This is a genomic window from Novosphingobium resinovorum (genome assembly GCF_027922145.1).
Taxonomy (GTDB): domain Bacteria; phylum Pseudomonadota; class Alphaproteobacteria; order Sphingomonadales; family Sphingomonadaceae; genus Novosphingobium; species Novosphingobium resinovorum.
In genome coordinates this window covers 1-111,821 of record NZ_BSFC01000039.1, presented here as the reverse complement: position 1 = coordinate 111,821, position 111,821 = coordinate 1, and the positions used below count along the sequence as shown (strand labels likewise).

The 111,821-nt window shown below is 65.0% G+C and carries 107 protein-coding genes and 7 tRNA genes (1 of these 114 running past the window's edge); 60 read left to right on the top strand and 54 right to left on the bottom strand.

The features are described from left to right. The 3 genes from PKE80_RS21615 to PKE80_RS21605 form a co-directional block, all read left to right on the top strand. Positions 1–98, top strand: the end of a protein-coding gene (locus PKE80_RS21615; RefSeq protein ID WP_271184289.1) for a glycoside hydrolase family 130 protein. It extends 1,285 nt beyond the left edge of the window; only the last 98 of its 1,383 coding nucleotides appear in the window; its start codon lies off the left edge, out of view; its stop codon occupies positions 96–98. A gap of 151 nt (positions 99–249) precedes the next feature. Further along, positions 250–492, top strand: a complete 243-nt coding sequence (locus PKE80_RS21610; RefSeq protein ID WP_271184288.1) for a DUF6894 family protein — start codon at positions 250–252, stop codon at positions 490–492. Between the two features lie 15 nt (positions 493–507). After that, a complete protein-coding gene (locus PKE80_RS21605; RefSeq protein ID WP_271184287.1) occupies positions 508–726 on the top strand; it encodes a helix-turn-helix domain-containing protein in 219 nt (72 codons plus the stop codon). A gap of 18 nt (positions 727–744) precedes the next feature. Here the strand turns inward: PKE80_RS21605 and PKE80_RS21600 are convergent, their stop codons facing one another. Beyond that, the gene (locus PKE80_RS21600) at positions 745–993 is read right to left on the bottom strand and encodes a hypothetical protein (RefSeq protein ID WP_271184286.1); all 249 of its coding nucleotides are present in this window, start codon (positions 991–993) and stop codon (positions 745–747) included. 606 nt (positions 994–1,599) lie between these two features. On the opposite strand from PKE80_RS21600, the gene PKE80_RS21595 reads away from it, so the two are divergent. Further along, positions 1,600–4,173 carry a TonB-dependent receptor gene (locus PKE80_RS21595; RefSeq protein ID WP_271184285.1) on the top strand — a complete coding sequence of 858 codons (2,574 nt, stop codon included), beginning with the start codon at positions 1,600–1,602 and terminating at the stop codon, positions 4,171–4,173. A 97-nt stretch (positions 4,174–4,270) separates the two neighbouring features. Here the strand turns inward: PKE80_RS21595 and PKE80_RS21590 are convergent, their stop codons facing one another. Beyond that, positions 4,271–5,074 carry a FadR/GntR family transcriptional regulator gene (locus tag PKE80_RS21590; protein ID WP_271184284.1) on the bottom strand — a complete coding sequence of 268 codons (804 nt, stop codon included), beginning with the start codon at positions 5,072–5,074 and terminating at the stop codon, positions 4,271–4,273. Positions 5,075–5,505: 431 nt separating this feature from the next. Between PKE80_RS21590 and PKE80_RS21585 the strand changes: the two genes are divergently transcribed. The 7 genes from PKE80_RS21585 to PKE80_RS21555 are packed head-to-tail and all read left to right on the top strand — an operon-like array spanning position 5,506 to position 12,163. Continuing rightward, positions 5,506–6,288, top strand: coding sequence for an SDR family NAD(P)-dependent oxidoreductase (locus tag PKE80_RS21585; protein WP_271184283.1), 783 nt, complete (start codon positions 5,506–5,508; stop codon positions 6,286–6,288). Beyond that, positions 6,285–7,571 carry a sulfotransferase family protein gene (locus PKE80_RS21580; protein WP_271184282.1) on the top strand — a complete coding sequence of 429 codons (1,287 nt, stop codon included), beginning with the start codon at positions 6,285–6,287 and terminating at the stop codon, positions 7,569–7,571. The genes PKE80_RS21585 and PKE80_RS21580 overlap by 4 nt, the downstream gene beginning before the upstream one ends. Positions 7,572–7,620: 49 nt before the next feature. Further along, positions 7,621–8,871, top strand: a complete 1,251-nt coding sequence (locus tag PKE80_RS21575) for an alkyl sulfatase dimerization domain-containing protein (RefSeq protein ID WP_271184281.1) — start codon at positions 7,621–7,623, stop codon at positions 8,869–8,871. After that, entirely contained in the window at positions 8,868–9,659 is a 792-nt protein-coding gene (locus PKE80_RS21570) for a sugar phosphate isomerase/epimerase family protein (RefSeq protein WP_271184280.1), read from the top strand. Before PKE80_RS21575 ends, PKE80_RS21570 begins: the two co-directional genes overlap by 4 nt. A gap of 38 nt (positions 9,660–9,697) precedes the next feature. Then, entirely contained in the window at positions 9,698–10,552 is an 855-nt protein-coding gene (locus tag PKE80_RS21565) for an SDR family NAD(P)-dependent oxidoreductase (RefSeq protein ID WP_271184279.1), read from the top strand. Between the two features lie 10 nt (positions 10,553–10,562). Then, entirely contained in the window at positions 10,563–11,348 is a 786-nt protein-coding gene (locus PKE80_RS21560) for a carboxymuconolactone decarboxylase family protein (RefSeq protein ID WP_271184278.1), read from the top strand. Further along, positions 11,348–12,163, top strand: a complete 816-nt coding sequence (locus PKE80_RS21555; RefSeq protein WP_271184277.1) for an NAD(P)-dependent oxidoreductase — start codon at positions 11,348–11,350, stop codon at positions 12,161–12,163. The genes PKE80_RS21560 and PKE80_RS21555 overlap by 1 nt, the downstream gene beginning before the upstream one ends. Before the next feature lie 68 nt (positions 12,164–12,231). Here PKE80_RS21555 and PKE80_RS21550 read toward each other — a convergent pair whose 3' ends face one another. From PKE80_RS21550 to PKE80_RS21535, 4 genes are all read right to left on the bottom strand, one after another. Then, entirely contained in the window at positions 12,232–13,077 is an 846-nt protein-coding gene (locus PKE80_RS21550) for an SDR family oxidoreductase (protein ID WP_271184276.1), read from the bottom strand. Then, entirely contained in the window at positions 13,074–14,348 is a 1,275-nt protein-coding gene (locus PKE80_RS21545; RefSeq protein WP_271184275.1) for an MFS transporter, read from the bottom strand. Before PKE80_RS21545 ends, PKE80_RS21550 begins: the two co-directional genes overlap by 4 nt. Before the next feature lie 244 nt (positions 14,349–14,592). Continuing rightward, positions 14,593–15,351 carry a GntR family transcriptional regulator gene (locus PKE80_RS21540; RefSeq protein WP_271184274.1) on the bottom strand — a complete coding sequence of 253 codons (759 nt, stop codon included), beginning with the start codon at positions 15,349–15,351 and terminating at the stop codon, positions 14,593–14,595. A gap of 48 nt (positions 15,352–15,399) precedes the next feature. Then, the gene (locus PKE80_RS21535) at positions 15,400–16,203 is read right to left on the bottom strand and encodes a sugar phosphate isomerase/epimerase family protein (protein WP_271184273.1); all 804 of its coding nucleotides are present in this window, start codon (positions 16,201–16,203) and stop codon (positions 15,400–15,402) included. 198 nt (positions 16,204–16,401) lie between these two features. On the opposite strand from PKE80_RS21535, the gene PKE80_RS21530 reads away from it, so the two are divergent. Both PKE80_RS21530 and PKE80_RS21525 read left to right on the top strand, forming a co-directional pair. Next, positions 16,402–17,547, top strand: a complete 1,146-nt coding sequence (locus tag PKE80_RS21530) for a sulfotransferase family protein (protein ID WP_271184272.1) — start codon at positions 16,402–16,404, stop codon at positions 17,545–17,547. 131 nt (positions 17,548–17,678) lie between these two features. After that, the gene (locus tag PKE80_RS21525) at positions 17,679–19,838 is read left to right on the top strand and encodes a PKD domain-containing protein (RefSeq protein ID WP_271184271.1); all 2,160 of its coding nucleotides are present in this window, start codon (positions 17,679–17,681) and stop codon (positions 19,836–19,838) included. Between the two features lie 118 nt (positions 19,839–19,956). Here the strand turns inward: PKE80_RS21525 and PKE80_RS21520 are convergent, their stop codons facing one another. The 7 genes from PKE80_RS21520 to PKE80_RS21490 all read right to left on the bottom strand — a co-directional run bounded on the left by PKE80_RS21520 (position 19,957) and on the right by PKE80_RS21490 (position 30,707). Then, positions 19,957–22,707: a TonB-dependent receptor domain-containing protein gene (locus tag PKE80_RS21520; protein WP_271184270.1), complete on the bottom strand. Its 2,751-nt coding sequence runs from the start codon at positions 22,705–22,707 to the stop codon at positions 19,957–19,959. Positions 22,708–22,783: 76 nt separating this feature from the next. Next, on the bottom strand, positions 22,784–24,487 hold the full coding sequence (locus tag PKE80_RS21515) for a class I adenylate-forming enzyme family protein (protein ID WP_271184269.1): 1,704 nt from the start codon (positions 24,485–24,487) through the stop codon (positions 22,784–22,786). Between the two features lie 13 nt (positions 24,488–24,500). Beyond that, a complete protein-coding gene (locus PKE80_RS21510) occupies positions 24,501–25,688 on the bottom strand; it encodes a MaoC family dehydratase (protein ID WP_271184268.1) in 1,188 nt (395 codons plus the stop codon). A gap of 107 nt (positions 25,689–25,795) precedes the next feature. Next, complete coding sequence (locus tag PKE80_RS21505; RefSeq protein WP_271184294.1) at positions 25,796–26,107, bottom strand: helix-turn-helix domain-containing protein; 312 nt, start codon at positions 26,105–26,107, stop codon at positions 25,796–25,798. A gap of 285 nt (positions 26,108–26,392) precedes the next feature. After that, positions 26,393–27,838, bottom strand: coding sequence for a PstS family phosphate ABC transporter substrate-binding protein (locus PKE80_RS21500; protein ID WP_271184267.1), 1,446 nt, complete (start codon positions 27,836–27,838; stop codon positions 26,393–26,395). After that, the gene (locus tag PKE80_RS21495) at positions 27,835–28,566 is read right to left on the bottom strand and encodes a hypothetical protein (RefSeq protein ID WP_271184266.1); all 732 of its coding nucleotides are present in this window, start codon (positions 28,564–28,566) and stop codon (positions 27,835–27,837) included. Before PKE80_RS21495 ends, PKE80_RS21500 begins: the two co-directional genes overlap by 4 nt. Positions 28,567–28,568: 2 nt before the next feature. Next, positions 28,569–30,707 (bottom strand): TonB-dependent siderophore receptor, encoded by a 2,139-nt coding sequence (locus PKE80_RS21490; protein ID WP_271184265.1) that lies wholly within the window; start codon positions 30,705–30,707, stop codon positions 28,569–28,571. Between the two features lie 392 nt (positions 30,708–31,099). On the opposite strand from PKE80_RS21490, the gene PKE80_RS25360 reads away from it, so the two are divergent. Continuing rightward, positions 31,100–31,261 (top strand): AlpA family phage regulatory protein, encoded by a 162-nt coding sequence (locus PKE80_RS25360; RefSeq protein ID WP_373877745.1) that lies wholly within the window; start codon positions 31,100–31,102, stop codon positions 31,259–31,261. 116 nt (positions 31,262–31,377) lie between these two features. Here PKE80_RS25360 and PKE80_RS21485 read toward each other — a convergent pair. The 4 genes from PKE80_RS21485 to PKE80_RS21470 form a co-directional block, all read right to left on the bottom strand. Then, positions 31,378–31,454: transfer RNA gene (locus PKE80_RS21485), tRNA-Pro, on the bottom strand. A 46-nt stretch (positions 31,455–31,500) separates the two neighbouring features. Then, positions 31,501–31,576, bottom strand: a tRNA-Ile gene (locus PKE80_RS21480). An 80-nt stretch (positions 31,577–31,656) separates the two neighbouring features. Then, a complete protein-coding gene (locus tag PKE80_RS21475; protein WP_271184293.1) occupies positions 31,657–32,661 on the bottom strand; it encodes a polysaccharide deacetylase family protein in 1,005 nt (334 codons plus the stop codon). Between the two features lie 34 nt (positions 32,662–32,695). Next, a complete protein-coding gene (locus PKE80_RS21470; RefSeq protein WP_271184264.1) occupies positions 32,696–34,552 on the bottom strand; it encodes a sensor histidine kinase family protein in 1,857 nt (618 codons plus the stop codon). Positions 34,553–34,805: 253 nt separating this feature from the next. On the opposite strand from PKE80_RS21470, the gene PKE80_RS21465 reads away from it, so the two are divergent. Together PKE80_RS21465 and PKE80_RS21460 are read left to right on the top strand one after the other, a co-directional pair. After that, positions 34,806–35,270 (top strand): Lrp/AsnC family transcriptional regulator, encoded by a 465-nt coding sequence (locus PKE80_RS21465; RefSeq protein WP_008828388.1) that lies wholly within the window; start codon positions 34,806–34,808, stop codon positions 35,268–35,270. A 10-nt stretch (positions 35,271–35,280) separates the two neighbouring features. Further along, positions 35,281–35,766, top strand: coding sequence for a hypothetical protein (locus PKE80_RS21460; RefSeq protein ID WP_271184263.1), 486 nt, complete (start codon positions 35,281–35,283; stop codon positions 35,764–35,766). A gap of 170 nt (positions 35,767–35,936) precedes the next feature. Here the strand turns inward: PKE80_RS21460 and aroQ are convergent, their stop codons facing one another. The 5 genes from aroQ to PKE80_RS21435 all read right to left on the bottom strand — a co-directional run bounded on the left by aroQ (position 35,937) and on the right by PKE80_RS21435 (position 37,963). Next, positions 35,937–36,374 carry a type II 3-dehydroquinate dehydratase gene (aroQ, locus tag PKE80_RS21455; protein WP_271184262.1) on the bottom strand — a complete coding sequence of 146 codons (438 nt, stop codon included), beginning with the start codon at positions 36,372–36,374 and terminating at the stop codon, positions 35,937–35,939. 110 nt (positions 36,375–36,484) lie between these two features. Continuing rightward, entirely contained in the window at positions 36,485–36,832 is a 348-nt protein-coding gene (locus tag PKE80_RS21450) for a hypothetical protein (protein ID WP_271184261.1), read from the bottom strand. Between the two features lie 35 nt (positions 36,833–36,867). Next, positions 36,868–37,281, bottom strand: a complete 414-nt coding sequence (locus PKE80_RS21445) for a holin family protein (RefSeq protein WP_008828384.1) — start codon at positions 37,279–37,281, stop codon at positions 36,868–36,870. 86 nt (positions 37,282–37,367) lie between these two features. Beyond that, a complete protein-coding gene (locus PKE80_RS21440) occupies positions 37,368–37,724 on the bottom strand; it encodes a hypothetical protein (protein ID WP_271184260.1) in 357 nt (118 codons plus the stop codon). A 162-nt stretch (positions 37,725–37,886) separates the two neighbouring features. Beyond that, a tRNA-Pro gene (locus tag PKE80_RS21435) sits at positions 37,887–37,963 on the bottom strand. Positions 37,964–38,244: 281 nt separating this feature from the next. On the opposite strand from PKE80_RS21435, the gene yajC reads away from it, so the two are divergent. From yajC to PKE80_RS21415, 4 genes are all read left to right on the top strand, one after another. After that, a complete protein-coding gene (gene yajC / locus PKE80_RS21430; protein ID WP_008828382.1) occupies positions 38,245–38,580 on the top strand; it encodes a preprotein translocase subunit YajC in 336 nt (111 codons plus the stop codon). A gap of 36 nt (positions 38,581–38,616) precedes the next feature. After that, the gene (gene secD, locus PKE80_RS21425) at positions 38,617–40,227 is read left to right on the top strand and encodes a protein translocase subunit SecD (protein WP_008828381.1); all 1,611 of its coding nucleotides are present in this window, start codon (positions 38,617–38,619) and stop codon (positions 40,225–40,227) included. 15 nt (positions 40,228–40,242) lie between these two features. Beyond that, entirely contained in the window at positions 40,243–41,232 is a 990-nt protein-coding gene (gene secF, locus PKE80_RS21420; protein ID WP_036524310.1) for a protein translocase subunit SecF, read from the top strand. A gap of 97 nt (positions 41,233–41,329) precedes the next feature. After that, positions 41,330–41,689, top strand: a complete 360-nt coding sequence (locus PKE80_RS21415; RefSeq protein WP_271184259.1) for a hypothetical protein — start codon at positions 41,330–41,332, stop codon at positions 41,687–41,689. Positions 41,690–41,852: 163 nt separating this feature from the next. Here the strand turns inward: PKE80_RS21415 and rsmA are convergent, their stop codons facing one another. The 4 genes from rsmA to PKE80_RS21395 form a co-directional block, all read right to left on the bottom strand. Next, the gene (gene rsmA / locus PKE80_RS21410; RefSeq protein ID WP_271184258.1) at positions 41,853–42,677 is read right to left on the bottom strand and encodes a 16S rRNA (adenine(1518)-N(6)/adenine(1519)-N(6))-dimethyltransferase RsmA; all 825 of its coding nucleotides are present in this window, start codon (positions 42,675–42,677) and stop codon (positions 41,853–41,855) included. A 130-nt stretch (positions 42,678–42,807) separates the two neighbouring features. Next, positions 42,808–43,806, bottom strand: a complete 999-nt coding sequence (gene pdxA / locus PKE80_RS21405; protein ID WP_271184257.1) for a 4-hydroxythreonine-4-phosphate dehydrogenase PdxA — start codon at positions 43,804–43,806, stop codon at positions 42,808–42,810. A 7-nt stretch (positions 43,807–43,813) separates the two neighbouring features. After that, positions 43,814–45,175 (bottom strand): peptidylprolyl isomerase, encoded by a 1,362-nt coding sequence (locus tag PKE80_RS21400; RefSeq protein WP_271184256.1) that lies wholly within the window; start codon positions 45,173–45,175, stop codon positions 43,814–43,816. Between the two features lie 207 nt (positions 45,176–45,382). Further along, positions 45,383–47,710 carry an LPS-assembly protein LptD gene (locus tag PKE80_RS21395; protein WP_271184255.1) on the bottom strand — a complete coding sequence of 776 codons (2,328 nt, stop codon included), beginning with the start codon at positions 47,708–47,710 and terminating at the stop codon, positions 45,383–45,385. 95 nt (positions 47,711–47,805) lie between these two features. On the opposite strand from PKE80_RS21395, the gene PKE80_RS21390 reads away from it, so the two are divergent. The 7 genes from PKE80_RS21390 (at position 47,806) to PKE80_RS21360 (ending at position 52,076) form a co-directional block, all read left to right on the top strand. Beyond that, positions 47,806–49,269, top strand: coding sequence for a leucyl aminopeptidase (locus tag PKE80_RS21390; protein WP_271184254.1), 1,464 nt, complete (start codon positions 47,806–47,808; stop codon positions 49,267–49,269). Positions 49,270–49,290: 21 nt separating this feature from the next. Then, on the top strand, positions 49,291–49,734 hold the full coding sequence (locus PKE80_RS21385) for a DNA polymerase III subunit chi (protein WP_271184253.1): 444 nt from the start codon (positions 49,291–49,293) through the stop codon (positions 49,732–49,734). 111 nt (positions 49,735–49,845) lie between these two features. Then, positions 49,846–50,085 (top strand): hypothetical protein, encoded by a 240-nt coding sequence (locus PKE80_RS21380; protein ID WP_271184252.1) that lies wholly within the window; start codon positions 49,846–49,848, stop codon positions 50,083–50,085. A gap of 190 nt (positions 50,086–50,275) precedes the next feature. Beyond that, positions 50,276–50,698 (top strand): nucleoside-diphosphate kinase, encoded by a 423-nt coding sequence (ndk, locus tag PKE80_RS21375; protein WP_036524317.1) that lies wholly within the window; start codon positions 50,276–50,278, stop codon positions 50,696–50,698. 119 nt (positions 50,699–50,817) lie between these two features. Further along, the gene (locus PKE80_RS21370) at positions 50,818–50,949 is read left to right on the top strand and encodes a hypothetical protein (protein ID WP_271184251.1); all 132 of its coding nucleotides are present in this window, start codon (positions 50,818–50,820) and stop codon (positions 50,947–50,949) included. A gap of 114 nt (positions 50,950–51,063) precedes the next feature. Beyond that, positions 51,064–51,309 carry a hypothetical protein gene (locus PKE80_RS21365; protein WP_271184250.1) on the top strand — a complete coding sequence of 82 codons (246 nt, stop codon included), beginning with the start codon at positions 51,064–51,066 and terminating at the stop codon, positions 51,307–51,309. A gap of 92 nt (positions 51,310–51,401) precedes the next feature. After that, a complete protein-coding gene (locus tag PKE80_RS21360; RefSeq protein ID WP_271184249.1) occupies positions 51,402–52,076 on the top strand; it encodes a hypothetical protein in 675 nt (224 codons plus the stop codon). On the opposite strand, the gene purN is transcribed toward PKE80_RS21360, so the two are convergent. Together purN and purM are read right to left on the bottom strand one after the other, a co-directional pair. Further along, on the bottom strand, positions 52,073–53,023 hold the full coding sequence (gene purN / locus PKE80_RS21355) for a phosphoribosylglycinamide formyltransferase (protein WP_271184248.1): 951 nt from the start codon (positions 53,021–53,023) through the stop codon (positions 52,073–52,075). The two genes, PKE80_RS21360 and purN, sit on opposite strands and share 4 nt — an antisense overlap. 133 nt (positions 53,024–53,156) lie before the next feature. Continuing rightward, a complete protein-coding gene (purM, locus tag PKE80_RS21350; RefSeq protein ID WP_271184247.1) occupies positions 53,157–54,260 on the bottom strand; it encodes a phosphoribosylformylglycinamidine cyclo-ligase in 1,104 nt (367 codons plus the stop codon). Between the two features lie 69 nt (positions 54,261–54,329). On the opposite strand from purM, the gene PKE80_RS21345 reads away from it, so the two are divergent. The 4 genes from PKE80_RS21345 (at position 54,330) to PKE80_RS21330 (ending at position 57,448) form a co-directional block, all read left to right on the top strand. After that, positions 54,330–55,601, top strand: a complete 1,272-nt coding sequence (locus PKE80_RS21345) for a heavy-metal-associated domain-containing protein (RefSeq protein ID WP_271184246.1) — start codon at positions 54,330–54,332, stop codon at positions 55,599–55,601. A 10-nt stretch (positions 55,602–55,611) separates the two neighbouring features. Continuing rightward, positions 55,612–56,244: a P-loop NTPase family protein gene (locus tag PKE80_RS21340; protein WP_271184245.1), complete on the top strand. Its 633-nt coding sequence runs from the start codon at positions 55,612–55,614 to the stop codon at positions 56,242–56,244. 140 nt (positions 56,245–56,384) lie between these two features. Beyond that, on the top strand, positions 56,385–57,080 hold the full coding sequence (epsC, locus tag PKE80_RS21335; protein ID WP_008828412.1) for a serine O-acetyltransferase EpsC: 696 nt from the start codon (positions 56,385–56,387) through the stop codon (positions 57,078–57,080). Positions 57,081–57,088: 8 nt separating this feature from the next. After that, on the top strand, positions 57,089–57,448 hold the full coding sequence (locus tag PKE80_RS21330; RefSeq protein WP_008828411.1) for a DUF2794 domain-containing protein: 360 nt from the start codon (positions 57,089–57,091) through the stop codon (positions 57,446–57,448). A 294-nt stretch (positions 57,449–57,742) separates the two neighbouring features. On the opposite strand, the gene PKE80_RS21325 is transcribed toward PKE80_RS21330, so the two are convergent. Continuing rightward, positions 57,743–58,840, bottom strand: coding sequence for a hypothetical protein (locus tag PKE80_RS21325; RefSeq protein WP_271184244.1), 1,098 nt, complete (start codon positions 58,838–58,840; stop codon positions 57,743–57,745). Positions 58,841–58,911: 71 nt separating this feature from the next. After that, the gene (locus PKE80_RS21320) at positions 58,912–59,826 is read right to left on the bottom strand and encodes an SDR family NAD(P)-dependent oxidoreductase (RefSeq protein WP_271184243.1); all 915 of its coding nucleotides are present in this window, start codon (positions 59,824–59,826) and stop codon (positions 58,912–58,914) included. A gap of 138 nt (positions 59,827–59,964) precedes the next feature. On the opposite strand from PKE80_RS21320, the gene purS reads away from it, so the two are divergent. Next, positions 59,965–60,201 carry a phosphoribosylformylglycinamidine synthase subunit PurS gene (gene purS, locus PKE80_RS21315; protein ID WP_008828408.1) on the top strand — a complete coding sequence of 79 codons (237 nt, stop codon included), beginning with the start codon at positions 59,965–59,967 and terminating at the stop codon, positions 60,199–60,201. Beyond that, positions 60,201–60,878 (top strand): phosphoribosylformylglycinamidine synthase subunit PurQ, encoded by a 678-nt coding sequence (gene purQ / locus PKE80_RS21310; protein WP_271184242.1) that lies wholly within the window; start codon positions 60,201–60,203, stop codon positions 60,876–60,878. The genes purS and purQ overlap by 1 nt, the downstream gene beginning before the upstream one ends. A gap of 18 nt (positions 60,879–60,896) precedes the next feature. Here the strand turns inward: purQ and PKE80_RS21305 are convergent, their stop codons facing one another. From PKE80_RS21305 to PKE80_RS21295, 3 genes are all read right to left on the bottom strand, one after another. Next, positions 60,897–61,421: a nuclear transport factor 2 family protein gene (locus PKE80_RS21305; RefSeq protein WP_271184241.1), complete on the bottom strand. Its 525-nt coding sequence runs from the start codon at positions 61,419–61,421 to the stop codon at positions 60,897–60,899. Between the two features lie 13 nt (positions 61,422–61,434). Beyond that, on the bottom strand, positions 61,435–62,247 hold the full coding sequence (locus tag PKE80_RS21300; RefSeq protein WP_271184240.1) for an SDR family NAD(P)-dependent oxidoreductase: 813 nt from the start codon (positions 62,245–62,247) through the stop codon (positions 61,435–61,437). 65 nt (positions 62,248–62,312) lie between these two features. Further along, the gene (locus PKE80_RS21295) at positions 62,313–62,690 is read right to left on the bottom strand and encodes a hypothetical protein (protein ID WP_008828402.1); all 378 of its coding nucleotides are present in this window, start codon (positions 62,688–62,690) and stop codon (positions 62,313–62,315) included. A 129-nt stretch (positions 62,691–62,819) separates the two neighbouring features. Between PKE80_RS21295 and efp the strand changes: the two genes are divergently transcribed. The 5 genes from efp (at position 62,820) to PKE80_RS21270 (ending at position 65,233) form a co-directional block, all read left to right on the top strand. After that, positions 62,820–63,383: an elongation factor P gene (efp, locus tag PKE80_RS21290; protein ID WP_008828401.1), complete on the top strand. Its 564-nt coding sequence runs from the start codon at positions 62,820–62,822 to the stop codon at positions 63,381–63,383. Continuing rightward, positions 63,384–63,806: a hypothetical protein gene (locus tag PKE80_RS21285; RefSeq protein WP_036524335.1), complete on the top strand. Its 423-nt coding sequence runs from the start codon at positions 63,384–63,386 to the stop codon at positions 63,804–63,806. It abuts the gene before it with no gap. Positions 63,807–63,847: 41 nt separating this feature from the next. Continuing rightward, the gene (locus PKE80_RS21280; protein WP_008828399.1) at positions 63,848–64,669 is read left to right on the top strand and encodes an inositol monophosphatase family protein; all 822 of its coding nucleotides are present in this window, start codon (positions 63,848–63,850) and stop codon (positions 64,667–64,669) included. A gap of 188 nt (positions 64,670–64,857) precedes the next feature. Next, complete coding sequence (locus PKE80_RS21275; RefSeq protein WP_271184239.1) at positions 64,858–65,097, top strand: hypothetical protein; 240 nt, start codon at positions 64,858–64,860, stop codon at positions 65,095–65,097. A gap of 52 nt (positions 65,098–65,149) precedes the next feature. After that, positions 65,150–65,233 (top strand) — tRNA-Leu (locus tag PKE80_RS21270). Positions 65,234–65,249: 16 nt separating this feature from the next. On the opposite strand, the gene PKE80_RS21265 is transcribed toward PKE80_RS21270, so the two are convergent. From PKE80_RS21265 to PKE80_RS21255, 3 genes are all read right to left on the bottom strand, one after another. After that, entirely contained in the window at positions 65,250–65,534 is a 285-nt protein-coding gene (locus tag PKE80_RS21265) for a hypothetical protein (RefSeq protein WP_271184238.1), read from the bottom strand. A gap of 66 nt (positions 65,535–65,600) precedes the next feature. Beyond that, a complete protein-coding gene (locus tag PKE80_RS21260) occupies positions 65,601–66,299 on the bottom strand; it encodes a glutamine amidotransferase (protein WP_008828396.1) in 699 nt (232 codons plus the stop codon). Positions 66,300–66,397: 98 nt separating this feature from the next. Further along, on the bottom strand, positions 66,398–66,565 hold the full coding sequence (locus tag PKE80_RS21255) for a hypothetical protein (protein WP_271184237.1): 168 nt from the start codon (positions 66,563–66,565) through the stop codon (positions 66,398–66,400). 243 nt (positions 66,566–66,808) lie between these two features. Here PKE80_RS21255 and PKE80_RS21250 point away from each other — a divergent pair, with 243 nt between their 5' ends. The 5 genes from PKE80_RS21250 (at position 66,809) to PKE80_RS21230 (ending at position 74,963) form a co-directional block, all read left to right on the top strand. After that, positions 66,809–68,134 carry an amidohydrolase gene (locus PKE80_RS21250; protein WP_271184236.1) on the top strand — a complete coding sequence of 442 codons (1,326 nt, stop codon included), beginning with the start codon at positions 66,809–66,811 and terminating at the stop codon, positions 68,132–68,134. Between the two features lie 147 nt (positions 68,135–68,281). After that, positions 68,282–69,667: a TIGR03013 family XrtA/PEP-CTERM system glycosyltransferase gene (locus PKE80_RS21245; RefSeq protein WP_271184235.1), complete on the top strand. Its 1,386-nt coding sequence runs from the start codon at positions 68,282–68,284 to the stop codon at positions 69,665–69,667. Further along, positions 69,667–71,766 (top strand): XrtA/PEP-CTERM system histidine kinase PrsK, encoded by a 2,100-nt coding sequence (gene prsK, locus PKE80_RS21240; RefSeq protein ID WP_271184234.1) that lies wholly within the window; start codon positions 69,667–69,669, stop codon positions 71,764–71,766. Before PKE80_RS21245 ends, prsK begins: the two co-directional genes overlap by 1 nt. Further along, entirely contained in the window at positions 71,766–73,133 is a 1,368-nt protein-coding gene (gene prsR / locus PKE80_RS21235; RefSeq protein ID WP_271184233.1) for a PEP-CTERM-box response regulator transcription factor, read from the top strand. The genes prsK and prsR overlap by 1 nt, the downstream gene beginning before the upstream one ends. Before the next feature lie 51 nt (positions 73,134–73,184). After that, a complete protein-coding gene (locus tag PKE80_RS21230) occupies positions 73,185–74,963 on the top strand; it encodes a tetratricopeptide repeat protein (protein WP_271184232.1) in 1,779 nt (592 codons plus the stop codon). A 374-nt stretch (positions 74,964–75,337) separates the two neighbouring features. On the opposite strand, the gene panB is transcribed toward PKE80_RS21230, so the two are convergent. Continuing rightward, the gene (gene panB, locus PKE80_RS21225) at positions 75,338–76,207 is read right to left on the bottom strand and encodes a 3-methyl-2-oxobutanoate hydroxymethyltransferase (protein WP_271184231.1); all 870 of its coding nucleotides are present in this window, start codon (positions 76,205–76,207) and stop codon (positions 75,338–75,340) included. 186 nt (positions 76,208–76,393) lie between these two features. On the opposite strand from panB, the gene PKE80_RS21220 reads away from it, so the two are divergent. Beyond that, a complete protein-coding gene (locus PKE80_RS21220) occupies positions 76,394–77,959 on the top strand; it encodes an amino acid permease (protein ID WP_271184230.1) in 1,566 nt (521 codons plus the stop codon). A gap of 152 nt (positions 77,960–78,111) precedes the next feature. Beyond that, entirely contained in the window at positions 78,112–78,837 is a 726-nt protein-coding gene (locus PKE80_RS21215) for an extensin-like domain-containing protein (protein ID WP_271184229.1), read from the top strand. Between the two features lie 30 nt (positions 78,838–78,867). Here PKE80_RS21215 and PKE80_RS21210 read toward each other — a convergent pair. From PKE80_RS21210 to recJ, 4 genes are all read right to left on the bottom strand, one after another. Then, positions 78,868–78,943, bottom strand: a tRNA-Glu gene (locus PKE80_RS21210). 39 nt (positions 78,944–78,982) lie between these two features. Then, positions 78,983–79,057 (bottom strand) — tRNA-Glu (locus tag PKE80_RS21205). A 34-nt stretch (positions 79,058–79,091) separates the two neighbouring features. Next, positions 79,092–79,167: transfer RNA gene (locus PKE80_RS21200), tRNA-Glu, on the bottom strand. A 92-nt stretch (positions 79,168–79,259) separates the two neighbouring features. Continuing rightward, positions 79,260–81,059: a single-stranded-DNA-specific exonuclease RecJ gene (gene recJ / locus PKE80_RS21195; protein ID WP_271184228.1), complete on the bottom strand. Its 1,800-nt coding sequence runs from the start codon at positions 81,057–81,059 to the stop codon at positions 79,260–79,262. 36 nt (positions 81,060–81,095) lie between these two features. On the opposite strand from recJ, the gene PKE80_RS21190 reads away from it, so the two are divergent. The 4 genes from PKE80_RS21190 to PKE80_RS21175 all read left to right on the top strand — a co-directional run bounded on the left by PKE80_RS21190 (position 81,096) and on the right by PKE80_RS21175 (position 84,316). After that, positions 81,096–82,451 (top strand): hypothetical protein, encoded by a 1,356-nt coding sequence (locus tag PKE80_RS21190; protein WP_271184227.1) that lies wholly within the window; start codon positions 81,096–81,098, stop codon positions 82,449–82,451. Between the two features lie 49 nt (positions 82,452–82,500). After that, positions 82,501–82,929, top strand: coding sequence for a flavodoxin family protein (locus tag PKE80_RS21185; protein WP_271184292.1), 429 nt, complete (start codon positions 82,501–82,503; stop codon positions 82,927–82,929). Between the two features lie 62 nt (positions 82,930–82,991). Next, a complete protein-coding gene (locus PKE80_RS21180) occupies positions 82,992–83,747 on the top strand; it encodes a hypothetical protein (RefSeq protein ID WP_271184226.1) in 756 nt (251 codons plus the stop codon). After that, positions 83,744–84,316 (top strand): AHH domain-containing protein, encoded by a 573-nt coding sequence (locus tag PKE80_RS21175; RefSeq protein ID WP_271184291.1) that lies wholly within the window; start codon positions 83,744–83,746, stop codon positions 84,314–84,316. The genes PKE80_RS21180 and PKE80_RS21175 overlap by 4 nt, the downstream gene beginning before the upstream one ends. Here PKE80_RS21175 and PKE80_RS21170 read toward each other — a convergent pair. Further along, positions 84,271–85,221: an NAD(P)H-dependent flavin oxidoreductase gene (locus tag PKE80_RS21170; RefSeq protein ID WP_271184225.1), complete on the bottom strand. Its 951-nt coding sequence runs from the start codon at positions 85,219–85,221 to the stop codon at positions 84,271–84,273. The genes PKE80_RS21175 and PKE80_RS21170 overlap by 46 nt on opposite strands. 175 nt (positions 85,222–85,396) lie before the next feature. Here PKE80_RS21170 and PKE80_RS21165 point away from each other — a divergent pair, with 175 nt between their 5' ends. After that, complete coding sequence (locus tag PKE80_RS21165) at positions 85,397–86,569, top strand: FAS1-like dehydratase domain-containing protein (protein ID WP_271184224.1); 1,173 nt, start codon at positions 85,397–85,399, stop codon at positions 86,567–86,569. Positions 86,570–86,690: 121 nt separating this feature from the next. Here PKE80_RS21165 and PKE80_RS21160 read toward each other — a convergent pair whose 3' ends face one another. The 9 genes from PKE80_RS21160 to PKE80_RS21120 all read right to left on the bottom strand — a co-directional run bounded on the left by PKE80_RS21160 (position 86,691) and on the right by PKE80_RS21120 (position 97,353). Beyond that, positions 86,691–88,073: a hypothetical protein gene (locus tag PKE80_RS21160; protein ID WP_271184223.1), complete on the bottom strand. Its 1,383-nt coding sequence runs from the start codon at positions 88,071–88,073 to the stop codon at positions 86,691–86,693. A gap of 372 nt (positions 88,074–88,445) precedes the next feature. Then, positions 88,446–90,113, bottom strand: coding sequence for a 2-isopropylmalate synthase (leuA, locus tag PKE80_RS21155; protein WP_271184222.1), 1,668 nt, complete (start codon positions 90,111–90,113; stop codon positions 88,446–88,448). Positions 90,114–90,361: 248 nt separating this feature from the next. After that, complete coding sequence (locus tag PKE80_RS21150; protein WP_008830027.1) at positions 90,362–90,673, bottom strand: I78 family peptidase inhibitor; 312 nt, start codon at positions 90,671–90,673, stop codon at positions 90,362–90,364. A gap of 57 nt (positions 90,674–90,730) precedes the next feature. Then, positions 90,731–92,266 carry a glycosyltransferase family protein gene (locus tag PKE80_RS21145; protein ID WP_271184221.1) on the bottom strand — a complete coding sequence of 512 codons (1,536 nt, stop codon included), beginning with the start codon at positions 92,264–92,266 and terminating at the stop codon, positions 90,731–90,733. 245 nt (positions 92,267–92,511) lie between these two features. Beyond that, entirely contained in the window at positions 92,512–92,769 is a 258-nt protein-coding gene (locus tag PKE80_RS21140; RefSeq protein ID WP_007682679.1) for an ATP synthase F1 subunit epsilon, read from the bottom strand. A gap of 1 nt (position 92,770) precedes the next feature. Then, entirely contained in the window at positions 92,771–94,228 is a 1,458-nt protein-coding gene (atpD, locus tag PKE80_RS21135; protein ID WP_211150043.1) for a F0F1 ATP synthase subunit beta, read from the bottom strand. A 24-nt stretch (positions 94,229–94,252) separates the two neighbouring features. After that, entirely contained in the window at positions 94,253–95,128 is an 876-nt protein-coding gene (locus PKE80_RS21130) for a F0F1 ATP synthase subunit gamma (protein WP_271184220.1), read from the bottom strand. Positions 95,129–95,255: 127 nt separating this feature from the next. Continuing rightward, positions 95,256–96,785 (bottom strand): F0F1 ATP synthase subunit alpha, encoded by a 1,530-nt coding sequence (gene atpA / locus PKE80_RS21125; protein ID WP_271184219.1) that lies wholly within the window; start codon positions 96,783–96,785, stop codon positions 95,256–95,258. A 13-nt stretch (positions 96,786–96,798) separates the two neighbouring features. Next, the gene (locus tag PKE80_RS21120; protein WP_008830032.1) at positions 96,799–97,353 is read right to left on the bottom strand and encodes a F0F1 ATP synthase subunit delta; all 555 of its coding nucleotides are present in this window, start codon (positions 97,351–97,353) and stop codon (positions 96,799–96,801) included. A 672-nt stretch (positions 97,354–98,025) separates the two neighbouring features. Here PKE80_RS21120 and PKE80_RS21115 point away from each other — a divergent pair. Then, positions 98,026–98,928 carry a CPBP family intramembrane glutamic endopeptidase gene (locus tag PKE80_RS21115; RefSeq protein WP_271184218.1) on the top strand — a complete coding sequence of 301 codons (903 nt, stop codon included), beginning with the start codon at positions 98,026–98,028 and terminating at the stop codon, positions 98,926–98,928. Here the strand turns inward: PKE80_RS21115 and PKE80_RS21110 are convergent. Continuing rightward, positions 98,913–101,078 carry a primosomal protein N' gene (locus tag PKE80_RS21110; RefSeq protein WP_271184217.1) on the bottom strand — a complete coding sequence of 722 codons (2,166 nt, stop codon included), beginning with the start codon at positions 101,076–101,078 and terminating at the stop codon, positions 98,913–98,915. The two genes, PKE80_RS21115 and PKE80_RS21110, sit on opposite strands and share 16 nt — an antisense overlap. Before the next feature lie 122 nt (positions 101,079–101,200). Between PKE80_RS21110 and PKE80_RS21105 the strand changes: the two genes are divergently transcribed. From PKE80_RS21105 to PKE80_RS21070, 8 genes are all read left to right on the top strand, one after another. Continuing rightward, a complete protein-coding gene (locus PKE80_RS21105) occupies positions 101,201–101,824 on the top strand; it encodes a DUF4197 domain-containing protein (RefSeq protein WP_211150085.1) in 624 nt (207 codons plus the stop codon). Between the two features lie 235 nt (positions 101,825–102,059). After that, positions 102,060–102,710: a fructose-6-phosphate aldolase gene (gene fsa / locus PKE80_RS21100; protein ID WP_008830036.1), complete on the top strand. Its 651-nt coding sequence runs from the start codon at positions 102,060–102,062 to the stop codon at positions 102,708–102,710. A gap of 214 nt (positions 102,711–102,924) precedes the next feature. Beyond that, entirely contained in the window at positions 102,925–104,739 is a 1,815-nt protein-coding gene (cobT, locus tag PKE80_RS21095) for a cobaltochelatase subunit CobT (protein WP_271184216.1), read from the top strand. A 92-nt stretch (positions 104,740–104,831) separates the two neighbouring features. Next, positions 104,832–105,269 carry a hypothetical protein gene (locus PKE80_RS21090; RefSeq protein WP_271184215.1) on the top strand — a complete coding sequence of 146 codons (438 nt, stop codon included), beginning with the start codon at positions 104,832–104,834 and terminating at the stop codon, positions 105,267–105,269. Between the two features lie 11 nt (positions 105,270–105,280). Then, the gene (locus PKE80_RS21085; protein ID WP_271184214.1) at positions 105,281–105,841 is read left to right on the top strand and encodes a hypothetical protein; all 561 of its coding nucleotides are present in this window, start codon (positions 105,281–105,283) and stop codon (positions 105,839–105,841) included. A 68-nt stretch (positions 105,842–105,909) separates the two neighbouring features. Then, on the top strand, positions 105,910–107,373 hold the full coding sequence (gene cysS, locus PKE80_RS21080; RefSeq protein WP_271184213.1) for a cysteine--tRNA ligase: 1,464 nt from the start codon (positions 105,910–105,912) through the stop codon (positions 107,371–107,373). Between the two features lie 105 nt (positions 107,374–107,478). Continuing rightward, a complete protein-coding gene (locus PKE80_RS21075; protein WP_271184212.1) occupies positions 107,479–108,417 on the top strand; it encodes a D-2-hydroxyacid dehydrogenase in 939 nt (312 codons plus the stop codon). Positions 108,418–108,557: 140 nt separating this feature from the next. Next, entirely contained in the window at positions 108,558–110,231 is a 1,674-nt protein-coding gene (locus PKE80_RS21070; protein WP_271184211.1) for an acetolactate synthase large subunit, read from the top strand. Positions 110,232–110,454: 223 nt separating this feature from the next. Here the strand turns inward: PKE80_RS21070 and PKE80_RS21065 are convergent, their stop codons facing one another. Both PKE80_RS21065 and PKE80_RS21060 read right to left on the bottom strand, forming a co-directional pair. Further along, on the bottom strand, positions 110,455–110,823 hold the full coding sequence (locus PKE80_RS21065; protein ID WP_271184210.1) for a hypothetical protein: 369 nt from the start codon (positions 110,821–110,823) through the stop codon (positions 110,455–110,457). Then, the gene (locus PKE80_RS21060) at positions 110,813–111,013 is read right to left on the bottom strand and encodes a hypothetical protein (protein ID WP_271184290.1); all 201 of its coding nucleotides are present in this window, start codon (positions 111,011–111,013) and stop codon (positions 110,813–110,815) included. Before PKE80_RS21060 ends, PKE80_RS21065 begins: the two co-directional genes overlap by 11 nt. A 101-nt stretch (positions 111,014–111,114) precedes the next feature. On the opposite strand from PKE80_RS21060, the gene PKE80_RS21055 reads away from it, so the two are divergent. Beyond that, positions 111,115–111,765 (top strand): S24 family peptidase, encoded by a 651-nt coding sequence (locus tag PKE80_RS21055; RefSeq protein WP_271184209.1) that lies wholly within the window; start codon positions 111,115–111,117, stop codon positions 111,763–111,765. Positions 111,766–111,821: the final 56 nt, after the last annotated feature.

Here is a 111,821-nt window from a genome sequence, read left to right as displayed (position 1 = left end):
AGCGGATCGTTCTGCCATACGCCATTTCTGACACCTTCTCGACGTTTTCTACCGTGAAAGTGACAACGTTGGTCGAGCTTCTCAAGAATGATCTGTAGATGATATTTGTTTCATTTTTGTTAAATTATAACAACAATAGAGTATTAAATTATAAAATATCGCACAGATTTATTTATATATCCATAATTGTGACGCGATTTTTATTTTAAGTGTTTGATTTTGTGTTTTCATCACAGGAAATTATGAACAGTGCCTAGATATTTTTTCCATGTTCTGGATGGTAAATCATTTCCTGATCTTCAAGGAACTGTCCTGGAAGGTCTTGCCGAGGTGCGTCTCGAGGCAATCAGGTTTGCGGGAGACCTTCTTGTCCATGCAGAAGGAACATTTTGGCAAAGTGATGAATGGTCAATTGAAGTCAATAATTCGGCTGGATCCCTTATTCTTTCACTTAATTTCAAGTCTATCTCTGAAGTTCCAGAAATTACATAAAAGCAGGGGGTATCGATGAAAGACCTGAAACTTCGCCTCACGCCGAGAGAATGCGAAATCATAAACCTTATTGCCGCGGGTAAGTCTGCAAAAGAAGTCGCGAGAGTCCTCCTAATTGCGCCTTGCACGGTTGAACGGCATGTTGAAAACGTGCGTCTCAAGACCCGCACGCGCAACCGGGCCCACATGATTGCTCATTTCATCTGCAATTATGAGCAGGACCCGGACGCCTAAGAGCCTGTTTGAGAATGCTCATGGATGGACAATTCTTCGGAGCATGAGGCTGCCGAGAGCGACATGGATCATCGCGTACGAGACGCCTATCCGTTGCTCGTAATCGCAAACGAGCCGTTTCCAGCGGGCCATCCATACGAAAATGCGTCGAGGACCCAAACGCCTTGGCAGTACTTTGAAGCCCGGTTCCTCGTCGGCATGACGGATGATCTTGAGGATGAAGTCGTGATAGGTCGCGGCATCCATAAGGCGACGGACGCGGCTCATGCAGTTTCCTCTATCAGGGCTGGCGGGAAGATGATCTCGCTCGCGAGGTTGGCGGCTATTGCGCCGAAAATCTAGGGCGCGCCAAATGCTGGCACGCAGGTGGGAGCGATCCCGGCGAAGCTGTTGTTCAGCGCTGGCGACAGTGATGGCGAAATTCGTAAAGCTGGTGGAAGATGTGAACTAGTAGGCAGCGATGCAGCGCACGCTCGTTCTACCCCGAGTTGCGGCTGAGGATCATCGCCATGTCCAGCCAATTCGAGCCCCAATCAACCCCGGTTTGCCTCCCGCCCAGCGTGGCTCTCCTACCTTGATTTTGAGCTAGGACCTGTGCCGGAGCAACTCATAAGGCGGCGTAATCGAACCATTCTGTACCCAATGCAGCCAAAGCAAGGTGCTTTCTTGCGCCGCGTTTCAGTTAGAGTAACCTGAAATCGCCACAGCGCTTTGACCGATAATAAATTATCCAGATAAAAGGACCCTTAATGGATCGCGCCTCGTCCGTGTGAGCAAGAACAAGCCGGTCCACGAGGAAAACGTGCCTCGCGATCAGTCGGGGGCGAACTATCATCGGTGAGCGTGGACAGCGTTTGCCCGGAGGGAGAGACAATGAAGAAGGCCGCGCTGGTGCTCCTGGCATCCACCACGCTTGCGACGATCCCGCTACAGGCGGCTATCGCTCAGGATCAGGGCGGGGACGACAACGCCGGATCTCCTTCTGCGGGCGACATCATCGTCACCGCGCGCCGCGTCGAGGAACGCCTCCAAGACGTGCCCATCTCGATGACGGTGTTCAACCAGAAGGCGCTTGATCGCCAGAACGTGTTCTCCGCGAAGGATCTCGCGACCTACACGCCGTCGCTGACGGCAAACTCGCGGTACGGGGCCGACTTTGCCTCCTTTGCCATCCGCGGTTTCACCCAGGAGGCGCGCACCACGACCTCGGTTGGCGTCTATTTCGCGGATGCGGTCGTGCCGCGTTCCTCGCCTTTGAGCGCCTCGGGTGACGGTGCGGGCCCGGGCCATCTGTTCGACCTGCAAAGCGTCCAGGTTCTCAAGGGGCCGCAGGGGACCCTGTTCGGTCGCAATACGACCGGCGGCGCGGTTGTCCTCGTCCCCAATCGTCCGACCTACGACTTCGAGGGATATGTCGAGGCGTCCGCAGGCAACTACGATATGAAACGCGTGCAGGCAGTGCTCAACCTGCCCGTGGGCGAGAGCTTCCGACTGCGTTTCGGCGTCGATACCCAGGAGCGCGACGGCTATCTGCGCAACATCTCGGGTGTCGGTCCCCGCGATTTCGCGGACGTGGGCTATGTCGCCGCGCGGGTGAGCGCGGTCGCCGACCTCTCGGACAACGTGGAGAACTACACCGTCATCTCCTATACCCGCTCGAAGACCAACGGCGCGGCCTCGAGGACGACCGACTGCTATGCCAGCAGTGCCGCCGGCGTCACCACCAACGGTCCCAACGGGTACAGTTGCCAGCAAATCCAGCGCGAGCGTGATGCCGGCGACCTCACGGTGACCAACGCCCTGCCATGGGCGTACCAGAAGCTGGAGACCTGGCAGATCGTGAATTCGCTGAAGTGGCAAGTCAGCGACAACCTCACGATCAAGAACATCAACAGCTACGGCCAGATCATCCAGGACCAGGCCATCGACCTGTTCGGCGTGTGGGTTCCGCTCGGCAACACGCTGCGGGTTCCGATCAGCACCGCGCCCTATTTCAGGACCGTCAACGTGCCCAGCCAGTATGTCGGGAAGGGCTGGGGCAGCGACACATCGATCAGCCCGCCGGGCCTTCACAGCGGACAGCAGGAGACGTTCACGCAGGAACTGCAGTTTCAGGGCACCAACTTCGGCAGCAACCTGACTTGGCAGGCAGGCCTCTACTATGAGCGCAGCCTGCCGCTCGGCTGGGCGGGCTCGCAGAGCATGAACGGGGTCTTGTGCGACAGTGAAGCGGAGTGGGCGGAATTTGCCTGCACCGATGCCTCGGCCGTCACCGGCGCGGCGACCGCCACGGGTAGCAGAAACTTCAATGTCGGCCGCGTGGCGTTCCGCAACATGGCCGCTTATGCGCAGGGCAGCTACAAGTTGACCTCGGCCCTGACTCTGGATGCGGGCATCCGCTATACCTGGGACAAGACGACGGGCAGTTCCACCAACATGGTGGCGTCCTATGCCGCAGCCACCGGCTGGAACACCCCGATGTTCACGTGCACCAATCCCGCCCTCACGTATGGCGGCTCACCCGCGACGTGCCTCGAGCGCTATAGCCAGAGCTCGAAGGCGCCGACATGGATGATCGGGCTGAACTACAAGATCATGCCGGACATCATGGTCTACGCGAAGTATGCAAGAGGCTACCGGCAGGGATCGGTCAGCCCGCTGGCGGCAGTAGGTTTCAAGACTTACGAGCCCGAGCGCGTCGACGTCTATGAAGGCGGAATCAAGACGAGCTGGCACGGGGCGATGCCGGGCAGCTTCAATCTTTCGGGGTTCTATAACGACTTCCAGGACATGCAGCTGCAGGTCTCGTTCGTCGATACCAACGGCATCGCGCCGAACCTGCCCTCTGGCCCGGCCGTGGTCAACGCCGGCAAGGCGCGGATCTGGGGCCTCGAAGCGGAAGCGTCGATCTCTCCCTTCGAGGGCCTCACGCTTCAGGCCAGCTACGCCTATCTCAACACGAAGCTGCTCGAGTTCATTGCGCCGGATCTCTCGACGCAGCCGGTCGGCGGCTACAACCTCGTGGCAAGCACTCCGATCGAGGGCAAGCGCCTGCAGTTCACGCCGAACCACAAGCTGTCGGTCACGGCCAACTACACGCTTCCGTTGCCCGGCTCGGTGGGCCAGGTCAGCCTCGGTGCTACGTATGTCTACACTGGCTCGGTTTTCTACGGCGCCGATGCGTCCTTGCCGAACCGGGTCTACAGCGTATTCGCCCCCTCGGATCCCAATTACGACACGCAAGTCGCGCCAAGCTATGACCTGGTCAACTTCAACCTGAACTGGGAGAAGCCGTTCGACGCCCCCGTCGATCTCCAGGTCTTCGTGACGAACGCATTCGACAAGCGGTATTACGAGGCACGCAGCCTTTCCGGTTCGCGCGGCTTCACGTCGCGGTACTACGGTGATCCGCGCATGTATGGTGCGAGAGTGCGCTACACGTTCTGACCGGCAGACTGCACGGTGACGGGGCCGAAGCGGGCATTGCCGCTTCGGCCCTCAATTGAAGGCATGTGCTTTCGCCATGCCGGTGTTCCTTCCGGGATTACCGGCACGTGGGCATGCGCCCGAATCCCGCAGGCGGCAGCACGAATCTCGCGCGCAACTGCGATACGGATTCGCGAGCGCGCGCCACTTCGTCCTCGGCGTGGATGTCGAGGACCGCTGCAAGGACCCGGTCGTGCTCGGCCCTGAGTTCCCGGCCCGCCACATCGTGGTTGCCGGCCTGCAAGGCCGCCAGAAGCCGCCTAAGGGTTTCGTGGTCGGCAAGCGATCCCGCCAGCCACGCCCGCTGGACAAGACTGTGCGTTGTCGAGGTGCCAAGGCGTACCTGCCAAAGCTGCCCGATCATGAGGTTGAGGACTTCGTTTCCTCCCGCTTTCGCGAGGGTGACGTGGAATTCCGCCAGACCATGGTGCCAACTTTCGAAGTCGGCATCCGCGCGGATTGCCTCTTCCAGCCTTTCCGCAAGTGCGTCCAGCAGTGTCTTGTCGGTTAGGCCTGCAGCATGAAACAGGGCAGAGCATTCCAGAGTCGAGAGGGTGCCGAGAACTTCGAAGGCGGAAGCGTGCAAGACTTGATTGCCGAGGTCGCGATGCGCATCGACGACATACGTGCCCGATCCCACTCGCGTCTCGACCACGCCGAGCAGGTCGAGCGCGTGCAGGGCTTCGCGAATGATGGGGCGGCTGACACCCAGAGCCTGCGCGAGAACGCGTTCCGCTGGCAACCGTTCTCCGCGTTCGTACCGGCCATCGCGCAGATCCTGCATCAGACTGTGCAGCACCGATCGCGAGAGGCGCGCGGGTTCCTTGCCGCCGTGAGGCGGGAGGCCGCGTTGACGCACCATTGATCCTCACCCTGATTGACTAATTAAAGTACACTGTATTTCTATTTCGGGCTCTGAGCAAGGGTCTGCAATATGATTTCTCTTGGCTCACATGGAGTTGAAAGGCCGTGCCGATCGTTTGCGGCTAAAGGCATGAGCGGTCGAAGGTTGCCGCCGTTTGTCCGGGTCAATTTCTCAGGAAAGTAGATCGTCTCCGCGATCTTGCTGCGTGTTCCAGGTCCGGCATGAAGCGGGTGGTGTATTTTTCCGCTCATTCCGAATGTTTGCTTCAATTGGGCGGCAGGAGTCCGTCGGTCGATCGACTTGACATATATAAAGGATACTGTTTTTAATCCACGTGCCGAGACGGTCTTGTCGTTCGGCCGATGAAAAACAGATAGTGGAGTGGAGCGGCGATGGCTCGTCTACCGTGGGACTTGCAGGGGCGAGTCGTGGTTATTTCCGGGGGCAATGCCGGCATCGGCCTGGGTTTTGCCCGCGGCATTGCAAAGGCCGGCGGCGACCTTGTCATCTGGGGAAGGCGCCAGGACAAGAATGAAGTCGCGGCGGACGAGCTGCGCGGCCTGGGCGCCAAGGTGTTCACGCAGGAAGTCGATGTGTCCGACGAGAACCGGGTGATCGAGGCTTTCGCACAGGCCGTATCGACGATGGGCCGCGTGGATGGTGCCATCGCCAATGCCGGCCTGATGATGAATCAGGGCTGCTTCACCAACATGACCGGCGAGGCGTGGCATTTGCTGCTGTCGGTCAACCAGCACGGCGCATTCTACCTCGCCCGTGAGGCCGCGCGCCATATGCGGGGGCGCGCGGAGGCGGGCGACGCCGGCGGATCGATCCTGTTCTGTGCGAGCCTGTCCGCCGTAACCGGCTCGATCGGCATGCAGCACTACAATGCCTCGAAGGGCGCGATGGCGTCGCTGGCCCGGGGGATCGCCGTCGATCTCGGCAAATATGGCATTCGCGCCAATACCGTCTGCCCCGGCTACACTGAGAGCGAGACCGTCAAGGACCAGGGCCCCGATTCCCCGCTCGGCTCGCAAGTGCGTGAGCGCTGCCCGATCCCGCGGTTCGGCACACCCGAGGATTTCGAAGGGATAGGGGTCTACTTTATGAGCGATGCATCGCGTTACCACACCGGCGATCTGGTTAAGGTCGACGGCGGCTGGATGGCCAATGCCGGCAAGCTCAATACCTCGCTGGAGCGCCGAGCATGAGCACGTCCGATACCGTAACCGAGGTCAAGACCAAGGTTTTCCGCGTCGAGCAGTTCCGCGACCCGGTGCTTCCCGCCGAGCGGCGGGCCGAGCTGGAAGCCGCCGAGGCCGAGCCGCTGGACATGACCGTCGAAGCCGTCCTCGCAGCCGCGCAGGCTCAGACGGGCTTGTCCGACTTCGGGCCGGGCGATTTCACCGAACGTCTGGGCCTGTTGCTGGAAGAGGTCGGGAGCAATCCCAACCTGTGGCGCTTCGCCAAGGCGAACTTCCGCGCCGCCTGCGTCAAGCAGGTCGCGAACCGCCTGAAGAACAAGGCCTACCTCGATGCGCATCCCGAGGTCGATCGCGAGGTCATCGACCGCCCGATCATCATCGTCGGCCTGCCGCGCTCGGGCACCACGCATCTCGAGAACCTGATCGCCGCCGATCGCCGGCTGCGCCACCTGCCGGTCTACCTCGGCTCCGAGGCAGTGCTCGCGCCCGGCGAAGCGCCGGGGCCGGACGGGGTCGATCCGCGCTGGCTGCGTTCCAGCGCGCACTGGGACCGGATGAAGCAGAACGCCATCATGGCCGCGATGCACGAGCATTCGCCGGACCACGCCTGCGGCGAGAACGAACTGCAGATGCCCGATTTCACCACCTATCAGTGGGAATGGATGGCAGAGGTGCCGCGCTGGCGCGATCATCTGCTCGGCCACGACCAGACGCCGCATTACGCCTATGGCAAGCGGATGCTCAAGGCCATCGCTCACCAGTTCCCGTCGGACCGGCGCTGGATCCTCAAGGGCAACCAGCATTCCGAGCAGATACCCGCGCTCGTCGCCAACTATCCGGACGCCTATGTCGTCCAGATCCACCGCGACCCGCTGGCATTGCTGCAGTCGGTGCTGACCATGCGGGGCCTTTCCGTCCTCGCGCACCAGAAGCAGCCGGATATCCAGGCGCATGTCGCCTACTGGGTCGATCGCATCGAGCGCATGCTGCGCGCGTACCTGCGCGACATGGACACGGTGCCTCAGGGCCAGCGGCTCGACATCCTGTTCGGCGACGTCATCGCCGACGATGTCGGGACCGCGCAGAAGGTGCTGGAGTTCGCCGGGCTCCCCTCGAGCGAGGACAGTATCGCCGACATGCGCGAATACATGGACAGCCATCCGCGCGGCAAGGACGGACGGGTGGTCTACGACCTCGCCGGTGACTTCAACCTCGACATCCCGGCGCTTCGGAAACGCTTCGCATTCTACCTCGATCGCTTCCCGGTGCGGGTGGAAGTGAAGGCCTGAGCAGCCGATTTCGCTGCCGCAAAGAAAACAAGACTTCGGGAGAATGGACATGACCCAGACGGCTCGGGACGCCAATGAACCCCTCAATGCCCAGATCATCAACGACGGCGCCGGGCGGCAGGATGCGGTCGATCTCGGCCATGGCATCTTCATGTCCAGGGACGTGTCCAATCTCTATCTGGTGACGACTGCGGACGGCAACGTCCTCGTCAATACCGGCATCATCTATAGCGCGGCGGAGAACAGGCGGCGCTTCGATGCCGTCTCCGACCAGCCGATCCGCAGGATCGTCCTGACGCAGAGCCACGAGGATCACATCGGCGGCTGGCCGACCTTCAGCGGCCCGGACGTGGAGACCATCGGCCAGGCTAACCTGCCGTTCGTGCGCAAGCAGTACCGCGACCTCGGCACCGCCATGGGCGCGCGCTCTCGCCGGTTGTGGAGCCGCGACCAGAAGCGCGAACTGACCGAGCGGCCCGAGCCGGTGCTGACCACCACGTTCCAGGACAGTCACCGCTTCGAACAGGGCGGCCGCGCATTCGAGCTGCTGTCGGTGAAGGGCGGGGAAACGGTCGATTCGCTTGCCGTCTGGCTGCCGCAGGAGCGTATCGTCTTCACCGGCAACATGACCGGGCCGATCTTCGGCCACGTGCCCAATCTCTACACCGTGCGGGGCGAGCGCTATCGCTATGTGCAGTGGTACATCGACAGCGTGCAGCGCGTCATCGATCTCGAAGCCGAAGTGCTCATCACCGGTCACGGGGAGCCGGTGCGCGGCGCTGCCGAGATCCGCTCTCGCCTGACCCGCATGCGCGATGCGGCGCAGTACCTGCGCGACCGGACCTTCGAGGGCATGAACGCAGGCAAGGGCCTGTGGGAACTGATGGATACCATCCGCCTGCCTGAGGAACTCGCCATCCCGCAAGGGCACGGCAAAGTGCCCTGGATCGTGCGTTCCATCTGGGAGGAGCATCTGGGCTGGTTCCGCTACGAATCCTCCACCGAACTCTATTCGGTTCCGCCCCAAGCCGTGTTTCCCGAACTCGTCGCGCTCGCGGGAGGCCATGCGCCGGTGCTCGGGCGGGCGAGGGCGCTGCTGGAGGAAGGCAAGCCGCTCCACGCGCTCCATCTGGCCGAGGCCATTCCCGCCGGGGTGCCCGGGCATCGTGACGCGCTCGGCGTCCAGCTTGCGGCCCAGCGGGCCGTGCTCGAAGGCGCGGGGCGGGAGAACTTCAGCGAAGTGCGCTGGCTGGAAAGCGAGATCCTCCGGCTGGAGACGGCCCTGGGTGAAGCGCAGTGACCCATCCGCGTCTGTCTCTGGATGCCATGTGCACGTTCCGGTGGCCGTTCGAGCGCGAACTGGCACTGTGGAAGGACGTGGGCGTCACGCACGCGGGCCTGCTGATGAACAAGATCGCGGACGATCCGGAGCGCCACCTTGGTGCTCTCGACGATGCCGGTATCCGCATCAGCACGCTCATCACCGCAGGCTTCCAGCTCGCCGCGCCCGAGACGTGGGATGCGACGCGCGAAACGCACAAGGCGATGATCGATCTGGTCGCGGCGCATGGCGGCCATTCGATCTATTTCACCAGCGGCCGGACGGTGCGCTGCGACTGGGACGAGGATGTGGCGCTGTTCGCGCAGGCTGTTGCGCCGACCGTCGAGCATGCCCGCGCAAACGGCGTGATCGCTGCCTTCGAACCCAGCTTGCGGACCAGTGTTTCGTTCTGCACGCGCCTTGCCGACGCAGTGGATATCGCCGAGCGAACCGGGCTCGGGATCGTTTCCGACTTCAGCAACAACTGGATGGAGCGGGGCCTTGCCCAGACCCTGAAGCGCGCCATGCCGCACATCGCGCTTGTCCAGATCGGCGACATCGCCATCTCCGGACCGGGCGGGCGCTTGCATGTCGGGCAGGGCGACCTGCCGCTCGGCCGCATGATGAACGACGTGCTGGAAGCCGGTTACGAGGGTGTGTTCGACCTTGAGGTCGTGCCTGCGGACTACACCGCAGACACCGGAGAGGCCGAGTTTCGGGCGGGCATCGAGGCGGCTTCGGAGCTGCTTTACGCGGCCGGGATCTGAGCGCCGGTCGCGAATAATAACGGGAGAGGAACGGGAAGATGTCTACATTCGAAGGCAAGACGGCACTGATCATCGGCGCCGGGCAGAACATCGGTCGCCAGATCGCCCTCGAATGGGCCCGCCGCGGCGCCCGCGTCGCGGTTGCCGACATATCGAGGGATGGGGCCGAAGAGACCGCCGAACTCGTGCGCGCGCTGGGCGCGGAGAGCACCGGGCTGCATTGCAACGTGCTCGACGAGGCGTCGGTGCTGGAAGCCATCGATGCCGCCGAAGCCGCGCTCGGTCCCCTCGACATCCACATGAACAATGCCGGGATACTCTCGGGCGGCAATCCCGAGGACATCCCGCTTGCCGAATGGCAGCGCATGTTCGACGTCAATCTCTTCGGCATGGTGCGCGCCAACAGCGTCGTGGTTCCGCGCATGATGGGACGCGGCGAGGGGCACATCGTCAATACGGCCAGCTTCGCCGGCCTCTATCCGTTCGCCGCGAGCCGCATTCACTATGCGGCGTCCAAGGCGGCGGTGCTGTCGATGTCGCAGAACCTCGCGCTCTATCTCATGCAGTTCGGAATTCGCGTGAGCTGCCTGTGTCCCGGCCCGGTCATGACGACCTCGCCCGATGCAATGAAGCACTTCAGCGAAGGCTACACGATGCGGGCGCCGGGAAGCCATCTGTTCGTCAAGTCGCAGCCCGAGACGGCACGGATCCTGTCCGATGCGATGGAGGGCGGGGAGATCGTCGTGCCCACCCACGAGGAGGTCTGGGCGACGCTGGCCGAGGTCGCCGCGAACCCCGATGCCTTCATCGAGAAGAAGCATGCCGAATTCATGGCGGGCGATCCCGGCAAGCCGGGCATCACCCAGGCCGTCATCGATTCGATCCGGGGCTGAAGGGACGATAATGACCTTGCTCGATCCCCACGAACGTTCGGCGCGCGGTGCGCAGGTCGCGGTGCGCGTCACGGCGCGCGAGCACGAGGTTCCGGCCACGCCGACCGAGGCGAGCTGGCGCGATTTCATCTTCGCGGAAATCTGGGCGCGACCGGGCCTCGAGATGCGCGCCCGCTACCTGATCTCGATCGCCAGCGCGGCCAGCAGCAACGGCCCGGCCGATCTTGTCGAGGATTACATTCGCGGCGCTCTGGTTACCCGTGAACTGACCCAGCCGGAGCTGCGAGAGGCGGCGTTGCACCTCGCCGTCTATGCCGGGTGGTCGCGCGGCGTGGAACTGGATCGGGCGATCACCCGCGTGACGATGGCGCTGGGGCAGCAGGTCAGCGAATACGACGCGATCAGGGCCGAGCCCTGGGATCCGGATTTCCGCGTGCGGGACGGCATAGACGAATTCAACACGGTCATGGGCTTTCCGGGACCGCCGCCGATGACCCCGTATTTCGAGGCGGGCATCGATAATTTCGTGTTCGGGGAAATGTGGAAGCGCGGTGCACTGGACCAACGCTCGCGGCGATGGATCACGCTGGTCGGCGTTTCCGAAAGCTGCGCGGCGACGCCGATCAAGACGCACTTCTACGCGGCGCTTTCGAGCGGCAACTGTACCGCGCACGAGTTGCAGGAGTTCGTCCTGCAGTACGCCGTCCATGCAGGGTGGCCGAAGGCTTCCGTGATCCAGGGCGCGGTGCTGACGATGATCAGGAACCACCGGGAAGGTCTGCCGTGGGACGCATGATGAACACGCAGCCCATCCGGACCGCCTTCATCGGGCTGGGCAGCCAGGGCGCGCCTATGGCCGAGCGTATGCTCGCCGCAGGCTTCCCGCTGACGGTCTGGGCGCGGCGGCCGGAGGCGCTCGCCCCGTTCGTGGCGCAAGGCGCTCTGGCGGCGGCATCTTTGCCGGAACTTGCCGCCTGGGCCGACCACGTGGGTATCTGCGTGGTCGACGATGCCGGCGTTGCCGCTATTTGCGAGCAATTGCTGCCTGCGATGCGGCCGGGCAGCCTGCTGGCGATCCACTCCACGATCCTGCCCGAAAGCTGCGAGCGCCTGGCGCGCCGCTGCGAAGCGGCCGGGATCGCATTTGTCGATGCCCCTGTCAGCGGCGGCGGCGGGGCGGCGGCGGCAGGCTCCCTGACGGTGATGTGCGGCGGCACGGAGCAAGCCTTTGCGCAGGCGAAGCCGGTTTTCGAGGCATTCGCCGGGCTGCTTTTGCACCTCGGGGGCGCGGGGGCCGGGCAACGCGCGAAGATCGTGAACAATTCGCTGATGGCGGCCAACATGGGACTGGCTCATGCCGCCCTCGCGGCAGCCGAGGCGCTCGGCATAGACCGCAAGGCGGCGGCAGAGCTGATCAAGGGCAGCAGCGGCCGCAGCTTCGGCTTCGAGGTCTATGCGCGACTTCCGCGTCCCGAGGACTTCGAGCACGGCGCGGCGCTCCTGCGCAAGGATGTCGCCCTCCTGAGGGCAAGCCTTGGCGTGAACGGACCGGGTCTCGTCCTGGACGAGGCCGCCGCCGACTTTCTCGATGCGGCCGTGCATCGCGCCTAGAGCATTTTCTAATCAGGTGGAATCACCTGATGACTCGGAAAATGCGGCAAACGAGTGGCTTAGAGCGGCTATCGCTGAGGATATCCGAGCGCGGCGGCAAGCCCGCCGTCCACGAGAAGATCGGTCCCGCTGATGAACGATGCGCGATCGGAAGCCAGGAATTCGACGGCGTCCGCGATTTCCGACATGGCGCCTTCGCGCGACAACGGGGTCTGTGCGAACATTGCCCGCTTGCCCGCGCTCTTCTCGTAGGCGAGCGCCCCCATGGGCGTCGAGATGAGGCCGGGCGACAGCGACACGATACGCGCGCCGACCCGGCCCCAGTCCGCCGCCTCGCGCCGTGCCATCTGAAGCAAGCCGACCTTCGAGAGCGCGTAGGCGGTCGCAGGCGTGGCATTCTCGGCACCCAGTACCCCCGCGACGCGGTCGGCGAGGTCCGGTGCGGCCGGCATTTCAAGGACTTCGATCACGGCCGGTGAAGGGCGGAAGCTGTGGGCGGCCAGCGACGCGATGAGGATGGCGCTTGCACCCGGCCGGGCGAGCGGCCGCAACGCTGCCGCAACCAGCGCTGGTCCACGCAGGTTCACCGCCAGTATTCTCGCAAAATCGTCGGCCGCGATCGACAGGCCCGCAATGTGCACCAGACAGCGAAATCCGCCCAGGCCCTCCGCCATGCAGGAGAGTGCCGCGACCGCGTCGGTGTCAGTGACATCGCATGCGAGCGGATGGACATCCGCGCCGTCACGGGCGAGTGCATCGGCCTGTGCACGGGCTGCCTCACCATCGATGTCGGCCAGCAGCACGCGGTGGGTCTGCGCCATGCGCCTTGCTACGGCCGAGCCCATCCCACCGGCACCGATGACGACCGCCAGCGGAAGGTCGGGCCTCCGGGTCCGGCCCGGAACGCCGCTCATTCTGGGGCGCCTTCGTCATTACCGCGCAGGGCGGGCGTCCAGTCCGGATAAGCGCCGAGGCTGAGCACGATCAGGCCACTGACGATCGAAATGCTGACACCGGTGAGGAGAAGGGGGGAGTAACTGCCGAAGGCGTCGTGCGCCACGCCGGCGGAAAGCGGGCCGATGGCCGAGGCCAGCGCGATCATGCTCGTCATCACGCCGAAGATCGCACCGTAATGGCGAAGGCCCGCGTAGCGGGCAGTCAGGTAGCTGCACAGCTGCATCTTCGTGCCGGCCGCATAGCCGCTGATCATCATGCCCACGACGACCAGTGCGGGAGTGGCGACCCCGTCCATGAGCAGGGGCCAGGCGATAGCGGTCGATGCCAGGGTCAGGCCGCCGATCCAGCGGGCATGAAAGCGGTCGACCAGGGTTCCGGTGATGAGTTTGCCCGCAACCCCGGCGATCCCGGACAAGCTCACGAGCCAGGCGGCACTTTCGCGCGAGACCCCGGCCTCGACCAGAATGGGGAACTGATGCACCACGACGGCGATGGTCGCGGTCAGGATAAGGAAGGTGGCGATCGCGACCTTCCAGAGCGCGACACTGCGCCACGCCTGCGCGATCGTCAGGCCGGGCACGTCCGAGGCCGGTGCCGGTTTCTGGGCTCGCCGGTCACCGGGCGTAGCGGCCGCGCTTTTCCCCCTGAGGAACAGCACGGACAGGACAAGGGCAACGCCGCCCCAGCCCAGTCCCAGAATTACGAATGCTTCCCGCCAGCCGAAATGCGTGATCAGCCAGTTGCTGAGGGGCGGCGCGATGACCTGCGCCAGCGCGGTGCCCGACATGGTTATGCCAAGGGCCAGCCCGCGGCCCTTGGTGAAAGTGGCCGCCACGGCGGTGGACCACAGCGTCGACTGGACGAACAGGACGAACACGCCCCACACCAGCCACAATACGATCCACTGCACGAACGAACCCGACGCGAGCGCGAAGGCGCAGATGGACGCGGTCGTGAGCACAAGGCCCGGCAAGGCGATGCGGCGCACTCCGCTGCGGTCGATCAATGCCCCGATGAACGGCGAGAGCACGATGGAAATCAGGGCAGCCGCGGCAAGGCCGCTCGAAAGCTGCGTGCGGTCCCATCCGAAGTCGCGCGCCAGCGGGTCCATGAACACCCCGGCGGCGGGGGTCATGAACGACATGAACGAGAAGCCGATCGAAGAGGCGAGCACGACCGGCCAGTAGCGACGCCACTCGGCCGATGCGGAAACGAGCTCTCCAGTCATATGCAACCTCTCCCTTGTGCCCAGGCTTGTCGCGGTGCGCGATTCTTCTTTGGGAGATCAGTATGGGGCGAGGACAGCGGTCGTCCACTAAAAGTATCCTCTTTTAGGGGGTCAGTACAACGCTCAAGCGATATGCGCGGCTGGACGGCGAGATTTCATCTACTATTCGCCGCTACGCCCATTGGATGCATCATCGATCAGCGGCGGAATAAAGGGTTCTTAATTTGCATCCCGCCGCCGCGCGTCATCCGCGTTGCCCGGTAGAAGCTGACGTATCAGCGGCTAGAGCGACGAAGCGGCGCTTCAGGCGCGAATGCCAGATCTTGCGGCTCAGCTGGGCGCCGAGTACCGCAAGTTCGCCGTCACCGAGGCCAATCGCGGTAAGTTCGAGCAGTTTCGCGTTCCGCCACTCGCGCACGAACACGCGATGCTCGGCGCTGTCGTTGTCCTCGATCGGCTCTGCGAACCGCCGACGGGAGAAGGCGGAATTGATATCGAAGATGAGCTTGATGTATTCGCTCTGCGCCAGCGCGAAGATCGCATCCTGCGTCTCGCGTTCGAGCACCCTGACCGCATCGAAGGTGGCCTCATCCTTGAGCGCCGCGATCTTTTCCTTCAGGCGGCTGCATGTCGGCTCGATCACCTGAGGATTGCGGCTTGCGGCCTTGCGCACTGCCTCCACCCACAGCGCCGAGGCAAGCACGGTCACGTCGCTGGGCTCCATGTCGAGCGTCTCGAGATACGCGCTGACGGTCGCTTCGATCGTGTCGGCGTCCGGGCGTGCACTGAAGTACCCGCCGTTCATGCCGCGCCGCACGCGCAGCAGGCCTTCACGCTCCAGCAGGCGGGCGACCTGACGCACCGTGGCGCGCGCACAACCGAGCTGAACGATGAGCGCCTCTTCGCTCCCGAGAAGCGTGCCCTCCGGACTGGCGAGCGAAATTTCGCGAAGGCGTTCCGCGGCGACTTCCAGGGGGGTACGGGTTTTGGCGGCGATGCTCATGGATGCATCTCAAGCACAGAACGCGCGGGGCGGTCCAGTGCGCGTGTTTCAGAACAGGGCACGGACCTGCCGCATCGCCCGCCCGGCGTAGTCTTCAAGGCTGGCGATATCCGGTGCCTCTTTCCGGTTTGGCGCTTCGAGACAGACCGGGACATGCGGGGGAAGGGCAGCAGCGAGAGCCTTCAGGGGGAGTTCCCCTTCGCCGGGAAGGGATCGTTCGAAGCAGGCCTCTTCCATGTACGGCTTGCCGGGGCCTACCATCGCCGCATCGGACATCTGCACGCGTCCCAGAAGCTGCGGATCAAGCTGCGCGACCTGTTCCGCGCTGTTGCCGCAGCGAAACAGGTGCATAGCGTCGATGATCAGCTTGGCGTGCGGCGATCCCAGCGCGTCCAGTGCGCTCAAAGCGTGCTGAAGGCCGGGAAAGGCGTGAGGAGGCGCAAATTCGAGATAGAGGCCGAGACCGCGATCGTGTGTCATCGATGCCAGTATCGCCAATTCATCCATGGCGCGCATCGGGTCCGTTTCGATGGCTACCGTGCCGATTGCGACCACACCCATTTCAGCCATGAAGTCGAGATCCTTGTCGAGCGCGGCGACGGAGGAGCCGGGCCGGATCGCAAATCCCTCACCGAGTGACAGGCTTATCCCTTTGTCATTGGCCTGTTGTACCACCTCGAGCCGCGCGGATCGCTCGTCGCGCAGCGACCATGGTGCGAATTGCGGGAGCCGCCATGGGACCGGCGCAAGGCCAATGGAGATGTGCCCGCAGCCAAGCCGCGCCGCCAGATCGATGTGGTCCCCGGGAGGCATTCCGAACACCGTTTGTGAATCGATTCCAAGCCGGTTCATGCCCTTAATTCCTCATTGCCTCGCCGATGGATTTGGGCTCATCGCATCGACAAGGCTACAATACAGGATACTTTTTTGGAGTGCGGCTGAACGATATCGCCACGATGATGCGAACATTTCTTCTAAAGTATGCTCAATGGCCGCATGCTCCCGGGAATGCCGGTGCTATGGGCACCCATCCCAGGAAGATGGTGAGAGATGCGGGCTGAGGATATCGTCGCGGCAGCGGGTAAGCTGACCGGGTTGAACGAGTTTGGAGATCCTGCGATTCTGGATGGCCTGACGGTGCTCCTGAACGCCTACGAGCAGGAAGCCAGGTTCACCGAAACGGGCATGAAGCGGTCCGTGGACGCGCTGGTGTCGGCCATGGCCAACAGGATGCGGGTCGAGGACTGGCTGGCTCGTCACCCCGAACTTCTGGATCGTCCGGTCGAAAAGCCTCTCTTCGTATTCGGGCTGCCGCGAACCGGTACGACTCTGGCGATCAACCTTCTCGAAGCGGATCCCGCCCGTCGGTCGTTCCTGCGGTGGGAGGCATTCGACTCGGTGCCTCCGCCGCGCCCCGACGAACTGCACGCCGGACCCCGTTTCGATGCCTGTCACGTGAAAACCCAGCAGGGCCTTCAATTCGCCCCGCAGATCGCCGCGATCCACTACGAGGATGCCGATAGTCCGACCGAATGTCAGTTCGCGATGTCCGCCTCGTTCTGCGCCCAGATATTCGATTCCCAGGCCGACATCCCCAGCTATCATCGCTGGTTCCTCCACGAGGCCGACTACGGCCCCGCGTTCCGCTACGAGAAGCGCCTGTTGCAGCTTCTTCAGGCGGAATCTCCGGGGCGCTGGACGCTCAAGAACCCGTGGCATCCCCTGTTCCTCGATGCGCTCACGGCGGAATTTCCTGACGCGCAGCTCGTCATGACCCATCGCGATCCTGTGGAGGTCGTTGGCTCGGCATGCAGTCTGCTCAAGGAAGTGCGGCGCATGTACAGCGACCAGGTCGATCTCAGGGCCATCGGCGAGAACCTGATGGACACATTCGACCTCATGATCGCACGGGTGAACGACTACCGAGAGCGGCACGGCGCTGACGCGGTCTTCGATGTGCAGTACCGCGACCTCGTGCGCGATCCCCTCGCGTCGATCGAGTCCATCTACCGCCGCTTCGACGAGCCCCTGACACCGGCCGCGCGCACGGCCATGGAGGCCTACCTCGCCCGTAACCCCAAGGGCAAGCACGGTTCTCACAAGTATGATCTGGCCGAGTACGGCCTGAGCCAGGAAGGCGTTCGCCGCCATTTCCGGGATTACATCGAGCAGTATCAGATCGCCGTCCGCGCCTGAACGCCCCCCAAATAGAAATGCGAGGGCGGGGCCCCCGCTTATTCGCGTGGACGATGCAGTTCAGTTTTGCGCCCCGCCTTGGCGCCTACACTATCCGAGGATCGAAACAAAAACACGGCAGGGGAGAGAAAATGGGACGTTCAGCCAGAGTTCGTTCGCGATGCGGTCTGGGTACGGCGATGTGCATCGTCACCGGACTGCTTTTGACTGCCGGTGCCATTCCGGGCGAAGCTGCATCTCCGGCGCCAGAGGCGATTGCCTGGCCCGAGGCCGTTCCGCCGGGAGCCGCCGCCGATCCCCTTTTCACCAAACCCTATGTCGACATCGACGAATGGCGCGATGCACCGGTGCGGCACCGTTACGTGCATGGCGGCTTCACCGGCACCGACATGCGTTTTTCCTTCTACCTCCCGCCCAAGGAAAAGTACGAAGGACGCTTCTTCGAATACGTCACCCCGGTGCCGGACAGCGAGAACCTCGCGCAGAAGGACACGCGCGATGGCGGAGGCAACATCGGTTTCGCGGTCAACCATGGCGGCTATTACATCGAAACCAACGGCGGCGGGGCCAGCGCCAACTCGGGGCCTGCATACGCGACCGACCCGACCATCGGGGCCTACCGGGCCAATGCGGCTGCAGCCCAATTCTCCCGCGTCGTCGCCGCCCGGATGTATGGGGGCAAGCGCCCCTTCGGTTACATCTGGGGCGGCAGCGGCGGCGCCTATCGGACCGTAGGCAGCATCGAGAACACGGCCGGTGTCTGGGACGGGGCGGTTCCCTTCGTGATGGGCTCGGCGATGGCGACGCCGTACAATTTCACCGCGCCGCTCTACGCCTATCGGGTCCTGGGAGACAAACTGCCCGGCATCATCGACGCTTTCGACGTCGGCGGAACGGGGGACCCGTACAAGGGGCTGGACGCCGAGCAGCGCTCGGCGCTTCGGGAGATTCTGGACTTCGGCTATCCCTTGCCCGAGTTGCGCGCCCTCGCACGCGGCTACGTCGGCGCCTTTCCGGTGCTTTATCCGGGCATGCTCGCGGCCGACCCGACGTACTTCACCGACTTCTGGGCCAAGCCCGGCTATGAAGGGTTCGATCCGCCCAAGTCCTTGCGCGACGCCCGTATCCAGCAAAAGGCGAAGGTCGTGCGGCTGATCATGGCGGCCGATGCTAACCGGCTAGGGATCACGCTCAAACCGCAGATGGGTCAGGCCCGGGGCACGGCGGAGCTTGCGTGGCAGGCGCTCCTTGGTCCGGGAGGCAGCGAACTGCCGGTCGCCATCGAACTCGACGCCGTTCCGCAGCGTGACTTCGGCAGCGCGGCCGACCTGAAGGTCAACAGCGGCGCAGCGGCGGGAGCCCTGCTGCGGCTGCAGCGCGTCGACGGGAAGATCGTAGTCCTGCAGAGCAACGATCCGGCCGTTCTCGCCAAGCTTGCCGCCGGGGACGAAGTGCAGATCGACAACTCGAACTGGCTGGCCGCGCAGACCTATCACCGGCATCAGGTCCCGACCCCGGACTTCTACACCTGGAACCAGTATCGCGGCCCGGATGGCAAACCGTTGGGACCCCAGCGGCCCAAGCTGCTCGGTCCCCAGTTCGCCATCGGAGCGGCAGGCGCCGTGCCCACCGGCAGGATCGGGGCGAAGGTCATTCTCGTCGAAAATCTCTCGGACACTGCGGCATGGCCGTGGGGTGCGGACTGGTATCGTACCAAGGTAGGCGAGCACCTCGGCAAGAAAGCCGACGACGCCTTCCGGGTCTGGTTCACCGAGCATGCCGAACATGGAGGTCAGGGCAGCGCCGAGCTGGTGACTTTCACCGGCGTGCTGCAGCAGGCGCTGCTCGACGTCAGCGCCTGGGTGGAAAAGGGCATCGCACCGGCGCCGAGCACCGCTTATTCCATCAAGGACGGACAGGTTATCGTGCCGCCGACGGCAGCGGCGCGGCTGGGCATTCAGCCGGTGGTCGCGCTGCGGGCCAATGGCGGCCTGCGCGCCGAGGTCGCCGCCGGAAAGCCGGTCACCCTGACCGCCGAGGCTCGCCTTCCAAAAGGTACTGGCCGCATCGTCGGCGGGGAGTGGGATTTCGAGGGGAAGGGCAGTTTCAGCGATCCTGCGGTTCTGGAGTTTCGCAAGGACGGGAGCGCCGCAGTGAGCGTCACTCACGCTTTCGCGGTGCCGGGGACCTATTTCGTGGGACTGCGCGTGACGGCCCAGCGGGAAGCGGAAGTGGGAAGTCCGTATGGACGGATCATGAACCTCGGCCGGGTTCGTGTCGTGGTAAAGTAGTCACGACGCGCCATCTTTTCCGATCAAACAAGAACGGCTCCGGGGAAGACCCCGGAGCCGCATTTTTTCGCCCTGCTCGGTCGGGGCCGGACCAGTGGCCCGGCCTCGCCGCGCACGGTCAGAAGTTCTTGCGCACGCCGAACTGCACGATGCGGCCGATCGAGAAGGCGGAACCCTGGGTCGCGTCGTAACCCAGCCCGGTAGCGCTGCGGAACTCGGGCGGTTCGGTGTCGAACAGGTTCTGGACGTTCAGCGTGAACGACAGGTTGCTCGTCAGGACCGAATCGGACTTCACGTCGTACTTGAAGAACAGGTTGATGGCGTCGAACGCGGATATCTTGGTCTGGCCGAATTCGACGGTGCCGCGCTTGTAGCCGGAGGTGTGGTTCCAAGTGACTTGTGCGCGAAGGCCGCCAATCGTCGTTCCCAGCGTGCCCTGCATACGGAACACGGGCGTATTGAACGCCAGGTCGTCCGCGATCGGGAGCGATGGCAGAGCACGGGACTTCTGCGACAGTCGATAGTTGCCCGATGCGCTCGCATCGAACGAGGCGAAGCTGGTGTCGAGCACGTAGTTGGCGCTGAAGTCGATGCCATCGAGCTTCGCGGTCCCAAGGTTACGCGACCGGGTATCGAGCGAAACCAGTACGGGAGTGGTGACCCCGCCCGCAGTGATCAGCGCCTGAGAGGTCGAGGTGGGGTTGGCGACCGTGAAGTTGAAGTTGGCCGGATTGAACTGCGTCAGATAGGCTGCCAGTTCCTGACCAGTGGGCCGCACCGAGTAGAGCTGCGGGAAGTTGGCATAGTAGTCGGTGAGATCGGCGCTCGTCACCGGCCGGCCGATCGTGCCGGACAGGTCGATGTTGTAGTAGCTGGCGTTGAGGGTGAGCCCCGGCACGAAAGGCGGCTCGATTTCCAGTCCGGCCGACCAGTTGGTCGCTTTCTGCGGCTGCAGGCCGGGGGCCGTGCCGGACACGAAGAGACCGACCTCGCCGGGCGCTGCGGTCACGCCGGGCGGCGTGCGCAGGAACGCGGCAGGCACCGTCGCGACCGCCGATGCCAGAACGCCAAGCTGGTCGACAGGTGATGGTGCGGTAAAGGACTTGCCCCAGTTGCCGCGGATCGCGATCCATTCGACGGGGCGCAGCGTGGCGGCGAACTTGGGATTGAAGGTGTCGCCGAAGTCGCTGTACTTGTCGTAGCGGGCCGAGGCGGACAGCGACAGCTCGTTGAGGAACGACATTTCGTTACCGCTGCCGACGATCGGCACTTGCAGTTCGCCGAAGACGGAATCGACCTTCTGCGTGTAGCTGGTAGGGTCCTGGAAGGCGTAAGTGGTGGCGTTGGTCGTGCGCCGCTGGAAATTGTCCTGCATGTGCTCGTAGCCCACGGCAGCCTTGACCGAGCCGCCCGGGAGGGCGAACAGCGGGCCGTTGGCGATTGCGCGATAATCGAACAATTCGTTGCGTCCCACGCCCTCGGCGTAACGCAGCAGGCTGGCGGCCGTGGCAGGGCTGGCGGTGCCCACGTCATAGGGGTTCAATGCCCCGGACGCGAGTGCGCTGGCCTGCGCGGTCGTGCTGATCTGTGCGTTGCGGAACGAGGTGGTGGCGATGCCGTAGCTGAACAGGCCGCTCAGTTCCCAGTCGGAGCCGAGTTCGATCGAGATCGACGGCGCGATGCGCCATGTTTCCAGATTGGTTTCCTGCGTGGCAGAGCGAGCGCCGAACAGGGGGCTGTAGTCGTACCGAACGACTTGCGGCAGGCCGGTGTTGGCATCGCCGGTGGGGCGGTAATACGGCGAAGCGGCGGTCAGCGTCGCCTGCGCTGTGGCTCCGGTGCTCAGAGCGCCGGTCCCCAGCGTGCCGCCGACGGCCTCGATGGCACGGTTCGCATAGAGTGCGGTCACGTCGAAACGAACCGAGTCCGACAGACGCTGGTTCAAACGGGCGAAGACCGTGTGCAGCGTCGCGGTGGGATAGATGGCAACCGTGTCCGAGAAGTCGCAGACATTGGGGCCACCGGCCGCCAGCCCGGGGCCCGACGGCACGTAGGTTGCCGTGCCGACGCTGACGTTCGGAGCGGCGCAGTTGCGACCGGTCGGCACCTTGGTGTCCCAGTTGATCTGCTTAACCCAGTCCCGGTCCGAACCATAGACGCTGTCATGGTGCGAATAGCCGTAGGCGACGTAGAAGCCGCCCGAGCCCCAATCCTTGCCTGCCATCGCACTGGCATCGACCGACTTGTAATTTTCGCCCAGGCCATAGCGGGCGTCGACCTGCACGCCGTTGAAGCGGTCGCGGGTGACGAAGTTCAGCACGCCGCCAAGCGCGTCCGAGCCGTAGACGGCCGAGCCGCCATCGGTCATGGCCTCGACGCGCGCGATGACGCCGGGCGCGATGATGTCGGGATCGACCGCAACCTGCTGGATGCCTGCACCGACCACACGCTGGCCGTCGAACAGCACGAGCGTCTGGGCGCCGCCGCTGGTGTTGGCACCGGGCAGGTTGCGCAGGTTCGGACGGTTGATCGGATTGGAGGCGTTCGCTCCGGCCTGGGGCGACACACCGGCGGGCAGGGCGTTGAAGAAGTTACCCACTTGCGGAACGCTGGCGAGAACCTGGCTCGTCGATGCGGCGCCGGTTGCGGTGACCTGTTCGCTGGTGACGCCGATGACGTTGTTGCCCGCCGGTGCGATGCCGCGGATCAGAGTTCCGGTCACCACGATCGGCTCCGACGTGATCTGGTCGGCCGAGGTGTCCTCGGCGGGCGGCGCTTTCTCCTGTGCCGCCGCCATGCCCGGGATCAGGGCGATCCCGGCCACGCCGATCGCAAAACGCCACGCGGTGCGCTTCTTATTGAATTTCATCATATTATCCTCCCCTTCTTGGTTGAAAACCATCGCTCGCCGGCTCTTTCCGACCGATCGGGCGCAACACGAATTGTCAGGTCTGCATGGCGAGCCTTTCTGCCGCGACCCGGCGCAGCTCGCTTGTCTTGATCTTGTTGCTGCCGGTGACGGCCAGATCCTCGGGCGCGAAGAACAGCACCCGGCGTGGAACCTTGTAGCTGGCCAGCCGGGTTCGGGCGTGAGACCGCAGGTCTTCCTCGCTGACCTGCGCGCGCTCGTGAAGGGCGACGCAGGACACCACGATCTCACCCAGCGTATCGTGCGGTACGCCGACCGTCTGGGCGACCTTGACGCCTGCGCATTCGCGGATGACCTCGTCGATCTCCAGCGGGGAGACGTTGGCCCCCCCGGTCTTGATGATGTCGTTCAGCCGGCCTTCCCAGTGCAGCCGTCCGGCATCGTCGAGCCACCCGCCGTCCCCGGTGCGCAGGAAGCCCTCCGCGTCGAGCGTGTCGGCAAGGGCCACGCCGAGGTAGCCGAGCATGAGCGTCGGCCCCTTGACCGCCAGTTCCCCGCGTTCGCCCAGCGGCATGGTCCGGCCGGTCAGAGGATCGACGATCTTGAGGATATTGCCCGGCAAGGGCAGCCCATGGCTTTCCGCCGCTTCTTCCCGCGACGTCTGGGCAGGGTAGGCGGCGCTGAGCGTGAAGGTCTCGGTGTTGCCATAGCAATGCCGTGGCTCGATCCAGTCGACCTCGACCGTCGGATGCCGGGCGATCGGCGAGGTCTCGTCGACATAGACCAGCGAGGACAGATCGACTTCGGCCCAGTTCGGTGCGGCGATCAGTTGCTCCCACTGATGCGGCCAGGCGAAGAGGAACTGAACTTTGTGGGCCTCCATCAGCGCCAGCGCCTCGGCAGGCTGGAACGTGGACTGCAGGACGATGGTGCCGCCTTTCGCCAGCGTGCCGCCCACGATCATCGCGAAGTTGCCGGACCAGAAGAAGCCATTCGCGGTCCAGCTGCGGACGCCATCGCTCAGTCCTTGCTGCGGCCCCATGCGCCACATCTGCAAGGTCACCCCGCGATGCGAGGATACGATGCCCTTGGGAAGCGCGGTGGACCCTGAGGAAAAGAACAGCACGCCGGCATCGGCCGGAGAGACCGCAGCGGCACGCGCGGCAATACTCGCCTCCGCGATCGCGTTGCCCGCCGCGAGGAAAGCGGACCAGTCCTGCACCGCTCCGCAGGCCCCGTCGCCGACCATGACCAGCGTCTTGAGAAAGGGAAAGCGCAGCGAGGCGAAGCTATGCGGCGTGGCCTCGGTAACCCGGGTATCGAGTTCGGCCAGTGCCACCAGGAAGTCCTTCTTGAGCACGGTGCGCTCGAACAGCAGCGTTGAGATCGCCGATTTCTCGATGAGGTAACCAAGCTCGGCGGCCGTCGAGAAGGTCCCGATCGGCGCGGCGACACCTCCGGCGAGCGCGATGCCGAAAGTGGCGGATAGGAACTCCGGCCGGTTCGTCATCAGAACGCCGACCCGCTCGCCGTGCGCAAGCCCACAGGCGACGAGCGCTTTGGCCACCGCATTGGCTTCCCGCCAGAGGTCCGCATAGGACCAGCGCTCGGTCGTGCCATCCGGCCGGGAATGGACCAGTGCCTCGCGGCTGCAATATTGCGCCGTGACTTCGCGCAGGAAGCCCCCGAGCGTCAGTGCGCCCAGACCGGTCTCGTCGCCGAGCGGCAGACCGCAGGAGACGGACAGGGCCTGATCGGCTATGAAGCGATGCTGGGTCACGGCGCCGATCCGGTCAGTAGGGAAGCTGGACTTCGTTGACCGAAGTGACGACCGTCTTGCCGTCCTGGTTGGTCATCCGCACCTCGATCCGCACTACCGGGAAGCCCCAGTCCGATTCCGCGATCTTCTCGACCACTTCACCCTCGATCCAGGTGACGTCGCCCTCGAACGCAGGACCGCGAAACTCGGACTTGGCGTGGCGGACCATGCCGTCGTGACCGGCCCAGAAGGCCAGGTAGTCGGTGTTCCACGCGGCCATCGTAGCGCCGTAGCCGTAAGCACGGTGCATCCCGATCTCGCTCGCCCGGCTGTCGTCGATGTGGCCGCGCGATGGGCCGAGGTAGAGCCCGTCACGCAGGCGCGGATCGATCATCGCCCCTTCCTCGTCGAAGCTGAACCCGTCGATCCACCCCATGTCCTGATTGACCCAGCAGTCGGGCACGCCATCCACGCCCTGCCAGTAGAAGCTGCCCCAGATGTTGAACACGAAAGCGCGGTATTCGGTGGTGAAGCTCGCGATCGAGTGCGGGCCGATCACCCGGCGCGGCAGCTTGTCGCCCACCGCGACGTCCTCGAAATGCGGTGACTTGCCGTCGCGATTGGAAAGAAACCAGTCGCGCCGCACCTGGTCGATTTCCGCCAGTTCCGCCTGTGTCCATTTGTGCGGCGTGCCTGCGGTGGAGGCATACATGCCCCGCTTTTCGGCCTCCTTGGCAAGATAGCGGATCACGGTAGGGCAGGATTTGGCGATGAGGTCACCGCGCTGATTACGATGGATCGTGTCGCCGCGCTGGAACAGGGTCGGACCGGCGAACTTGGTGTCTGTCAGCTTGTAGCCGGTGAAGATCCGCTCATGGCTGATCTGGTCGCCGGGCCAGACGTTCACGCCGTACCACCACCATTCCTCGCCGCCGAAGATCATGTGCTGGCCATCGATCCGGCCCACGCAGGCCTGATTGTTGCCATGCCCGTAATCGAGTGCGACCAGCATGGATTGCGGTGCGATTATGTCCCCGAATTTGGACGCCGCCGCAAATCGCTGGTCCCAGTGGATCGGGTTGACGTAGTCCATCGCCATGACCCAGCGGCGGATGTCGGTCTTGTTGCACGGCTCCCAGAGCTCTCCGCCGCCGACCTGATGGCCAAGACGCCATTCGACGTCGCTGATATCCATTTCGATCCTGGGATCCGCTTCGGCCATGTCCCGCTCCTCCTCGCGAAACCACGCGACGCAGGGCAGGCCTGCAACGTCGCTGGTTCGTCGTTGACGGGCATAGTCGCGCAATCAGACGCGTATGGCTTGACCTATCAGGACAAAGTTCCCCTTGCCGTTGCAGACTTAGGCGCCGCGCGCAGTTGTGAAGGCGATTGCCCGGACCAGCGACGGCAGCTTCGCGAGAAGACGGCCTTTTCCGCGAAGGCCAGCTTTTCAGATATGCCCCTGAAATCCAGCCGGGTTTTCCGCAGATAATAGAGAGACAGATCGCGGTGCAGGTCGTCCTTCACGTCCTGAAACGTTGTCCCTTCATCCTTGAGGCGGCGGCGCAACGTACGATGATGAATATTGAGGGCATGCGCCCCATCGCCGCTTGCGCAGTCGCGGTGGGTAAGCCGGCAGATAGTTAAAGATACTGTCGCACTTGCTCTGGTATGCGCGAGTGGAGGAGGTTAATTACTTTCGATATGAAAAAATGTGGGAAAGTATTGTGAGAGGAATTAGCCAGAATACTGCTGATTATTGACCAATTCACGCGAATCTGGAAAGAAAGGAAACAGTATTTCGATATGAAGATGCCGTATGATCCTTGATAATCGAACGAAGATAAGATCGGCGATCCATGCTTGCTACCTTACTCACCTGGCGCACAGTTGACAGCTTTCACCTGCTCACAGAAAGATTTCCGCTTACAAGGTATCAACCCGGCGCCTCTCGGCAGCGAGGTCCCGCCTGTCGAGTGGCACATAGCCATCATCTTCTGACATATGGTGTGCAATGATAGCCTGCCCTTCCACAGAGAGCATGAACCGCAACAGGCCTTTGATTTCCGGATTGATCGACTTGCCCGGCGCCTTATCGATGTAGATGTTGAGGAAATAGGATATCGGCCAGGCGCCCCGGTCCGCGCCCTCTTGAGGCAGGACGTAAGGGCCGCCGTCGCGTGCGGACAGCGGCAGGACTCGCACGCCTTCCGGTGCCTCGCCCGCGTCGATCCATGTCGCATAGCCGATGCCGTGAGGGTCCGCCGCGACGGCGGCGAGGATCGCCTTTCCGCTCGGCATCGCCTGGTAGCGGGCGCTGAACGGCAGCCCGTCGAGCTTCGAGGCGCGCATGGCCGAGCCGAACCCGCCATCGTCGCGCGCGCCATAGACGTGGATCGCGCCTGCCGCGGCGCTCAAATTCGACCAGTCGGCAATGTCGCCGCCGGATGCGCCTGCCGCGAAGACGCGCTTCACTTGCGCCATCGATAGTCCGGCAAGCGGGTTGCTCGCGTTGACGTAGATCGCGGGCGGCGTCTTGCCGCCCGCGCGGGGGCCGTGACTGGCATAGGCGATGCGGATGCGCACCGGATCGTAGCCCTTTACCTGCCGGAAGCCGTCGAGGTCGTTCTCCCACAGCTCACGGCCCATCGGCGCGAAGATCGTGGTTCCGGCCGTCAGCGCAGGCATCGCGGTGGAGGAGCCGCGCAAGTCGGCGGTGAAGCGCACCTTGGGCGCGTGACGCGCGTAGGCGGCGAGCATGTCGGGCATGATCGTCGTCAGCGTATCGCTGCCGATGATCGAGAGGCTGCCGTCCGGGGCGACGTAGCCCGCCTCGCGCCGCGGGATCGTGATCCCGTGCAGCCTTGCGATCCGTTCCCGCGCATCCGCCAGCGCGGCGGCATCGAGCGGCTTGTATGTCGCCAGCACCGCCTTCAGGCGCGCCTGCCCATCGTCCGAGAACAGCGCCTGCAGCACCGGCTTCACCCACTCATCGAGGGCGCCGTCCTTGTCGCAGCGCACATAGAGGTAGAGCCCCTGCATCACCGGCACCGCCAGCGGCAGGCCGCCGGAAAAGCGGCGCACGGCGGCGCGCTCGATCACGGTCATCTCGCGCGGGATCACGGCGAGCGCGATGGCGCCTTGCGTCAGCAGCGGCATCGCTCCGGCAGGGCCGACGATGCGGGGGGACAGGCCGCTGGCTGCCGCTGCGATGGCACCGGCTTCCGGGCCGCCGCCGACAGCGAGGGCGCCGTCCGCCAGCACGTAGCGCGCCAGCAGCGGCTGCGCCTCGGGGATGGGGCCGCTGTCCTGCGCCGAAGCGGAGCCGGCGAGCAGGGCGGTTGCCAGCGCGAAGCCAAGCGCGCGTCTCACTTCTTCACCTTGCACACTTTCGCGCCCGCGCGCGCCCATTGGATCGCGGCGTCGAACAGCTTGCGGCCGGTATCGGTCATGCGGGTGAAGCTGTTGTTCTCCATGCCGATGAACACCCGGCGGGCCGGGGCGAGGTGGTCATGGTCCATCGTCGCGCCCGCCTCGTAACCGAACAGGGTCGCCTTGTCCGGCTCTCCAGGCCAGGTCATGATGACGTCGGCGCCGAGCCCGGGCCTGCCCCAGCCTGCGGGCGTGCGCGCCTCGGTCCAGGTGCCAAGGCCCGCCGGAATGCCCGCCGCCATCGGATGCGGCGCGCGCACCAGCCAGAAGTAGTGGCCGGTCTCCAGTTCGCCGAAGTCGGTGTCGCGGCGCAGCCCGGTCATCCACAAGTCGTCGAGAAGGTCGTTCTCCCAGGTCACCAGCGGCACGCCCATGTCGCGCCATCGCGCGATCATGGGGCGGTTGGCGGTGAACTGGTTGGAGCGCACCGTCGAGGACATGACGACAAGGTCGAACCCGCAAGGGTCCGGCGCGCCGTCCAGCCCCTCGCTGGTGGTGACGGCATAGCCCATCGCCTCCAGTCGCGCCTTGACCGCCGGGTCGGCCGAACCGCCGGGGGGATCGGCGCGCATCAGGAACAGCACCTTGCCGGCATCCGCCGCCAAGGCCGGGGCGGGAGCCGTGCCAATGGCCAGCGCCAGCAGCGCGGCGGCGAATGCCTTGGTCATCCTCAGAACCCTCCGCTCAGGCCGACGAGGAAGCTGCGGCCCTCGCCCGGCGTGATCTGCGCGCGGGAGACGGTGCTGGCGATGTAGTACTCGTTGGTGATGTTCTTGACGTTCACCGTCAGGCGCACCTTGTCGGCCAGCTTGTACCACAGGCTGCTGTCGAAGCGGGTGTAGCCGCCAACCGAGAAGGTGTTCTCCAGATTGCCCATGCGGTTGCTCGCCGCAACCACGCCGCCGCCGAGGCCGAAGCGGCTCAGCGGGCCGTCCACCGGCTCCAGCGTCACCCACAGGCTGCCGCTCCACTTGGGCACGCCGATCAGCTTGTTGCCCTTGGCGTAGTCGGTGGAGGAGCGCACGGCGGCGTCGGTATAGGCGCCGTTGGCGATGACCTTGACGCTCGGCGTGATCGCGCCGGACATGTCGAACTCGACACCCTGCGAGCGTTGGACGCCCGCGTTGATGTTGTAGCCGACGTTGTTGGGGTCCTGCTGCGTCACGTTCTCACGCGTCAGCTGGTAGACCGACAGCGTGGAGGCAAGGCGGCCGCCGAACAGTTCAGCCTTGATGCCGGCCTCGTACTGCTTGCCCTTTTCCGGATCGATCGGCTTGCCGTCGATGGTCGGCTCGGGCTTGGACTGGAACGAGCGGGTGAAGTCGGCGAACAACGAGACGTTCGGCACCGGCTTGAATACCACGCCCACGCGCGGCGACCATGCCTTGTCGTCAGAGGCGTACTGGGTGGTGCCGTGGTCGGACTGCTGGGCATGGTCGTAGCGCACGCCGGCCAGCAGGTTGATCTTGTCGCCGATATCGATCTGATCCTGCAGGTAGCCGGACAGCGACTTGGACTGCACCTTGCGGTCGGCGGCGGGAACCCAGGTGCCCGGCGTGGCGCCATAGACCGGATCGTCGATGTTGATCGCCGCCAGCGTGGCGCGCGCGAACGTACGGAAGCGATAGGACTTCACGTACTCGCCGCCAAATACGACCGTGTGCCCGATCCCGCCGGTGGAGAAGCGCGCGACCATGTCGGCCTGCGCATCGTAGTTGTGGTTGTTCTCGTGCTGCTCGACGGCGGTGCGGGTAACGGTGCGCGCGCCGGTGGTGGCATTGACCGCGACGCTGCTGCCGTAGTTGATGCCGAACAGGTCGAGCTTGCCCTCGTCGTAATGGCCGATCTGGCGGACGGTCAGCCAGTCGGCCAGTTCATGCTCGATGCGGTAGTTGAACTCGTAGCGGCTGGATTCGGTGGTCGCCCACTCTTCGCCCAGGAACCGGTCGCGCGGGAGGTTGACGACGAGATCGCCGTCGGCGTCGGTGGTGGCGACGATGCCGCGATCGGTCTGGTTCTTCTGGTGCGCATACGTCAGGCTGGCGATGACGCGGGTGCGGTCGGTCGGCTGCCACAACACCGAGCCGGACAGGAACTGGCGGCGGTAGGGCTGGAACACGTCGCGGAAGGTGTCGCCGGTCTGCGCGGCGGCGATGAAGCGCACGGCCAGCGTCCTGGCGGCATCGACCGGACCGGTCACGTCCACCTGCCCGCGCATGAAGTCGTTGCTGCCGCCCTGGACGGAGAAGTTCATCCCCCGCTCGAAGCGCGGCTGCTTGGTGACGATGTTGATCAGGCCGCCCGGATCGCCGCGGCCGTAGAGCACAGAGGCCGGACCCTTGAGCACTTCGATGCGCTCCACGTTGGCAAGGTCGCGGTAGCTGTCGTTGGTCTCGATCGCCGGGCTGAGCATGATCGAATCGATGGCGTAGTAGGAAGAGCGGAAACCGCGGATGGTGAAGCTCTCCGACCGATTACCCGCGTCGGTGCCAGCCTGAATGCCGCTGACGTTGCGCAGCGCGCTGGTGAGATCGAGGATCTGCTGATCGTCGATGACGTCGCGCGGCACGAACTGGATCGACTGCGGCACGTCCATGATGCTGGTGCCGGTGCGCGTGGCGGTGGTCAACTGGTCGACCTTGTAATCCTTGCTGCGCGCGCCGAGTACGGTGATTTCCGAGGAGCTGACGTCCTGCGGCGCGCCGTCGGCGGCGGCTTCTTCGGCGCATACGGGCGCGGCGTTAGCGATAGCCAGAACAAGCGCAAGTCCGCTCGCCCCGGCGCTAAGGCGGGAATGGGTATGATACATTATGTGGTGCTCCCCGAGGGTGATCTCGATTGTGCGGCGCACATATTGCTACTGCGAATTGATTGCAAGATTTTAGAGGTGCCGTCGGGAGGCTGGAAGGCACGGCTGTGGAACCTGATTGACAGACTCGTCGATCTGTTCAAGCACCACCGAGTACGCCAACTACTTCAGCTCTAGCGGATATGCCCGGAATGAGTGGGGACCGCTCCAGTGGCTCGTACACCGAACTTCCCTCATAACAGTGGATATAAGCTGAGATTTTTATATCATTTTAGAACTAGCGACGGTCATCAATTGACGTTGAGTATATTTGCGTCCGCTTGCTGCTGTTATTCAAGCTTTAAGCATTCATCTTCGAAGGAGTTGGCGTCTATCGCCGAACACGCAGGAGGTTGCGCTATGGATGCAGGTACGCAGACCGTTTGCTCAGGCTTCCCGCTGTTCTCGAGCGTATGGGAATGTCTCGTGGCACGCTCTACACAAAAATGGAGGCGACCACATTTCCCGCAGCGCTATCGGATATCGGCGCGCTGCAGTGCGTGGGGAGAAAGTGACGACGAAATTTGGCAGCACTCACTGTTTCCTGCCCAGCGGCCATGGTTGGCCTTGCAAGCCACCGGAAGTTTAGGACAATTTGGAGCGGTATGAGCTGCGCTGAGACGTTATGAGTTGGTCGGGGAGACAGGATTCGAACCTGCGACATCTTGCTCCCAAAGCAAGCGCGCTACCGGACTGCGCCACTCCCCGACCTGGGGTTGTCGATGCTGCTGCCGGAAAGGCAGCAACCGGCGAATGGTGGGCCCGGCAGGATTCGAACCCGCGACCTAGCCGTTATGAGCGGCCAGCTCTAACCGCTGAGCTACAGGCCCCCGTGCCGGACCCGACCCCATCGACGATGGCCGGGTGCCAAGCCCGTTAGCTTGGCAATGCGTATGACGCAAGCGCGGTTCTATCCGCGTTGCACACTGTTCATGATTTCATGCACACTTGTCGGCTTCACACCTCGTCGCGCGAGGTGCGTGAACAGTGTGCGCCACCAGTCGTAGAGCGCGTCGAGATCTGCTTCGCTTCGCACATAGGGCGTGTGGCCCGTAGCCAGCGACGGGCTGTGGAACGAGAACACAAGTACCGGTAGGCCCTCATCGATGGCGATATCAACGCCGCGCAGTGCTTCCTCCGCGGTGATGCCCTCAGGCGTTAGGGGGATGCGTTCCAGCAGGCCTGCGCGCGCGAGGACACCGCGCATTGTCGGGGCGCGCCACAAGTGCGGGTAGATGACATTGCCGACCTGCCGCAACGGCCCCCAATATACGGTGGTGAGCGGCAATTCGAGAAGTTCGCGCTCCTTGCCGACCCAGTAGGGGTGGAGCGGATGCTCGCGATAATTGGGGCCGCCGGTACCGCTATAGTCGAAGCGCGCCCGTACCGAGGTATCGATGGCTATGCCGCATTCGAGAAGGATTTCTGCCGTGCGCGTGCCGAGGCCGTAGCGGCCGGCGCGGTAGATGCGCGGGGGCGTGCCGAAGGCGCTTTCGATCCGGTCACGCAGGGTGTGCAGCTTTTCGCGTTCCAGTTCGAAGGGCAGATTACCCGCGTAGCTGTTGAGTTCGTTGACATCCTCGACGAACGGCGGGTTTACCCAAGGGTGAAGCTGGACGCCGACTTCGGCACGCCCAGATAAAACCGCATCGCCGATCGCTTCGGGGGCGAAGGCGGAATCCGCGACCGGCCAGTCGATGAGGTAGGACGGGACAACACCGAACCCTTCGCAGAATTGCTGGAATTTGCGCAGGGCGGGTACGGCGACGACGCTGTGCGCCTTGCGGTCGAGCGGAGCCGACCAGTCGAATTCCTCTTCGGTATCGACGGTGACGATGAAGCGCTGGCCAAAGTCGTGGCAGAATGCGGCGAAGGCCTGCCTGCCGGGCGGCTGCAGAAGGTTCGGAACTGGCAAAAAGTCTTTCCCTCTGCGTCGCATCACCAAGGGATTACTGCGAAAAAGTTGCCGAAGTGCTATTGTGTGTGGCCCGCTCGGTCAAGGTAGGCAGCGACAGGTGAAGGTTGTTTGTTACACGTTGCAGCGAGCCGCCGGCCGCCGCGGCTTCTGCTGCGGCAAGGCGCAGAGTGAAGCCAATACCGAACATGCCTGCAGCAAGCGATTGGCCGCGTTCGCCGGCGACAGGATCAAAAAGCGCTTCCGGCGCGCGCTCGGCCAGAACCGCGGGCAGCGCAACTGAAAGCTCGATCATCGCAGATTTTGGATCGGTACGTTGATTCCAGCGCAAGTCGAGCGTTTCACCCGGTAGAGTCGATCCGGCGAGGGCGGCGAACAGCCGCCAAACCAGTCGTTCCACTTCGGGCCGGGCTATGCGCACCGGCAATGTCGTTGCCGAGGGATCGGCGAGCATCGAAAACCCACTGCCGCGCGGCTCGGTCCAGGCACGCAGGCGCACGATGGTCTGGGCAAGTACCCGAGCAAGATCGCACTCGCCGTCCTCGAGCCGCATCGCACCCGATTCGAGCTTCACCAGCCGGTCGAGTTCCTCGAAGCCAGCCAGAATATGCGCGCAGTCGCCGGCGATGGCGGCCGCCAGCGCGCGGTACTCGTGCGGGGCCGGGCCGTAGAGTTGCTGCTGAATGATCTCGGCCGCTACCTGGATTGCATTGGCGGGCGTGCGTAACTCGTGAAGAACTTCGCGCATGCGATCGGCCTCTGCATGAGCGGCGACCGGCGCTGCGAGAGCTTCCGCAGGGGCAGCAAGGCGACGAAGGCGGCCGCAGTATCCGGCGAAGCGGCCATGTTCGAAGCGGGCGATGGCATCGATTTGCCAAGGGCCGCTAACGGCAGGCGCACCGGTGATGATGATTCGGGTCTCGCGCAGAGGCAGGCAGTGCTCCATGGCATGAGATATCTGCGCGGCTTGCGGATCATGCGTGCCGAGCGAAAGTCCGACCACGGACGGCGCATGTGGGCCATCCGCCCAGTCGATGCGTCCTTCAAGCCCGGTGGTGAAGTCGATGGCGGTAGCAAGTCGCTGGGTTGCGAGGATGGTCGTGTCGCCCAGCGGCAGGCGTGGCGAATCTGCATGGATTTCGGGCGGCCCCTTGGCCTCGCGAGCCTTTCGAAATTCCTCGATGCGCCGGACGATCGCCCCGATTCCAGCTTCGCGAGGGCTGGACGCGGGGGCGGTGGCGACCTTGTGCTGCAGGTCCTTGTGCTGCTGAGCCGCGCGCGCGCGGGCCCATTCGCTCAAGGAAGTCGGCGGTGGCGGCGCATCCGCCATATCGAGTAGTTCAAGTACATCATCCGACATGTCCTGATCGACGGCGATGTTGCCCGTGGGTCGCTGGAGGCGCGATTGGGGCTCTGGCAGAGAATCCTCCGGATGTGGGTCGGCCGGGCCCGCAGGCAGCCCGCGATCGTACACGCCGAGTTGTTCCAGCAGAGCATTGACCCGTGGCGACAAGTCGCGGCGGTGGCGCAGGATGCCGCGAGCGCGGACCGGAAGGCGCGGGATGAGTCCGAGCCACGCCGCATCATCGAGGTCCGCAGAGGCAATCCCGGCGCAGGCGACGTCGGGTTCGGCGTCGGCCAACCATTTCAGCAGCCGCGGGTTCGTCATCGGCTGCAACGGCCCACGAAGCAGTCTTACGCGCTCGGCCGCGGGAAGTTCTCTGCCGAGTTGATCGAGCCGAGCGTAGGCGGCTTCGACCGTCTCGCCCGTCTCCTGCGAATCGGTCGCACGTCCGAGAATGTCGATGAGCTGCCTGAACTGGATCCGCGCGAGACTGTCCCCCGAGGACGGGAGGCGCAGGACCGTGGCAAGGCGATCGTCGAAATGCATTCCATCTCCAGACGCGAAAGGCGCGCCTCGGGTTACGTGGCAGATTCGGTCCTATGCCCGCGTGATGTTTACCATAAGGAAAACACCGGGTCGCTTTTTCGTAGCAAAGTGCGTCGGGATCGAAAGAGCCGAGTTTCGGCCGTTGCAAAGCGGGACGATTACGCTATGGGCTAATAATATTACGGCGCGCTCGCATTTTCGATGTAGATGTTGCAACAAGGCGAAGCGAGAGGCGTGTGCCTGGGGAATTTGAATGATCAATCTCGATGAAATCGACCGTCGCCTGCTGGCGGAATTGCAGGCGGAAGGTCGCATCACCAATGTCGAACTCGCCCAGCGCGTGGGTCTGACCGCGCCGCCGTGCCTGCGCCGCGTGCGCAGCCTCGAGGAAGCGGGCGTGATCCAGGGCTATCACGCCGATCTCGACGCGTCGAAGCTGGGCTTCACGATCACCGTCTTCGCGCTGGTCAGCCTCAAGAGCCAGGCCGAGGAATCGCTGCGCGCCTTCGAGGACCACATGAAGGGCCTGCCCGAAGTGCGCGAGTGCCACATGCTCAACGGCGAGATCGACTTCATCCTGAAGATCGTCAGCCGCGATCTGCAGAGCTTCCAGGAATTCCTCACCAGCAAGCTGACGCCCGCGCCCAACGTGGACAGCGTCAAGACCTCGCTGACGATCCGCACGGCCAAGAGCATCCCGGGCGTTCCGCTGGGCTGAGGTTGGAGCGATGCGCGTGACGGGACGGTCGAAGCGTACGCCGCTGCTGGTAGCGGCGGTGGCGTTGCTGGTGGCGGCGAACGCCTGGTGGTTCTGGCCGCGCGGCGATGCGCAGAATACAGCGGCTTTCCAACTCGCCGACAGCAGCGACTACGGGCGAGGTTCAGTGGCGGCAGGCATCACGCGTGCGGACATTGACGCCGCGCCGTTCTATGACGCCGCTGCCGACCGCTGGTTGGTGCAGGGCAAGCCGATTGCCGATCTTCACGGGCATATGTTGCCAGCAGAACCGCGCGGCAAGCGTCCGGGTTTCGTCATCGCGGGATTGGCGCAGCAGGCGACCACCGAGGATGTGCGCAAGGCGCTCCTCAATCTTACCGGGCAGGGTATTTGCCTTGTTGCGCTGCCCGATGCGGTCGATCCGCTGGGCGTGTCGGTGCACCGGATCGTTGCGGTTCGCGATGGCCGGGGGGAATTGCGTCACTGCAAGGAGTGACGTACCGAAGTCGCCTTCATAGCGCCCGTCATCCCAGCGAAGGCTGGGACCGCTCTCGTCAGAGCGCGCGCTATCTGCAAGACCCCGCAAAATCCGCGCTGCCCTGCCGATAGGGCGTAACATGGTCATAGCGGCCCCAGCCTTCGCTGGGATGACGATCGTGCTGCCGCTCAAAGCCCCGCAGCAGCCTCCAGCGCCAGCATGTAGCTTTGCGCGCCGAACCCGGCGATCGTGCCCTTGGCCGCCATGCCGACCCATGACGTGTGCCGGAAGTCCTCGCGCGTGTGCGGGTTGGAGAGGTGGACCTCGATCACCGGCGCGGTGATCGCGCGGATCGCGTCGAGCAGCGCCACCGATGTATGCGTATAGGCCCCGGCGTTCAGCAGCACCGCGTGGGCGCCCGCGTCCTCGGCCTCGTGCAGCCAGTCGACGAGGTCGCCTTCGTGGTTGGACTGGAAGAGCACGATAGTGATGCCCAGCGCTTTGCCGCGTTCCTCGAGCATCGCGCCGATGTCATCGAGGGTCTGCGATCCGTAGATCGCCGGTTCGCGCTTGCCCAGCCGGTTGAGGTTGGGGCCATTGAGCACGTAGACCAGCTTTTCCGTCATGGACTTGGATACCTTCCGCCAATGCAGCGCGCGTTGTGTGGCGCGAGGTTTAGCGGGCCCTGCGCAGGGTGCAAGCCGGACGGCGCCCCGTGTCATTCAACCTTGGCGTGTCATTCAACCTTGCCGATGCCGGGATCGGGCGCGGCCGGCGCGCTGCCGACGCTGGGTGCCGGGGGCGCCGGGGGAGGCGGCGCTGCGGCGGGCGGCGGGGAATTGCCCGATGCATCTTCCTTTTTCGGGGCTTCTTCGCTTGCAGGGGCGTCGCCGCCGTAGAAGGCGGCGAGCTTCGCCTCGCGCTCGGCCCTGGCGCGGGCCTTGGCTTCTGCGGCCGCGTCCTCGGCGGAGTTCTCGGTCGGTGCGGGTGCAGGCGGTTGGCTGCAACTCGCGAGCGAAAAAAGCCCCGCAAGGCCGAGGAGGGCCTTGCCGAGCGGACGGTGAAGGATGGAGCGCACGATCATGTGCGCAGGATAGCGCGAAAGCGTTAGCGTTTCGCTTACCGGTCGGAGCCCTTGGTCTTGCCCCACTGGCGCATCGCCGAATAGCCGAGGTAGCCGGTGCCGAAGAGTGCGTAGAGCGGTTCCGGAATCCCCGCGAGATAGCCGTTCATCCCCGCGCCGATGGCCTTGGCGAGCCCCGGATTGAACGCCGCGACCACGCCCATCGGCAAGGCCCAGAGGATCACGAGGTACATCACGTAAAGAAAGCTCGGCCGCGCGCGGCTGGTCCAGGGATCGGCGCTGTTGGCTTCGGCGACTATGGCCGAAAGGCTGGCCTGCAGCATTTCGAGTTCCTGTGTGTTCTCGAGCTTCAGCAGTTCCAGCTTGGCGCGATCACGCGCCTCCGGGTCGGGGACGACCTTGTCGATGATGCGGGTGACGGGGCCGAGCAGCGAATCGAGGAGGGCCATGGCAGGATCCTTTGTAAAAGTGACCCGCTTTCAAATGACCATATCGGTTCGTGTAGGAAAATGAATTCTTGGGCGCGAGCGCTGGGTTAGCGCCGCTGCGCAGGCTGGCACATCGAACCGGCTTCTTTCGCCAGCGCGAAATCTCCGGCCCTGAGCGCCGCCTTTCGCGCCTCCGCGCACTTGCCGTCAGCGATCAGCGCGCCGACTTCCTCGCGCAGACCCTGTTCCTGACGGACCGCCTCGCGCTCCTCGTTCTTGTCGCGCAGGCGCTCGACTTCTTGAAAGCCCGAGTATCGCTGCTGGGCCGGATTGTCGCCCATGGTCCGGGTGGTCGTGCACGATGCGACATTGCCGAGGCGATAGCACGACGCGGTCTGCGCCATCGCAGCAGAGGTCGCGAAGGCGGACAGCCCGAAGGCGGCGACTGCAAGTGAGAGCTTCATGTTCACCCCGACATGTCAGACCATGGAAGGTGTCCGGGATGGCTGCGCAAGGCTATCTGGTCAAGTACGGGGAGCCGATGACGGCTAATGTCATGGCCCCATGATCGTTGCCGGAACGAAAAACGCCGTCTCCCGCATGAAGCAGGAGACGGCGTTTTTGATTGGTCGGGACGAGAGGATTCGAACCTCCGACCCCCACACCCCCAGTGTGATGCGCTACCAGGCTGCGCTACGTCCCGACCGGAGCGCGGCCTATAGGCAGGTCTTTCGGGATGCGCAAGCGCCTCCGGCATAGTTTTTCATCGCGTTGTCCACTCGCTTGAACGAAGGCGTGCGCGCCCTATCTAGCCCAGACACAGTGGGGGAGGCGCGGGAAGCCCGCGTTGCCAGCGCTTCGCTTTATTGCTAACCGCCCGCATCCGCCTGCGCGCAGGCTGCGGATCATACCGTCATGCGCGTCAGGCCCGGTCGGCACACGATTCGCCGTCCGACACGCGACACGAGAAGGCCCATCATTTCCATGCAGACCTCGATCCTCGCCCAGCTTGCCGCAGCCGCCCCCGCCGGTGCGCCGCCGGCCTGGATGACTTACCTGCCGTTCGTGGCGATGGCCGCGATCTTCTGGTTCCTTATCCTGCGCCCGCAGATGAAGCAGCAGAAGGAGCAGAAGAACAAGCTCGCGGCGCTCAAGAAGGGTGACGAGGTGCTGACCGGTGGCGGCCTGATCGGCAAGATCGTCAAGGTCGACGACAACTACGCCGAAATCGAACTGGCGCAGGGCGTGAAGGTCAAGGCGCTCAAGTCCACGATCGTCGACGTGATCCCACCCGCAGGCTCGAAGCCCGCGAACGACTGAACCGACCGGACGCTCCTTTGGGAAAGCGATTAGGCGATGCTTGAATTCTCGATCTTCAAGAAGGTCTGGTACTGGGGGATAGCGGCGGTGCTCTGCCTGCTGTCCGTACCCACGCTGCTGACCTTCACCAATATCCATCTGCCCGCAGGCGTTCCCGCGCCCAAGGTCAACCTCGGCCTCGATCTTGCGGGCGGCTCGCGCCTGTTGCTGGAAGCCGACCGCAACCAGGTCGTCCAGCAGCGCTTGCAGGGCATGGAGGAATCGGTCCGCACCAAGCTGGGCGCGGCCGAGCCCGCCATCGGCATCGGTGACGTATCGAGCCGGGGCGGCCGTCTGACCTTCACCGTACGCGACACGTCGCAGGTGGACGCCGCGCGCGAGGCGCTGCTGCCGCTGACCAATGGCGCGGGCCTGACCGGCCAGCGTGACTGGGACATCTCGGTGGTCAACGGCAACCAGTTCGTGCTGGCGCCGACTTCGGCAGGCATCGACCTCGAAGTCAGCAACGCGATGGAAACCGCCGTCGAGGTCGTCCGCAAGCGTATTGACGCGCTGGGCACCAAGGAGCCCGACATCCGCCGCCTCGGCGGCACCCGCATCGACGTGCAGGTGCCCGGTCTGCAGGATCCGGCGGCGCTCAAGGCGCTGCTCGGCCAGACCGCCAAGCTCGAATTCAAGATGGTGGACGAGACCGCATCGCCCGCCGACCTCGCACAGGGCATCGCGCCTCCGGGCGACGAGATCGCGCCTTATGCCGAGGGCATGGCTGAAGGGCCGAGCCCGGTCATCGCGGTCAAGCGCCTCGGCGGCATCACCGGCGACCAGCTGACGAACGCCAAGCAGGGCTTCGACCAGCAGAACAACCGCGCGGTGGTGAACATCACCTTCAACCAGCAGGGCGGCGAGAAGTTCGCGGCGCTGACCAGCGCCAACGTCGGTAAGCGTTTCGCCATCATTCTCGACGGCAAGGTGCTCTCGGCGCCTTCGATCAACGAGGCGATCCTGGGCGGCAGCGCGCAGATTTCGGGCAGCTTCACCACCAAGTCGGCCACCCAACTGGCGATCGCGCTGCGTTCGGGCGCGCTGCCTGTGGACCTCAAGGTCGTCGAGGAACGCACCGTCGGTCCCGACCTCGGCGCCGAGGCGATCCACAAGGGCGCCGTCGCGATGGGCGTCGGCACGCTGGCGCTCGTGCTCTTCATCATCCTGACTTACGGCCGCTTCGGCATCTATGCCTGCATCTGCGCCCTTGCGATCAACATCCTGATGATTCTGGGCGTGATGGCGGTGTTCGGCACCACGCTGACGCTGCCGGGCATCGCCGGCTTCGTGCTGACGCTGGGCGCGGCGGTGGACGCCAACGTGCTCATCAACGAACGCATCCGCGAGGAACGGTCCAAGGGCCGCCGCGTGGTGCAGTCGGTGGAACTGGGCTACAAGGAAGCGAGCCGCGCGATCTTTGACGCCAACATCACCAACTCGATCGCGGCGCTGCTGATGTTCGCGTTTGGCTCGGGTCCGGTGCGCGGCTTCGCGGTCGTGCTGATGATCGGTATCGTCACCTCGGTGTTCACCGCCGTGACCCTGACCCGCATGTGGGTTGCCGGATGGCTGCGCAAGGCGCGCCCGTCGGACCTCAACCTGTAAGCGCGGAGAGAGACAATGAAGCTCCTCAAGCTCATTCCCGACAACACCAACATCCACTTCCTCAAGTGGCAGTGGCCGTTCTTCATCAGCAACATCGTGCTGATGGTCGCCTCGGTGGTGCTGCTGTTCACGCACGGGTTGAATCTGGGCGTCGACTTCGTCGGCGGACAGATGATCCGCGTGACCTTCGAGCGCAGTGCGACCGCCCCGGTGGACGCGCTGACCAAGACCGTCGACAAGCTCGGCTACGGCGAGCCGGTGGTGCAGAACTTCGGCAAGCCCAACGAAGTCTCGCTGCGCATGCGGCTGCCCGAGGGCACCGAGGCGCAGCCGCAGTTGGCCGACGCGATGGCGCAGAAGATCACCACCACGGTCAAGCAGGCATTCCCGGATGCGCGCATCGACGGCGTCGATTCGGTCTCAGGCAAGGTCTCGGGCGAACTGCTCAAGACCGGCGTGCTGGCGCTGAGCCTGGCGATGCTGTGCATCTCGATCTACATCTGGGTGCGCTTCGAATGGCAGTTCGCCGCAGGGGCCCTGTTCGCGCTGATCCAGGACATCCTGCTGACCGTAGGCATGTTCTCGCTGACGCAGATGGAGTTCGACCTCAACATCGTCGCCGCGCTGCTGACGCTGCTGGGTTATTCGCTGAACGACAAGATCGTGGTCTACGACCGCATCCGCGAGAACCTCAAGAAGCACCGCCGCATGCCGATGGCCGAACTGCTCGACCTTTCGGTGAACGAGACGCTGTCGCGCACGGTGGTCACCTCGCTGTCGATCCTGATCATGCTGGTGGCGCTGCTGCTGTTGGGGCCGGACGTGATCTTCGGCTTCACCGCCGCGATCACGCTGGGCATCTTCATCGGTACGTACAGCTCGATCTTCATGTCCGCGCCGATCCTGATCTGGCTGGGCGTGAAGTCGGACAGCTTCGTGCAGACCGAATCGGCGATCGACCGTCAGGAGCGTCTGGCCCGCGAGCGCGGTCAGCCGCAGCCCTGATCTTCCTCGGCGGCTAGAGAAAAAGGCCCGTCCCGCGCGATGCGGGGCGGGCCTTTTCGCTGGCGCGCGCTATAGCGGCTCAGGTTTGGAGAATACGATGAGCAATCCGTCGAAGGCGTGGGACGCGCCGCAAGTGCGCAAATGGCTGGAGCGCCGGTTCGAAGCGGCGAAACTCGACCAGGCGGACGCCGACAGGCGCGGCTACGAGGCGCAGGACGACTACGACAAGGCGGCGGCCGAGGAATGGGTCTGCCGGACGCTGAAGGCGGCGGACTGCGTGGACGACCAGACCGCCTTCGCCGCGCGGATCAAGGAACTGATCGGCCAGGACGAATACCGGGTGACGGGCATCTACGACGATGCGCGCTTCCAGCGGAACGTCCGCGGCCAGCTACGCAAGCTGGCCAAGATGACCAAGGCGAACGAAGGGTTCGAAAAGACGCTGCGGTATCAGTGAGCGCGATGACATTGGATTGAACCACCCTTCGTCATTGCGAGCGAAGCGAAGCAATCCAGGGCAGTTTTGGATCGCCCTGGATTGCTTCGCTTCGCTCGCAATGACGATTCAGGGTAAAGTGATCACGCACCAAGCCCGACGCTGCACTCGCGTCGACGGGCGATCAGGCTTTCGTCAAAGCCTTGGCCACGCTCACGAACTCCGCGACCGACAGCGTTTCGGCCCGGCGCTGGGCGTCGATGCCGAGGGCTTCCAGTGCATCCAGTGCGCCGGGCACGCCCTTGAGGCTCTGGCGCAGCATCTTGCGGCGCTGGCCGAAGGCGCCCTCGGTCACGCGCTCCAGCACGCGCATGGAAACGCCCTCGGGGGCTTCGCCGGGCACGACGTGGACGATCGCCGACATGACCTTGGGCGGCGGGGTGAAGGCGCTGCGATGCACCTTCATCGCCAGCTTCGCCTTCGAGCGCCACTGCGCCAGCACCGCAAGGCGGCCATAGGCGGAAGTATCCGGCTCGGCGACGATACGGCGGGCCACTTCCTCCTGGAACATCAGCGTCAGCGAGGCCCACTGCGGCGGCCATGCCTCTCCCGATAGCCAGCCGGTGAACAGCGCTGTGCCGACGTTGTAGGGCAGGTTGGAGAGGATGTGATACTCGCCCGCGAACAGCGTCTTCGGATCGATCTTGAGCGCATCGCCCTCGATGACCTTGAGCTTGCCGGGGAATGCCTCCGCCAGTTCGGCGAGGGCGGGCAAGCAGCGGCGGTCCATCTCGATTGCGGTGACGTTGGCGCCCGCACGCAGCAGGGCGCGGGTCAGGCCGCCGGGGCCGGGGCCGACTTCGAGCACGTCCTTGCCGTCCAGCGATCCGGGAATCGCGGCGATCCGGTCGAGCAGTTGCTCATCGAACAGGAAGTTCTGGCCGAGCGCCTTGGAGGCCGAAAGGCCGTGGCGGGCGATAACTTCGCGTAAGGGGGGGAGGGTGGTCATTCGGAAACGCTTTTCCACCTCAAAACACCGCTCATGCTGAGCTTGTCGAAGCATGCAGTCGACGTAGCGCGCCGCTCGGGTGCTTCGACAAGCTCAGCATGAGCGGGGACGCGAGGATGATGGAGGCTGATCATGCGGCCCTCCGCGCAGCGCATTCACCCGCCATGCGGATCGCGGCGATCATCGCGCCCGCGCTCGCCAAGTGCTTGCCGGCAATGGCGAAGGCGGTGCCGTGGTCGGGCGAGGTGCGCACAATCGGCAGGCCGAGCGTCACGTTCACGCCCTGATCGAAGTCGAGCGTCTTGATCGGGATCAGCGCCTGATCGTGGTACATGCATAGCGCCACGTCGTAGCCCTCGCGCGCGTGGGCGGCGAACAGGGCGTCGGCGGGATGCGGGCCGGTGACGGCCAGCCCCTCGGCCTGCAGGGCGGCGATGGCGGGGATGATGACGTCGCGGTCCTCGGTGCCCATGCGGCCGTCTTCGCCCGCGTGGGGGTTGAGGCCGGTGATCGCGATGCGCGCCGACGGCAGGCCGAAATCGCGGGCGAGGGCGCGTGCGACGATGCGGGCCTTGCTCTCGATGAGGTCGCGGGTGACGAGGCCCGGCACTGCCGCCAGTGCTTCGTGGACGGTCAGCGGCACGGTGCGCAAGGACGGCCCGGCGAGCATCATAACGGCTGCCTCGTGGGGCAAGCCGCAGGCGTCGGCGAGGAATTCGGTTTGCCCGGGCTGGGTGAAGCCGACTGCGGCCAGTTTCGACTTGGCGATCGGGCCGGTGACCACGCCGCCCGCCTCGCCCGACAGCGCGAGCGCGGTGGCCTTGGTCAGCGAGTGCAGGGCGAGCGCCGCGCCTTCGATGGTCGGTTCGCCGAATGCCGGGGCACAGTCCTCGTCGCCCAGCACGGGCAGGGCCGAGCCGAATACGCTTGCCGCTTCACCAGGCGCCGAGATCGACGCGACAGGCAGGTCGATCCCGCGCGTCGCCGCTGCTGCACGTAGAACAGCCGCGCCGCCTACGACGAAGAACGGCGCGAGGGCCATTTCCCGGCGCCGCACCCAGCTTTCGGCAATCACTTCGGGGGCGATCCCGGCGGGATCGCCCAAAGACACGGCGAGTGGAGCCGTCATAGTCCGATCAGTTGTATTCGATGACGGCATCACGGCGCAGGTCGCGCAAGTAGGTCTGCGCGCGCTTGTTGACGCGGTCGTCCTCGAGCTGGGCCTGAAGCTGTTCGAAGCTCGGGCCGCTCTCGGTCTGCGGGTCGTCGCGGCCGCAGAGCATGAGGATACGCACGCCGTCTTCCAGCGAGCCGAACGGCGGCAGCGTTTCGCCGGGCGAAAGCTGCAGGATCGAGTTCTGGATCTGCGCCGGAAGGTCGCGCGCCTTGACCTGGTCGTTGGTGACGACTTGCGCGCCGAGACCCTTGGCCACGCCATCGACGTCGCCGCAACCCTTGGCCGCCTTCATCGCGGTCTGGAACGCCTCGGCGCGCTTGCCGGCCTCGGCCTCGCTCACGCCCTTGGGGAACGGCAGCGAGATCTGCTTGAGCGCGAGAACCGCATCGCGCGGATCGGCGGTGAGGACCTGGCGCTTGTCGATCAGGTAGAGGATGTCGAAGCCGCCGGGAACCTCGATCGGGCCGACCAGCTGGCCGGATTCCATGTCGCGGGCAACGGCCTGCAGTTCGGTGGGCAACTGCGCAAGGCGCACCCAGCCCAGGTCGCCGCCGACTGAGGCTGTGCTCGCCTGCGAGTACTGGCGGGCATAGGCGACGAAGCTGCCGCCACCCTTGAGCTGCTGCACGATCTGCGTGGCGTTTTGGTAGACCTGATCGCGCGCCTCGGGCGAAGCGGCGAGGTAGATTTCACCGAGGCGGTACTCGTCGGTGCCCTTGGCGGCCTTGAGGCGGGCCAGCACGTCGTTCACCTCGTCGTCGGAAACGTTGATGAAGGGCTGGACGTTGCGCTGGAGCAGGCGCTGCCACGAAAGCTCGCCGCGAATCTGGCGCTTGAGCGAGTCCGCCGACGAACCGACGCGCTTGAGGTAAGCGTCCATGGCGGAGGTGTTCTGGCCGAAGTTCTGCTGCGCGACGCGGGCGTAGGACTGGTTGATCTCGGCATCGTCGACGGCAACGTCGGCGGCCTTGGCCTCCTGAATCTGCAGCGTCTCGTCGATGAGATTGCGCAGCACCTGCAGGCGCAGGCGCTTGAGTTCTTCCTCGTCGATCTTGCCCTGGTTGGCCGCGACGATGAGAGCGAGGCGCTGGTCGACGTCGGTGCCGGTGATGACATCGCCGTTCACGACCGCAGTGGCGCGGCGCATGTTCGGGTTGTCGTTGCCGAAAATCTTCACGTCGTCGGGGATCGAAATCTCGCCCTGCGGGGCGGATTGAGCCAAAGCCTGCTGAGAATACACGGTGAGCGCGGAAGACATCGCAGCGAGGCCGCCGACGCAGAGGAGGGCGCGCTTGAGGAACTTGCGGTTAACTGCTTGCACCGTTGTATCAATCCCGTTTTCGACCGACCCGTGGGGCCGGTGCATCAACGGCGGAAAGTCCCGAAGCCGGGAATTGCCGCCGCATTTATCAAAGTCACACCTGCCGGGAGGCGGCTTAACTGAAAATGAGCACACCCGATAGCGGCTTTGCCGGAATGTGCCAATCTTTGCTCGAATGCATCACGAGTTGCACCGGGGCACGAAGGTCTAGCTGCCCCCGCCGATGTTCTTCAGCGCGAAGCCCAACTGGAACGAGTCGCCGCGCTTCACGTCGCCGAGAGCCACGTAGTCGCGGCGCCAGGTCAGCGAAATCTGGACGCAGTCGTCTTCGTAAGCCGCGCCGAAGCGGGTCCGCAGCGGCTGGAAACCGTTGGACCCGTATTCCGGGTTGTCCTTGCGGCTGGTCATGTTGACGACGGCCGAGCCGAACATCGACCAGTACCGCGCGAAGGCGATGCGGCCTGCGGCGCGCAGTTCCTCGCGGTCCTGCAAGTCCTCGATATCGTTGACGATATTGCGGTTGAGGCGGGTGTAGCCCAGTTCCAGATAGCTCTGGGTGTTGCCGATCACCGCATCGAATTCATTCCGGCGAACGGCCATCGTGTCCTTGTCCACGCGGAAGCGGTGGATGAAGTTCAGGAAGTCCCGGTAGCGGATCTCGGTGCGGCCGACGATGTCGGAAGTCTTGTTGGAGAGGCCGGTGCCGTCGGGCAGCACGGTGTTCTGGTTGCTGAGGCGCACCGACTGGCCCACGGTGGTCTTGATCTTCCAGCGCGGCCGCTCGAACTGCCAGTCGAAGCCGTATGTGAAGCGCACCCCGTCCTCGACCCGGTCGTAGCCCGGGAAGCGGTTGAGGGCGAAGAGATTGCCGGTGTCGAGGTCGACCGCACGCGAATCCTCGTTGGGGATCGCCAGGTTCTTGACGTGCGGCGAAGCGACCAGCTGGACACGCGGGGTCAGCACCTGGGTGCCGCCGAAAGCCTGTCCCACCAGCGGCCACTTCACATCGACCGCAGCCGTGGCGATGCCGCGCTGCTGCCAGCCGGAAAGCCCGCGATAGAGGTCTTCGGTGGTCAGGGCATTGTCGGACGAATGATAGACGTCGCCGCGTACGAGGCCGGTAAAGGTGATCTCCTGACCCATGTTCGTCAATTGGCGCAGCGACCACTGGGCGCTGGCGAAGGCGCGCTGGGTGTCCTGTCCATCGGTCCGGCTGATCGCCAGCGAGTTGGCCTGCAGCTCGAACTTGCCGCCAAGCAGGGGATCGTCGATGCGGCGGCGATAGTCGATCATCGGCAACGCCACGGGGATCAGGCCCTGAGTGCGGTTGGCCACCATCGTCTGCGTCGCATAGCCTGCGATCGTGAAGTAGCTGTCCTGGTCGATCCGCTCCACTTCGACCATCGAGCGCAGGCGGTCGTCGCGGTTGTTGTCGTAGCGGCGCAGGAACGTGCGGTCGGTCGCGCGCCGGATCGAGGCGGTTACGCTCCAGTTGTCGTCGAGCTGGAACTTGCCGTTGGCGAAGATGTAGCCGCGGAACGAACGTTCGCCGCTGGTGATTTCCTCGCCCGTGCCGCTGTAGATCGGGATCCTGCTGCTGGCGGTGGCCAGGCCGGTGATCTGGTAGGCGCCCTTGTCGGTCAGCGCGCGGTACTGCAGCGATGCCATCGGTGCGGCTTGGGTGAAGGCCGAGACCGTGCCGGTAAGGTCACGATTCTCTGCGAGCTTCCAGTAGTAGGACTGCGCGATTTCGATGCCGTTCGACGGGCTCGATTTGAGGTCGGGCATCAGGAAGCCGGAGACCGCGTGGCCGTCTGTGCTGATGGTCAGGCCGAGCAGCGGCAACTGCACTACGCCGAACAACTCGATCCGCGCGTCCTTGAAGCGCACGCGCTTCTGCGTGTCGGAATAGATGACCTGCTTGGCGACGATGCGCCAGCTGGGCTTCTTGGGGCAACCGTCGTCGTCGGTGACGTCGCACCCGGTGTAGGCCGCCTTGTTGAGGATGACGTCGCCGTTCGCGATTCGCTCGCCCTTGAGCGCGGCGAGGCGGCCACCTTCGCGCATGACGAGGAGCAGGTTCTCCATCATGCCGGTCTTGAGTTCGTCGGTCAGCTCGACTTGTTCGGTGTAGAGCTGGTTGCCGTCCTGGTCGACCATGCGGACATTGCCGTCGGCAAGGATCTTGCCACTCTGGCGGTTCCAGGTGACCTTGTCGGCGCGGACGGACTGGACCTGGCCCTTGTCGTCGCGGCGGCGCAGGACGACGTTGCCGGTCGCGGTGACGACTTCGCTGTTCTGCTCGTACTGGACGTCGTCGGCCTCGAAGGCGACGGGCTCGGTCTCGCCGGTGGAGACGGGCGGAGCGGCGGGCGCCCCGGCGATCGGGCCGGTATCAACGGGGCGGGCCACGTCTTGCGCGAAAGCGGCGTGGGGCGCGCAAAGCGTCGCGATTCCGAGGGCGAGCGCGTGCAGCGAAAGCGGACGCAAGCGGCGGAACGGGGCTTGCAGCGAAGTCTGCACGGCTGGGAGCATGGGTTGCCTATCGCATCGCCTGTGCCTAACTGCAATCCAGTCATGCGGTGAAGCGCACAAGATCGGCGTTTCACCGGGGAAATCCAGGAGAATCCATGAAGATCCAGTTCCTTGGGGCGGCAGATGAGTCGAACTCCGGCGTCATCGCGCGTCTCGTCAATCAGGACGCGGTGCCTGCAGACCTCGAAGCGGTGCTGGCGGAAGGCGCGAAGCGCGCGCGTTTCACGGGCAAGGCGGGCCAGGTCTTCGAAGGTTTCGTCGAGCGCAGCGGTAAAGCCGTGCGCGTGGCGCTGGCCGGGATCGGTGAGGCTTCGGCAAGGGACCGCAAGGCTGCGGTGGAAAAGGCCGGCGCGGCCGTCGTCGCCAAGTACCTCACCAGCGGCGAGACGGTGTTGACGCTCGACATCACCGGCGCGGGTCTCTCGGCCGAGGAAGCGGCAGGGGCACTGCTCGGCGCGCAGCTGCGTTCGTGGCGCCATGACGTCTATCGCACCAAGCTGGCCGCCGATGCGAAGCCGAGCCTTGCCGAAGTTTCGCTCGTCGGCGCGCCCGAAGGCACCGAGGCGGTTTGGGAGATCGAGCAGGCGATCGCGCAAGGCGTTTCCTTCACCCGCGAACTCGTCACCGAACCCGCGAACATCATCTACCCCGAGAGTTTCGTGGAACGCTGCAAAGCGCGCATGGAGGGCTCGGGCCTGACCATCCGCGTGCTCGACGACAAGGAGATGGCGGCGCTCGGCATGGGCTCGCTGCTCGGCGTTGCGCAAGGTTCGGTTCGCCCCGCGCGCCTGCTCGTCATGGAGTGGCTGGGCGGCGAAGAGGGCGCAAAGCCCGTGGCCTTCGTCGGCAAAGGCGTGACGTTCGATACCGGCGGCATCTCGATCAAGCCGGCAGGCGGCATGGAAGACATGAAGTGGGACATGGGCGGCGCCGGTGCGGTTGCGGGTACCATGCTCGCCCTCGCTCTGCGCAACGCCAAGGCCAACGTCATCGGCGTGTGCGGCCTCGTCGAGAACATGCCTGACGGGAATGCCCAGCGTCCGGGCGACGTGGTGACTTCCATGTCGGGCCAGACCATCGAGGTCATCAACACCGACGCCGAAGGCCGCCTCGTCCTGTGCGACGCGCTGACCTGGGTGCAGCGCGAATATGCGCCTGCCAAGGTGATCGACCTCGCGACCCTGACCGGCGCGATCATCCTCAGCCTCTCGCACGAATATGCGGGCCTGTTCTCGAACAACGACGGTCTTGCGGCCGAGTTGAACGCGGCGGGTGATGCCTCGGGCGATCGCCTGTGGCGCATGCCGATGGGGCCGACCTACGACAAGATGATCGACAGCCCGATCGCCGACATGAAGAACGTCGGCCCGCGCTTCGGCGGCTCGATCACGGCGGCGCAGTTCCTGCTGCGCTTCATCGAGAACGATACGCCCTGGGCGCACCTCGACATCGCGGGCACCGTGTGGACCGACAAGCCCGGCGCTACCTGGGACAAGGGTGCGACCGGCTTCGGCGTGCGCCTGCTCGATCGCTTCGTGCGCGACACGATCGAAGCCTGAGCCAGAAAAGGACGCGGCCAGGTGCAGGTCATGTTCTATGAACTCAGCCGCGACCCGGCCCATGCGGTCGTACCGCTGCTGGCCCGGCGCATCGTCGAGGGCGGGGGGCGCGTGCTCGTGGTCTCCGCCGACGAGCAGCAGCGCGGCCGGATTTCGGCGGCGCTGTGGTCGCACCGGCCCGACGGCTTCCTCGCCAACGGCCAGATGGGCGAGGGGCACGAGGATCGCCAGCCGGTCCTCCTGTCCGACATTCCCGACCCGGCGAACGGCGCCCGGTTCCTCATCATCGCCGACGGCGTATGGTGCGAGGGCGAAGAGCCGTTCGAGCGCACCTTCTACCTCTTCGACGACGAGACCAAGCCGCAGGCGCGCGAGGTCTGGCGCGACTTGCGCGGCCGCGAAGGGGTTAAGAAGGAATACTGGGCGCAGGAAGACGGCCGCTGGGCCAAGAAAGCCGAAGAATAAGGCGGAAAGTCGTCTTCACGGACATGTTCGGAAAGTCGACAATGGGCTTGCTGAAGAATGCGGTGATGGGCACAGGCACGCTCCCCCCGAAAAGTTGTTTACGGAGTGAGAATGCAGAAAGTCCTGCGGGTCGTGATCGTGGTCGTCGTCGCTGCGTTGGTGATGTTCGGCGGTCGCTGGTACATGTATGTGGCGCAGGGCAGCAGCCCTTATGACGAAGTGGGCATCGCGTTGAATGGCTATGCCCCGGGGCCGCTGCGGAGTTGGGGGTGTCACAAGATGCAGACCCGTTTTCCTGGCCAACTGCCTCCTTACGGTTGCGGTTCCGCCGATGGGCGCGACTGGATCTGAAGTCCGCGCCTGCCGGTCCTGCAAAGGTGTCAGATGTTCATCGCTTCCATGTGCTGAAGGCGCCGGCTCTTCGTTTGAACGCGGACAGTTCAGTGTTCTGTATTTCCAGTTTGGTGCCCACCTTGCGGACAACCCCATTCCCGGCTAGGGGCGCGCCCAACAATAACGCCCTTGTCCAAGGAATAGTCCCATGGCGGTTACCCGCACCTTTTCGATCATCAAGCCCGACGCCACCCGCCGCAACCTGACCGGCGCCGTCACCAAGATGCTCGAGGAAGCCGGCCTGCGCGTCGTCGCCTCCAAGCGCATCCAGATGTCGAAGGAACAGGCGGAGGGCTTCTACGCCGTCCACGCCGAGCGTCCGTTCTTCAACGACCTGGTTTCGTTCATGATTTCCGGCCCCGTCGTCGTCCAGGTGCTCGAAGGCGAAGACGCCGTGAAGCGCAACCGTGACATCATGGGCGCCACCAACCCCGAGAACGCCGACGCCGGCACCATCCGCAAGGAACTGGCCGAATCGATCGAAGCCAACTCGGTCCACGGTTCGGATTCGGAAGAGAACGCGGCGATCGAGATCGCCTACTTCTTCAAGCCGGAAGAGATCGTCGGCTGAAGCTGACGGTTAAATCTTCGTAATTCGGGAGAAGGTCGCCGGTTTCGGCGGCCTTTTTCTTTTGGTGCTTGTGTGTCGGGTGCTTATTCTATGGGTAATTCGTTACAGCGGAAATCCTGATGGCCAAGACGATCCTGATTGCGGCATCCCTCTCGTTCTGCGCAGCGGTGTTGATGTCTCATGTAGCCAGTACCGATCCGGTAAGGCCGGGCGCGGGCATGCAAGCGCGGGCGGCGACGCAGTACCGTTGATCCCACGAACTGAGTCACACGATCGAGTTATCGGCGCCGCGCTGTTCACGCACCGAGTTTCGATTTGATCCATCGCGGCTCACTGCTGTACGTTCGTAGCAGAGGAGAACCACGATGCAGGGAATGGGCGAAACCGGCGAAAGCTGTCCCTTCGAATTCAACTTCGACGAAAAAACCTTCAAGGTCGGCGACACCGTCAGTTTCCGCGTCAACGGCAGCCTCGAAGGCTTCCCCTTCGCGGGCACGCTGACGGAAGTGCATGAGGATTACGTTCTGATCGCCGGAGACCCGCAGGACCCCGGCAAGCGCTATCGCGGCACGCGCGAGAGCAGGCCGCAAGTCGACTACACAGAAATTTGACGCCGCCGCGTAGGTTTACGGAGGGCGGGAGCAAGCCTCGGTTTACCATCGGCGGCGAGGATCAGTCATGCGGGGCGGGCTGAGGAGACCGCATGACTTTGAAGCATATCGCAGGCGCAACCGGTCTGATCATGGCATCGTGGCTGCCGTCGGTCTGTCATGCGCAGGATAAGCCCACTGGCGTGACTGTCGCCGCGACCGGTGGTTCGCTGGGCATCGGGCCGGAAGTGGGCTTTCGACCTTCGCCGATCATCGGCGTTCGGGCGTCCGCGACTTTTCTTGGGCTTGGTCACAATGTCGATGTCGACGACATCAACTACCATGGCGACCTCAAGCTTCGATCATGGGGCGCTAACGCGGATATCTATCCCTTCCGCAACGGCTTCCGGCTCTCCGCGGGGTTTCGTGTGAGCAGCAATCGAATCGACCTTGTCGCGACGCCGACCGAGGCGGTGACGGTCGGCCAGCGAGTTTACACGCCCGAGGAAATCGGCACTATCGAGGGCAAGGTCCGAGCCCGCCGGTTCGCGCCGACGTTCACCGTGGGGTTCGCGAAGAACCGGGATAAGGGCTTTGCGTGGAGCCTCGATGCAGGGGTGATGCTCCACGGAAGGCCCCGGACCGAAGACGTCGTCGCTACGGGTGAGCTGGCAAGCAACCCGCTGTTCCAGGAAGATCTCGCCCGCGAACGCGCCGAAATCGAAGGCGAGGTGGACAACTACAAGGTCTACCCGATCGTCCAGCTTTCGGTGGGCTATACCTTTTAGAACTGTCCGGCTGCATCCATCAGCGCGGTGAGCCGCTTGGGCGCCACTGCCCGCCACGACAGCCAGAGCCAGTCGGCGATCGCCTCCCAGTCGGTGTCGCCGCGATCGAGGCGAATGCCGAGCCAGCCGTCGCCGAAGTAGGCGGGGCGGAAGTATAGGTCGTCGTCTTGCTCGATCAGCATCGCCTGTTCGTCGGCGCCGCTGATCTTAATCAGCAGCGCGACGCGGCCGTCCCCGTGATGGTCGGCGCTGAAGTAGGCGAACTTCTTGCCCTTTATCACGCCGAAGCAGGCCATGCCGTGGCTGACCGTCTCATCGCTCTCGGGCAAGGCGAGGGCGCGTTCGCGCACTTGCTCAAGCAGCCATTCGGGCCGCGTCTCTCGCGTGACGAGGTCGGCGAGGCAGCGCGAGTAGAGCTGGTGCTCGGCGATCAGCACACGGCCCGCGAGCGTGTCGGCGGTGTCGCCTGGCAGGATCGCCACCGGCGTCTGGCCGAGGATCGGGCCATCGTCGAGTTCGGCGGTGACGAGGTGAACGGTGACGCCGCCATGACTGTCGCCCGCCTCGATCGCGCGGTCATGCGTGTGCAGGCCGGTGTACTTGGGCAGCAGCGAGGGGTGGATGTTGACCATCCGGCCTTCCCAGCTGCCCACGAATTCCGGCGTCAGGATGCGCATGTAGCCCGCCAGCGCGACCCACTGCGCGCCGCTGGCGCGAATCGCCGCGTCCATCGCCGCGTCGTGCTCGGGCCGCTTCATGCCCTTGTGACTGAGCGCGAAGGTCTTAACGCCTTCCGCTTCGGCGAGCCGCAGTCCCTTGGCCTCGGGATCGTTGGCAGCGACCAGCACGATCTCGTAAGGGCAGTCGGCCGCGCGGCTCGCATAGAGCAGGGCGGCCATGTTGGTGCCGCTTCCGGAAATCAGTACGGCGACTTTCTGGCGGGTCATTGCGTAATCCCGAACCGTCATCCTGAACTCGATTCAGGATCCATTGCGCCTTCCGGCATGACCGGGGTGTGGCGCACCATGGACCCTGAAACAAGTTCAGGGTGACGCAGCGTGTGAGGAGGCGTGGCCTCGATCAACCGATGTGAACGGCTTCCCACGGCTCGCGCGCGGACCACGCCTCGGCCGATCCTGTCACGGTGCAACCCTTTTCGCCCGGCTCGATGCGGCCGATGGTGAAGACGGTCTCTCCGGCGGCTTCGAGGTCGGCCTTGAGCGCCTCGGCCTCGTCGGCCGCGACCGCCAGCACCATGCCGACGCCGCAGTTGAAAGTGCGCGCCATCTCGCCCGGCTCGATGTTGCCCTGCGCCTGCAGGAACGCCATCAGGCGCGGCTGCGGCCAGGCATCGGCGTCGATGCGGGCGTGCAGGCCCTTGGGCAGCACGCGCGGGATGTTCTCCAGCAGGCCGCCGCCGGTGATGTGGGCGAGGGCGTGGATCCGGCCCGCGCGGATGAAGGGCAGCAGGCTCTTCACGTAGATGCGGGTGGGCGCGATCAGCGCGTCGATCAGCAGGGTGTCGGCATCGAACAGGGCGGGGCGGTTCAGCTTCCAGCCCTTGTCCTGCGCGAGTCGGCGCACCAGCGAATACCCGTTGGAATGGACGCCCGAGGACGCGAGGCCCAGCAGCACGTCGCCGGCCGCGACCTTGTCCCCGGTCAGCTGCTCGCCGCGCTCCACCGCGCCGACGCAGAAGCCCGCGAGGTCGTAGTCGCCCGCCGCGTACATGCCCGGCATTTCCGCGGTTTCACCGCCGATGAGCGCGCAGCCCGAAATCTTGCAGCCCTCGGCAATGCCCGCCACGACGCGCTCGGCGACGCCGTTCTCCAGCTTGCCGGTGGCGAAGTAGTCGAGGAAGAACAGCGGCTCCGCGCCCTGCACGATAAGGTCGTTGACGCACATGGCGACGAGGTCGATGCCGATATGGTCGTGGCGGTCGTGGTCGATAGCCAGCTTGACCTTGGTGCCGACGCCGTCGTTGGCGGCGACCAGCAGCGGATCCTTGTAGCCCGCGGCGCGCGGATCGAAGAAGCCGCCGAAGCCTCCCAGTTCCGCATCGGCGCCCGGGCGCGCGGTGGATTTCGCGAGCGGGGCGATGGCCTTGACCAGCGCGTTACCGGCCGCGATCGAGACGCCGGCCTGCTCGTAGCTATAGCTCTTCTGGGAGTTATCGTCGGACATGTGGGCGCGCCTAGCGCTTTGTGACTTGGATTTCCATCTTCGATTGGGCACAAGGCCCCCGGTTTCGACATGGCAATCACGATTTCCCCCAAAAGCCTGCGGTTCAGCCGCAAGGGTGCCGCCTCCAGGGCCATGTTGTGGTGGGGCGGCGCGGCCGTTCTCGCAGTGGCGACGATCACCGGCGTCCAGCTTCTGGCGCAGATCGAGGGCGATCGCGGTATAGCTCCGCTCGCCAATTCGCAGGACATCCAGGTCAACGGCATCAGCGTCGACGTGACCGCGAAGACCGGCGCGCAGGCCCGGATCGACGGCTGGAAACTGGCGGAAAAGGAAGCCTGGAAGAAGCTGGGCGGCCCCGACATGCCGACAGAATCGATTGATGCGATGGTGACCTCGGTGGTCATCGGCCACGAACAGGTCGGCCCCAAGCGCTATATCGCGACGCTCGGCGTCATTTTCGACAAGGCCAAGGCTGGGCAATATGTCGGCGCTGGAGCGGGCTCCGGTCCGCGTTCGGCGCCGCTGCTGCTGATCCCGGTGCTCGATTCGGGCGGTGTCAGGCAGGTCTTCGAGGTGCGCGGGCCGTGGCAGCGCGCCTGGGCCGAGTTCCAGGCTGCCGCCAGCCCCGTCGATTACGTGCGCCCGACCGGCTCGGGCGGCGAATCGCTGATTCTCACCGCCGGACAGACCTCGCGCCGCAGCCGCCTGTGGTGGCGTACGGTGCTCGGCCAGTTCGACGCCTCTGACGTGGTGATGCCCGTCGCGCGGCTGGAGCGGCAATGGCCCGGCGGCCCGATCAAGGGCACCTTCACGGCGCGCTACGGCCCGGACAACAAGTTCCTCGGCGGCTTCACCATGGATGCCGCCAGCGAGCAGGACCTGCCGCGCATGCTGGAGCAGGCCGTCACCCGCGTCGACGGCCTCTACCGCGACGCGCTGGCGACCGGCGAACTGCGCCCTGACCCCTCTATCAACGCAGGCGGAGAAGCGCTGGACCGCGCCTTTGCCGAACTGCGCGAAAAGCTGATGCCCAAGGGCGAGGCACCCGTGGTGGTGCCGACGCCGATCCCGGTGATTCGCACCGAAGACGTGTCGGGCGCTCCGGTCGAGACCGTAACGGTCCAGTTCGCTACGCCCGATGCCGCTGCGGTAGACGCCGCGCTCGCCGCCGTTCGCGGTGTGCCGGGTGTGCAGGGCGCCGCGACCGTAAGCCTCGCGATCGGCGGCACCTCGGTCATGCGGGTCACCGTATCCGGCGGTGGCGAGCGGCTTGCGGGTGCCTTGCGCGGGCAGGGTTGGAAGGTTTCCGGCGGGGGCACCTCGCTTAGGATCAGCCGCTAGGATCCTCGCCATGCGACAGATCGCCCTTCCGCTGTCCGCCGCGAGCGACAGTCCGCCGCGCATTGTCGTGGGTGAGGCCAACGCGCCTGCGATCGATGCGCTGATAGAGCCGGGCCAGTGGCCTTTCCGCACCGCGATCCTCTCCGGCCCGCCGCGCTCCGGCAAGTCGCTGCTGGCGCGCTGGTTCGTCGAATCGGGCGCAGGCGATGCTGTCGATGATGCGCAAGGCATGCCCGAGGACGCACTGTTCCACCGCTGGAACCGGGCGCAGGAACTGGGCCGTCCTCTGCTGATCGTCGCAGACAAGCCTTTCGCACCGGGCGTAGGCGACAGTGATGGCGAACGCTGGCGGGTACGCCTGCCGGACTTGTCCTCGCGGCTTGGTGCCGCGCTGAACCTTGCGATCGGCGAGCCGGACGATGCGATGCTCATCGCGCTGATGGAAGTTCATGCCGAGATGCGCGGGCTGGTTCTCGATCATTCGGCAACGCAATATCTTGTAGGACGTTGTACCCGTAGCCATGTGGGCGTCGAACGTCTGGTCGCCGCCATCGACCGGCTCAGTCTCGAGCGCAAGACGGCCCCCACAATGGCCATCTGGCGCGACGCGCTGGAAGAGACTAAAGGCGGCGCCCAGACTTAAGGGTTTGTCTGGAAAATGCGCTGCATTTTCCGGGCGGCTGGTGCCGCGAAATGCGCATATCGCGCATTTCCAGACGGTAACGTGAGGGCGGCTTTGCAACAAAAGTTGCAAAGTGGAACGATTGATGGGAATTTCCGGCGATGCTGGGTAATATCATCCGCTATCTGGACTCGGTTGTCGCACGCGATCCTGCGCCGCGTTCGCGTTGGGAAGTGCTGCTTTATCCGGGCGTATGGGCTCTGTTCTGGCACCGCATCGCGCATGCCCTGTTCCAGGCGGACCTGTTCTTCCTCGCCCGCGTGGTGAACCACCTTGCGCGCTTCCTGACCGCGATCGACATTCATCCGGGCGCGCAGATCGGCCGCAACTTTTTCATCGACCACGGCTTCACCGTGATCGGCGAGACCGCGGTGATCGGCGACAACGTGACGATCTACCAGTGCGTGACGCTGGGCGGTTCCAACCCCACCAACGGCGTCGGCGGCAAGCGCCACCCGACCCTGCTCGACAACGTGATCGTGGGTTCGGGCGCGCAGATCATCGGCCCCGTCACCATCGGCCGCCGTGCCCGCATCGGCGCCAGCGCAGTCGTGACCGAAGACGTGCCCGAGGGTGCGACGATGATCGGCCTCAAGGCCCGCTCCACGCTGGTCAAGGCGGAGACCTGGGCCAAGGAATTCATGCCCTACGGCACGCCTTGCAAGGAACCCTGCGAGCCCACCGGCGGCGCCCAGCGCGTCGAGGATCTCGAACAGCAGGTGGCCTTGCTGCGCGCTCAGGTGGAGGAACTTATCTCCGAGCGTCAGCACGCAGCGCGCGAAAACGAGCGCTGGTGAGCCGCTGAATGGTGGCAGGCGGAATTACCTCAGGTAGCGTCGTCCCGTTTCCCGGCGTCCAGCCGTCGCAGGTCGGGTTCGACCGGCTGGAACTCCAGCGAATTCTCGATCTCTACGGCCGGATGGTCGCGGCCGGGCTCTGGCGCGACTACGCGATGGATTTCGCGCGCGAGGCCGCCAGTTTCAGCGCTTTTCGCCGCGCCGCCGAACGCCCGCAGGCGCGGATCGAGAAGCGCCCCTCGCTGCGCGGCAAACAAGGCATGTGGACCCTGTTCGGCGAAGCGGGGCAAGTGCTCAAGCGCGGGCACGAACTCTCGAATGTGCTGAGTTCGCTGGAACGCAAATTGCTCAAGGTTGTCGAGGACTGAGCGTTCTCGGTTGAAAGCCCGTCATCCCAGCGCAGGCTGGGACCGCTTTCGTCATATCGCGAGGTCTCGGCAAGGCTGCGGCGAAACTACACCGGCCCGTCGATAGGGCGCTTCATGGCCATAGCGGTCCCAGCCTTCGCTGGGATGACGGCAAGTGTATCCTCCCCGTTGCGAAGCAATGGGGAGGGGGACCGCCGACGCAGTCGGTGGTGGAGGGGGCAGCGGCGCAAACACCCCCTCCGTCAGCAACTGTGTCGCTGCCACCTCCCCATTGCTTTGCGACAGGGAGGATGCTTAAGCCGAAGCGGGTAGCCGTTCGCGCCAGCTTTCCGGCGCCAGCGTCAGCAGGGCGCGGCGCAGCGGGGTCCAGAACACCGACAACGCGAGCAGCGCCGCACCGACGAACAGCGTGGAGATCGCCAGGTTCATCTCGATCGTACCGGCATTGCGCAGGAGGCCGTTCAATGCCGCCAGCACGTAGATCAGCGCCGACACCAGCAGAGCCCGCCGGTCCACCAGCAGGGCGACGAGCGCAAATGCCACATAGGTGACGAGCACCCCTGCGGCATGGCCCGGAGTCACGTCGTCGCCGTTCAGCACGCCCAGCCAGTAGAACAGCGAATGCGCGATCAGCGGCGCGGCGAGCAGGTGGAGCCAGAACGCGATGTCAGCGCGCTGGGTCCGCCGAGCCCGGTCGGACAAGTCCCAGCGCATGGCGAAGGCGAAGACCGCCAGCCCGCACAGGAAGGCGGCGGGCGCGAGGACCGGGTTGGCCGCCAATGCCTGCCCGGTGGCCCAGGCGATCGCCGAAAGCAGGAGCAGCACGACGGCGCCGGTTCCGGCCGCAATCGTGATCGCCACGTGGAAACGCAGCCAGTGGAGCAGCGCCCCGACTCCGGCCGCTATGGCGGCGCTCAGCATGATGGCTGCGTCCTGCCAGGGATAGCGCTCCATCCGGTGCCAGGTGTGCCGCTCGCCGTTGAACTCGTAATAGACCGGCACCCGATGCTCGGGCATGGCCTCCGCGACGAGCGCTCCGGCAAAAAGCCCGAGGCCGACGACGAACGAGGCGAGCACGATGATCGAGGGCAGGGCCATGCGGCGCTTGCGCGTGAAGATCTCGGCCATGAGCCAGCTGGCCATGGCGACGAGCAGGCCGGCCATCCACCAGCGCTGGTCGTTGGCGCCCGCCGCGTAAACGCCGGAGAAGATCACCAGCAGGCAGGCGATGCCCACGAAGATGTCGTTGAAACTGGTGACGAGGCGAATGTTTTCCTCGTCCGCCATCGGCACCACGCGTGTCGTAGCCACATGGGCGCGCAAGGCGTCCGCCGCCTCGGCGCTGATGGCTTCGGCACTGACGGCGGATTGCAGATCGTCTTCGGAATACAAGGCGTTCCCCTTAAGCGGCTGCGAAGCTGCCCGCGTGGGCAGGCACCGTCAATCGCAATTGCCTCCGCTTGTTAAGGCGCCCGCATCAGCATCGACAGCGCGTGATGTGCCTGGTCCATGCCGGTCTCGAACGGATGGTCGCCCGACCGGTCGGCGATGCGCGGCCATGCGGCGGCGACGTCCTCGGCGCTGCGGGCGGATTCCGGGAGCAGGACGCCATCGTTCATGGTGATCCACGTGCCCTGGAACACGCCGCCACCGGCCGCGAGGATGGTGTCGGTCGGCGCCTCGGGAGAGACAAGGAACACGGCGGCGGGCACGACATTGCCGGGCTCGAACGCCTTGTAGGCTTCCTCGGGGAAGATGTCGGCGGTCATGCGGGTGCCGGCGGTCGGCACAATGGTATTGACGCGGATGCCGTACTTCGCGCCTTCCAGCCGGAGCGTTCGGGCGAGGCCGAGCACGCCCGCCTTGGCCGCGCCGTAATTCGCCTGTCCGAAATTGCCGCCAAGCCCGGTCGAGGACGTGGTCATCAAGACGCGGCCGTAGGTCTGCTCGCGCATCGTCTCCCATACAGCCTTCGTCGCGAAGGCGCTGCCGAGGAGGTGGACACGCACGACCAGCTCGAAATCGGCGGGGTCCATCTTGGCGAACGTGCGGTCGCGCAGGATGCCGGCGTTGTTGATGAGGACATGGATGCCGCCCCAGGCTTCCCTCGCGCGGGCGGCCATCGCTTCCATCTGTGCGTAGTCGGAGACGTCGCCGCCATCGGCCATGGCCTCACCGCCCAGGCTACGGATTTCCTCGACGACCTGCAGAGCCGCGTCGGACTGGCCCGATCCGTCCCGCGCCGCGCCGAGATCGTTGACCATGACTTTGGCCCCGCGCCGTGCCAGTTCGAGCGCATAGGCGCGGCCGAGCCCGGTGCCTGCTCCGGTAACTATGGCGACCTGATCGGTGAAGGAAATGGATGCTGCGCTGCTCATCGCCCGGTGATGGCAGGTCGCAGGTCGCCATTCAACAGGCCGCCCATTCGACGGCGCGTTCAACCTTGCCCCGGCGGCTGCGAAGGGTCATAGGCGCATCCAACGAATCTGCCCGCTATCCTGCGAAAGGCCTGCCAGATGAAAGTCCGCGTCCACGTCAGCCTCAAGCCCGGTGTCCTCGATCCTCAGGGTCGCGCGATCCACCACTCGCTGGAGGGCCTCGGCTTTTCCGGCGTCAACGACGTGCGCGCCGGCCGCCTGTTCGAGCTGGACGTTGCCGAGAGCGTCACCGACGAGGCGATCGACGACATGTGCCGCAAGCTCCTCGCCAACATGGTGATCGAGAACTACCGCATCGAGAAGGTGGCCGCCTGATGGCCTTCACCTCCGCCGTCATCACCTTCCCGGGCTCGAACTGCGACCGCGACATGGCGGTGGCGCTGGAAAAGGTTTCGGGCACCGCGCCCCACCGCGTCTGGCACGGCGACAGCGAACTGCCCGAGGGCCTCGACTTCATCGCGGTTCCGGGCGGCTTCTCCTACGGCGATTACTTGCGCTGCGGCGCGATCGCCTCGCGCTCGCCGATCATGCAGGCGGTGATCGCGGCAGCGGACAAGGGTGTGCCGGTGCTCGGCGTGTGCAACGGCTTCCAGGTACTGACCGAAAGCGGGCTGCTGCCGGGCGCGCTGCTGCGCAATGCCGGGCTGAACTTCGTGTGCCGTGAAGTCGGGCTCGAGGTCGTGAACGCGCAGTCGCTGTTCACCAATGCCTACGAAGCGGGGCAGGTCGTGCGCATTCCGGTGGCGCATCATGACGGCAACTACTTCGCCGACGATGAGACGCTGAACCGCCTCGAGGGCGAGGGCCGCGTTGCCTTCCGCTATGCCGAGGAGGTCAACGGTTCGGCGCGTTCGATCGCGGGCGTGCTCAATGATGCGGGCAATGTGCTGGGCATGATGCCCCACCCCGAGCGCGCGATCGAGACCACGCATGGCGGTACGGACGGGCGCGGCCTGTTCGAAAGCGCGATTCGCGGGCTGGTCGGGGCCTGACCTCCCGAACATGAGGCTTCAGCCGCGCGTTCCCCTGCGGAGCAGCGGCTGGAGACATTCGGCATAGCTTGGATCGCGCTCTGCGAGCCCCAGCAGGCCGCTGCCGTCGAACGGACGGCGCAATTTGAAATCATACGTCACGACCCGCCTGGAGAAGCGCCACCGCCCGTCGGCACAGCGCCGGTAGTTGTCGATGTAGCGCACGGCCATGAAGTCCTCCTCGCGCCCGCCTTCGCGGGTTGGGATGAGGTGCCAGGCCAGGCCGTAGACCTCGCCGCTGCCCACGTCTCCATCGACCGCGATCAGGTGGTTGCACACGTGATGCCCGGAGTAGGGCATGTGCGGAAAGGCACGGGCGATGAAGTCGCAGTAGTCCCCCGCCGGACCGTCGAAGCTGTCGCCATGGGTGTCGGTGGCATCATCGGTATAGAGGTCGCGCAGCAGGGCGATGTCCTGCCGGTCGATCGCACGCGAGTAGAGCAGCACCAGTTCGCGAATCGCTTCCTTGTCGATGAGTGCCTGCACGGCAGTTTGGTCGATCATCGTTTATCTCCCGTCAGAGCAGGGCGCCGCCGTCCACGGGGTAGACCTGCCCGGTGATGAAGCTGGCCCGCGCCGAGGCCAGAAAAGTCACCATCGCCGCCATTTCCTCAGGCGCCGCAAAGGGACGGCCGACGAACGTGCGGCGTTGGCGCAGCGCGCGGTCCTCTTCGCTGACGCTGGCGGTGCCTTTCGAGAACAGCCCGGTTTCGGGGTTGAAGCGGCTGCCGCTGCTGAGGCTGGCCGGGTCGGTCGGGATCGTGGCGTAAGGCGCGACGGCATTGACGCGAATCCCGTGGGCGCCGACTTCCTTGGCGAGCACCACGGTGAAGCTGTGCACCGCCCCCTTGGCGGCCGAATAGACCGGCAGCATGTAGTCGCCCACCAGTGCGGCGGTTGAACCGACGTTGACGATCGCCCCGGCCTTGCGGGCGATCATGCCGGGCAACACGGCATGGGTCATGCGCAGCACGGTGCCGAAGTTGAGGTCGATGTCCGCCATCCATTTCGCCGGATCGGAATCGACGAAGAGGCCCTGATCGACGTTGCCGCCGACGTTGTTCACCAGCACCGAGATTGGGCCGAGCGCTTCGGCGGCCTTCAGCACTATCGCGGGAGAGACAGGGTCCAGCATGTCGGCGGCGACGAACACCGCCTCGGGTGCGCCGCGCGCATTGCAGTCGGTGACCAGCCTTGCGCCTGCCTCGTGGTCTCTGCCGACGAGGACGGGAAGGGCGCCCTCGGCTGCGAGGTCCAGCGCGACGGCGCGGCCGATGTTCGCGGTCGCGCCGGTGACGATCGCGACCTTGCCCTGCAGTTGAAGTTCCATCGCCCGCTCCCGGAGTTTTCCGAGAGCTAGGGCCGCCCTATCTCAAGGGCAAACCGCCGGAGCGATCAGCGGCGCGAACTGCGAACGCAGCGCATTTCGCCGTCGCTGCCGTTGTCCTCGACCTTGCGCAAGTACGTGTCCTTGAGCCGGTGCAGTTTGAGGCCCTTGAGCTTGCCGCCGGTCATCGTCACGTAGTCGCCTGTCAGCAGGTAGCTGCCGCGAATGCCGCCCGCCTTGTAAGCCGAGGCATTGACCACGCGGAACTCGTAGTCCGGCAAAGGCTTGCCGACGAGGCCGCCCGCGTCGCCCGCCATCTCGCAGCTGTAAGTGCCGATGGGCAGGGTGGAGATCAGCCCGCCGCTCACCGGAGGCGGGGCAGGCTCTGCGGAGGCGCAGCCGGCGACGAGGGCCAACAGCACAACGGGAAGGGAGGCACGCTTCATGGCATTCAGCTAGCATCGGCGCGAAGCAATTGCCATGCCTCGCGACCTCGTCTAAGGGCGCATCCTTTCGAGGGTCGCGCCTGCTGTGGCCCCACGATTCAGCTCTTTCCCATCCTGAAGGCCAGAACCATGAAGATCAGTGGCGTCGATATCCGTCCCGGTAACATCCTTGAATACGAAAAGGGCATCTGGAAGGTCGCGAAGACGCAGCACACGCAGCCCGGCAAGGGCGGCGCCTTCATGCAGGTCGAGATGAAGAACCTGATCGACGGCCGCAAGACCAACGTGCGCTTCCGCAGTGCCGACACCGTCGAGCGCGTCCGCCTCGACACCAAGGACTTCCAGTTCCTCTACGCCGAGGGCGACGACCTGGTGTTCATGGATACCGAGAACTACGACCAGATCTCGCTTCCCGCCGATTTGCTGGGTGATGCTGCCGCGTTCCTTCAGGACGGCATGCAGGTGAGCCTGGAAATGTGGGAAGAGCGCCCGATTTCGGTCCAGCTCCCCGAGCAGGTCGAAGCCACCATCGTCGAAGCCGACGCCGTGGTGAAGGGCCAGACCGCCTCGTCCAGCTACAAGCCCGCCGTTCTCGACAACGGCGTGCGCGTGATGGTGCCGCCGCACATCGAAAGCGGTACGCGCATCATCGTGGACGTCTATGAAAAGACTTACGTGAAGAAGGCAGACTGAATGAACAAGCTCGTCCTGACCGTCGCGACCGCCGCCCTGGCGATCGCGGGAACTTCCTCCGTTGCTTACGCTGCTGCCCCCAAGGCTGCTGCAAAGAGCGCCGCCAAGCCTGCCGCTGCGGCACCCGCAGGCGGCGACTCGCAGGCACAGCACGCGATGCTCTACCTCAAGGTGCTCATCAGCGGGTTGCAGTCGGACAAGATCGAGGAACCGGTCAAGGGCGCGCTCGTCGGCTGCATCTACGACAATTCGCTCGGCAAGATCACCGAATCGATGGACAAGGTGATCGCCGAGAATTCAGGCAAGATCAGCCGTGACAATCCCAGCGAACTGCTGAGCGTCATGGCACAGATCTGCGGCTACAAGCCGACTGCGCCTGCCGCTGGCGCGGCCCCCGCCAAACCCGCGCCGCAAGGCCGCTGACAATCGGGGCCGATGTCGGCCCACAGGAGTGAAGTACAGTCATGGCCGCCATTTCCGGTCTCATCCGCGTCATCGAGAAGGCCGCCCGCAAGGCCGGCAACCGCCTGCGTCGCGACTTCGGCGAAATCGAGCACCTGCAGGTCAGCCGCAAGGGCCCTGCGGACTTCGTGTCGAAGGCCGACCAGGCTTCCGAGCGCACCATCTGGGACGAACTGCGCGCCGCGCGGCCGGACTGGGGCTATCTGTTCGAGGAAGCCGGCGAGATCGAGGGCGACCCGACTAAGCCGCGCTTCATCGTCGATCCGCTCGACGGCACGACCAACTTCCTTCACGGCATCCCGCACTTCGCGATCTCGATCGCGGTGCAGGAGCCGCGTCTGGACGGGAAGGGCTGGGGTGAGGTCACCGCCGGCCTGATCTACAACCCGGTCACCGACGAAAGCTACTGGGCCGAGAAGGCACGCGGTGCGTGGCTGCACGACCGCCGCCTGCGCGTCTCCTCGCGCCGTCATCTCGACGAGAGCCTGATCGCAACCGGCATTCCGTTCGCGGGGCACGGCGATCACGGCGTCTGGACCAAGATCTATCACGGCCTCGCGCCGCAGGTGGCGGGCATTCGCCGCTTCGGATCGGCCGCGCTCGATCTCGCCTGGGTCGCCTCGGGCCGCTACGAGGGATTCTGGGAATCGGACCTCAAGCCGTGGGATACCGCAGCGGGTTGCCTGCTCGTGCGTGAGGCCGGTGGTTTCGTGTCGGACTGGAAGGGTCGTTCGAACCCGATCTGCGACACCGAAATCCTCGCGGGTAACGACGTGCTGCACTCGCGCCTGCACAAGATCGTCGCGACCGCCCTCAAGGCATGATTTCATCACCCTCTGGGGCACGTTTCGGCGTGTCTCGGAGGGTGATTCTCTGAACTGAAACGAAACCGTCGCGGAATTTTCCGCAAACGGGTGTAAAACGCCGGGACATGGAACGCCATGTCCCTCGCCGTTGCGCCCTTGCGCTGCTTTTTGCGGCGGCGCCTTCGCCTGCATTTGCCGAGCAGCCGGTGCCTCTGGCGAAGCAACGGCAATTCGACCTGACCGCCGTGCCGACGATCAACGCGCGCACGTCGCTGCGATCGCAGGCGGTGGGCGAGATCGAGCTGCTCAAGCCCGAGAAGACGTGGCTGAAGCTGACATATCAGACCGACGATGATGGTCCGCGCTTCGAGATCGGGACGCTTGGATCGCGCAAGGGGGCGATGAAATCGCGTCTTCTCCACGTCGCGATGGACTGGATCTTCTGAACGGGCTTGAACCCTGACGAAGTGCCGTCTAAGCGTCGCGCCTCGTTTCCGTGCCCCTGTGGCGGAATGGTAGACGCGAACGACTCAAAATCGTTTGTCGAAAGGCGTGCCCGTTCGAGTCGGGCCAGGGGCACCACTTCCTTCGATCGTCCTCAGAACAATGAGGCGATGACGAGGACCAGCAACAGCGCGACGACGATTGCCGCTACCCACTGTACCAGCGGGTAGGCCGCGATCAGCCGCGTCAGCGCCCAGGCGGCCACGGCGCCGAGCACGGTTCCTGCGATCATGCCGCCAAGGACGCCCCGCTCGCCCATCATCCACAGCAGGACTAGCGCGAAGACGCCGACCGGGAAGAATCCCGCCAGCGCTCGGGCGAGTGTGGGGGGCAAGGTGCGCCAGTTCATCGAGCGCCGCGTGGGAATGCCGTCAGCCATGGCCGCAGAGTAATCCTGCTACGCCCCCGCCGCCAGCCGGAGCGTCGCGCGAATCGGGCGGTATGGCTAGTTCAAGCCCTGCAGCCAGTCAGCGATCATCGCGCGCCCCGCCGCAACCGCGCCGGGGCCGAGTTCGTCGTGTCGCTGGCGGAGGGCCTGAGGGCAGCCTCCCGCCTCGACGACGGCTTCGGGCCACTGGTCGATCCAGGCGTCGAAGCGCGGGTCCTCGCCCATTTCGGCATGGAACTGCAACGCCAGTTGGTTGCGGCCCCGGCGGAACGCCTGATGCTCGTAAAGCGAGGTCGAGGCGAGGAATTCCGCGCCCTCCGGTTTGGTGAACGTGTCGCCGTGCCAGTGCAGCACCGGCACTTCGCGCACATGGCGCAGCGGGCTGTCGGCGGCGTGCTCGTGAACCTGAACGGGGTGGAAGCCGACTTCCTTCGCCGGGCCGGGAAACACCCTGGCGCCGAGCGCGCTGGCCATCATCTGCGCGCCGAAGCACACGCCCAGCGTCGGACGGTCCGCCTCCAGTCGCATAGCAAGGCGGCGTAGCTGGCAGCCGATCCAGGGATGACGGTCCTGCTCGTAGACGCCCATCGGCCCGCCCATCATGATGAGCAGGTCCGGCTCGCGCAGATCGAGGGTTGAGAATTCCGGGTCGGTGACGTCTATCCGGCTGACTTCGTAGCCGGCGTCCTCGATGGGCTTGCGATAGCCTGCGACCCCTTCGTGGGGAACGTGGCGGATGATGAGCGCGGTCTTCACGGGCCTACTGTGTCACAAGTGATGTTAACGGGCGACATCGAACTCCGGCTGGAGAGATGCGGATTTCGATGCCGCCCGATGGGGTCATTGCAGAAGCCTCACAGGCCGAGGCGGGACCAGAAGTCGCCCGCGCTGCGGATCGTGGCCGCGCCGCCTCTCGGCGGCGAATCGGTGGCGCCGCGCCACGAGGGATGTGGCAGGCGCACGTCGGTACCGGGCCGGGCACGCAGGACTTGCGAGGTGATGCGGGGGATCGAGTTGAACATTTCGTATCTCCATCGGGAGGCACGAAGCCCGGCGTTGTCGCCTTGCGGTTTCGTGCGCTTTAGCGGTTGGTGACGCGGAGCAAGCTGACAGCCATCAAATGCCGCGGAAGAACAGGCGAACCCTGCGCTTCGAGGGTCAATCTATTTATTTGGTAGAGAATGTCTATACGGAGTTTCTATCGGGCCTATGAGAAAAACTTCACGCCGATTGCGGAGCTGACGGGGCTGACGTAGCTTTCGCTCATGCGCGCCGTTCTCCTTGCATCCGCCTGCGTTCTTGCGAGCGTTTCCCTGCCTGCAATGGCAGAGCCCGTTGCCGATACAGTGGCGCGTGACCTGCCGGGGCTGATGGAGACTTATCGCGATCTACACGCCAATCCCGAACTCAGCTTTCAGGAAGTGCGCAGTGCCAAGATCATGGCCGATGCCGCGCGCAAGGTGGGTTTCACGGTCACCGAGAAGGTCGGACGCACCGGCATAGTCGCGGTCCTGAAGAACGGGCCGGGGCCGACCATCCTCATCCGCGCGGACATGGACGGGCTGCCGGTTATCGAGCAGACCGGGCTGCCCTTCGCGTCAAACAGGCGCGGCACGTCCACGGCGGGCGTGGAAAGCGGCATCATGCATGCCTGCGGTCACGACACGCACATGACCGCCTGGATCGAAACGGCGCGTCTCATGGCCGCGCGCAAGGGCGAATGGTCGGGCACGCTGGTCATGATCGGCCAGCCGGCCGAGGAGATGGGGCTGGGCGCGCTGGAGATGCTCAAGGACGGGCTCTACACGCGCTTTCCCAAGCCTGATTACACGCTGGCGTTCCATGACACGCCGGAGCTTGCCGCCGGTGTCGTCGGCGCGGCGAAAGGCTGGGCGCTCGCCAATGTGGACAGCGTGGACATGCTCGTGCGCGGGGTCGGCGGGCACGGCGCCTACCCACAGACCACGCGCGACCCGATCGTGCTCGCGAGCGCGATCGTGATGAAGCTGCAGACGCTGGTGAGCCGCGAGACCAATCCGCTCGATCCCGTAGTGGTGACGGTCGGGTCGTTCCACGCCGGGACCAAGCACAACATCATTTCCGATCAGGCGAAGCTGGAACTGACGGTGCGCAGCTATTCCGACGAGACGCGCCAGCGGCTGCTCGACGGCATCGCCCGCGTCGCGCGCGGGGAGGCGATCGCGTCGGGCCTGCCGGACGCCCTGATGCCGCAGATCCAGGTCAAGGAGCCGCACACCCGCGCGACCTGGAACACGCCCGAGTTCGCCGAGGAGGCCGTTGCCGACCTCAAGGGGAAAATGGGTGCGGACAACGTGGTGATCACCCCTTCGGCGATGGGCGGCGAAGATTTCGGCGAGTTCCGCCGCGCCGATGAGGCGCACATCAAGTCGGTGATCTTCTGGGTCGGCGGGGCCGATCCCGCCAAGCTGGCGGCGGCGAAGGCCGGAGGTCCGCCGATGCCTTCGCTGCACAGCCCGTTCTGGGCACCGCAGGCCGACAAGGTGATCGCCTCGGGCGCACAGGCCCTCACGCTGACGGCGCTGCGCCTTATGGCGAAGCAGGGGATGTAAGGCGCTCCGACAGCGCAGTGTTTCAGGTTTTCGGCAAAAATACTGATTTTATTGGCACACCTGTCAAGGTAACCGACATTTTACGCCTTTAGCCTAGGCCATCGTTCGAGTGCCGGAATTCGGCCACGAAGGATGGCGCAAGCGACGATGATTCGTCTGTTCAAACACTATATCCCGCATGCCGTGGTGCTGCTCTGGCTGGTCGACGTGCTGTTGCTGGCGGCGGCCAACGAGACATCATGGCGGCTGCGCGCCCAGCAGATCGGCATCGACCCGGCGCCGCTGGCCGACCGGCTTATCGCGCATGGCGCCTTCGCCGCGGTGATCTCGCTGTCGATGGTGGCGGTAGGCGTCTATGGAGCCGACGCGCTGCGATCGATGCGGTTCGCGGCGGCGCGATTGCTGGTGGCGATCTCGCTCGGCGTCATTGCACTGTCCTTCGTGGACTTTCTTGTCGGCGGGCAGAATTTCTGGCGCTCGACGCTGGCCTATTCGATGGCCTTCGCAATCGTGCTGATGATCTTCAACCGGCTGCTGCTGGGCGGTTTCCTCGGCACCAGCGCCTTTCGCCGCCGGGTGCTCGTGCTTGGCGCGGGCGAGCGCGCGCAGCGCCTGCGGGTGCTGGGAGAGCGTCCCGAGAGCGGCTTCGTTATCGTCGGCTACGTCGCCATGAGCGAAAGCGTGCCGGTGGTCGAGGAGGCCATCTCCCGCTCGGCCATCAACAACCTGACCCGCTACGTCGAGAACCTCGGAGTCAGCGAAGTGGTGCTGGCGCTGGAGGAGCGGCGCAACGCGCTGCCATTGAAGGACCTGCTGCGCATCAAGACGGCGGGCGTCCACGTCAACGAGTTCTCCAGCTTCCTGGAGCGCGAGACCGGCCGCGTCGATCTCGACACCGTCAACCCGAGCTGGCTGATCTTCTCCGACGGTTTCTCGTCCGGCCGGGCGATCTCCAGCGCGGCCAAGCGCGTGTTCGACATCGCCGTCAGCCTGCTGTTGCTGGCGGCTACCGCGCCGGTCATCCTGATCTTCGCGCTTCTGGTGAAAGTCGATAGCCGGGGACCGGCCTTCTATCGCCAGCCGCGCGTCGGTCTGTTCGGCCAGCATTTCGACGTCATCAAGCTGCGCTCCATGCGTACCGATGCCGAGGCTGCGGGCGCGCAGTGGGCATCGAAGGACGACCCGCGCGTCACCCGCATCGGCAAGTTCATCCGCAAGGTCCGCATCGACGAACTGCCGCAGGCCTGGACCGTCCTGAAGGGCGAAATGAGCTTCGTCGGCCCGCGCCCCGAGCGCCCGGAGTTCGTCGCCGATCTTGAGGATCAACTGCGCTATTACGCCGAGCGCCACATGGTGAAGCCGGGCATCACCGGCTGGGCGCAGATCAACTACCCTTACGGCGCCTCGATCGAGGATTCGCGCAACAAGCTCGAATACGATCTTTATTACGCCAAGAACTACACGCCTTTCCTCGACTTCCTGATCATCCTCCAGACCTTGCGCGTGGTGCTCTGGAGCGAGGGCGCGCGATGATGAAGGCCTCCGCCGTCTGGGCGACGATGGGCGTCGGGCTCGACCTGACGGGGGCCATCGCGCTGGCGAGCATCGCAATCTGGCTGTTCTCCCGCCGCGACCGGTTCGGCGCTGCGGGCACGGCCATGGTCGTCGCGCTGCTTTTTACCGGCTTGTGGAGCCTGGCGTGCGCTTTCGGCATCGGTACGCCGGAAGTGACGTTCCTGCCTGCGCTTTCGGAAAGCGCCCGCAACCTCACCTGGCTGGTGGTGGTCTATCGCCTGTTCGCGAGCGACGGGCGCGATGCCAGCGTGGCGCCGATCCGGCCGGTGATCTTCGCGCTCGGCGCGGTCGAGATCATTCATCTCGTCGTCAATTCGAGCCTCTCGCGGCTGGAAATCGACAGCGACGTTCTCAGCTTCGCGTTCCAGTTCAACGTGATGTTCCGGCTGCTGGTGACCGTTGGCGGTCTCGTTCTCGCGCACAATCTCTATGCGGGGGCGCCGCGCGAATCGCGGGGGGCCTTGCGTTGGCCCGCGATGGGGCTGGCGGTGCTCTGGGCCTTCGACCTCAACCTTTACACCATCGCCTATCTCGCGGGTAACTGGCCTTACGAGATCGCCGCGATTCGAGGCCTCGCCGCGATCGCCGTCGCCGTCTGCATCGCAATCGGCGGGGCGAAGAACCGTGACGACCTGCGCCTGCGCCCGTCGCGCGCGGTGACGTTCCAGACCTTCTCGCTGATGGTCATCGGCGTCTACCTCGTCGCCATGGTGGCTGTGGCGCAGTGGCTGTCCTACGCGGGCGGCAACTTCGCGCGGCTGGTGGAACTGGCTTTCCTGACGCTCGGCAGCGCCTTCGCCCTGGTCGTGCTGCCCTCGCGGCGGGTGCGGTCGTGGTTCAAGGTCATCCTCGCCAAGCATTTCTTCCAGCACCGCTACGACTATCGCGAGGAATGGCTGCGCTTCACCCGCACCATCGGCTCCGACCAGAGCGCGGCCCTCGGCGAGCGCGTCGTCCAGTCGATGGCCGATGTCTTCGAGAGCCCGGCGGGCCTGCTCCTTACCCCCGGCGAGCACGGCGAACTGACCCTTGCCGCCCGTTGGAACTGGCGCGAGATCGAGGTGCCCGCAGTCGCGATCCCGGTGCAGGACATCGCCCATTTCGAGCGCACCGGCTATATCGCCGATCTCGACGATGTGCGCGCGGGTCGTGAGAGCGGAACCACGATCCCGAACTGGCTGATCGACCACCCGCGCGCCTGGGCGCTGATCCCGCTTGTTCACTACGACCGCCTCGTCGGCATGGTGGTGCTGGCCCGGCCGCAACTGGCGCGCAAGTTCGACTGGGAGGACTTCGACCTCCTGCGCGTCATCGGCCAGCAGGTAGCAAGCTATCTCTCGGAGAATGCCAGCCAGCTCGCGCTCGCCGAATCCGCGCGGTTCGAGGACTTCAACCGTCGCATCGCCTTCGTGATGCACGACATCAAGAACCTCGCCAGCCAGTTCAGCCTGCTGGCGCGCAATGCCGAACTTCACGCGGAAAAACCCGCCTTCCGCGCCGACATGCTGGTGACGCTGCGCAATTCCTCGGACAAGCTCAATGCCCTGCTGGCGCGGCTCTCGCGCTACGGTTCGGGCGGCGTGGACCGGGTCGAGCAGGTGGCCGCGACCGAGGTGCTCGGGCTGGTCATGGAACGCTTCAAGGACAGCCCGCAGGTCGTCCTCGCCGAATCGCGCGACATCATGGTCACCGCCAGTCGGCATTCGCTGGAGCAGGTGCTCGTGCACCTCGTCCAGAATGCCGTCGATGCCAGCGAGCCGGAGAGCCCGGTGTTCCTGTCGCTCGTGGTCGAAGGGATCAACGCCCGCTTCGAGGTGCTCGACAGCGGCACCGGCATGAGCGCCGACTTCGTGCGCAACCGCCTGTTCAAGCCCTTCGTCTCGACCAAGTCGGGCGGCTTCGGCATCGGCGCCTTCGAGGCGCGCGAACTGGTGCGCGCGATGCGCGGCCGTCTCGACGTCGAATCGCGCGAGGGGCTGGGCTCTCGCTTCACGGTGCGCCTGCCGCTGGCGGCGGCGACCGACATCTATCCGAACTACGCCGAGAAGGTGGCCTGATGACTGAATCTCTGCCCAAGCTGCTCATCGTCGAGGACGACGCCGGGCTTCAGGCACAGCTCAAGTGGGCCTACGAGGATTTCGAGGTCTTCGTCGCCGGGGACCGCGCCAGCGCCATCGCGCTGCTGCGCTCGGAGATGCCGGACGTGGTGACGCTCGACCTCGGCCTGCCGCCGGACCCGGACGGCACCACCGAGGGTTTTGCGATCCTCGACGAGATCATGGCGCTCAAGCCCGACACCAAGGTCGTCGTCGCATCGGGCCACGGGGCGCGGGAAAGCGCGTTGCAGGCGATCGCGCGCGGGGCCTACGACTTCTACCAGAAGCCGGTCGACATCGATGCGCTCGGTCACATCGTGCGCCGCGCGCTTCACCTGCACCGGCTCGAGGAAGAGAACCGCCGCCTCGCCGGCAAGGTGGAGAAGGACGAGAAAGTCCTCGGCCGGATGATCACCGCCGCGCCGGAAATGGTTAAAGTGGCGCGCACCATAGAGCGCGTGGCGAATACCAGCGTATCGGTGATGCTGCTGGGGGCGAGCGGCACCGGCAAGGAACTGCTGGCGCGCGGGCTCCACGAGGCCAGCGGCCGCGCCAAGCGCGAGTTCGTGGCGATCAACTGCGCGGCGATCCCGGAGAACCTGCTCGAAAGCGAGCTGTTCGGGCACGAGAAGGGCGCCTTCACCGGCGCCGTGAAGACCACGCCGGGCAAGATCGAGCAGGCTGCGGGCGGCACCCTGTTCCTCGACGAAGTCGGCGACATTCCGCTGCAACTGCAGGTCAAGCTGCTGCGCTTTCTGCAGGAGCGCGTGATCGAGCGCGTCGGCAGCCGCCAGTCGATCCCGGTCGATACCCGCGTCGTCTGCGCCACGCACCAGAACCTCGAGGGGATGATCGCCGAAGGGCGGTTCCGCGAAGACCTGTTTTATCGCCTCGCCGAGATCGTCGTGCGCATCCCCGGCCTCGCCGAGCGGCCGGGCGATCCGACACTGCTGGCGAAGGCGTTCCTGACCCGCTACGCCAAGGAGATGAACCCGCGCGTGCGCGGCTTTTCCGCCGATGCGCTGGCGGCGATCGATGCCTGGGGCTGGCCCGGCAACGTGCGCGAGCTTGAGAACCGGGTGAAGCGTGCGGTGATCATGGCGGATGAGAAACTGGTCTGTGCCAGCGACCTCGACTTGGCCAGTCCCGACGAGCAGGTGGCGACGGCGCTGAACCTCAAGACCGCGCGCGAGGCGGCGGACCGCAAGGTCATCCGCCATGCTCTCGCCCGCAGCGAGGGCAACATTTCCAGCACTGCCAAGATGCTCGGGATCAGCCGGCCGACGCTGTACGACCTGCTCAAGCAGTACGACTTGCAGCCGTCCTGATCTTCGATGCGCGGGGGGCGTTTCTGGAGATTTGTCAGGTGGGGCGCGGCGGTGATACCGCCGCTGCTGGTGCTGGCCGTGTGCTTCTCGCTGGTGCTGACGACCGCGACGCCGATAGCCGTCGGCGAGATTTCCCGCGCCGACAAGCTCATCGGGCAAGGCCGCAAGGCCATCGCCCGGGGAGACGGCATCGACGCGGAAATGAAGCTGCGCGCGGCGCTCGAACAGGGAGCCGCACCGCCGGAGGTCAACGCCTACATGGGCGAGGCATTGCTCGCGCAAAGCCGCCGCGACCGCGCGCGGCCCTATCTTGCCCGCGGCGAGTTCACCGAGGCCAGCGCCGCCGAGGGCTGGCGCGCACTGGGGCTGCTGGAGCGGCTCGACGGCAACCTTCCGGCTTCCGGACGTGCCTACGACCGGGCACTGGCGATCACGCCGAACGATGCCGGGCTCTGGGTCGAGGTCGGGCGTCTGCGTTATGCGGGCGGCGAGCACCTGCTGGCGATCGAGGCGGCCGACCGCGCGCTTGAGCTTGATGGCAATAACGTGCGCGCGCTGGAATTCCGGGGTCAGCTGGTGCGCGATCGCTACGGCCTGCTGGCTGCGATCCCGTGGTTCGAGCGCGCGATCACGCGCGACCCCAAGGACGTCTCGGTCCTGCTCGAATATGCCGCGACGCTGGGCGAACTGGGCCACGCGAGCGAGTGCCTGACGATCACCCGGCGCGTACTCGAACTCAGTCCGAAGAATCCGCGCGCCTTCTACCTGCAGGCGGTGCTGGCGGCGAGGGCGGGCAACTACGGCCTCGCGCGCGGGCTGCTGGCGCGGACAAAGGGCAAGCTCGACGACCAGCCCGCCGTGCTCATCCTGCGCGGCATCACTGAGATCGCTGCCGACAACCCTGAAGCGGCGGCCGAGGCGCTCGAAGCGGCGCTGCGGCTGCGCCCGGACAATATGCACGCCCGCGAACTGCTGCTGCGTGCGATCGTCATGGCGGGGCAGTACCGCTATGCCATCCTGCGCTTCGCCGACGACATCGCCGACGGCGACGCATCACCCTACATGCTCACCACCGTGGCGCGGGCGTGGGAAGTTCTCGGCGATCGTCAGCATGCAGGGGAGTTGCTTGATCGGGCGGCGAGGGGACAGGGCGCGCAGCTTCGGGTACTGGGCGAGAGCGGCCGCATCGGCCAGATGTTGCATCTCGGCCAGACCGGCGAGGCGCAAGTCGCAGCGGAGGCGCTGCGCCGGTCCGACCCCGGATTCTACGATGCGCAGGCCCTCGCAGGCGACGTGCAACTGGCGATGGGTCACGCCGCCGAGGCGCAGGAGCGCTACGCGCTGGCCTCGCAGATCCGGCTGCCGGAAAGCCTCTTCGAGCGCCGGTTCGCGGCCTATGCGATGGCGCACGACCAAAAGGGCGCGCGCGAACTGGTCACCGCTTACCTCGGCCAGAACCCCACAAGCCGCCCGGCCTTGCGCGCGGCGGCGGAACTGGCGGTCGGCGCGGGCGATCTCGGGCGCGCCCGGACGATCCTGGCGTGGCTGCGCAACAATGGCGGCGAGGGCGACGTGGATCTGCGCGCAGACCTTGCCATGGCGGAGGCCGGCACCGGTGACCTTGCCGCTGCGCGGGAGAATGCGCTCGCGGCCTATCGCCTCCAGCGATCGAATCCGCTTGCGGCGCAGGCCCTGGGATACAGCTATGCGGCAAGCGGGGACTATGCCCCACAAGCGCGGGCGCTGCTCGACAAGGCGCAGGCGCTGCTTGGCAATACCGCGCCCGTCGCCGAGGCCCGTCGCCGGTTGCAGGGCAGGGCGGCACGCTAGGCGCCGGGTATGCTTCCGCGCCGTATTTTCGACGGCGACTACAGCTGAGTGGGTGGGAAATGGACGTTGCCCCACCCACCCCGCTCATGCTGAGCTTGTCGAAGCATAGGGAACCTTACGCCCTGCCTCGGGGCCTTCGACAGGCTCAGGCTGAGCGGGGTGGGTGGTCTGATTGGGGTGGTGAGCGGTAGTTCATCCTCCCTGTTGCGAAGCAATGGGGAGGTGGCAGCCTGCAGGGCTGACGGAGGGGGTTCTACCCCTCCACCACCCGCTGCGCGGGCGGTCCCCCTCCCCATCGCTGCGCGACAGGGAGGATAAACCACCGCAACGGGCGAAACCGGAAAAGCTGGTTTCGCGTGGGTCACCTGACCCGGTCACTTCGGCTGGTAGGTCTGCTCGATGCCGGGGAAGCTGCGATCGCGCACTTCTGCGGCGTACTGCGCGGCTGCTTCCGAAACCACCGAGCCCATGTCGGCATACTTCTTCACGAAGCGCGGCACCCGCTCGAACATGCCGAGCATGTCTTCGGTAACCAGCACCTGCCCGTCGCACTGCGCCGAGCCGCCGATCCCGATGCTGGGACAGGCGATGGCGCGGGTGGCCTCGATGGCGATCGTCTCGACGACGCCCTCGATCACGATCGAGAACGCCCCGGCTTCGTCGAGCGCCTTGGCATCGGCGACGATCTTGGCCGCCTCGGCCTCGCTGCGGCCGCGCGCATTGTAGCCGCCGAGCACGTTCACCGCCTGCGGGGTCAGGCCGATGTGGCCCTGCACGGGGATACCGCGCTCGTTCAGGAAGCGCACCGTTTCCGCCATCGCCGCTCCGCCTTCGAGCTTCACGCCCGCGCAGCCGGTTTCCTTGAGCAGCCTCGAGGCATTCGCGAAGGCCTGCTGGGGCGACTGCTCGTAAGTGCCGAAGGGCATGTCGACGATGACGGCGGCATGGTAGCTGCCACGCACGACGGCGGCGCCGTGGGCGATCATCATCTCCAATGTCACCGGCACGCTGGAGGGCAATCCGTAGATCACCTGACCGAGGCTGTCGCCGACGAGCAGGAGGTCGCAATGCGCGTCGAGCAACTGCGCCTGCCGTGCCGTGTACGCCGTCAGCATGACGATCGGTTCTTCGGTCACGCCGTCCTTCTTGCGCCGGCGAATCGCCGGAATCGTCAGGCGCTTCATCGGTGCCGGAGTGGGATTTGCGCGGCTGGTCGCGGTGTCGATCTGGAATGTCGTGGACATGGTGGGGCTTCTAGCGCCCGATCTGGTCCCCGGCAAATCTTCAGAATGGCCCGTGCGATCGCGGGTCGCTCCGGATATACCGGATTGTTGTAAGAATATTACAATGCTGGGGAATTTAGCGGAGGGGGCTCTTGCCAAGCGGCTCCTTGTCGTTAGCCTCCCGTCATTCGCAATTCGGGGGTCCAAATGTTCGGACGCGTAAAGCCGCTCGACGCCATTCTGGCGACGGCGGAAAAGAAATCTCTTCACCGATCACTGGGTCCTGTCCAACTGACGCTTCTGGGCGTCGGCGCCATCATCGGCACCGGTATCTTCGTGCTCACTGCCGCAGCTGCGCAGAAGGCCGGTCCCGGCATGATGTGGAGCTTCATCATCGCCGGCGCGGTCTGCGCCGTCGCGGCGCTTTGCTATTCGGAACTGGCCTCGATGGTGCCGGTTTCGGGCTCGGCCTACACGTACTCCTATGCCGTCGTCGGCGAAGTGCTGGCCTGGATGGTCGGCTGGGCGCTGATCCTTGAATACGCCGTCGCGGCTTCGGCGGTCTCCGTCGGTTGGTCCGGCTACTTCATGGGCCTGCTCAAAAGTCTGACGGGGTTCGAGCTACCGGCGATGCTGGCGGCCGGGCCGACGTGGTCGCTCACCGGCGTCGACTTCTCCAGCGGCATCATCAATGTGCCCGCCGTGGTCGTGGCACTCGCGGTGACTTTCCTGCTGATGCTGGGCACCAAGGAAAGCGCGACTTTCAACGCGGTTCTGGTCGCGATCAAGGTGGCGGCGCTGACGATGTTCGTCATCCTTGCGCTGCCGGTGCTCAATACCGAGCATTTCGCACCCTTCGCACCCAATGGCTGGTTCGGACCGGCCGGCACCAGCGGTCTCGGCATAGTCGGGGCCGCTTCTTCCATCTTCTTCGCCTATGTCGGCTTCGACGCGGTTTCGACCGCTGCGGAAGAGACGAAGAACCCGCAGCGCAACGTGCCGATCGGCCTGATCGGAAGCCTCGCGCTGTGCACCGTGTTCTACCTGCTCGTCGCAGCCGGCGCGATCGGTGCCATCGGCGCCCAGCCGACCGCGCTGGGCACGCAGCCCGGCTCGGCAGAGTTCACCGCGCAGTGCGCGGCGCTCGCCGCCAAGGGCAGCCAGCCGCTGGTCTGCTCGCAGGAGGCGCTGGCGCACGTCCTGCGCTCGATCAACTACACCCGCGCGGGCGACCTCATCGGCCTCGCAGCGAACCTGGCGCTGCCTTCGGTCATCCTGATGATGCTCTACGGTCAGACCCGCATCTTCTTCGTGATGGCGCGCGACGGTCTGCTGCCGGAGAAGCTGGCGACCATCCACCCCAAGTGGAAGACGCCGCACATCGTCACCCTGATCACCGGCGTCTTCGTGGCGATCGCCGCGGCGCTGCTGCCTGTCGGCCAGCTGGCGGACATCTCCAACTCGGGCACGCTCTTCGCGTTCCTGATGGTGTCGGTCGCGGTGCTGATCCTGCGCGTGCGTGATCCGCATCGCCATCGTCCGTTCCGCACGCCGCTGGTGTGGGTGGTGGCTCCAATCGCGATCATCGGCTGCGTGACGCTGTTCTTCAACCTGCCAACGGAAGCGATGCTGGTGCTGCCGATCTGGGGCGCGATCGGCCTCGTGTTCTACTTCGCCTATGGCTACCGCAAGAGCCACGTCGGGCGCGGGCTGGTCGAAGTCCATGAGGAAGACGCGGACGCGCCTTCGCAGCCGGTGCCGCCGATCTCCTGAGGTCGGCTGCTTCACTGGATCGAAAAGGGGAGTGCGATGCGCTCCCCTTTTTTGCGCGTTATATCCACGCGTTTTCCACAGGCTTGCGAACAGCCTCCGCGGACTTGCCCATGGGAGGCAACGATAGACCGGCGCGAGACTTATCCAGGGGTATGACGCTGGCTCTGCTCGACCGCATCGCCCTGACACTCCTGCTGCTGGGCGGTGTCCTGCTGGCGGGACGGGCATGGCTTCACGACCATCCGCAGCATGATCCGTGGGCGCCTCTTTCGCTCGACGATGCCGATGGCTGGGCGACGGGGCGCAAACTCGCTGCCTTGCGCGCGGACAGGCAGCTTTGCCGCACGTTTCTGGAGCGTTCGGGCATCGATGGTACGGCTCTGGCACCGTTGAGTGCCGCTGAGTGCCGCCGTGACGACCGCAAACGGCTTTCCGCGCCGGAGGCACTGGGCGTAGAGCTGCGCCCGGCCGGAGCGCAGGCGACCTGCGCCGTCGATGCCGGTCTGGCATGGTGGCTGCGCCATGGAGTGCAGCCCGCTGCTCAATCCGCATTGGGTACGAAGGTGGCGCGCATCGAGCATCTCGGCACCGCAAACTGCCGCAGGATCGGCGGCGGCAAGGAAGGTCGCTGGAGCGAACATGCGACCGGCAACGCAATCGATGTCGCCGCCTTCGTGCTGAAAAATGGGCGTCGAATCAGCGTTTTACGTGATTGGGCAGGAAGAGATTCCGCAGCATCGCGCTTTCTGCACGAAGTCCGCGACAATGCCTGCGGCACCTTCTCCACGGTGCTGTCACCCGACTACAATGCCGCGCATGCCGATCACCTGCACCTCGATCAGGCGCAGCGAACAGGAGGTTGGGGAGCTTGCCGGTGATGGGCGAGGCGCTTGATACACCGTGATAAATGGTGACCCCTACGGGAATCGAACCCGTGTTTCAGCCGTGAAAGGGCCGCGTCCTAGACCGCTAGACGAAGGGGCCATTTGGCCATTTCAAACGACTTTTCCGGAAAATTCCGGATGGTGACCCCTACGAGAATCGAACTCGTGTTTCAGCCGTGAGAGGGCCGCGTCCTAACCGCTAGACGAAGGGGCCATAAAGCCGTTTTGTTACCTCCCACCGTGACCGATGGTGACCCCTACGGGAATCGAACCCGTGTTTCAGCCGTGAAAGGGCCGCGTCCTAGACCGCTAGACGAAGGGGCCAAACCGGGTTGCGCCGGAGGCAGGACCGGCCCTCTAAACGCGGGCCCAAGGGTGGTCAACCCTTATCTGGAAACTTTTTTGAACCTTTCGTTTCAATCGCAGAATGCTGCGTCGTCGAGGTGCAATTCCGCCGCCGGACGGCTGCCCCAGTCGTCGATTTTCGCCCGGCCCGCGAGCCAGAGCTTGCGGCCGTGGGTGGCGTGGAGAAGGGCCTGGCCCATGTCGGTTTCGGCACTGCGGAAGGCCATCGCCTTGAACCGGCCGCCGTCGGGACCGGAGACGATCAGCCGCAGGTGGTCGGCGCCCACGACGTCCGCCTTGACGATGCGCACCGGGCCGACCGCTACGCGTGGGCCCGGCCAGCCCATGCCGTAAGGACCGGCGCTTTCGAGTGTCTCTATAAGCGAGGGAACGAGACCGCCCGGTGCCAGCGCCAGATCGAGCAGCATGTGGCGGTTGGCGCTGGCCAGGGATACGTCGGCGGCGAGACGGTCATCCAGCCAGTCCGACAGCGCATCCAGCTTGTCGGGCGCGATGGTGAGACCGCAGGCCATGGCATGTCCACCACCGGCCTGCAGCAGCCCTGCCTCGCGCGCGGCGATGATTGCAGCGCCAAGGTCCACGCCGGAGATCGAGCGGCCCGATCCCTTGCCGTTGCCCGCATCGTCCGCGCCGAGCGCGATGACGAGGGCAGGCTTGCCGGTCTTTTCCTTGATGCGACCGGCGACGATGCCGATCACGCCGGGGTGCCAGCCTTCGCCCGCGCAGATGATGACGGCACGGTTATGCTGCCGTTCGATCTGGGCTTCGGCCATTTCCTGGACTGCCTGCTCGATGGAGCGGCGCTCGTCGTTGAGGCGGGAGAGTTGTGCGGCGATGTCGCGTGCTTCGTCGACATCGGTGCTGGTGAGCAGGCGTACCCCGAGGGTTGATTCGCCAACGCGCCCTCCGGCGTTGATGCGCGGGCCCAGTGCGAAACCAAGGTCGCTGCAGGTGGGTGCCCGGCCGAGACGGCTGGCATCTATCAGCGCCGACATCCCGATGTTGTCGCGCTTGGCCATGACCTTCAGGCCCTGCGCTACGAGGGCGCGATTGAGGCCATGCAGTGCGGCGACGTCGGCAACGGTGCCAAGCGCGACGAGGTCCAGCAGGGCGAACAGGTCGGGCTCGCGGCGGCTTTCGAAGTAGCCGCGCTTGCGCAGCGTACGGACCGTCGCGACGGCCAGCAGAAAGGCGACGCCAACGGCGGCGAGATGGCCGTGGGATGCCGCCAGGTCGTCTTCGTCGAGCCGGTTGGGGTTCACCAGCGCGGTGGCGCGGGGCAGCACCGGCGAGCACTTGTGATGATCGACGACTATCACGTCGACCCCTGCCTCGTGGGCCATGTCGAGCGCTTCGTGCGCCATCGCCCCGCAATCAACGGTGACGATCAGGCTGGAGCCTTCGCCGGCGATCTTCACCAGCGCCTCACCCGAGGGGCCATAGCCTTCGAGCAGCCGGTCAGGGATGTAATAGCGGGCCTGGTGGCCAAGCGCGCGCAGCAGCAGGATCAGCAGCGCCGCGCTGGTCGCTCCATCGACGTCATAGTCGCCGTAGACGGTTGTGGTCTCGTTCGTCATGACCGCCTGCGCCAGCCGCTCCGCCGCGGCGTCCATGTCGCGGAAAGCCGAAGGGTCGGGCAGGAACGCGCGCAGGCTGGGATTGCGATGGCGCTCGAGATCCTCGCGGGCGACGCCGCGCGAGAGCAGGAGCTGGGTGACGATATCGTCTTCGAGACCGGCCGGACCTCTGCCGAAGCTGTCGGAGAGGTCCATGTTACCGCCGCGCCAACGCCAGGCTTTGCCGGTCAGCGAGCGGTCGATCCCGAAGACACAGGCGGATCGTGATTCCATGAGGCTGGCGTTACCCCAGCCGTCCTTCGACGGGAAGTGGAAGGGTTTCGTCGATCCCCGCATTTCGTGACGGCATTTGTCGTTAGCCCGCCGTTCCTCTCCCAAGTAAAACGTAACCAACGGGTAGGAGAGCGGATGATGCCGTGGAGTAACGGCTTCAGGTTTTCTTTGATTTCATTGCCTTTGGCGGCAGTCCCGGTTGTCGTGGTGGCGGCAAGCGATCCCGCGCCAATTGCGCGCTACGACATGCGGGCCGGGACGGTATCCGGATTCGGCGGCATGGGACGTGGCTCCGGAGGCGGTATGGGGCCTGCGATGAGCATGATGATGGGAGGTGGCGGCGGGAGCGTGCAGCATGAACTCTACCTGCGTCTGGGTTCCCAGCAGGCGCCGGTCGGCGGGAAGGCCAAGGCCGACCATTTCGTGCCGCCGGCGGCCAGGCTGGGCAAGTCGGTGGCGCTGGTCGCTCCGCCGCGTGAGCAGGCAGCGCCGGACCTCCTGCCCGAGAAGCCCAAGGGGCGCCTGCTGATCTTCTGGGGCTGCGGCGAACATGCGCCCAAGGGGCAGCCGGTCGTGCTGGACTTCGCGAAGATCGCGGCCGGACAGATGCCTCCCGGCATGCCCGGTTCGGCAGTGGTGCGTGACTGGGGGCCCACCCCGGACAATTCGCGCAGCTTCGCCCGCTGGCCGGCGGACGATCACAAGTTCGTCAAGGTGGACAGTTCGCTGATCGGTGCGCACAAGGTGGTGAGCACTTATGCGCCGGAGATCAGCTTCACGCTTGCGAAGGATTTCATGGCGCCGATCACGTCGCGCACGGCGACGCTGCCGAGCGAGGCTTCGCGCCTGAGCTGGACGGGTATCCCCGGTGCGACGGCCTGGCTGGCCTTCCTGACCGGTGGCAAGCAGGGACCGAACGGGGACGCCAGCGGCGACGTGGTGATGTGGACAAGCAGTGCCGACAAGCAGTTCGGTGGGGGCCTGATGGATTGGATCACGCCCGAACAGGCAGCATCGCTGGTGACGAGCGGAACGTTGATGGCTCCCACGAGCACGAGCTGCGTCATCCCGGCCGAGGTCGTCGCGGCATTCCCGGACTTCCGCTTGGGCACGCTGACGGCGTTCGGTCCGCAGGAGAGCTTCGCCTACCCACCGCGCCCGGCGGATACGAAGGTCGTGTGGAAGCCGGAATGGACCGCCCGAATTCGTCACCGATCGACGACGAACTGGATGCAGGCCCAAGGCATGGAAATGGGGGGCGTGGGCGCGAGCGCTCGGGAAGAAGGTCAGGACGGCGTACAGCAGCCTGAATGCAAGCCGAAAAAGAAGGGGTTGGGTGGCATGCTCGGTGGGCTTGGAGGTATGATGGGCGCAGGCAACAAGGGGTGTTGATTCTCTGCTCGCGATTATCTGGCACAGTCGTACCGGCGCAGCGCGCGCCATAGCCGAGGCGCTGCATGAAGGCGCGGGCGCAGATGCGTGCTTGATCGCTGCTTCGGATGTATCTCCCGAAGACCTGCTGGCCGCTTCAGGCTACGTTTTCGTCTGCCCGGAGAACCTGGGTGCGATGACGGGCATGATGAAAGAGATGTTCGACCGTTGCTACTATCCGCTGCTGGGGCGCGTGGAAGGCAGGGCCTATGCGACCGCGATCGCGGCCGGTTCCGACGGGCGCGGTGCGCAGGCGCAGATCGATCGTATCGTCACAGGATGGCGTCTCAGGCGCGTGGCGGACCCGATGATAGTCAACCTCGGCGCCCAGACGCCCGAGGCGATACTTGCCGAGAAGCATGTGCCGCAGGACCGGCTGGATGCCTGCAGCGATCTCGGCGCCGCGATGGCCGAAGGGCTGCATCTGGGGATTTTCTGAGGAGGGCTTTCACAGTGCCGAATGGACTCGACGCTACGCTGGAAATGATGCCTATTTGTCCGATGCCGCAGGGAGCCGACAGGACCACAGGGCTGTGCCTGTTTTTCGATCACGGCACGCGGCCGGATGCCGATATCGTGGCACGACTTGTCGCGGCTTCGGCGGATGCGGGATTGCCAGCCAGCGTCAGCCATCGTCCTGCTCCGGAGGCCGGATGGCTTGAGTTGCTGGCGAGCGGACTGACGTTCGATCTGATCGGGCTCGACCCAGGAGCTCCTGGCCGGATGACGCAGGTACAGCAGCATTTCGGCTTCGGCGAGGACGATGTTCCGGGGGAAGGCGAAGCGGTCGAGCTTGTGCCTTCAGGACACATCGTTTCCGGGGCTGGATTGCAGCCGGTCCTGCGCACGATGATGGGCCTGGCGGCAAACCTAGCGCTCGAACTGCCGGTGCGTGCGGTCGGCTGGGCGCCTGCGCAGACCTGGATGGAGCCGCGCTACTTTTGCCGCAGCGTGCTCAACTGGCTGGGCGGCGGTGCTTTCCCGGCGCTTGGCCTGACGGCGCTGCTGCAGGCGGAAGACGGCAGCCTTGCCAGTCGGGGGCTCGCCCATTTCACGGGGCAGGAAGTGCAACTCGAAGGGCGACGGGGTGAGGCCGCGGCAGATACCGTGAAGCTCGCGGTTCGGGTGATCGACCAACTCGTGCGCCGGGGGCGCATCGTGGAACCCCTGCGGATCGACGCCGGTGGGCAGGCGCTGCTGCTGGAGCCGTCGCAGGTGGGTAAGCTCCTGCTGGTGTGGCGTGAGGACGAGGGCTGAGCGCACTCAGGGGATACCTCTCCTTCCGCGCCGTCAATCGCAGCGACGCGCCCGGCTACGATCCCGGCCTGCAACGCCATCATCTGCTGCCGCGCCAGTTGCTTGGGCAGTCGGCCTTCATGCGGATGCTGGAGAGTATCGGTGGTCATCGGCACCGCTTCGAAGATTTTCGCGAGAACGGCCTGCTCCTACCCTGTGATGAGCCGGCGGCGCTGCGCATGGGGTTGCCGCTACATCGCGGGCCGCATCGGCTCTACAGCCAGCTTGTCGTCGAGCGGGTGGGGCAGATCGAGAGCGGCTGGGCGGCAATGTGCGACAAGGATCCACAAGGCGCCGCCATACAGGCGCATATGCGGCTTGACCTGCTGCAGCGCGCCTTGCGACGCTATCTGCTGGACGGGCAACGGCGGCGGTTGAAATTGAACCGCCGCGATCCGCTGGGTGTGGGTGTGGATTTCACCGAACTCGACGCCATGGTCGATGCGCTGTGGGGCTCCACGCGCGTCGCCACGGCGCCGCTGGTTCAGGCAATGCCGGCGCGAATCCGCAACTCGTCCTTCGCAGACTGATACTGGGCCGCGAGGCGCTCCACCCGCTCGGCCACGGTTTCGACGGCGCGAATGGCTCCGATGCCTTGTCCGGAACCCCAGATGTCCTTCCAGGCTTTCGCCGCAGTATTGCCGCCGGAACCGAAGTCCATCTGGCTCTTGTCGCCATGCGGAAGATTGTCCGGGTCCATGCCCGCCGCGACGATCGAGGGGCGCAGGTAATTGCCGTGAACCCCGGTGAAGAGACTGGAATTCACGATGTCAGCGGCATGGCCATCGACGATCGCCTGCTTGTAGCCCTGATCCGCATTGGCTTCTGTCGTGGCGATCCACGGTGTGCCGATATAGGCGAAGTCCGCGCCCATCGCCTGCGCGGCAAGGATCGAGCGTCCGTTAGCGATCGCACCGGAAAGCGCCACCGGACCGTCGAACCAGCTGCGTATCTCCTGCATCAGCGCGAACGGCGACTGCGGCCCGGCATGGCCGCCCGCTCCGGCCGCGACCGCGATCAGCCCGTCAGCGCCCTTTTCCACGGCCTTGCGGGCGAACATGTCGTCGATCACGTCATGCAGGACCATGCCGCCCCAGCCATGCACCGCCGCGTTGACTTGCACATTGGCGCCGAGCGAGGTGATCACCAGCGGCACCTTCCACTTCTCAAGCATCGCAAGGTCTTCCTCCAGCCGCGTGTTAGTGCGGTGGACGATGAGATTGACCGCGAAAGGCGCGGCGCATCCCCGGGTTTCCTCGGTGATGCGGTGAAGCCATTCGTCGAGCTGGCTGGCGGGCCGGGCATTGAGCGCCGGGAAGCTGCCGACGATCCCGCTGCGCACTTGTGCGATGACCAGCTCCGGATTGGAGACGATGAACATCGGCGCCGCGATCACGGGCAGGCGCAGAGATTTGGACAGCGCGGAAAGGGGCATCTCGTCTCCATTTAATCGTTCGATTAAATCATCGCATAATCCGGTCCATCCATGGTGTCGAGTGCAGACCGCCGTACCGCCCCCGCGTTTCTGGCGGGCGCAGGCGTGACGTTCGTTGACGACTGAAATAGACACCACTGTCGATTAACAGGCAGAAGCGGAGAAGGAGCACACCATGTCGGATATCGGGGAAGCCACGTTCGATTGTTCGGACATCGACCAGTATCTTGGCACCGTCATCGACAGTTCGCCGATCCGCGAGCCGCTGGGGAACAACGATATTCGGCGCTGGGTGCAGGCCATGCACTACCCCAATCTCGCCCATTACGACCCGGCCTTCGCGGCCGCGAGCCGCTGGGGCAAGCTGGTGGCGCCGCAGAGTTTTCCGATCGTGATGGACGACAGCCACGGCACGTCGTCCTCCTGCATGGGCGGCATCGCCGAATCGCACCTGCTGTTCGGCGGCGACGAGTTCTGGCACTACGGCCCGCGCGTGTTCGGCGGCGATACCATCACCAACGAGCGCATTCCTTACGACTACAGCGTCAAGGATACCGGGTTCGGCCCGACCTGCTTCCAGCGCGGTGACAACTATTACCGCAACCAGCACGGCGAACTGATCGCCAAGCAGCGTTCGACTGCCATCCGCTACCGCGCGGCGGCAGGCGGTGCGCGCGTCGATACCTCCGAGTTCGAGGAACCGGAGTGGACGGACGCCGAGATCGAGAAGCTCGAGGAGCGCAAGTTCGGCTGGATCAAAATGCTGCACGATCTGGGCCACGGCGAACGCTGGTGGGATGACGTTAACATCGGCGACCAGCTGCCCGAGCGCGTGTTCGGACCCCACACCGTGGCCAGCTTCACGACGGAATGGCGCTCGTACCTGTTCACGGTATGGGGCACCCTAGATCGCCGCACGATCGACCTGGAGGCTCTTGGCTTCACCAAGGAAATGGCGGGTCACGAGAACGATCCGGTGATGGAGCGGATCAATCCGGAACTCACTGACGGCGCGTACTACGGCCCGTCACGCGGGCACCTGTTCCCCAGGTATGCGCGCAAGATCGGCATGCCACGCGCCTATGGCTACGGCGCCTCGATGGGGGCGTGGGTGACCGACTATCTCGCCGGCTGGGCAGGCGAATGGGGCATGGTGGTGCACTCGACCGCCAATTATCGCGGTCCTGCCCTTAGCGGCGACGTCACCATCCAGACCGCCGAAGTGGTCGACAAGATGGTCGATGAGGACGGGCGCCATCTGGTTCAGGTCAAACACCTCATGCAGAACCAGAAGGGCGTCAAGATGTGCATGGGCGTGGCCGAGATCGAACTGCCCAAGAAGAAGTGACGCGAAAGGAGGCGGCCCCGGCATGGGCCGCCTCCTCCCCCCGTCGCGTCACCGCAGCAGGGTCGCAGCGTGTCCTCCCTGGGGGAGGGCAACAGAGCGGAAGGACACGCGGACCTTCATCTCAATTGCCGGTGCTTCCTCCCAGTAATCCGCCAAGCAGTCCGGTGACGGGGGCTAGTGCGTCGCCCCCCGAACCTGTCGTTCCGCCCAACAATCCTCCGCTGACGGTTCCGGTCAGGGTGCCGCTCAAGCTGACGTTCAGCGTGCCGACGACACCGTTCACAAGCCCCGTAACGGGCGCCAGGACATCGCCCGATTGGGCCCCGCCGGTAACTCCGCCGAGCAGTCCATTGACGAGCCCGGTGACTGGCGCGAGGGCTGAACCTGCGCCGCCGCTGCCGACGCCGCCCCCGATACTCCCCACCACGGGGCCGACAGCTCCGTTCATGGCATCGAGCACTGGCGAGGCGACGGAGTTCACCACGCCCGTCACAGGGGCCACGACCGGTGAAAGTCCGTTGGTCAGTTGCGTGACCCCGCTGACGACCTGCTCGCCCAGCAGCGCACCGGCGAGGTTGCCCACCGGCGCAAGCCCCTGCGCCACGCCGTCGGCCGTGGTCGGCAAGGTGACATCGACAACCTTGTCGGCCGACAGCACATCGGCCGTCAGCAGGGTTCCGGAGACGAGTCCGGGATCTTCGGACAGTACGTTAGCACCGATGAGCGTGCCGCTCGTGCTCGGACCTGTCAGCGCATTGTTGCCCAGATCCAGACCTACGAGCGGCCCGGTGTACGTCGGCGCCGGGCCGGAGCCGCCGCCTGGCAACGCGCCGGTCAGGCCATCGACCAGACCGCCAAGCTGTCCGGAAACCGGGGCAAGCAGTCCCCCTTGGCCCAATACCGGCGCCAGCACTCCATCGACCGTGCCCAGCAATGGATTGGTCACCTGGCTGACCGTCGAGGTAACCACCGCCACGGTCGGGGAAAGTCCATCCGTGACGCTGTTGACGATGGAGCCGACCTGAGGCCCCAGCAGCGCTCCGGCAATGGCGCCCACCGGAGCCAGCGCTGCCTGGGTCGCCTGCGGTGTGGTGGGCAGCGTAACTGCTATGGCCTTGCCGTCGCCGCTGAGAACATCGACGGCGAGGCCGCTGGTGGACTGCCCTGCGGCGGGCGGCGCCACGTTGACGTCGACCAGTGTGCCCGAGCCGCTCGGCCCGAGGATCGAAGTGCCGCCAATGGCTACTCCGACGGCCGAACCGGTGTAGCTGGTGGTCGTGGGGGTCGGCGTCGGGGAAGGCGTCGGGGTTGGTCCCGGGGTGGGTGTCGGCGTGGGGCTCGGTGTAGGCGTCGGTCCCGGTGTAGGTGAGGGGCTGGGGGTGGGCGTCACACCGGAGCCGGGATTGAAGCCGTTTCCATCGGCACAGGCGCCCAGCAGCAGAAGGGGGATCGCCGCCGCGCCCATGAGGGTTTGCCGGAAGGATCGCGATGAATTGATCGACATGGTGTTGCCTCCGTAAAATGCTCCGTAAGCAGGGCGTTAGGCCTGTTGGGGACAGACGCCGCGGACAGACGGAGCCGTGTCGATCGTTTGTGCCGATGCTTGTGAAACGGCCCGATGCCCCCCGTTATGAAATCCGGGCTGCGGCTTCGGCAAATCCGGGATGCGGACCGCATATGCTTACGCAAGACCGGTTTCCTGCGGTTTTTCGAACACGCAATGCTGCGTGAAGGGCACGCAAAAGGGGGCAACGCGGTTTGCCGCCATAGCGGCTGCAACTTCCCTCCCGGTCGATGGAGATGCTTTTTTCGGATTCATGAAAAAGGCCCGGCCGTTGCCGGCCGGGCCTTTTTCGAATGCGATGCCGAAAAGGGATCAGGCCGCGTTGGCGGCGCTCAGAACGGCGCGCACGCTGGCGGTGGCGACGTCCTCGTCGATGCCCACGCCCCATACGGTGCGACCGTCGGGCAGGGCGCATTCGACGTAGGCCGCGGCGCGGGCGTCCGTGCTCTTGCCCATCGAGTGCTCGGCATAGTCCTTGACGTCCAGCTGCACGCCGAAGCTCTCGGCCAGCGTCGCGGTGACGGACGAGATCAGGCCGTTGCCCTTGCCGGACACCGACTGCTCCTTGCCCTCGACGCCGATCTTGCCGGCGAAGACGCGGGTGTTGTCCGGGCCCTTGGCCTCATCCCAGTCGATCAGCTGGAAGCGCTGCTCGCCGCTCAGGCGGTAGGCCTTCTGGAACACGTCCCAGATGTCGCCCGCCTGCAGTTCGCGGCCGAGTTCGTCGGCCAGTTCCTGCACGTGCTTGGAGAAGTGCGCCTGCATCCGCTTGGGCAGCCTGAGGCCCTGGTCCTGCTCGATCACCCAGGCGAAGCCGCCCTTGCCGGACTGCGAGTTGACGCGGATCACCGCCTCGTAGCTGCGGCCCAGATCGGCCGGGTCGATCGGCAGGTAGGGCACCGACCAGATCTGGTCGTTACGCTTCTCCTGCGCGGCGAAACCCTTCTTGATCGCGTCCTGGTGCGAGCCCGAGAACGCGGTGAAGACCAGTTCGCCGCCGTAGGGATGACGCTCGGCGACCTTGAGCTGGTTGCAGTATTCGACCGTCTGGATCACTTCGTCGATGTCCGAGAAGTCCAGTTCCGGGTTCACGCCCTGCGTGTACATGTTCATCGCCACGGTCACGAGGCAGCAGTTGCCGGTGCGCTCGCCGTTGCCGAACAGGCAGCCCTCGACGCGGTCGGCGCCCGCCATCAGGCCCAGCTCCGCCGCCGCGACGCCGGTGCCGCGATCGTTGTGGGTGTGCAGCGAGATCACCGCCGCGTCGCGGTTCGGCAGGTTGCGGCAGAAGTACTCGATCTGGTCAGCGTAGATGTTCGGCGTCGCCGCCTCGACCGTCGCGGGCAGGTTGAGGATGATGGGGTTCTCCGGCGTAGGCTTCAGGATTTCCATCACCGCTTCGCAGCACTCGATCGAGAAATCGAGTTCGGCGGTCGAGAACGTCTCCGGCGAGTATTCGAAGTGCCACTTGGTCTGCGGGTACTTCGCCGCCTGATCGCGCATGATCTTCGCGCCGGTTTCCGCAATGCCGCGGATTTCATGCCGTTCCATGCCGAACACGACATTGCGCCACAGCGGCGAGACGGCGTTGTAGAGGTGGACGATGCCCGCGTGCACGCCAGCCAGGCTCTCGAACGTACGCTCGATCAGGTCCTGTCGCGACTGGGTCAGCACTTGCACCAGCACGTCCTCGGGGATGCGATTCTGGTCGACGAGGCCGCGGATGAAGTCGAACTCGGTCGCGCCCGCGCTCGGGAAGCCGACCTCGATTTCCTTGAGGCCGACTTTCACCAGCAGGTCGAAGAAGCGGTTCTTCTTCTCCGCGCCCATCGGGTCGATCAGCGCCTGGTTGCCGTCACGCAGGTCGGTGGAGAGCCAGCGGGGCGCCTTGGTGATGACCTGCGAGGGCCACTGGCGGTTCGGCAGGTCGATCTGCGGGAAGGGGCGATACTTGACCGAAGGGTCTTTCAGCATGGTCATGGGGTATTCTCGCTCGGTAATTCGTCTGCAGGCAATGTCGGTTCAGGTCCCCTTGAGCGCCGAGCGCGCCGCAGGCCGACGCACTACTTCACGCCCAAGGGCGGATAAGTCGCAGGGTAAGGCCGAGCAGAAGGGTCATGCCCTCGCCTATGGGCACGCGCGCGCGCCGTGTAAAGAGGCAATGCGGCGACGGCGGCGCAATTTCGCTTTCCGTCGCCGAGGTGGGCTTGCCGAATGTTGCGCCGGGATCAGGAGCAGTAGAAGCGTTTGATCGCGCCGCTCTCGTCGACATCGACGTTGAGACGTTCGGCGCGGTAATCCATCGTTACCGCCATGCCGGGTTTGATCACGCGGATCGGCTTGTCGCCGCGCTTCGACTGGATGGCAGCGATCGTGGCATCGGTGGCGGGCTGGCCGACATAGCTGGCGAACTGATCGGCGCCGCAGGTCGGTTCGACTTCCGCAGCAGGGGGCGGGGCGGCTTCAGGCGGGGTCTGCGTGGCGCAGGCGGCCAGCGTCATGGCCATGGCTACAGGGGCGATGAAGGCTTTGGGGGACATGGGTGCTCTCCTTTCCCGGCCCGCTAGCCTAGCGAAGCTGAACGAGGACGCAACGCGCTATCCGGCGCAGGCAGAGAACACCGTATGCACCTGCTCGCCGTTATGATCGTAGATCGTGAAACGGCGCTGCTTGCGGCAGGTGCGGGTATAGGCATCGACCATCGCCACCGTTGCCTCGTTGAGCGGCGAGGAGGGCAGGGGCGTCTGCGCAACCACGGTCTCCGGACGGACGGCGAGGATACGGCGCACTTCGCGCCGTTCGTCGAGGCCGGTCCACTCGCGCCCCTCGTAGAGATGCGGCGAGAAGGCGAGCGGGCTCACCGGATCGGCGCCGATCTTCGCATAGAGGTAGTTCGGGGCGCCCCATACGAGGAGGCGCTTCTGCGGCGTCTCCTTATCGACGTAGCCGACCAGCGCTGCGGCAGCGGGCCGGGCACGCCAGCGGTCGTGCAGGTGGAACGTGCCGGACAGGGCAAGGCTCAGACCGATCACCGCGACAAGGCCCGGCCAGACCGGGCGGCGATGGGCGAAGTACCCGGCGCACAGGATCGCCAGCGGGGCCAGCGCGGACTGTGCGTAATGCACGTAGATGTTGGGGAACGAGAATATCAGCGCCAGCGCGACGAATGCCCAGAGCGCAATCAGTCGCGCGACGGGGCGGCTCTCTTGTCGCCGGTGTAGCGCGTGAAGCCCGATCCCGGCGAAGACCATCGGGATGCCCAGCATCCCCGCCATCGTGAAGATCCGCTGCACCCGGATCGCCGGGTCGGCATAGCCGCGCGCGAAGTTCGAGGTGGCCATCGCGTTCCACAAGTCGGCGAAGTGCCCGTCCATCCAGTAGAACAGCCCGGTCGCCAGCATCGGCAGGCTACCTGCGAGCGCCAGAAGCCCGGCCCTCCAGGCGACGCCGATGACGGATCGGTCGCTCCGGGCGAGCAACAGGATCGCCGTCAGTCCGAACAGCGCGCCTTCCAGCGCCACCGTCTGCTTGATCGCGATTCCCATCCCGGCGCAGAAGAATCCTGTTAGCAACCCTGCGTCGATGCGCCCTTCGCGCAAGCGATCGAAGCGCGAGAGAAGCAGCCATGCCGCAGCGATGATCAGCGTGTTGAAGAAGACTCCCGCTTCCAGATTGTCGCCCTCGAAGCGGCTGAGCAGCGCGAGATAGGAGAGGGCCGCGAGCATCGCGCTGCCCGGCGTTGCGATCATCCGGGCGATGCGGTTGACGCCGTAGGCCCCCAGCGCCGCCGAGAGCGTGGCCACCAGTTGGTAGGCCAGCATCGTTGGCGAGACGAGAGCGATCGCCGTGAAGATGAGGTAGAGCAGCGGCCCCTTGCGATCCCAGATATCTACGTAAAGCAAGTCGCCCTTGGCCAGCCGTTCCCCGACGAGGGCGTAGAACTGGTCGTCGATGCCGAAATTCCACTCGCCCCATGCCGGGCAGCGGATGAGGGTGGCAAAGGCTAGCAGGCAGGCGAACTGGGCAAGGCGACTGTCGGCGACGATGCGCGCAAGGCGTCCCGCGCGTCCGGCATCCGGTGTCTCCATCGTCATGCCCGCCATCGAAATCCCCGCAAATTCACGGGGCTTCATAGTCAAGAAAGTCTTACCATTTGGCGAATGCCGACACCGAGCCGGTGCGGTGGAGGTTTCGCAAGGTGGGGCTATAAAACCCAGCTTCCAACCCCGCTCAGGCTGAGCTTGTCGAAGCCTCCTGAGGCGTGGCGCTGTGCCTCCCATCCTTCGACAAGCTTAGGATGAGCGGGGTGCGTGGAGCAAAAGCAAAGGGCGCCGCCAGTTTCCCGGCCACGCCCTTTCGATAAGCCTGTCCGCGAGGATCAGCCTTCGACGTGCTCGGCCAGCACGGTCAGGCCCGCGTCACCCACTTCGGCGAAGCCGCCGGTGATGCGGATTTCCTCGGGCGCACCGTTCTCGGTCTTGTAGACCTTCAGGGCGCCATCGGCGATCGTCGACATGAAGGGCGCGTGGCCCGCCAGCACGCCGAACTCGCCTTCGGTGCCGGGGACGACCACCATGTGGACGTCCTCGGAACGGACCAGCTTCGCAGGCGTGACGAGTTCGAAGTGCAGGGGCATATCAGGCGTCCGCCGCCAGCTTCTTGGCCTTCTCGACCGCTTCGTCGATGCCGCCGACCATGTAGAACGCGGCTTCCGGCAGGTGGTCGTACTCACCGTCGACGACGGCCTTGAACGACTTCACGGTGTCTTCCAGCTGGACGAACTTGCCCGAGATGCCGGTGAAGACTTCCGCAACGTGGAACGGCTGCGAGAGGAACTTCTGGATCTTGCGGGCGCGGGCGACCGTGACCTTGTCCTCTTCCGACAGCTCGTCCATGCCTAGAATGGCGATGATGTCCTGCAGCGACTTGTACTTCTGCAGGGTTTCCTGAACGCGGCGGGCGGTCTGGTAGTGCTCGGCACCGACAATGCGCGGTTCGAGAACGCGCGAGGTCGAGTCGAGCGGGTCGACGGCCGGGTAGATGCCCAGCTCCGAGATGGCGCGGTTCAGCGTGGTCGTCGCGTCAAGGTGCGCGAACGAGGCAGCAGGCGCCGGGTCGGTAAGGTCGTCCGCGGGAACGTAGATCGCCTGAACCGAGGTGATCGAGCCCTTGGTGGTCGAGGTGATGCGCTCCTGCAGCGCGCCCATGTCGGTCGACAGGGTCGGCTGGTAGCCCACGGCCGAAGGAATACGGCCAAGGAGAGCCGACACTTCTGCGCCCGCCTGCGTGAAGCGGAAGATGTTGTCGACGAAGAACAGGACGTCCTGGCCTTCCTGGTCGCGGAAGTATTCGGCCATGGTCAGACCCGACAGGGCGACGCGGGCGCGGGCGCCCGGGGGCTCGTTCATCTGGCCGAAAACGAGGGCGACCTTGGAACCTTCCGAGGTGGCGTTGCCTTCGGCGTCCTTGGCGATGACGCCGGCGTCGAGGAACTCGTGGTAGAGGTCGTTGCCCTCACGGGTACGCTCACCGACGCCCGCGAAGACCGAGACGCCGCCGTGGCCCTTGGCGATGTTGTTGATCAGTTCCTGAATGAGAACCGTCTTGCCCACGCCCGCGCCGCCGAACAGGCCGATCTTGCCGCCCTTGGCGTAAGGGGCGAGAAGGTCGATGACCTTGATGCCGGTGACCAGGATCGAGGCTTCGGTCGACTGGTCGATGAAGGCGGGAGCCTCGGCGTGGATCGGCGAGAACATGTCCGAGCCGATCGGGCCGCGCTCGTCGATCGGGTCGCCGACGACGTTCATGATGCGGCCGAGGGTCTTGGGGCCGACCGGCACCGAGATCTGCTTGCCGGTGTTGGCGACTGCCTGACCGCGGGTCAGGCCGTCGGTGCCGTCCATCGCGATGGTGCGCACGGTGTTCTCGCCGAGGTGCTGGGCGACTTCGAGAACCAGCTTCTGGCCGTTGTTCTCGGTCTCCAGCGCGGAGAGGATGGCGGGCAGCTCGCCTTCGAAGGTCACGTCGACGACAGCGCCGATGACCTGGCTGATCTTGCCGGTAGTGGTGAGGTTGAGCACGGGTGCAGTGGCCATTTCGGTTTCCTTAGCCTGCGGTTCTTAGAGCGCTTCCGCGCCCGCGATGATTTCGACGAGTTCGGTGGTGATCGCAGCCTGACGGGTGCGGTTGTAGACGATCGTCAGCTTCTTGATGAGGTCGCCCGCATTGCGCGTGGCGTTATCCATCGCCGTCATCGACGCACCCTGTTCGGACGCGGCGTTCTCCAGCAGCGCGCCGAAGAGCTGGGTCTTCAGGTAGCGCGGGAGCAGGGCGGCGAGGATTTCCTCCTCATCGGGCTCGTATTCGGTGACGGCGTCGGCAGTCTGGGCAACCGCCTTGGGGGCCGGGACCGGGATGATCTGCTGGTCGGTCGGTTCCTGCAGCAGCGCCGAACGGAACTTCGAGTAGAACAGGTGCGCCACGTCGAACTTGCCCGCCTCGTACATCGCGACGAGTTCGTCGGCGACGCGCTCGGCTTCGTCGTAACCGGGGTTACGCACGTCCGAGGTGTCGAACATGTGGGCGATCTGGTTCGGGTGTTCGCGGCGGATCACCGCGCGGCCCTTGCGGCCCACGAGGTAGAACAGCACGGTCTTGCCCTGCGCCTGCAGATCACGCGCCTTGGCGAGGGCCGCCTTGACGATGTTCGAGTTGAACGCGCCGCACAGGCCCTTGTCCGAGTTCGCGACGACGAGCAGGTGCACCTTGTCGCTCCCGGTTCCGGCGAGCAGCTTGGGGCTGTTATCGGAGACGGTGATCTTCGACGCCAGCGATCCCATCACTTCGGCGAGACGCGCCGCGTAAGGGCGAGCGTCTTCGGCGGCGGCCTGCGCCTTGCGCAGCTTGGCCGCGGCGACCATCTGCTTGGCCTTGGTGATCTTCTGGGTCGACTTGACCGAGTTGATGCGGCCTTTGAGTTCCTTGAGCGAAGCCACTCGTTGTTCCTCGTTGCGTCGTCCCGGACTTGATCCGGGACCGGTGGCGGTCTTTAGGCGGGGCCTTTCAGGAAGGCTGCTTCAAGACCGCCTGCGATCCCGGCTTTCGCCGGGATGACGGTTTAACTTAAGCGAACTGCTTGGCGAAGGCGTCGAGCGCGGCCTTGGTCTTGCTCTTGGCTTCGTCGCCGAAGTCCTTGGTCGAGCGGATCAGCGCCAGCACGTCGGCATGTTCCGAGTGCATGTAGCTGAGCATCTCGGCCTCGTACTCGGTGACCTTCGAGACCGGCAGGGCGTCGAGGTAGCCGTTGGTGCCGGCGAAGATCGACACGGTCTGCTCTTCGAAGGCGAGCGGCGAGAACTGCTTCTGCTTGAGCAGTTCGGTCAGGCGCGCACCGCGGTTGAGCAGCTTCTGGGTCGAGGCGTCGAGGTCCGAACCGAACTGGGCGAACGCCGCCATTTCGCGGTACTGCGCCAGCTCCAGCTTGATCGAACCGGCGACCTTCTTCATCGCCTTGGTCTGGGCCGAACCGCCCACGCGCGACACCGACAGACCCACGTTGATGGCCGGACGGATGCCCTGGTAGAACAGGCCGGTTTCAAGGAAGATCTGGCCGTCGGTGATCGAGATCACGTTGGTCGGGATGTAGGCCGAAACGTCGCCGGCCTGCGTCTCGATGACGGGAAGGGCGGTCAGCGAGCCGGCACCGTTCTCGTCGTTGAGCTTGGCCGCGCGCTCCAGCAGGCGGCTGTGGAGATAGAACACGTCGCCGGGGTAGGCTTCACGGCCCGGCGGACGGCGCAGAAGGAGCGACATCTGGCGGTAGGCGACGGCCTGCTTGGAAAGGTCGTCGTACACGATCACGGCGTGCATGCCGTTGTCGCGGAAGAATTCGCCCATCGCGGCGCCGGTGTAGGGCGCGAGGTACTGCAGCGGAGCCGGCTCCGAAGCGGTCGCGGCGACGACGATGGAGTATTCCATCGCGCCGTTCTCTTCGAGCTGACGCACGATCTGCGCGACGGTCGAGCGCTTCTGGCCGACTGCGACGTAGATGCAGTAGAGCTTCTTGCCCTCGTCGTCGCCCTGGTTCGCTTCCTTCTGGTTGATGAAGGTGTCGATGGCTACGGCGGTCTTGCCGGTCTGGCGGTCACCGATGATCAGCTCGCGCTGGCCACGGCCGACGGGAACGAGAGCGTCGATCGCCTTGAGGCCGGTCTGCACGGGTTCGTGCACCGACTTGCGCGGGATGATGCCCGGAGCCTTCGATTCGACGCGGGCGCGCTTGTCGGCAACGATCGGGCCCTTGCCGTCGATCGGGTTGCCGAGCGCATCGACCACGCGGCCGAGCAGGCCCTTGCCGACGGGAACGTCGACGATGGTGCCGGTGCGCTTGACGCTGTCGCCTTCCTTGATCTCGGCGTCCGAGCCGAAGATCACGACGCCGACGTTGTCGGCTTCGAGGTTGAGGGCCATGCCCTGCACGCCGTTCGAGAATTCGACCATCTCGCCGGCCTGGCAGTTGTCGAGGCCGTGGATGCGGGCGATGCCGTCACCGACCGACAGAACCGAACCGACTTCCGAAACCTGGGCTTCGGTGCCGAAGCTGGCGATCTGGTCCTTGATGACCTTCGAGATTTCTGCTGCGCGGATATCCATTGTTCTGCCTTTCTTAGCCCTTCATGGCCTGGGCGAGCGAATTGAGACGGGTGCGGATCGAGCTGTCGATGCGCTTGGAACCGATGGTGACGACGAGGCCGCCGAGCAGTTCCGGATCGACGCTGGTCTTGATCTTGACCTTGCGACCCTCACGCACTTCCAGCTTCTGGCGAAGCTGTTCGACCTGCTCGTCGGAAAGCGCGTGGGCGGATGCGACTTCGGCCGTCGCTTCGCCGCGCTGGGCGGCGGCGATGCTGGCGAAGGCGCGGATGATCTCGGGCAGGGCCGACAGGCGGCGATTGCCTGCCAGAACGCCGAGGAAGTTCTTGGTGAGCGGCGAGGTGCCGAGCACGCCCGCGACCGCTTCGATCGCCTTGGCGGCGGCATCGCGGCTGATTTGCGGATTGCGAATCAGCGCGGCAAGCTCGTCGCTCTCGCGCAGGGCCTGGCCGAGGTTGTCGAGGTCGTTCTCAACGGCCGAAACCGAGCCGTTCTCGCTCGCGAGATCGAACAACGCCGAAGCGTAGCGTCCCTGCAAGCTGGCCTTGATGCCTCCGGAATTCTCCACGCCTGTCCTATCCTTACATCGCAGGTGGGTTCGGGTCGGGGACGCAACAACAGCGCGTGCTCCCCCAGCCCGCTGACGGGGCGCGCATAGCGACGATACCGTTACAACGCAAGGTGCCCCTTTGGCCCTGGGGACAAAGGACAGGTAAACAGTTTAAAAGCAAGCGGCAGGAAGCCTGCCGGCGAAGCGGCGTGCAATGTCGGGCACGAATTCGCTGCGGAGTATTCCGACAACCCATCGAATCGAGGGTCTGGCCCGCGCCGTGCCGCCAGTTGTATTACGGCTGACGGCCAGAGAACTTGGGTGAACGGACGCCTCGGTGCATGGCCGTCGATGCGGATCGGTGCTTCTTTGCAGCGTTACTCTGGACGATGCCGACGGAGCAGCGATGCCGACCATTATGCGATGGCTCGAACTGAGATGCGGCCCTTTCGCGGCGAACCGCCTATGCGATATGTCGTCTTGGACGGCATTGGGGAATGCGGACCCGTTTGGCGGAATGTCGCTCGTCGTCGCAGGGAGGACATTTTTCATGCTATCCGGTTCACGGGCGGCGCGGATGAAATGGGAGGCCCCGATTGCTGGCGAGCAAAAGGGCACCGACTTCCGGCTTCCGCTCGACAGTCATCGAAACTTCCGCTTCAAGCCCCGGGGCAGGAGCGGGGGGGCGGTATGACAAACGCTATCGATGAAGCAGGGCAGGAACGTGGCAAATGGGAGCCGTTTCGCCGCTTTCTTGCGCATCCACTGGTGCTTCTGCCGATCGGCGTGGTTCTGGTGGCTCTTGGCGCGATCCTGCCGGGCTTCGTCATCAACGCGCTTCATATCGATCGTTCCTCGCCGCTGCGGGCGCTCTCGGGCTTGCTGGTCGGGATTTGCGGACTGCTGGCTTATCATGCCTTCCTGCGCTGGATCGTGCGGGAGCCGCGCAATGGCGTCCGGCCCGGGCGCGCCGGAGGAGAACTGACAGCGGGTGTGCTGGGCGGCGTGATCCTGTTCAGCCTTGTCGTCGGAGCGGTCGCACTGCTTGGAGGGCTTTCGATCGTCGGGCTGCGAGGCACGGGCGACTTGTGGGTCTGGTTCGGGATCGCATTCTATAGCGGTATGGTGGAGGAGGCCGTGTTCCGCGGCGTCATCCAGCGCCAGCTCGAGGCAGTTTTCGGAACATGGGCGGCGCTGGCGCTGACGTCCGCATTCTTCGGATTCGCCCATCTCATGAATCCCGGTGCCAGCTTGTTTGCCGCCTTCGCCATCGCTTGCGAGGCGGGGATCCTGCTGGGTGCGGCCTATCTTGTAACGCGGCGACTATGGGCGCCGATCGGGCTGCACATGGGCTGGAACTTCACTCAGGGGTGGATCTGGTCGATCCCCGTTTCCGGGGGAGGGACGCCGCGCGGGCTGGTGGAGACGCGCCTCAGCGGGCCTGAACTCCTGACCGGCGGGGCGTTCGGGCTCGAAGCCTCGGGCGTGGCGCTGGTGGTGGCGACGATCGCGGGCGTCGCCCTGCTGCGATACGCCTACCGCAAGGGGGAGTTCATGCCGCCGCGCTGGAAGCGGTGTCACACGAACGAGTAGGGGTCGATGTCGATGTTCACGCGCACCCCGCGTGGAAACTCGAGCGGATCGAGCCATTCGCGCAATGTTTTCTGCAGTTCCGCCGAGCGGCGCGCGTTGATCAGCAGCCGGAAGCGATGGCGGCCACGCAGCAGGGAGAGCGGAGCGGGGGCAGGGCCGAGCACCAGCATGTCGGGGAGGTTCGGCGCTGTCCCGCCGATCGCGCGGGCGGCGGATAGTGCCTCGGCCTGGTCCTCCGAACTGACGATGATCGCAGCCCAACGCCCGAAGGGCGGCGCCCCAGCGTCGCGGCGGGCTTCGGTCTCGGCGGCATAGAAGGCGTCGCGGTCGCCGTTGGCCAGGGCGGCGATGACGGCGGCTTCGGGGTGGCGGGTCTGGATGAGGACTTCGCCGGGCTTCTCGCCCCGTCCCGCACGGCCGGCGACCTGGGCGATCTGCTGGTAAGTCCTTTCACCGGCTCGCAAATCTCCGCCTTCGAGGCCGAGGTCGGCGTCTACCACGCCCACCAGCGTCAGGTCGGGGAAGTGGTAGCCCTTGGTCACCAGCTGGGTGCCGATGATGACGTCGATCGCCTTGTTTTCCGCCATCGCGACGAATTCGCCGATCGCGGCGGGGGTGTTCATGGTGTCCGAGGTGACGAGGGCGGTGCGCGCTTCGGGCAGGATTTCCGCCACTTCGTCGGCGATGCGCTCCACCCCGGGGCCGCAGGCGACGAGGCAGTCGCCGGTGCCGCAATCGGGACAGGCTTCCGGCACGGGCGTCTCGTGGCCGCAGTGGTGGCAGGCTAACCTCTTGGAAAACCTGTGTTCTACCAGCCATGCAGTGCAGTTGGGGCACTGGAAGCGGTAGCCGCAGTTGCGGCACAAGGTCAGCGGCGCATAGCCCCGGCGGTTGAGGAACAGCAGCGATTGCTCGCCCTTGGCCAGCCGGTCCTTCATCGCCTGCACCAGTCTTGGCGCGATCCAGCGGCCGCGTTCGGGGGCCTCTTCGCGCAGGTCGAGGATGTTGATCGCGGGCAATGTCGCGCCGCCGAAGCGCGAGGGCAGGTCGATCTTGCGGTAGACCCCGGCTTCGGCCAGCTGCATCGATTCCAGCGCCGGGGTGGCGCTGGCCAGAACTATAGGAATTCCTTCGAATTTCGCGCGCATCACGGCCACGTCACGGGCGTTGTAGCGCACCCCGTCGTCCTGCTTGAACGAGATTTCGTGCGCCTCGTCGACCACGATCAGGCCCAGATTCGCGTAAGGCAGGAACAGCGCAGAGCGGGCACCCACGATGACCTTAGCGGCACCTAACGATACCGCACGCCACGCCCGGCGCCTTTCGCTGGACTTCAAGGACGAATGCCACAGCACCGGCGGCACCCCAAAACGATGCTCGAAGCGGCGCAGGAAATTTTCGGTCAGCGCGATCTCGGGGAGCAGCACCAGCACTTGCCGCTCCATGCGTATCGCTTCGGCGACAGCCTCGAAGTAGCACTCGGTCTTGCCCGAGCCGGTGACGCCGTCGAGCAGAAAGGGGGCGAACTTCTTTGCCTTCACCGCCTCGACGAAAATGTCGGCGGCGTGCTGCTGGATGTCGTTGAGCTTCGGCTCGGCGAATTCCGGGCGGGCAGGGGGATAGGGCCGGTCGAGATCGACCGTCACCGCCTCCAGCAGTCCCGCGCCGACCATGCCGCGCAGCACGCCCTCCGATACGCTGGCGAGTTCCGCCAGCTCGCGGATCGAGCCTTGCTCCCCCTGCAGCGCATCGAGCGCTGCTGCGCGCTGGGGCGTAAGGCGGGCGGGCTCCTCGCCGGTCAGGCGGTATTCGGTGGTCGTGCCGCCGCCGCGCAGCGCCGACATGCTGCCCAGCGCCATGCGCGCAACCGACGACAGCGGGGCGCAGTAGTAATCGGCGGTCCATTCGATCAGTCGCCGCAACCGCTCCGACAGCGGCGGCGCGGGCATCACGCCGAGCAAAGGTCTCAGTTTGCTTTCAGGCACTTCCTGCGCATTTAGGCGTTCTGGTTCCCAGACGATGCCCAACACCTGTCGCGGACCGAGGGGGGCGACGACGATCGATCCGAATTCGATCGTCATTCCCTCCGGCACGCGATAGTCGAGGACGCCCAGCGCGGCGTTGAAGACGAGGAGTCGGACACGTTGCATCTGCGTTCATATAGGCGCGGGCAAACGGGGTCGTGAAGGAGTACGCGCAGATGAATGGGGGATCGAGCATGCAGGCAGTGGGACGACGGGCAGTTTTGGCCGGATTTCTGGCTACGGGCGTCATGGCACTACCGGGCTGCACCACGATCGGGCGGCCCAGCTATACCGATATCATCGAGAACCTGCTGATGCTTTCCAGCCAGCGCGCCTTCGCGCGGCTGACGCAGCCCGACGGTTTCTGGGACAGCCAGGTCGCCCGGATCAACATGCCGGTGCTGTTCGGCCGTCCGGGGTCGGTGGCGCAGAAAATATTCCGCTCGCCGCTGTTCAAGGAAAAGCTCCAGCGCGAACTGAACCGCATCGCCGAGGACGGCGCGCGCGTCGCGGCACCGATCGTCTACGACGCGGTCCGCTCGCTGACGGTGACCGACGCGCTGGCTCTGCTGCGGGGCGGGGATACTTCGGCGACGACGTTCCTGCGCCAGTCGATGGGCTCCGGCCTCGTCAATGCGATGATCCCGGAACTCGACCGGGTGATGCGCATGGCCGAGGACCCGATCCTCAATACCGCCGTCAATGCGCTGACCGGCGTGAACATGGCGGACGCGGCGCATGCCCTGGCGCTCGAGGCGGACAATGCGATCTGGTACGAGATCGGCGCGCAGGAAGCGGATATCCGCGCGCATCCCGAAAGCACCAATGACGGCGCGCTGATCGCGGCGTTGAAGCTGGCTAAGGGCATTTAATCGATAAAGCCCCGTCATCCCAGCGAAAGCTGGGACCGCTGGCCGAGCCAAGCCCAACCCTCGGCGGGGCTGAGTTCGAACGCGCGTTGGCCGTAACAGGCCAGCGGTCCCAGCTTTCGCTGGGATGACGGGGGTGTGCGCGCATGCCAACACGGGTGGCACCCCGGCGCGGCATTGCCTATAGGGGCGCCCAGAATCGCCGCCCCCGTCGCGGCGCCGCAGGGATACGCACGCCATGAAGTTCTTCGCCGACACCGCCGAAATCGCCGACATCAAGGAACTGGCCGACACCGGCCTGCTCGACGGCGTGACCACCAACCCGTCGCTGATCGCCAAGTCGGGCCGTGATTTCATGGAAGTCACCGCCGAGATCTGCAAGCTGACCACCGGCCCCGTCAGCGCCGAAGTCGTCGCGCTCGACCACGCGGGCATGATGCGCGAGGCCGAAATCCTGCGCAAGATCGCCGACAACGTCTGCATCAAGGTGCCGCTCACCATCGACGGCCTCAAGACCTGCAAGGCGCTGACCGGCGAAGGCACCATGGTCAACGTGACGCTGTGCTTCTCGGCCAACCAGGCGCTGCTCGCCGCCAAGGCCGGCGCGACCTTCGTGTCGCCCTTCGTCGGCCGTCACGATGACAACGGCTTCGACGGCATGGCGCTCATCAGCGACATCCGCCTGATCTACGACAACTACAACTTCGCGACCGAGATCCTCGTCGCCTCGGTGCGCCACGGCGTTCACGTTCTGGAAGCCGCGCGCATCGGCGCCGACGTGATGACCGCGCCGCCGTCGGTCATCAAGGGCCTGTTCAAGCACGTCCTGACCGAAAAGGGCATCGAAGGCTTCCTCGCCGACTGGGCGAAGACCGGGCAGTCGATCTGATCTGACGGGGCGGGGTCTGCCCACCCCGTCCGGCTAGGCCTTGCGGGCCAAGCCTCCCGGCCCTCCCGCATGCGGGAGGGCAAGACGCAGTGCTCTCATTCCCCTCCCGCTTGCGGGAGGGGGCAGGGGTGGGCTTCAGCCTCACGCCCCAAACCACCCCCTCTCACATCGCCCATTTGAGCCAGCCGCGCCAATGCGCTAGGCACCTCGGGCAATGTCCGACGAATCCCCAACCGATCGCTTCAAGTCCGTCCTCACCGGAGCCTCGCGCGCCATCGCGCAGGAGGCGGAGGTCGAAGTGAACTGGACCGCCGATGCGCCCAGTTCCACAGGCAACACCTTCCGCGTGCCGATGCCCGGCCGCAGCCTGCCGCGCGCCGCCGCGATGCAGGCGCGCGGCTTCGCCGACAGCTTCGCGCTCAAGCTGCGCCACCACGACGACAAGCTGCACATGCGCAATGCCCCCGCCGAGCCGACCGCGCGCGCCGCGTTCGATGCGGTGGAGACGGTGCGCTACGAGGCGCTGGGCGCCAATGCCTACGACGGCATGCGCGACAATCTGGACGCCGCGCTGCTGACGCGCATCATCTCCGACCCGATCAGCCGCGCTGACACGCCCGACGCCGTGCCGGTCCCCGCCGCGTTGGCCTTGCTGCTGCGCGAGCGCCTGACCGGTCAGGAAATCCCCGAGATCGCCCGCCCCGGCGTCGAAATGGTCCGCAAGTGGATCGAGCGCAAGGCGGGCACCGACTTCGATGCCCTGGCGAATTCGCTGCACGACCAGAAGGCGTTCCAGAGCCTGTCGCTCGACATGCTGCAGCACCTCGAACTCACCCGCGCGGAGGAAGTGCCGCAGGAACCTACCGACATGGAGGACATGGACGGCGAGGAAGAGACCGAGGAGCAGGAGGAAGGCGGCGAAGAGGGCCAGGACCAGAACCCCGCCGAAATGGCCGCCGAACCTTCGCAGGGCGACGACGAAGGCGAGAGCGAGGCCGAAGGCGAAACCTCCGACGACATGGAGGAGGGCGAAGAAGGCCAGGAAGGCGAGGAGGGCATGCTCCCCGTTCGCCCGAACCGTCCATGGACGGACATCCCGGACAGCTTCGATTACAAAGTCTTCACCGAGGCCTTCGACGAAGTCGTCGGCGCTTCGGACCTTTGCGACGAAGAAGAACTGACCCGCCTGCGCGCTTATCTGGATGCGCAGCTCAAGGGCCTGCAGGGTGTGGTGACGCGGCTTGCCAACCGCCTGCAGCGCCGCCTGATGGCGCAGCAGAACCGCTCGTGGGACTTCGACCAGGAAGAGGGCCTGCTCGATGCCGCGCGTCTGGCGCGCGTGGTCGTCTCGCCGGGGCAGTCGCTGTCCTACAAGATCGAGCGCGACGTGGAGTTCAAGGACACCGTCGTCACCCTGCTGCTCGACAATTCCGGCTCGATGCGCGGCCGCCCGATCTCGATCGCGGCGATCAGCGCGGATGTGCTGGCGCGCACGCTGGAGCGCTGCGGCGTGAAGGTGGAGATCCTCGGCTTCACCACCCGCGCGTGGAAGGGCGGCCAGAGCCGCGAAAGCTGGCTGGCGAACGGCAAGCCCGCGCACCCCGGCCGCCTCAACGACCTGCGCCACATCGTCTACAAGAAGGCGGACGAACCCTGGCGCCGCGCCAAGAAGAACCTCGGCCTGATGATGCGCGAGGGGCTGCTCAAGGAGAACATCGACGGCGAGGCGCTGCTCTGGGCGCACAACCGCATGCTGGCGCGTCAGGAGGACCGCCGCATCCTGATGGTCATCTCCGACGGCGCGCCGGTGGACGATTCGACCCTCTCGGTGAACTCGGCGGGCTATCTGGAAGCGCACCTGCGCCGCGTGATCGAATGGATCGAGAGTAAGTCCCCGGTCCAGCTGGTGGCGATCGGCATCGGCCACGACGTGACCCGCTACTACCGCCGCGCCGTGACGATCATGGACGCGGAACAGCTCGGCGGGACGATGATCGAGCAGTTGGCGGGGTTGTTCGAGGAGGAGTGAACGATTTTTAATCGCCAGATTGCGATTGCCCGGAAGTTTAACTTGAACTAATTCTCGATCCTCTTCCTGGGGCAGGAAGAAACGGGGGTTAGATGAAAAAGTTTTTGGCGGTTGGCCTTGGGCTGGCCTTTGCGGTTGGCGTGGCGCCGACGGCATTCGCGCAAGCAGGCGCGCAGTCTGGCAATACCCTGACGCAGGGCATGGTGCAGATGACCCTGGAGGTGGGAAAGACCTCGCAGGGCGAAGTGCTTGAGACTTTCGGGGCGCCCAACATCACGACTGTCGATGGTCAGGGGAACGAGATGTGGGTCTATGACCGGCACGCTACCGTGACCAGCAACAAGTCCGGCGGCTTCTCGATCGGCCTGGGTCTTGGTGCCGGCGGTGACGGCGTTGCTGGTCTCGGCGGTCTCGGCTTCGGCAAGAAGAAGTCGTCCTCAGAAACGTCGCAGCGCACCATGACGCTCATCATCAAATTCGACCGGGCGAAGATCGTTTCCGATTTCCGCAGCCGTTCCAGCTCTTTCTGAGGCTTCACATCATGAATATCACGAAGTCTGTCGCAGCGCTCGTCGCTGCAACTGCGATCGCTTGCGCCGTTCCCGCCATCGCAAAAGACAAGGCTCCCGAACTGTCGGGACTGGAGCTGCAGCAGATCCAGAGCCACGATGTCGAGGCCGACAAGTCGATTGTATTCAGCTCGGTGATGAGCGTGCTGCAGGATGCCGGTTATCGTATTCAGGCGGCTGATCTGGATACAGGTCTTATCACCGGTCTTGGGTCGTCGAAGGGCAAGCTGACCTACAATCTCCTGACCGGGTTCGGAAAGTCGAAGAAAACGCCTTTCGTCAGTGCCTATATCGAGAAGATTGGCCCCGCTATCACGCGCATTCGCTTGAATTTCGTCATGGCCAAGATGAAATCGACGATTTATTCCTCGCAGCCGCAGGACGAAGAACCGATCCTTGATGTGGCAGTCTACAAAGACGCCTTCGAAAAGCTCGACCAGGCGGTGTTTCTACGCCAGTCGATGAACGCGGCCCCTGCGGCACCGGCCTCCGTACCTGTCGCGGCGACGACTGTTCAGGCCACTGTCAAGTAATCTGTCAAGCGGGAGGCGTCCTGCGCCTCCCGCTTGACTGCCGCGCGCCTCCGCCTATTCGGCAAGGCATGACCGACGCATCCCAACTGACGCTGTTCAACAGCCTGACCCGCAAGCTCGAAATGTTCGAGCCCGTCCACCCGGGCGAGGCGCGCGTCTATACCTGCGGGCCGACGGTCTACAACTACCCACACATCGGCAACATGCGCGCCTACGTCTTCGCGGACATTCTGGGCCGGACGTTGAGCCACAAGGGTTACAAGCTCACCCACGTCATCAACATCACCGACGTCGGCCACCTGACCGACGATGCCGATGCGGGCGAGGACAAGATGGAGAAGATGGCGCGCACGCAGTCCCAATCCATCTGGGACATCGCAGAGCATTACACGCAGGCCTATTGGGCCGACATCAAGGCGCTGGGCATCCGCCAGCCTGCGAAGTGGTCGATCGCCACCGACTACGTTCCGCAGATGATCGAATTCGCCGAGAAGATCGCGCCAATCCATTGTTATGAATTGGAAAGCGGTCTCTACTTCGACGTCTCCACCGTCGCCGATTACGGCCGCCTCGCGCGCGCCGTCACCGAGGAGGGCGAGGGGCGCATCGAGGCCGTGGACGGCAAGCGCAACGCCGCCGACTTCGCGATCTGGCGCAAGACGCCCGAGGGCGAGAAGCGGCAGATGGAGTGGGATTCGCCCTGGGGCAAAGGCGCGCCGGGCTGGCATCTCGAATGCTCGGTGATGAGCGGCGATCTGCTCGGCTTTCCGTTCGACATCCACACCGGCGGCATCGACCACCGCGAGATCCATCACCCCAACGAGATCGCCCAGAACCAGGCGTTCTGCTGCAACCCCGGAGACTCCTGCGGCCTCGACGTGCCCGCAAATTCGGGCGCCAAGGTGTGGATGCACAACAATTTTCTTGTCGAGCGCTCAGGCAAGATGAGCAAGTCCTCGGGCGAATTCCTGCGGCTGCAATTGCTGATCGACAAGGGCTACCACCCACTCGGCTACCGCATGATGTGCCTGCAGGCGCATTACCGCAGCGAACTGGAATTCAGCTGGGAAGGTCTTGCGGCCGCACTGGTGCGTCTCAAGCGCATGATCATCGTCGCCGAGCGTCTTGCCGACGTGGAAGCCGGTGAACCCTCGCATCCCAAGCTCGCGCCGATGCTCGAAACGTTCGAGAAGGCGATCGGCGAAGACCTCAACACCGCGATCGCGCTGACCGCGCTGGAAGAGGTGTTGGCCGCGAAGAAGGTCGATCCCGCCGCCAAGCGCGCCGTGGTCGAGGCAATGGACGCGGTGCTCGGGCTCGACCTGTTCGGCACCGCGCGCGCCGATCTGCGCCTGCGTCCCAAGACGGCGGCAATTACCGAGGCGGAGATCGAGGACGTTCTCGCTGCCCGCAAGCAGGCGCGTGCCGACAAGGACTTCGCGACTTCCGACGCCCTGCGTGACGAACTTGTCGCCAAGGGTGTCGAGGCGATGGACGGCGATCCGCTCGGCTGGGAATGGAAGCTGGCCTGATTGTTGCCATGAACGTAAGGGCGAATGCCGAACCCGCCCTTGTCTTCCCGCGCGGATGCTCCGAGGCTGGCAAGCTATTGTAGTTGCCCGGATTAGGAGTGCCCCATGACCGCCGCGCTGATCAATGCCAACTCGCGCCCATGGCTGGAGGGCAAGCTGCCCGAAGGCGTCGAGCCGCTGTGGTTCGAGGATGCCGACCAACTCATGGCGCTGGCACCTCGCGCCGAAGTGGCATGGCTGGATATGATCGCACCGCCCAAGGCCCGCGAGGCATTGCCCCTGATGACCGGGCTCAAGTGGTATTGCGCCATGTCCTCGGGCGTGGACTGGCTGCCGCTCGACCTTTTCCGGGAGCGCGGCGTCGCGCTGACCAATGGCGCGGGAATCCATGCGCAGAGCGTATCCGAATATGCGCTCATGGGCATGCTGACGATGGCCAAGGGCTGGCGCGAGGTCGTGCGGGCGCAGGATCGCCACGAATGGCTGCCCGATTCGCCGGGCAAGCGCGAGTTGCTGGACAGCGAAGTGCTGGTGATCGGCGCGGGCGAGATCGGCGCGAAGATCGCCGGGATGCTGTGTGTATTCGGCGCCAAAGTCACCGCCGCGCGCCGCACGCCGGGTGAAGGCGAACTCGGGCAGGACGAATGGCAGGGCGCGCTCGGGCGGTTCGACTGGGTGATCCTGATCGTCCCCTCGACGCCGCAGACGACCGGCATGTTCGGCGCGGAGCAGTTCGCGGCGATGAAGCCGGGCGCGGTCCTGCTCAATTTCGCGCGCGGTACGGTGATCGACCAGGACGCGCTGCTCGCCGCGATCGATTCGGGGCATCTGGGTGGGGCGTTCCTCGACGTGACCACGCCCGAGCCGCTGCCCTCGGACCATCCGCTGTGGTCGCGCGAGAACGTGCATATCTCCATGCACTTGTCCGGCCGCGCGCAGGATGCATTGTTCGCGCGCGGCTCGGCGCGGTTTCTCGGTAACCTCGGGCGCTATTTACGCGGAGAGCCGCTGGCGCATCAGGTCGATCTCGCGCAGGGTTACTAGCTCTGCTTGCCCCCGCCTGATATTTTCTACGGCGAGGCTGATTAATTCATCAGGGACGGTCCTGAACAGAATCGCGTATCAGCCTCGATCAAGACGGCCGGGCATCAGGGACCGGCGGCAGGAAGAGGGAAAGCTGGATCATGGCCGAGAGCGACAAGCGCAAGGCGTCGGACCTGTTCATCGAATGTCTCGAGCAGGAAGGTGTCGAGTATATCTTCGGCGTGCCGGGCGAGGAAAACCTCGATTTTCTGGATTCGCTGTCGCGTTCGAAGCAGATCAAGCTGATCCTGACGCGTCACGAACAGGGCGCGGGGTTCATGGCCGCCACTTACGGGCGCCACACGGGCAAGGCTGGTGTCTGCCTCTCGACGCTGGGGCCGGGCGCGACGAATTTCGTCACCGCTGCCGCTTATGCGACGCTCGGCGGCATGCCGATGCTGATGATCACCGGCCAGAAGCCGATCAAGAAGTCGAAGCAGGGCCGCTTCCAGATCCTCGATGTCGTCTCGATGATGCAGCCGATCACCAAGTATGCGCACCAGATGGCATCCTCGGACAACATTCCGAGCCGCGTGCGCGAGGCGTTCCGCATCGCCGAGGAAGAGAAGCCGGGTGCGACGCATATCGAGCTTCCCGAGGATATTGCCGACGAGCACACCGATTCGCGCCCCGTTCCGCGCTCGATCGTGCGGCGCCCGACGGCGGACGTGAAATCGATCGTCCAGGCCGTCGATGCCCTGCAGACGGCGAAGCGTCCCGTTCTCGTGATCGGCGCAGGCGCGAACCGCAAGATGACCAGCAAGATGTTGAGCGAGTTCGTCGAGAAGACCGGCATTCCGTTCCTCACCACCCAACTCGGCAAGGGCGTGATCGACGAGCGCCATCCCAAGTTCCTGGGCTGCGCTGCGCTGTCCTCGGGCGATTTCGTGCACCGCGCGATCGAGGACGCCGACTGCATCGTCAACATCGGCCACGACGTGATCGAGAAGCCGCCGTTCTTCATGCACAACGACGGCACTCGCGATGACCGCACGGTGATCCACATCTCGACCAAAACGGCCGAGGTGGATCCGGTCTACTTCCCGCACATCGAGGTGATCGGCGACATCGCCAACGCCATGTGGCAGATCAAGGAGGCGATCACGCCTTCGCCCAAGTGGAACTTCGATTCGATGCTGCGCTTCCGCGCCGCCGAGGTCGAGCACACCGCGAAGCTGGCGGCGGACGAGCGCTTCCCGATCTTCCCGCCCCATGCCGTGCAGCAGGTGCGCGACGCGCTGCCCGACGATGCGATCGTCTGCCTCGACAACGGCGTCTACAAGCTGTGGTTCGCGCGCGGCTATTGCGCGATGAAGCCCAACACGGTGCTGCTCGACAACGCGCTGGCGACGATGGGGGCAGGGCTGCCCTCGGCGATGGCGAGCGCGATGGTCTATCCCGAGCGCAAGGTCTTCGCGGTCTGCGGCGACGGCGGGTTCATGATGAACAGCCAGGAGATGGAGACGGCGGTGCGCCTCGGTCTCAACCTGACGGTGCTGATCCTGAACGACAATGCCTATGGCATGATCCGCTGGAAGCAGGCGAACATGGGCTTCGCGGACTTCGGGCTGAACTATGGAAACCCGGACTTCGTGCAGTATGCGCAGAGCTACGGCGCCAACGGCTACCGGGTTGAGAGCGCCGCGCACCTCAAGGAACTGCTCGCGCACTGCCGTAATACGCCCGGCGTGCACCTGATCGACTGCCCGGTCGATTATTCCGAGAACGATCGCATCCTGAATACCGAGATCAAGGAACTCTCGCGGGCTCTGTAAGGCCTTTCGCCATCGCGAATGAAACGACGCCCCAGGGTAGCATCAGGCTGTCCTGGGGTCTTCGTTTCGGGTATTCGTGCAAGGTACCTTCAATCATATCGCTGTCATTCCCGCGAAGGCGGGAACCCAACTGATGATCTTTCAACAGGCAATGTCAGGAGATGGATCCCCCCCTTCGCGGGGATGACGAGGAAGGTTTAAACAGCGCTCTGGCGGCGATGCCTCAGTAATCCACCAGCACCAGTACTTCGATGTGCACGGTCATGCGCGGCAGGTCCTGCCTGTGCTCGACCGACGTTACCGCTGCATCGGCCACGAGATGGCGCGGGATGGTGAATTCGTGGTCGGGCAGGGCAGCGATGAATGCCTCTCCCTTGGTCACCGCTTCCGCGCCTTCGAAGGCCAGCACGATCGTATGGCGTGCGCCGGAGAACGTGGCGCTGGCCCAGTCGCGCTCGGCATGGCTCAGCAAGTCGGCTTCGGAACCGGCGAGGCCGAGCACCTCGGACAGCAGCCGCAGCCAAGGACCGCGTGTCGGGGCCTTGGCGGGCACGAAAGCACGGCGCATTTCCCGCGTGAGTTCAGACTGCATGGCGGTTCTCCCCGGCGCCGGTAAGGTAGGTCTGCATGAATCGCTCGACTCGCGCGGCGGTGTCACCGCGCGGCACCCGGCCGTTGCGCAGATCCGCCACGAAGCGCGGGTCCTGCGCGGCGAGGCGGCCGAATTTGGTCCACGGCATGTCGGTCTGGCGTAGGAAGCGCTCGATCTCGCGCAGGAGCATCCGGTCTGGTCCTTTCATGTAGGAATTCGCTTGATGTTTCCATTTTGTTCCGTTCTAAATCCTACATGTCTAGGAAATTTCCTACGGATACGGATTACAAAATGGTAAGCGACCCGACCCGTCTGCGCCTGCTGGAACTGGCCGAGAAGCGGCGCGTGAGTTTGTCCAAACTCTCGGCCATGCTGGGCAAAAACCCCGCCTATCTTCAGCAATTCATCCGCAAGGGTAGTCCGCGCAAGCTGGAGGAGCACGATCGCGGGATGCTCGCGCGGTTCTTCGGTGTGGATGAGGCGGAACTGGGCCAATCGAAGGAAATTTCCTATGCCGTTCCGGAGCAATCACGCAGACGCAGCTGGATCGATGTTCCGCGCTTGGCGGTGGGTGCTTCGGCGGGGCCGGGGGCGACGGCCGAAGGAGAGCAGGTGGTGGACACCATCCGCTTCTCCGGGCGCTGGCTGCGGTCGATGGGGCTACAGCCGGAAAACCTCTCCACCATCGTGGTGAGCGGCGATTCGATGGAGCCGACGCTGCGTGACGGCGATGAAATCCTCGTCGACCGGACCTTGCGTGCCTTGCGCGACGGTATTCATGTCGTTCGGCTGGGGGACAGCCTGCTGGTGAAGCGCATCGACGTCTCGCGGCCGGGGCTGGTCGTACTGATCAGCGACAACCCTGCCTATCCTCCGGTCGAATGCGGCACCCGCGACGTCGAGGTGATCGGCAGGGTGGTCTGGAAGGGTGGGCGCATCTAGAGTTTGTTCTGTTGAAGCGGCACCGGCCCACGCCCCCACCCGACCTCCCACTAGTG

Excerpts from the sequence above, each read along its gene's own strand:
- PKE80_RS21605 (WP_271184287.1), top strand. The coding sequence starts at position 508 with ATGAAAGACCTGAAACTTCGCCTCACGCCGAGAGAATGCGAAATCATA.
- PKE80_RS21600 (WP_271184286.1), bottom strand. The coding sequence starts at position 993 with ATGAGCCGCGTCCGTCGCCTTATGGATGCCGCGACCTATCACGACTTC.
- PKE80_RS21595 (WP_271184285.1), top strand. The coding sequence starts at position 1,600 with ATGAAGAAGGCCGCGCTGGTGCTCCTGGCATCCACCACGCTTGCGACG.
- PKE80_RS21590 (WP_271184284.1), bottom strand. The coding sequence starts at position 5,074 with ATGGTGCGTCAACGCGGCCTCCCGCCTCACGGCGGCAAGGAACCCGCG.
- PKE80_RS21580 (WP_271184282.1), top strand. The coding sequence starts at position 6,285 with ATGAGCACGTCCGATACCGTAACCGAGGTCAAGACCAAGGTTTTCCGC.
- PKE80_RS21575 (WP_271184281.1), top strand. The coding sequence starts at position 7,621 with ATGACCCAGACGGCTCGGGACGCCAATGAACCCCTCAATGCCCAGATC.
- PKE80_RS21565 (WP_271184279.1), top strand. The coding sequence starts at position 9,698 with ATGTCTACATTCGAAGGCAAGACGGCACTGATCATCGGCGCCGGGCAG.
- PKE80_RS21560 (WP_271184278.1), top strand. The coding sequence starts at position 10,563 with ATGACCTTGCTCGATCCCCACGAACGTTCGGCGCGCGGTGCGCAGGTC.
- PKE80_RS21555 (WP_271184277.1), top strand. The coding sequence starts at position 11,348 with ATGAACACGCAGCCCATCCGGACCGCCTTCATCGGGCTGGGCAGCCAG.
- PKE80_RS21550 (WP_271184276.1), bottom strand. The coding sequence starts at position 13,077 with ATGAGCGGCGTTCCGGGCCGGACCCGGAGGCCCGACCTTCCGCTGGCG.
- PKE80_RS21545 (WP_271184275.1), bottom strand. The coding sequence starts at position 14,348 with ATGACTGGAGAGCTCGTTTCCGCATCGGCCGAGTGGCGTCGCTACTGG.
- PKE80_RS21540 (WP_271184274.1), bottom strand. The coding sequence starts at position 15,351 with ATGAGCATCGCCGCCAAAACCCGTACCCCCCTGGAAGTCGCCGCGGAA.
- PKE80_RS21535 (WP_271184273.1), bottom strand. The coding sequence starts at position 16,203 with ATGAACCGGCTTGGAATCGATTCACAAACGGTGTTCGGAATGCCTCCC.
- PKE80_RS21530 (WP_271184272.1), top strand. The coding sequence starts at position 16,402 with ATGCGGGCTGAGGATATCGTCGCGGCAGCGGGTAAGCTGACCGGGTTG.
- PKE80_RS21525 (WP_271184271.1), top strand. The coding sequence starts at position 17,679 with ATGGGACGTTCAGCCAGAGTTCGTTCGCGATGCGGTCTGGGTACGGCG.
- PKE80_RS21520 (WP_271184270.1), bottom strand. The coding sequence starts at position 22,707 with ATGAAATTCAATAAGAAGCGCACCGCGTGGCGTTTTGCGATCGGCGTG.
- PKE80_RS21510 (WP_271184268.1), bottom strand. The coding sequence starts at position 25,688 with ATGGCCGAAGCGGATCCCAGGATCGAAATGGATATCAGCGACGTCGAA.
- PKE80_RS21495 (WP_271184266.1), bottom strand. The coding sequence starts at position 28,566 with ATGACCAAGGCATTCGCCGCCGCGCTGCTGGCGCTGGCCATTGGCACG.
- PKE80_RS21490 (WP_271184265.1), bottom strand. The coding sequence starts at position 30,707 with ATGTATCATACCCATTCCCGCCTTAGCGCCGGGGCGAGCGGACTTGCG.
- PKE80_RS21470 (WP_271184264.1), bottom strand. The coding sequence starts at position 34,552 with ATGCATTTCGACGATCGCCTTGCCACGGTCCTGCGCCTCCCGTCCTCG.
- PKE80_RS21465 (WP_008828388.1), top strand. The coding sequence starts at position 34,806 with ATGATCAATCTCGATGAAATCGACCGTCGCCTGCTGGCGGAATTGCAG.
- PKE80_RS21460 (WP_271184263.1), top strand. The coding sequence starts at position 35,281 with ATGCGCGTGACGGGACGGTCGAAGCGTACGCCGCTGCTGGTAGCGGCG.
- aroQ (WP_271184262.1), bottom strand. The coding sequence starts at position 36,374 with ATGACGGAAAAGCTGGTCTACGTGCTCAATGGCCCCAACCTCAACCGG.
- PKE80_RS21450 (WP_271184261.1), bottom strand. The coding sequence starts at position 36,832 with ATGATCGTGCGCTCCATCCTTCACCGTCCGCTCGGCAAGGCCCTCCTC.
- PKE80_RS21445 (WP_008828384.1), bottom strand. The coding sequence starts at position 37,281 with ATGGCCCTCCTCGATTCGCTGCTCGGCCCCGTCACCCGCATCATCGAC.
- PKE80_RS21440 (WP_271184260.1), bottom strand. The coding sequence starts at position 37,724 with ATGAAGCTCTCACTTGCAGTCGCCGCCTTCGGGCTGTCCGCCTTCGCG.
- yajC (WP_008828382.1), top strand. The coding sequence starts at position 38,245 with ATGCAGACCTCGATCCTCGCCCAGCTTGCCGCAGCCGCCCCCGCCGGT.
- secD (WP_008828381.1), top strand. The coding sequence starts at position 38,617 with ATGCTTGAATTCTCGATCTTCAAGAAGGTCTGGTACTGGGGGATAGCG.
- secF (WP_036524310.1), top strand. The coding sequence starts at position 40,243 with ATGAAGCTCCTCAAGCTCATTCCCGACAACACCAACATCCACTTCCTC.
- PKE80_RS21415 (WP_271184259.1), top strand. The coding sequence starts at position 41,330 with ATGAGCAATCCGTCGAAGGCGTGGGACGCGCCGCAAGTGCGCAAATGG.
- rsmA (WP_271184258.1), bottom strand. The coding sequence starts at position 42,677 with ATGACCACCCTCCCCCCCTTACGCGAAGTTATCGCCCGCCACGGCCTT.
- pdxA (WP_271184257.1), bottom strand. The coding sequence starts at position 43,806 with ATGACGGCTCCACTCGCCGTGTCTTTGGGCGATCCCGCCGGGATCGCC.
- PKE80_RS21395 (WP_271184255.1), bottom strand. The coding sequence starts at position 47,710 with ATGCTCCCAGCCGTGCAGACTTCGCTGCAAGCCCCGTTCCGCCGCTTG.
- PKE80_RS21390 (WP_271184254.1), top strand. The coding sequence starts at position 47,806 with ATGAAGATCCAGTTCCTTGGGGCGGCAGATGAGTCGAACTCCGGCGTC.
- PKE80_RS21380 (WP_271184252.1), top strand. The coding sequence starts at position 49,846 with ATGCAGAAAGTCCTGCGGGTCGTGATCGTGGTCGTCGTCGCTGCGTTG.
- ndk (WP_036524317.1), top strand. The coding sequence starts at position 50,276 with ATGGCGGTTACCCGCACCTTTTCGATCATCAAGCCCGACGCCACCCGC.
- PKE80_RS21370 (WP_271184251.1), top strand. The coding sequence starts at position 50,818 with ATGGCCAAGACGATCCTGATTGCGGCATCCCTCTCGTTCTGCGCAGCG.
- PKE80_RS21365 (WP_271184250.1), top strand. The coding sequence starts at position 51,064 with ATGCAGGGAATGGGCGAAACCGGCGAAAGCTGTCCCTTCGAATTCAAC.
- PKE80_RS21360 (WP_271184249.1), top strand. The coding sequence starts at position 51,402 with ATGACTTTGAAGCATATCGCAGGCGCAACCGGTCTGATCATGGCATCG.
- purN (WP_271184248.1), bottom strand. The coding sequence starts at position 53,023 with ATGACCCGCCAGAAAGTCGCCGTACTGATTTCCGGAAGCGGCACCAAC.
- purM (WP_271184247.1), bottom strand. The coding sequence starts at position 54,260 with ATGTCCGACGATAACTCCCAGAAGAGCTATAGCTACGAGCAGGCCGGC.
- PKE80_RS21345 (WP_271184246.1), top strand. The coding sequence starts at position 54,330 with ATGGCAATCACGATTTCCCCCAAAAGCCTGCGGTTCAGCCGCAAGGGT.
- PKE80_RS21340 (WP_271184245.1), top strand. The coding sequence starts at position 55,612 with ATGCGACAGATCGCCCTTCCGCTGTCCGCCGCGAGCGACAGTCCGCCG.
- epsC (WP_008828412.1), top strand. The coding sequence starts at position 56,385 with ATGCTGGGTAATATCATCCGCTATCTGGACTCGGTTGTCGCACGCGAT.
- PKE80_RS21330 (WP_008828411.1), top strand. The coding sequence starts at position 57,089 with ATGGTGGCAGGCGGAATTACCTCAGGTAGCGTCGTCCCGTTTCCCGGC.
- PKE80_RS21320 (WP_271184243.1), bottom strand. The coding sequence starts at position 59,826 with ATGAGCAGCGCAGCATCCATTTCCTTCACCGATCAGGTCGCCATAGTT.
- purS (WP_008828408.1), top strand. The coding sequence starts at position 59,965 with ATGAAAGTCCGCGTCCACGTCAGCCTCAAGCCCGGTGTCCTCGATCCT.
- purQ (WP_271184242.1), top strand. The coding sequence starts at position 60,201 with ATGGCCTTCACCTCCGCCGTCATCACCTTCCCGGGCTCGAACTGCGAC.
- PKE80_RS21305 (WP_271184241.1), bottom strand. The coding sequence starts at position 61,421 with ATGATCGACCAAACTGCCGTGCAGGCACTCATCGACAAGGAAGCGATT.
- PKE80_RS21300 (WP_271184240.1), bottom strand. The coding sequence starts at position 62,247 with ATGGAACTTCAACTGCAGGGCAAGGTCGCGATCGTCACCGGCGCGACC.
- PKE80_RS21295 (WP_008828402.1), bottom strand. The coding sequence starts at position 62,690 with ATGAAGCGTGCCTCCCTTCCCGTTGTGCTGTTGGCCCTCGTCGCCGGC.
- efp (WP_008828401.1), top strand. The coding sequence starts at position 62,820 with ATGAAGATCAGTGGCGTCGATATCCGTCCCGGTAACATCCTTGAATAC.
- PKE80_RS21285 (WP_036524335.1), top strand. The coding sequence starts at position 63,384 with ATGAACAAGCTCGTCCTGACCGTCGCGACCGCCGCCCTGGCGATCGCG.
- PKE80_RS21280 (WP_008828399.1), top strand. The coding sequence starts at position 63,848 with ATGGCCGCCATTTCCGGTCTCATCCGCGTCATCGAGAAGGCCGCCCGC.
- PKE80_RS21265 (WP_271184238.1), bottom strand. The coding sequence starts at position 65,534 with ATGGCTGACGGCATTCCCACGCGGCGCTCGATGAACTGGCGCACCTTG.
- PKE80_RS21255 (WP_271184237.1), bottom strand. The coding sequence starts at position 66,565 with ATGTTCAACTCGATCCCCCGCATCACCTCGCAAGTCCTGCGTGCCCGG.
- PKE80_RS21250 (WP_271184236.1), top strand. The coding sequence starts at position 66,809 with ATGCGCGCCGTTCTCCTTGCATCCGCCTGCGTTCTTGCGAGCGTTTCC.
- PKE80_RS21245 (WP_271184235.1), top strand. The coding sequence starts at position 68,282 with ATGATTCGTCTGTTCAAACACTATATCCCGCATGCCGTGGTGCTGCTC.
- prsK (WP_271184234.1), top strand. The coding sequence starts at position 69,667 with ATGAAGGCCTCCGCCGTCTGGGCGACGATGGGCGTCGGGCTCGACCTG.
- prsR (WP_271184233.1), top strand. The coding sequence starts at position 71,766 with ATGACTGAATCTCTGCCCAAGCTGCTCATCGTCGAGGACGACGCCGGG.
- panB (WP_271184231.1), bottom strand. The coding sequence starts at position 76,207 with ATGTCCACGACATTCCAGATCGACACCGCGACCAGCCGCGCAAATCCC.
- PKE80_RS21220 (WP_271184230.1), top strand. The coding sequence starts at position 76,394 with ATGTTCGGACGCGTAAAGCCGCTCGACGCCATTCTGGCGACGGCGGAA.
- PKE80_RS21215 (WP_271184229.1), top strand. The coding sequence starts at position 78,112 with ATGACGCTGGCTCTGCTCGACCGCATCGCCCTGACACTCCTGCTGCTG.
- recJ (WP_271184228.1), bottom strand. The coding sequence starts at position 81,059 with ATGGAATCACGATCCGCCTGTGTCTTCGGGATCGACCGCTCGCTGACC.
- PKE80_RS21180 (WP_271184226.1), top strand. The coding sequence starts at position 82,992 with ATGCCGCAGGGAGCCGACAGGACCACAGGGCTGTGCCTGTTTTTCGAT.
- PKE80_RS21170 (WP_271184225.1), bottom strand. The coding sequence starts at position 85,221 with ATGCCCCTTTCCGCGCTGTCCAAATCTCTGCGCCTGCCCGTGATCGCG.
- PKE80_RS21165 (WP_271184224.1), top strand. The coding sequence starts at position 85,397 with ATGTCGGATATCGGGGAAGCCACGTTCGATTGTTCGGACATCGACCAG.
- PKE80_RS21160 (WP_271184223.1), bottom strand. The coding sequence starts at position 88,073 with ATGTCGATCAATTCATCGCGATCCTTCCGGCAAACCCTCATGGGCGCG.
- leuA (WP_271184222.1), bottom strand. The coding sequence starts at position 90,113 with ATGACCATGCTGAAAGACCCTTCGGTCAAGTATCGCCCCTTCCCGCAG.
- PKE80_RS21150 (WP_008830027.1), bottom strand. The coding sequence starts at position 90,673 with ATGTCCCCCAAAGCCTTCATCGCCCCTGTAGCCATGGCCATGACGCTG.
- PKE80_RS21145 (WP_271184221.1), bottom strand. The coding sequence starts at position 92,266 with ATGAAGCCCCGTGAATTTGCGGGGATTTCGATGGCGGGCATGACGATG.
- PKE80_RS21140 (WP_007682679.1), bottom strand. The coding sequence starts at position 92,769 with ATGCCCCTGCACTTCGAACTCGTCACGCCTGCGAAGCTGGTCCGTTCC.
- atpD (WP_211150043.1), bottom strand. The coding sequence starts at position 94,228 with ATGGCCACTGCACCCGTGCTCAACCTCACCACTACCGGCAAGATCAGC.
- atpA (WP_271184219.1), bottom strand. The coding sequence starts at position 96,785 with ATGGATATCCGCGCAGCAGAAATCTCGAAGGTCATCAAGGACCAGATC.
- PKE80_RS21115 (WP_271184218.1), top strand. The coding sequence starts at position 98,026 with ATGACAAACGCTATCGATGAAGCAGGGCAGGAACGTGGCAAATGGGAG.
- PKE80_RS21110 (WP_271184217.1), bottom strand. The coding sequence starts at position 101,078 with ATGCAACGTGTCCGACTCCTCGTCTTCAACGCCGCGCTGGGCGTCCTC.
- PKE80_RS21105 (WP_211150085.1), top strand. The coding sequence starts at position 101,201 with ATGGCACTACCGGGCTGCACCACGATCGGGCGGCCCAGCTATACCGAT.
- fsa (WP_008830036.1), top strand. The coding sequence starts at position 102,060 with ATGAAGTTCTTCGCCGACACCGCCGAAATCGCCGACATCAAGGAACTG.
- cobT (WP_271184216.1), top strand. The coding sequence starts at position 102,925 with ATGTCCGACGAATCCCCAACCGATCGCTTCAAGTCCGTCCTCACCGGA.
- PKE80_RS21090 (WP_271184215.1), top strand. The coding sequence starts at position 104,832 with ATGAAAAAGTTTTTGGCGGTTGGCCTTGGGCTGGCCTTTGCGGTTGGC.
- PKE80_RS21085 (WP_271184214.1), top strand. The coding sequence starts at position 105,281 with ATGAATATCACGAAGTCTGTCGCAGCGCTCGTCGCTGCAACTGCGATC.
- cysS (WP_271184213.1), top strand. The coding sequence starts at position 105,910 with ATGACCGACGCATCCCAACTGACGCTGTTCAACAGCCTGACCCGCAAG.
- PKE80_RS21075 (WP_271184212.1), top strand. The coding sequence starts at position 107,479 with ATGACCGCCGCGCTGATCAATGCCAACTCGCGCCCATGGCTGGAGGGC.
- PKE80_RS21070 (WP_271184211.1), top strand. The coding sequence starts at position 108,558 with ATGGCCGAGAGCGACAAGCGCAAGGCGTCGGACCTGTTCATCGAATGT.
- PKE80_RS21065 (WP_271184210.1), bottom strand. The coding sequence starts at position 110,823 with ATGCAGTCTGAACTCACGCGGGAAATGCGCCGTGCTTTCGTGCCCGCC.
- PKE80_RS21060 (WP_271184290.1), bottom strand. The coding sequence starts at position 111,013 with ATGCTCCTGCGCGAGATCGAGCGCTTCCTACGCCAGACCGACATGCCG.
- PKE80_RS21055 (WP_271184209.1), top strand. The coding sequence starts at position 111,115 with ATGGTAAGCGACCCGACCCGTCTGCGCCTGCTGGAACTGGCCGAGAAG.